A 115,343-nucleotide genomic window follows, 5' to 3' on the forward strand; every position below is an offset into this window, starting at 1 on the left:
AAGTGCAACAATCGGCATAAAGATGATCATGCCAATAAATGACCAAAGAATAGCCGTACGCATAACACCATAGATGCCTTCGCGTTTGTTTTTTGCTAGTAACTCTGCTACAATTTTTGCCACAGCGATAGGTAGTCCAAGTTGAATGAGTGAGATGAAGAAAATGAACGCCGGATAGACGGTCATATAAATGCCGACCGCCTCTCCACCAGCGATACGCATAAATTGCATTCTATAAAAGAAGCCAAAGAGTTTTGATAAAAAAATCACGAACATTAAAAATAGTGTACCCCGTACAAAAGAACTCATGCCATCCGTCCCTTCTCAAGCCACAAAAATTCATTTACACTATTTGTATGCAAACATGTCTTACGATACAACTTTGATTGGAGATGATTCAAAATGAGTATGCAGTATGAGCAACTATTTGAAAAAATTCGTCCTGCAATTGATAGTAAGATAGAAGAGTTTAAACATTATCAATACGATGCGATTACAGCAGAAGAACTATGGCGCTATTGTGTAGAGAAAAAATGGCGCAGAAAAAATATTGATCAATTACGTTTACATGAAATTATCGCAACTATTTTTGCAGTATCACCATCCGATATCGTATCATTTAATCAAGTAGAATTTTTACAAAATAATGATTGGTTTACAGAATTGAATACGGAAGAGTTAAAAATGCTACTTGGTCCGGTTAAAACTTAAGAAGAAAATGTGTGAAATTTGTCAAATAATAAAAGAATACTAAAAGTGTTGAATTGACACCAAGCGCAACGTGTTTCATAATGAGTGTGTTGCGCTTTTTTTTATTTGTATAAGTATATTTATTCAAAAACCTCCTAATCATTCTTTTCTAAATTTGGAGGCATACACCTATTCAAATACAGGGATAAATTTGCGCGTTATGAACGATTGAAATAAGTAGAGCAACCTTTTTGAAGCACAGGCAACATTATTCTAAAGGAAAAGGAGGAATAAACGTTTCAAAAGGACTTGCTATTATACTTGTTTGTAGTGTAAGGACTTGCCTTACACCAATTCGAGGAGGATTTATAAATGAAACTAAAAAGTCGTATAGTTGCATTCGTACTACTAATGGTTATTTTCACAGCAACCATCGGTACGACTGTAGGCGGCGTCTTAAAGGACATTAAGCTAGGCCTTGACTTACAGGGCGGGTTTGAGGTTCTTTATGAGGTGGAAGAATTACACAAGGGAGAAGAAATTACACCGGGTGTTTTGTCGGCAACAGCAACAGCTCTTAGTGAACGTGTAAATGCTATCGGGGTAAGTGAACCGAGCATTCAGGTTGAAGACAAAAACCGTATTCGTGTGCAATTAGCGGGTGTCGAAGACCAAGAATCAGCACGTAAATTATTGTCTACTACTGCAAATTTAACATTCCGTGATGTCGATGACAATATATTGCTGGATGGTAATGACTTAAAGCCAGGTGGTGCTAAGGATTCCTTTGACCAGCAAAATCGTCCGATTGTTTCGCTAACATTAAAGGATGGGAAAAAATTTGCTGATATTACAAGTAAAATTGCCGCTAAACCAGCTGGTCAAAATTTACTCGTTGTTTGGTTAGACTTTGAAGAAGGTGTTGATTCATATAAAGCTGAATCACAAAAAGCGAAGCCTCGCTATGCATCTGCAGCGACAGTTAACCAAACATTAAATACAACAGATGTAATGATTAGCGGGAACTTTACAGTTGAAGAAACAAAGAATTTAGCAGGTATTTTAGATGCTGGAGCACTTCCTGTGAAGCTTAATGAAATTTATTCTACTTCAGTTGGTGCACAATTTGGTGACCAAGCACTGAAAAGTACAGTTTTCGCTGGCGTTGTGGGCGTAGTAATAATTTTCTTATTTATGCTATTCTACTATCGTTTACCTGGCTTTATTTCCATCATTACACTTGTTATTTTCACTTTCCTAGTACTAGTTGTATTCGACTGGATCAATGCAGTGTTAACACTGCCGGGTATTGCAGCTATCGTGCTCGGTATAGGGATGGCCGTTGATGCGAATATTTTAGCAGCGGAGCGTATTCGTGAAGAGCTACGAGTAGGTTATTCGGTTAAACAAGCATTCCAGATTGGCTCGAAGGAGTCTTTATCAGCAATTATCGATGCACAGCTAACTACATTATTAGCTGCTGCTGTATTATTCCAATGGGGGACAAGCTCTGTTAAAGGATTTGCAACAACATTAATTATTAGTATTTTACTAAGCTTCGTAACAGCTGTTTGGGGTTCTCGTGTACTATTAGGTTTACTTGTCAATAGTGGCTATTTCAACAATCCAGCATGGTTTGGTATTGCAAAATCTAAACAGCATAGCTTAGATGAAAATATCGGTACATTAGATTTATCAACGAAATTTGATCGTTTTGACTTTGTACACAACCGTAAAAAATTCTATACATTCTCATTAGCTATTCTAGTAGCTGGTTTAGTGGTTCTTGGTATATTCCGTCTAAACCTTGGTATTGATTTCTTAAGTGGTACTCGTGTGCAAATTGAGGCGGAGCAAACGTTGAATAAAGAAGAAGTATCTAAATATCTAGATAGTATTGGCTTCTCATCTGAAGATATCGTTTTGACAGGTGAAAAGAGTAACTCTGCGGTTATCCGTTACAAACATGACCTATCGCAAGCAGAAATTTTAAAATTCAAAAAAGAAGCTGGCAAAAAATATGGTCATGAACCTGGAATAAGTACAGTGTCACCAACTGTCGGTAAAGAGCTTGTAAAAAATGCAGTAAAAGCATTATCACTTGCGGCTATCGGTATCATTATCTATGTAGCGGTTCGTTTCGAATGGCGCATGGGTGTTGGGGCAATTGTCTCGTTACTACATGACGTATTCTTAATTCTTGCTGTGTTTAGTTTTATGCGCTTAGAAGTTGATATTACGTTTATTGCAGCTGTACTGACGATTGTCGGTTATTCTATTAATGATACGATTGTTACGTTTGACCGGATGCGTGAAAACTTAGATCGATATGATACGATTAAAGACCGTGAAGTGTTAGCGGATATCGTTAACAAATCACTACGTCAAACGATGGGTCGATCTGTTAACACAGTGTTAACGGTTATTATCGTTACAGTGTCACTTCTTCTTTTAGGTGCACCGTCGATTCAAAACTTCTCAATCGCGTTATTAATTGGTTTATTCACAGGTATGTATTCTTCAATTTGTATTGCTGCACAAATCTGGTATTCACTTAAGATTCGTGAAATGAAAAAATCAGATGGTCAAATACACAAAAAAGAGAAAAAACAATGGGGTACTGACGAGCCTACTGTTTAACATAAGTCTTTAAAACAGGGAAAGGAAACATTTCTTTCCCTGTTTTTTTATGAAAAAAAGAATCTGCTTGCTTTCTTGGGAAAGCAGCAGATTCTTTTTGTTGGTTTAATCAATTATGCCTCGGCATAATTGCGTCCGGAATCGGCTTTGTGCTTGCACAAAGAACTCCTTTCCGATTCCGTGACATCCGCCGGAGGCTTTAACTTCTTTCAGCTGTATGGACACCCGCTGAAAAGTAACTTAAGTCCGCATTTATCTCACTAACTATAGCGGTGGGAGACATTGCTGAAAGAAGTTAAAGTTTAAATTGCAGTAGTAATGATTGGAGTTGCTGCGCGTTGTCGCTTAATTCCTCAGCTACCTCATTCACCTGCTGCATTGTTGCAGCTTGCTCTTCTACTGCTTCAGCAATGATTTGTGAGTTGCTCGCTGAAATGCTCGCACCATTTGCAATTTCTGTTACAGAGGCAGCGACTTCTTCAGCACTTGCTGAAATTTGTTCCGAAGTGGCTGAGATATCTTCAATTTGGTCAGTAAATGCTTGCACAGACTCTGTAATGGAATCAAATGCATCACCGGCCTCATGAATTTTTGCTACACCATCCTGGACAGATGCTAATCCTTCATGCACAGCAGCTGCTACATTTCTTGTATCCGTTTGAATTTCATTTGTGATGGCAACAATTTGGCCAGCAGATTGATTAGATTCTTCAGCAAGCTTTCGTACTTCATCTGCTACAACCGCGAAGCCTTTGCCATGCTCACCAGCTCGTGCTGCTTCGATGGCAGCATTGAGTGCCAGTAAATTTGTTTGTTCAGTAATAGCCGTAATTACTTTTGTAATTTGCCCGATTTCTTCAGATTGCTTACTTAGCTTGCGTGTTAAATTGGCAATTCGTGTAGTTGATTCAGAAATTGTATCCATCTGCTCTTTGGCAGTTGAAATAGTTCTCCCCCCGGTATTGGCAAGCTGTGTCATACTTATAGCATTGTGATGCAAATTTTGAGTAGCCTCAGCAATTCGTTGTACACCAGCAGCTGTTTCGTCCATAGCTAGAGCACTTTGTTGAGAAGCACTAGCAGATGAAGATAAATGGTTTGACGTGTCTTGTACTCGATGTGAAATGTCGCTTGATGTTGTTTTCACTTCTACAGTGCTTGCGGAAAGTTCTTCAGAAGCAGCAGATAATTGTGTAGCATTGTCCTGAACATTTTTAAGCAGTACAGATAACTTCTGTTTTAATGCATTCACTGCTGTGGCAAGTGTACCAATTTCATCTTTTGAGTGATGTTCAAGCTGAGCAATCGTTAAGTCACCGTGTGCTAATGTATCGGCTGCGTCAATGACTTTACGAAGAGGTTGAGTGATGTAGCGTTTTACAAAATACATAAAATAGAAACCAACAATTGCACTTAAAACAAGTAAGACAATTGAAATAATAAGAGCTCGTGCAACTGTTTGGACAACAGTGTCTTTAACTTTTTGCAACTGTTTGTCATGATAATTTAATAAATCATTTGTCAGAGTATAAATTTCTTTGTTGCTTTTTGTAACTTCTCCATTTATGTATGATAAAGCTAAATCTGTATTTCCACTATTAAATGCTTGCACTGCTCTATCAGAACTTGTTAGTAAATCTTGCTGTAATTCGGTTACTTGCTTCATAATATTTTTTGTATAATCGGAACGAACAATGCCTGAAAGCTCTTGAATCGTCTCTGGTAGAATTTTTTTATAACGTTCTAAATTTGATTTTGTCGTCTCATCCTTACTATTTAGAATATAGGAACGCAAAAAGAGCCCTTGTGAAGCAAGCTCTTGCTGTATTTTCTCTGTTAATTGAATTTGCACGATTCTGTGATCAAGTACCTCTACTAAATCTCCTTCAACCGACTTAAACTGAAAAAATGAAATAATACTTGATATTAAGAGTAAACAAGTGAGTGAAATAAAACCTATATTTAGTTTTTTTCGAACGGACATATTCGTTCCTACCTTCTTTTATGTATTAGAGAATAAATGTTCAGGATTTACTATAACTTGATATTTTTACGAGGTCAATACATGATAAATACTCAAAAGTAGGTAGTTTGTTTTCCTTTTCCCGGTATATTTAGGGTCATTTTTCCCTTTGATATAATTTCAAAATTTCTTTCAACATTTTTCTTTTTCTCTGAATTGATTGACAATTCTTGTGGTTTGGAATAGAATAAGGCTAACTTTTTTGTTCGATACAAGGTAGTTGGTCTCGGGAGCGAGGTCAGCCTTAGAACAGATGAGCTGAGTTTAGATGAGAATAGCTGAGAAATTGTTGAATAAGAGTAGTAGCATAAGTGTGCAATTTAGAGAGTCAGTGGATGGTGCAAACTGATTTGTAGCTTATGTGAATGGACTTATGAGAGTCGCTAATTATTAATAGCGAACGGATTCCCCACGTTATAGGGGGGTGCTTCAACTTAGATAAAAGATACGTCAATTTAACTGGCGAACTAAGGCCAAGCACATAAGGGAGAGCAAATATGCTCTAATATGAGGTGGCAACGCGGTCATGATCGTCCTCTGCAATTAGGAAAAATCCTATTTGCAGAGGACTTTTTTTGTTGTTTTTATGTGCAGGGGGATGAATGCTTCGCTTTCGCACAGAAACCATTTGTTGCCCCGACGCCCCCAGGAAAGCACCCAGTTGGAACGGAAATCAACACCAGGCTTTGGTAAAATTCCAATGATTTCTAATAAATTTTTGTCCATCTTCGGAAATTAGGGGCGACATTATGTTAAAACGTACACCATGCATATAAGTTGATTGTAGTGGAGGCTGGGCGACTCCTCGGGGATTAGCGATAGAGAAACGAAGGCTAAGAGCATCACGTCCTGTGATAACGCCTTCGTGACCAACATCGGTGCTGCTGCCGCTTCGCTTTCGCGCAAAAAACATCTGTTGGCCCGAGACCCTGCAGCGAAGCGGATGTCTTCTGTGCGAAAGCGTAGTGCTAACGTAGCGGCAGCAACTGGGTTTTGTCTGTGCGAAAGCGAAGCGTCAGCAATAGGGTTTTATCTGTGCGAAAGCGCAGCGACAGCAACAACAACAAAAGCGGCTCATCGAACGCCCCCAGGAAAGCGCCCAGCCGGAACGGAAATCAACCCTACGCTTTGATGATGATCCTTTTTTCAACAAGAACCGATTCAGCAGCTAAACATTTGTAAGTTAGACGGTAGTGAATTTTTAGGAAAAGGAGCTTGGTAATTATGCAATCGACGAGTTCAAGAACAAAAATGAAAACTATTAATGCTGATTCTTTAACACCGATTTTAATTTTTAGACGCCTGCAAGGGAACCGTAAATTTTTGCTTGAAAGTTCAGCACAGCATGAGGGAGCAGGACGTTTTTCTTTTATCGGTGCAAATCCGAGAAAAACGTATAAAGGCTTTGGAGATGAAATTCAGGAATACTCATATAAGACTGGAAACACATATACACATAAGGGCGATCTGTTTGTTTTACTGAAAAGACTAATGCCACGTATCTCCAATACGACACAATTCCCGTTTTCGGGCGGAGCTGTTGGCTATGTTGGTCATGATGCAACAACGATACTATCGACTGCTCAGGATAAAGTACAGCTACCAGATGTGCATTTCCACGTGTATGAGACTGTCATTGTGTTTGATCATGTAACAGATGAAGTTACTTTGATTCATACAAATATTGATGCAGAAAAAAAAGAACCAAATTTAGAAGAGTTAGCAGAGCAGCTTTTAAAAGGTAGAGAGGATGAGGATACAACTTGTAGCTATGAACCTTTTGAATCGATTACGAATGAACAATTTGCAACATCCCTTACTTCTAGCAAAGCTACTTTAGATGAAGATATGACAAGAGTCGTCCTATCAAAGCGTTTTTTAGCAAATTTACAAGGAGATGCTTTCGCTTTATATCGTCAATTACGTAAAAAACATCCTGCTCCGTATATGTATTATGTAGAGTTTGAGGATCATGTTGTTTTAGGAACATCTCCTGAAAGCCTAATTCGAGTACAAGGTGAGCGTGTGATTGCGACACCAACAGAGGGGACATATCCTAGAGGTTCCACAAAAGGTCAAGACTTAGAACATGAACGAAAGCTCTATGAAAACACAAATATTAGAAAGTCACATGCTGTACTTGTTTCTGCCGTGCGACAAGAGTTACAGTCTGTGTGCTTCCGAGATTCCATTCAAGTCATTGAGGCGATGAGAATTGAGCGTTCAAAGCATGCATTACACATGACATCGAGAGTTGAAGGGCAAATATTACCGATGCTTCATGCACTTGATGTATTAGCTGCAACGTTACCACCCTTTGCATCAATAGGTATTCCAAAGGATCAGGCAAAAGACTATTTAGAAAAATCTAGTCAAACTTCAGGGATTTTTGGAGGAGCTCTTGGATTTATTGGTTTTAACGGTCATCTTGATTTTGCTTTAACAGGAAAATCCATTGTTATAGAAAATGAAACGATGCATATGCAATCAACTGTAACGGTGACCAAATACACAAACGTCAAAGAAGTATTAAAACAGGTAGAAAAAGACGAACAGGAATTTTTACAGCTACTTGAAAAAGAAGGAGGTCAACACTAATGGAAGGTATTCGTCAAAAAGTTCAACAACGAGAGCATTTAATGTATGAGGAAATGCTACTGGCAGCAAAATGGATGTTCCAAGATGACACACCGAAGGAAGAAATCGCAAGCTTTTTAACGGCACTATCTGTCAAAGGTGAAACAGCACATGAAGTAGCGGCATTAGCCACAATTATGCGTTCCTTTGCATTAGACGTACCAGCCAAAGCAGGTGTCTATATGGATAATTGCGGTACTGGAGGGGATGGTCTTAATACATTTAATATAAGTACAACTTGCGCTTTTGTATTAGCAGGGGCAGGGGTCAAAATGGCGAAGCACGGCAATCGTAAAATTTCTTCGGCATCAGGAAGCTCGGATGTTTTAGAAGCACTCGGTATTCATACGAATATTTCCATTGAACAAACTGTTGATCTGTTAGAGAAAGAAGGAATAGCCTTTTTATATGCTCCAAATGTCCATCCGAAATTAAAGCGGATTGGCGAGGTACGTCGGGCACTAGGCAAGCCAACTATTTTTAATCTTGTCGGTCCACTTACGAATCCAGTGCCTTTATCGATGCAATTTACAGGTATTAACCGTCCTAATTTTGTCATGGAGTATGCTTCCGTATTACAAATGCTCGGGCGTGAACGAGCAATGGTCGTTTCTGGGCCACTAGGTTTGGATGAGGCGTCATTAGCTGGTCAAAATACTTTTGTCCTAGTAGATAAGGGGGACTTAATTCCATTTTCATTAACTGCAGAGGATGCGGGTCTTCGCTATGCCCCATTAGAGGCCATTCGTGGAGGTAATGCAGATGAAAACGCTGCGATTATGCGTAAATTATTAGCTGGTGAACAAAATGCTTACTTTGACACAGTTTTATTGAATGCTGGTATTGGGTTGTTCAGCTATGGAATTGCTGAAACCGTTAAAGAAGGTGTAGAAATGGCGAAGGATAGTATTTTTAGCGGGCGTGCCCTTCAAAAATTAGAGGCAGTCGTTGCTTATAGTGAGCATATTAAAGAAGTGGAGGTCCGACAATGAATATCTTAAATAAAATTCTCGAACAAAAAAAGCTAGAAGTTAGTGCTTTACTTGAACAGCCCGACCCGTTAGCTAATTTTACAGAAAAGCTGCGTCCATCATTATTTGAGCAATTGAGAAAAGCTGAAACATTACAGGTTATTTCTGAAATGAAGCGTGCTTCCCCCTCGAAGGGGCTAATCGCAGAAGGGGCAGATCCAGTTGCGCAGGCAAAAACTTATGCAGAAGCTGGAGCAGCGGCCATTTCTGTTTTAACAGATAAAGAGTTTTTTAAAGGCTCTTTTGATGATTTAGCCGCAGTTGCAAATGCTGTACAAACGCCACTTCTTTGTAAAGATTTTATGATCGATCGTGTGCAAATCCGATTTGCAAAGGCATCAGGTGCATCTATCATTTTGCTAATTGTAGCCGCGTTAACAGATGAGGCATTACGTGACTTGTATAGCTATGCAACAAGCTTAAATTTAGAAGTATTAGTTGAGGTGCATGATCTTGAGGAGCTTGAACGTGCTATTGCAGTTGGTGCCAAACTAATTGGCGTCAATAACCGCGATTTACGTACCTTTGAAGTGAGCTTAGAACGTACACGTGAAATTGCTGAAGCTTTTCCGTTCGAAGAAGAGAAAGTATTAATAAGTGAAAGTGGGATTTGGACGCAAGAAGACGCTAAAGCGGTGGCGGTCATGGGAGCTAGTGGCGTTCTTGTAGGTGAGTCATTAATGCGCAGTGGTGATGCAGGTACTGCTCTAAAAAGTTTACAGGTCAATAAGGTGGGGGCATCTGTATGACGAAGGTGAAAATTTGTGGACTAAAGGAACAACAGCATGTGCAGGCAGCAGTAGAGGCAGGAGCGGATGCCATTGGTTTTGTCTTTGCACCAAGTAAACGACGAGTGACGGTTGAACAGGCACAGCAACTAGCCAAACATGTGCCAGAGGGCGTTTTGAAAATCGGTGTTTTTGTCAATCCAGGCGCGGAGGAATTACGCACAGCGATAGAAAGCGTGCCATTAGATTATGTGCAGTACCATGGAGACGAAACTCCAGAATTTATTCGTCAGCAAGGCTATCCAGCAATTAAAGCTTTGTCCGTAAGAGGTGCTGAAGATGTTCAGGCTGCTGCTAACTATGATGTAGACTATTACTTATTTGATGCACCAGGGACAGATTTTAAAGGAGGAAGTGGTCACACGTTTGATTGGACCCTTCTAGAGATGGTAGGAATTCCGCGAGAAAAGTTAATTTTAGCAGGTGGTTTACAAGCTGAAAATATTGAAGAAGCGGTGTCGCTTGTATCGCCATTTATGGTAGATGTATCGAGTGGTGTGGAGACAGACGGTGTAAAAGACATAGCAAAAATAACCGCATTTATACAGGCAGTAAAGAAGGGGAGAGCATAATGGCGAATTCAATTGCAAATAGTGTACCTACGAAGGAAGGGCGTTACGGAAAATTTGGTGGACAATTTGTTCCGGAAACATTAATGACAGCTTTGTTGGAATTAGAAACGGCCTATGATGAGGCAATGAATGATCAAACATTTACTGAGGAACTGGCCTATTATTTACAACAATATGTCGGTCGTGAGACGCCGTTGTATTACGCAGAAAATTTAACAAAGGTGCTAGGAGGCGCGAAGGTTTATTTAAAGCGTGAAGATTTAAATCACACTGGAGCCCATAAGATTAATAATGCGATTGGTCAAGCACTTCTTGCAAAACGAATGGGTAAAAAGAATATTGTGGCAGAAACAGGTGCAGGGCAACATGGAGTGGCCACGGCAACTGCATGCGCATTATTGAACCTTGAATGTGTAGTCTTTATGGGGGCAGAGGATATAAAACGTCAACAGTTAAATGTGTTTCGCATGGAGTTACTCGGTACAAAAGTGGAGTCTGTAGAAACAGGTTCAAAAACATTAAAGGATGCTGTTAATGCAGCACTGCGCTACTGGGTGACAAATGTTGAGGATACTCATTATATTTTAGGCTCAGCTTTAGGACCACATCCATTCCCGAAAATCGTAAGGGATTTTCAGCGTGTAATTGGTGTTGAAACTAGAGAGCAGATTTTAGCTAAGGAAGGCCGTTTACCAGATGCAGTAGTTGCCTGTATAGGTGGTGGTAGTAATGCAATCGGTATGTTCCATCCTTTTGTCGATGATGAAACTGTAGCGCTATACGGAGTAGAGGCAGCGGGTAGTGGCATTGAGACAGGAAAGCATGCAGCAGCAATTGCCGGTGGACAGCTAGGAGTTTTACACGGTGCATACATGTATTTATTACAAGATGAAAATGGCTTCGTGCAAGAAGCACATTCTATTTCAGCTGGTCTAGATTATCCAGGGAAGGGGCCAGAGCATTGTTATTTACATGATATAGGGCGTGTTAAATTTGATTCGATTACAGATAATGAAGCACTTGAGGGCTTACAGTTACTAAGTAGAACAGAAGGTATACTACCAGCACTAGAAAGCTCTCATGCCATTGCCTATACAGCAAAACTCGCGAAGACAATGTCTACAGATGACATCATTGTTGTGTGTTTATCCGGCCGAGGAGATAAAGATGTTCATACTGTTCGTAAAGTATTAGGAGGAGATATGTAATGACAACACTTCAGCAGGCAATTGAACAAACGAAAATCGCTGGTAATAAAGCATTTATACCATATATTATGGCGGGCGATGGGGGTCTAGAAACTTTGAAGCCAACGATCCTAAAGCTACAGCAAATGGGGGTAACAGCAATTGAAGTGGGTATACCGTTCACGGATCCTGTAGCGGATGGGCCGACGATCGAGCAAGCAGGTGAACGGGCTTTAGCAGAAGGTGTGACATTACGTAAAGTGCTAGAAGCATTAGCATCATTTAAAGAAGACATTCAAGTTCCGTTAGTTGTTATGACTTATTTTAATCCTGTTTTAGCTTATGGGTTAGAGGCTTTTGCTAACGATTGTGTGGCAGGGGGCGTTAAAGGGTTAATCGTTCCTGATGTACCACTTGAAGAAAGTGCCGTTTTACGTGACACATTAAATCCTCATGGTATCGACATCGTCCAGCTTGTCTCGTTAACTAGTCCACCAGAGCGAATTGCACGTATCGCGGCGGCCAGTCAAGGTTTTGTCTATGCTGTGACAGTCAATGGAATCACAGGGGCTCGCGCAAGCTTTGCTAATGATTTAAATGATCATTTTGCTCACTTACGTGAAGCAAGCCAAATACCAGTACTAGCTGGCTTTGGAATTTCAACTCCCGAGCAAGTGGTAAGCATGGGGGCACTTAGTGATGGTGTAATCGTTGGTAGTGCAATCGTGACAGCATTGCATGAAGGTAATTTGGAGAAGATTGAGGCATTAGTTTCTGCTTCAAAAGGTGTGCTTCAGAAGTCTACTCTTTAACGGAGTAGGCTTTTTTCTTTTGACACTGGTATCCAAGGCTTTGACGGTTCTATCCACGACTTCGGCTCTTCTATCCATGACTCTGACGGTTCTATCCACGACTTCGGCTGTTCTATCCATGACTCTGACGGTTCTATCCACGACTTCGGCTGTTCTATCCATGACTCTGACGGTTCTATCCACGACTTCGGCTGTTCTATTCACGACTCTGAAGGTTCTATCCACGGCTTCGGCTCTTCTATCCGTCGCTCTGACTTCTATTCTTCGGGTAGTTTAGTAAAACCGACGGATTGAATTGACGATCTGATGGATAAAACTATCATTCTGACAAATAGTGCGGATAGGCTAGATTTTCGGTATAATAGCTTTCGTGAGGAAGTGAAAAGATGATTCTATCGAAAAAGAGATGGCAGGTAGAGCGCCCAGACGCTACGCTTGTCCAAACATTACAAAATGACCTACAACTTTCTGCGATTGCAGCAAAAATTTTAGCAGCACGAGGTTGCGGAACAACTGCTGATGCAGAGAGCTTATTAAATATGACAGAAGCAAGTATTCATGACCCGTTTTTAATGCATGGTATGGCAGAAGCTGTAGCGCGTATTGAACAAGCGCTTGAAAACGGAGAGAAAGTCCTAGTATATGGCGATTATGACGCGGGTGCGACACGTTTCTAAGTGAAAAGCTTAGACACTAGGGAGTCGCATAATTTCCCTAGGAGAACTGATTTCTTGATAGGTGGAATGAGAGGGTAACGCCTTGAAACGCCTACTCTGATACTCCGACATGCTTTTGCTAAGGTTAAGTAGCAAAGTATGAAGCTCGGTGAAGTCGGCAGAGAGATACCGTAAGTTTACGATGTGAAAAACTAAAAATATTCACAGTAAGCCACGAAAGCTGTCTAGAGGTAGATGGTGTATCCTATATGCCGGGAGTCCATAAAGTATCTATGGTTAGAATGTGCTATATTAGCACTGACGAATCTCTGAATGTACAGGTCTAGACGTAGACATTGTAGAAATGCAATGGGTGGCAGTGCCATCGTATGTGTGGGTGAGTAAAAATCTGGCGTTATGAAAACCCATAGCTTGTTACAGGCAAGCTCAAGCATACAGGACTATAGGAGAAACCTAAGGATATATGGAAGGATAGAGAAATTGGAACGTGGAAAGCGGAAGATGTGGAGGTATTAGCCTACCTATGAAACAGTTCGATATAAAGGGTATAACCTATTAAAATCGATTAACTTTCCGTGAGAGTGGAGTCATAGTACCTTTGAAACCATGATAATAAATGGTGGAGGGATAGGCTCTAGTCGGAACTTTCAAAGACTTATAAATGCATAACAAATCACAGATTCGAGTATGACTAATAGAATCACCACTTGAGAAAGGGGTTGATGTCTGTGGCAAATTCACGAATCGCAAAACATGTTAAAAAGTCCAAATTAAGAAATGCGGAATATTACAGTATGCAAGCAACATTTGATATGCTGTATGACCAAAGTTCAAAAGGTTGTAGTTTTAAAAACTTAATGGGCATTATTAGTTCGCCTGAAAACATTAAATTAGCGTATCGTAATATTAAGAAAAATACTGGCAGTAAAACAGCGGGTGTAGATGGACGAACAATCGAACATGTATCGAAGCTTCCGGAGGAGCAATTTATCTTCTATGTCAGAAATAAATTAAGAGATTATAAACCTAAAGCAGTAAGACGAGTTGATATACCAAAACCTAATGGAAAAACAAGACCACTAGGAATTCCAGCAATATGGGACAGGATAGTCCAGCAATGTATTTTACAAGTTCTTGAACCAATAGTAGAGGCGAAATTCTCAGGTAGGAGTCACGGATTTAGACCAAACCGTTCCGTAGAAAATGCAATTGCTCAAAGTTATCGACTCATACAAAAATCAAAAATGTCTTATGTAATTGACATTGACATTAAAGGCTTTTTCGATAACGTTTCACATGCAAAGTTATTAAAACAAATGTGGACAATGGGAATCAAGGACAAAAATTTACTCACGATTATTTCAAAAATGCTAAAAGCCAAAATCAAAATGCCAAATGGACAAATCATTGAAAATGAAAAAGGTACACCACAAGGAGGAATTCTCTCTCCCTTACTTTCTAACATTGTTCTCAATGAATTGGATAGATGGATTGAAAGCCAATGGGAAACTATTCCGATTTGTGAGGATAAAATAACTATCCGAAAAGATAGAGGGAATTCAATAGATAAAGGAAATCAGTATTACCATCTAAAGAAAACCCGATTAAAGGAATGTTACATTGTCCGATATGCAGATGATTTTAAAATATTCTGTAGTAATCCAAATCATGCGAAAAGGTTATTTATTGCAGTCCAAAAATGGCTGAAAGATAGACTTGGCTTAGAAATTAGCGAAGAAAAATCAAAAATTGTGAATCTTAAAAAGGACTATTCGGAATTTCTGGGAATCAAAATGAAGTTAGTTCCAAAAGGTAACAGATGGATCGTTAAAAGTCATATGTGCGACAAAGCTGTAAATCGCACTAAAGATAACCTTAAAGAAATTATTAATGGTATCCGTTATGATAGCGGTTCAAACGACCAAGCAAGAAAAATTGCGTTTTACAACTCAACTGTAATAGGACTTCATCAATATTTCCGTATTGCCACCATGATAGCCGAGGATATGGGTAACATTGCATATGAAGTAAATGCATGTTTAAAAGACCATCGAATGAAACGGCGAATCAAGAAAACAGGTGTTATTACATCGGATTTCATTAAAAAGGAATATGGAAAAAGCAAACAGATTCGATTTATCTCTAAAGCACCGTTTCTACCAATTGGGTACATTAAACACAAAAGCCCGATGATGAAACGGAATGTGGTAAATGCCTATACGAAACAAGGTAGAGAAGAAATTCATAAAAATCTCTCTACGATTGATATAGGCTCTCTTCGTTTCTTAATGGAACATCCGATTCCGCAAAGAAGTGTAGAATACAATGATAATCGTATTGCATTATATTGTGCACAAAGAGGGAAATGCCATGTTACTGGTAATGAATTAAATCCGATGATGGTACACTGTCATCATAAAGTACCACGATTGCAAGGTGGTACTGACGAATATAAGAACCTCTGCTTAGTTGATAAAGATATCCACATTCTGATACATGCAAATGATGAAGAAGTAATTTCGAAGCACAAAATTTTAATAACGAATACAAAGATGTTAAATAAGTTAAATACGCTAAGAAAGAAACTAGAGCTAGAAACAATAACAATCTAATTTGGACAATTAGAGCATAATCAAGAAATACGTGAATTATGTTGAGTTATGTAGATTACAAAAGTTTTGAATGTTTTCGATGGAACGCCGTGTGAGGTGAAAGTCTCACGCACGGTGTGAAGTGGGGGAAAAGCTGGAGATAATTTCAAAGGTTTACCTATCACTATATGGTGTCACTAGCACGACGGTCATGCTCAATGTGTTACTTGATCTCGGTGCCGATGTGTCGTTTAAAATACCGAATCGTTTTATTCACGGCTATGGACCGCATGAAGCACTATTTCGTGAAGCACATGACGAGGGTGTTCAGCTAATTATTACAGTTGATAATGGTATTTCAGGCATTGAACCGATTCGTATCGCGAAGGAACTGGGGATGGATGTTATCGTCACAGATCATCATGAACCAGGTGATGAATTACCACCGGCAGATATTATTTTACATCCTCGTATACCAGAAGGGCATTATCCATTTGGTGAGCTAGCAGGTGTGGGTGTAGCGTTTAAGTTAGCTCATGCTCTATACGGGGAACTGCCAACGCATTTAATTGAATATGTTGCTGTCGGAACAGTAGCAGATTTAGTTCCGTTAGTTGATGAAAACCGCTACCTAGTAAAACGAGGAATAGAAGAAATGCGTATTTCACTCAGCCCTTGGGTACAAGCGATGTGTGAAGTAGCAAGTGCAGAGCAAGCCAAAATCAGTGAAGAAACAATCGGTTTTTACTTTGGACCGCGCTTAAATGCAGTTGGTCGACTTGGAGAAGCGGCACCAGGTGTAGAGCTATTAATGGCTGAGGATAATGCTAAGGCAACAGCATTGGCGAAACAGCTTAATACATGTAATAGTGAGCGCAAAGATATTGTAAAGAGTATTACAGATGAGGCCATTGCTCTCATTGAATCAGATAAAAAAATCGGGGATTCACTCGTTTTAGTTATTGCTGGAGAAGGCTGGAATGCTGGAGTCGTAGGGATTGTCGCATCTCGTCTTGTCGAGCTTTATTATCGTCCAACAATTGTACTTTCATTAGACTATGAAAAAGGAACAGCTAAAGGCTCAGCTCGTAGTATTGAAGGCTTCCATTTGTATAATGAACTAGCGAAGAATCGAGATATATTACCTCATTTTGGTGGGCATCCTATGGCAGCGGGGATGACATTATCCATTGAGCATGTGGATGAATTAAGATCACGCTTAGATACTCAAGCAAAAGCTTGTTTATCAGAAGAACAATTAACACCAGTACTCAATATTGATATCCCATTAAAAATGGATGAAATTTCAGCAGATGCGATTGAAGAAATTTCAACGCTTGGTCCATATGGTACGGATTTTCCAAAGCCTGTTTATGTGCTCGAAGATGTAGAAATATCCTCCATGCGGAAAATTGGGGCAGCAGAAAATCATATAAAAATGGAATTGACGGATGGCTATGAAAAATTGGATAGTGTCGGTTTCAATAAAGGACATTTACACGACGAGCTAACATATGGAATAAAAGTATCGTTTACTGGGGATTTACAAATTAACGAGTGGCAGGGACGTAAAAAAGCACAATTTATGATAGAAGATGTCCAAACTACTGAATGGCAATTATTTGATATTCGTGGTATACGGCAAACATCACGCTGGTTAAATACGGTCCCAAAAGAGGAGGCAACATTCATCGCCTTCCGTTCAGAGACGGTGACCTATTACCAATCACTAATTGGTGTACCGATCCTAGCAGTGGATCCTACGCTTTCAAATGTAAAACAAAGCAATTATATCGTGCTATTAGATTTGCCACAAAATGTTCAAATGTTAGAAAATGTATTACAAAAAACAGCATCTTCCCGTATTTATGCACACTTTTACATGCCTGATTCACAGTATTTCAATGGATTGCCTACGCGTGAGCAATTTTCCTGGTATTATAAGTTTTTAAAAAATCGCCCTGCTTTTCCACTGAATATGCATTTGGCTGAATTAGCAAAGCATACAGGTTGGCCATTAGATGCATTAAAATTTATGACACAGGTGTTTTTTGAGCTTGGTTTTGTTAAAATGGAGAGTGGACTGACGACTGTCAACGTGATTGCACCAAAACAGGCACTTACAGAGGCACCGTCTTACAAACAGCGTTCAGAACAGATTGAAATGGAGCAAAAGCTTGTATATGCCCCTTATATAGAATTAAAACAATGGTTTGATGAACGATTACATTAATATACGAAAAAGTTTCGTAGGAGGAACAATAACATGGATTTAAAGCAATACGTAACAACGGTTGAAAACTGGCCGAAAGAGGGCATCAGCTTCAAAGATATTACAACAATTATGGATAACGGTCCTGCATACAAATATGCAACGGATCAAATCGTAAGTTACGCAAAAGAATTAGGTGCTGAAATTATAGTAGGTCCTGAGGCTCGAGGCTTCATTATCGGATGTCCAGTTGCATATGCGCTTGAAATTGGTTTTGCGCCTGTTCGTAAACCAGGAAAATTACCACGTGAAGTGATAAGTGCTGATTACGGGCTTGAGTACGGTAAAGATACGCTTACAATGCACAAAGATGCAATTAAACCAGGTCAAAAAGTATTAATCTGTGATGATTTACTTGCGACAGGTGGTACAGTTGAAGCGACTGTACGTTTAATTGAACAATTAGGTGGTCAAGTTGTTGGCTGTGCATTCCTTATCGAGTTAACAGAGCTAAACGGTCGTGCAAAACTTGGCGACATAAACATAAAAACACTTATTCAATATTAATAAATGATTGGTACTTGCTAAATGAATTGGTTGATTGTAGTGGAGACTGGATGCCCAGGAAATCTCTCGTCCAGAACGGAAATCAACCACTCATTTTGCAGAAGAGTCGATGGAAAGCGTCACATTTTTGTGGCGTTTTTTCATTTATAAAGAGACTAATCGATATAGTAAGTATTACAAACATTTTAAATTTAGAAGTTAGGGAGAGTGGGCTTTGTCCTATTATGTAATTGATGCTTTTACTGAAACAAAATTTGGCGGTAATCCAGCAGGTGTAGTGATTCATGAAAATTTAGATGAAGAGTTTATGCAGAAATTTGCTACAGAAGTTCGTTTTTCAGAAACAGCATTTATTAAAAAAATAGACAATAAAAATTTTGACATAAAATTTTTTACTCCGACTGCACAGGTTGAACTTTGTGGACATGCTACTATTGCATCGTTCCAGGCATTATTAGACAGTTGTGCTATTGAAGATAATAATACATATTTTATGAAAAACACTCGCCGGCACACTTGCTGTTGAAGTGAATCAATCATTTATCATGATGGAGCAAGCTGAACCTCAGTTAGGAAAAATATTCGACGATTATGATAGTTTGTCTGACCTTTTTAAAATTGATAAATGCCCAAATAGGAGATATAAATTACAATTTAGTGCCTCGAGCTGCAAGTACGGGTCTTTGGGATATAATGCTTCCGATAAAAACAAAGGATGATTTGTATGCTTTAAACCCTGATTTTAAGGCACTTGCTGAATATACAAAAGTCAATAAAGTGGGGGGCGTTCATGCATTTACGCTCGACACAAAGGAAGGGATAGCAGAGAGTAGAAACTTTTGTCCACTCTATGGTATTGATGAGGAAGCTGCAACAGGTACTTCAAATGGGGCGCTAACCTATTATCTTTTTCATAACATCATTCTAAATGAATATAATCAAGAGTACTCGTTCCTGCAAGGGCATAGTATGGGCAGACCTTCTAACATCATTACAAAATTAATAAATAAAAATAATCCAAGAGTTATGGTAGGTGGGAAAGCAATCATCTTGTCAAAAGGGGAATTATGCTAGGAATTACTACTCATCATATAATCGAACAGAATAGATTTATAACATCGCAGAAGATGTATGCTATGTGAATAAGTTGATTGGAGTGGAGGCTAGGCGACTCCTCGGGGATCAGCGTTACAGATGAGACCCTGGAGCGAGCAGGCAGAGGAACGAAGGCTAAAAACATCACATCCTGTGATAACGCCTTCGTGACCAACATCGTGTTGGCCCAAGCGGCTCATCGGACGCCCCTAGGAAAGCGCCTAGCCGGAACGGAAATCAACCCCTCATTTTGCCGAAGAGCTATACTTAATTGACACCTTAATTTAATTGACATAGTCAACATGCAGAATCCATTTTGATCAATCATTTTCAAAATGGATTCTTTTGTTTAGGTTCGTTTATTTATTCTTCATCATAAGATTGAATTATTTTTTGAATAGTTTTCAATGTTTCATAAAAATCCTCGTATTTCTCTAAGCCAATATCATTGATAATTCTTTCTTGGATATCTTGCCAAATTGGAGCAGCCTCGTTTAATTTTTCGACCCCTTTATTTGTTAGTGTAATGACCTTTGCTCGAGCATCTTGCGGATCTCTCGTTAAATCTACATAGCCATTCTGCTTTAACAAGTTAATATTACGAGTAATTGTTGTTTGATCGAGCAGCAAAATTTCACCTAGTCGACTTATGGAAACTGATTGTTGATAATCGATATTTGCTAGCATGGAGTATTGTGTAACTTTTAAGCCAGTGGGCTGTAGTAATTTATCATACAGTTGTGTCACGACTCGTGTTTTTTTTCGAAGGTTTGCACATACACATATTTGTGTGTAATCTATATTCTTCATTGCTCCTTACTCCTTTTCGAGTTGGTTCAATATTATATTAGCCTTATTGAATCATTTTGTTAATCTGGAAAATGTTCCTTGACAGTAATAAAAGCGATTACTAAGATTATATATGTATATACATGTTTTTAAAAGGTATTTACCCCAGTAATATATGCATATACATATATTGAACTGTAATCATTTTCATTAAGGAGTATTTCAAAAAATCATTTCAAGAAATGAAGGTGTCAAGATGAAGCGTATTCATTATAGCTGGTTTATTTTAGTCGTAACCTTTTTCTCAATTATTGTTGCAGGGATTACAATGTCATCATCAGGAGTTTTTATAGATTCCTTTGAAAAAGAATTTAATTGGGATCGATCTTTAATTGCATTAGCGTTTGCAGTGAGTCTATTTTTATATGGTTTTTCTGGCCCGTTTATGGCGGCATTACTAGAAATAGTTGGATTAAAGAAAATGATGCTAGGTGCGATGGCTACATTATTCATAGGCATGATGTTTACGCTTTTCATGACACAGTCATGGCAATTAATTATTATATGGGGCTGTATTATTGGCTTAGGAGCGAGTCTCTTTTTAACTGTGTTAAGTCCTTATGTAGCCAATCATTGGTTTGTGAAAAGCAGAGGGCTGGCAGTAGGGATTTTAACGGCGAGTACAGCAACAGGGCAGTTAATTCTCTTACCTTTATTGGCAATTATTATTGAACATTATTCTTGGCGATGGGCGATTGGATTAATTCTCATTCTAAGTATTGTTATGTTCATCACTATTTCTATATTTATTAAAAATAAACCACAGGATATTGGAATTCTTCCATATGGGATGGAAGAAGATCTAGAAATGCAACAAGAGAATCATAAGAAAAATCCGATTAGTATTGCTTTTAACGGTTTATTTGAAGCTATAAAGAAGAAAGAATTTTGGTTACTAGCGGGAAGTTTTTTTATTTGTGGACTTTCAACGAGTGGGTTAGTTGGTACTCATTTCGTTTCTTACTGTATTAGCTTTGGTGTGCCTTTAGTAACCGCTGCATCCTTTCTATCTTTTATGGGAGTGTTTAATCTCGTTGGCACCACTTTATCAGGATGGTTGTCTGATCGATTTGATAATCGATGGTTATTGTTTTGGTATTACCTTTTAAGAGGAGCGTCTTTGCTTTTACTCCCGTATGGATTAATGCAAGGGTCGCTCACTTTACTGACAATCTTTACAATATTTTATGGATTAGATTGGATTGCTACAGTACCTCCAACGATTAGTATTTCTAGACAAATTTTTGGTGCAAATAAAAGTAACATTATTTATGGGTGGATTTTCGCATCTCATCAGGCAGGAGCTGCAGTTGCTGCTTATGGTGGAGGCCTTATCTATAAGTTTTTCAATTCATATACTTGGGCCTTTTTCGTTGCAGGGATGTTCTGTGCATTGGCAAGTTTATTTGTCATCATCGTAAAAAAACAAACACCTCATCAAGCCAATACTTGATAACTAGGTTACTTGCTTTCCTGTGGGTGCGATTCTTGATGCTATCGTCGGTTCTCGAAATTTTATCAACGATCGGCATTTTGGAGCATCGAGCCGTTCCTCCGATTTTGTTGTCGCTGTCGCTTCGCTTTCGCAGAGAAAAATATTGTTGCTGCCGCTTCGTTAACGCTGCGCTTTCGTACAGAAAACAATTGTCCAACTTATATTGGTATTCGCCGCTAAAAGTGTGAGTTTCGCCGCTAACCAAAGGACGAACGCCGCCAAAACATAAAATTACGCCGCTAACCAAGCAAGGAACGCCGCAAAAACCTGAAATTGCGCCGCTTCGCTTTCGCGCAAAAAACATTTGCATTTAATACGACACCTTAATTTCATTGAAGCAATAGTTATCACAACATGAAGTTGAAGCCAATATCATATCGGCTTCAACTTTTTTGTATAAAATCTTTTTGACATCGACTAAACAAAAGTTTATAATATAAACAAATATAACAAAAGGTGATGCTATGAATGAAAGAGAACAGGCGGTCCTTGCATTAATTCGCCAGAATCCGTTTATGTCTCAGCAAGAGATGGCAGATAAGATGAATCTGTCTCGACCAGTCCTTGCTAATTTAGTGTCGAGCTTAACGAAGCAGGGGAAAATTGTAGGTCGTGCTTATATTTTGCCAGAGGAAAATGAAATTATTTGTATCGGTGGAGCCAATCTTGACCGAAAATTTCATGTAAAGGGGAATGTCCAATTCGGTACATCCAATCCTGCTAGCTCTTCATTTAGTGTAGGTGGTGTTGGACGAAACATTGCTGAAAACTTAGGCAGATTAAATCATCAAGTAACATTGCTGACTACTGCCGGCAAAGATGCTGATTGGCAAGTGATCAAAGAAGCTTCAGAGCCATTTATGAATTTACGTTATGTGGAGCAGCTACCTGCCGCTTCGACTGGTTCCTATACTGCGGTTATGGATGAGCAGGGCGAGCTAGCATTAGCAGTAGCAAATATGGAAGTATATGATCTTTTATTGCCAAGTTTGCTAAAAAAACATGAGGCAATGCTGATGAATGCGGGCTGCTTTATTATGGACTTAAACTGTCCAAAGGAAACAGTGGCTTACATACAGCAGGTTGCAATTGCCCGTGACATTCCGTTTGTCATCGTACCGGTATCTTCTCCAAAAATGAATCGATTACCGGATACGTTGCAAGGTGTAACATGGTTTATTTGTAACACAGATGAAGCAGAGACGATTGTTGGTCATAAAATCGAAAACTCTGCGCAATATGAAAAAGCTTTACAGCAACTTCTTACATTAGGTGCTGAACATGTAATTATTACAGGGGGTAGCAAGGGTGTGTATGCAGCTTCCACTACAACGAAGCCATGTCATTTCGCAGCTAAAGCTATAGAAAAAATTGAAGATGTAACAGGTGCAGGAGACGCCTTTGTCAGTGCTGTAATCCACAGCTGGCTTACTGGGCAATCCGTTGCAACATGTATTGATGCAGGCTTAACGAATGCCAAAAATACGCTTGCATCCCCATATACAGTAAGACCTGAGTTATCAGTTGATTTGTTAAATAGTGAAATGGAGGAATAACAACATGAAAGAATTCATCGTATTATCAGAAGAAGTAAAAGCAGGACAAGCAAAAGGCTTACCAATCGTAGCATTAGAATCAACAATTATTTCTCACGGAATGCCATATCCACAAAATGTACAAACAGCACGTGAAGTGGAACAAATTGTTCGAGATAATGGTGGAGTACCAGCAACTATTGCATTAATCGATGGTAAAATCAAAATTGGTTTATCAGATGAAGAACTTGAAATGTTCGGTAATGCACAAGATGTAGCAAAAGCATCTCGTCGTGACTTAGGCTACCTTTTAGCATCAAAAAAATTAGGAGCGACAACTGTAGCTGCAACAATGATTTGTGCGGAGCTAGCTGGTATTGAAATTTTTGTAACTGGCGGTATCGGTGGCGTACACCGTGGTGCTGAAACAACAATGGATATTTCAGCAGATTTAGAAGAATTAGCGCAAACAAATGTTGCTGTAATTTGTGCGGGTGCTAAGTCTATTTTAGATATTGGTTTAACTTTAGAATATCTTGAAACAAAAGGTGTACCAGTCGTTGGGTACGGTACAGATGAACTACCAGCATTCTATACACGTCAAAGCGGTTTTGATGTAAACTTCAAGATTGATACACCAGAGGAAGTGGCAGAAATGCTACGTGCAAAATGGCAATTAGGCTTAAAAGGCGGAGCTGTCATTGCTAACCCAATTCCAGAGTCTGAAGCACTTGAGCATTCATTCATTACAGGAATTATTGAAAAAGCTCTTGTAGAAGCAGAAGAAAATGGTATTCAAGGTAAAAACGTGACACCATTCTTACTTGGAAAAGTTAAAGAATTAACAGAAGGTAAAAGCCTGGATGCCAATATTGCATTAGTGAAAAATAATGCAGTAGTTGGTACAAAAATTGCTGTAGCGTATAATAAATAAGTAACAACTATGATACGATAAGAGAGACTCTTTGCGAAATATTGCATTCGCAAAGGGTCTTTTTATTCATTATGGAGAATATTTTTTCCATTTTTCACATTGTTCACGAGAATAACTAAACAAAATGACACAGTTACTTTACAATAGCCCATAAAATTTTATACAATTAAGTTTATATCTAATCTGAAAAATTTGACGAGCAAGGTGGACATGTTATGGCGAAAGAGCAAATTTTGACTCCCGAGGACGTTTTTGAGTTAGTCAAATCCTACATGAATGATGAAAATGTCGCATTCGTGAAAAAAGCATATGAATTAGCAAGGGATGCCCATATTGAGCAATTCCGAAGCTCAGGTGAACCGTATATTATTCACCCTGTGCAAGTAGCTGGTATTTTAGCTGAATTACAAATGGATCCTGAAACAGTTGCGGCTGGTTTTTTACATGATGTTGTCGAGGATACGGATTTTACGCGCGACGATTTGGTTCGTGAATTCGGCGAAGAGGTTGCGATGCTTGTAGACGGTGTAACAAAGCTAGGGAAAATTAAATATTTATCTAAAGAAGCGCAACAAGCAGAAAATCATCGAAAAATGTTTGTAGCTATGGCCCAGGATATACGTGTCATTTTAATTAAACTGGCAGACCGTCTACATAATATGCGCACGTTAAAGCATTTACCAGCAGAAAAACAACGCCGTATTTCTAAAGAAACGCTTGAAATTTTTGCACCACTTGCGCATCGTCTTGGGATTTCGACTGTTAAATGGGAGCTTGAGGATACAGCACTTCGTTATTTAAATCCACAGCAATATTATCGCATTGTCAGTCTTATGAAGAAAAAACGTGATGAGCGTGAAGCATATTTAGAGAATGTAATGGCTGAGATGAAGTCACAGCTTACAGAGGTTGAAATTGAAGCGGATATTTATGGTCGCCCAAAACATATTTACAGTATTTATCGTAAGATGGTGTTACAAAAGAAACAATTCAACGAGATTTATGATTTATTAGCCATTCGTGTACTTGTCGATAGTATTAAAGATTGCTATGCCGTACTTGGGATTGTGCATACATTATGGAAGCCGATGCCTGGACGTTTTAAAGATTATATTGCGATGCCAAAACAAAACCTATATCAATCACTGCATACAACAGTAATTGGTCCTTATGGTGACCCATTAGAAGTCCAAATTCGTACGAAGGAAATGCATAAAATTGCCGAGTACGGGATTGCAGCGCATTGGGCGTATAAGGAAGGTAAAAAAGTTGATAATGAAAAACAAAATGTCGACCAAAAATTAACGTGGTTCCGAGAAATTTTAGAATTCCAAAACGAATCTTCTAATGCTGAAGAATTTATGGAATCGTTAAAGTTTGATTTATTCTCTGATATGGTCTATGTCTTCACACCTGAAGGGGACGTCATTGAATTACCAGCAGGCTCTGTACCAATCGACTTCGCATACCGTGTGCATTCAGAAGTTGGAAATCGTACAATTGGCGCGAAAATCAATGGTAAAATGGTACCGCTTGATACACCGTTAAAAACGGGAGATATTATTGAAATTTTAACTTCTAAGCAATCGTTTGGTCCGAGCCGTGATTGGCTGAAAATAGCTCAATCCTCACAGGCGAAAAATAAAATAAAGCAGTTTTTCAAACGTCATCTTCGTGAGGAAAATATCATCAAAGGTAAAGAGATGATAGAGAAGGAAATCCGTGCACAAGATTTTGTTGTAAAAGAAACAATGTCAGCGGAAAACTTGAAGCGTGTATGTGAAAAATTTAACTATACAAATGAAGAAGATATATATGCAGCTGTTGGCGTGAATGGAATTACAGCTCAGCAAGTTGTTAATCGTCTAGCGGAAAAACGTCGAAAAGAGCGTGAACAGGAAGAAGCGCTTGAGAAAATTGAACAAAAAATGAAAAACCCTATTCCACAAAAACGTACGGAATCGGGCGTTATCGTAAAAGATATCGACAATATGCTTATTCGACTTTCACGTTGCTGTACGCCAGTTCCTGGAGATGAAATTGTAGGCTTCATTACGAAAGGTAGAGGTGTTTCAGTGCACCGTGCAGACTGTCCAAATATTCAAGTTGATGATGAGCAGGAGCGCTTAATAGAAGTTGAATGGGAAAACGGACTTACTCCGGAGAAAAAAGAATACCCTGTCGATATTGAAGTTTCAGCATTCGACAGACCAGGTATTTTAAATGAAATCATGCAAATTGTTAGCGAAACGAAAACGAATATTTTAGCAGTGAGTGGTCGTGCAGATCGCGATAAAATGGCAACGATTCATTTAACGATTTCGATTTCAAATATTTCGCATTTGCATAAAGTAGTGGAACGGATTAAGCAAACACCTGATATATATTCAGTACAACGTGTTATTAACTAATTGGGATGGTTGGACAGTAGCAACTTTATTATGTACTGAAAGTGGATCTTCTGGTGCATTCAAAGCGAGAATTGAGGTTTTAAAGAATGAAAGTAGTTTTACAGCGTAGTAAAGCAGCCTCTGTTAAGGTTGACGGAAAAGTAACGGGAGCTATTGATAGCGGTTATGTTCTTCTAGTTGGGATTACACACGAGGACACGCAAGAGGATGTTGTATATTTAGCAAAAAAAGTAGCTAATCTCCGCCTTTGGGAAGATGCTGATGGAAAAATGAATCATTCCATACTAGAGCAAGGAGGGGCTATTCTATCCGTCTCGCAATTTACATTGTATGGGGATGCAAAAAAGGGGAATCGTCCAAGTTTTACAAGTGCAGCAAGACCAGAAGTTGCGGAGCCATTATGGGAGGCTTTTAATAATGCCTTACGTGAACACGGTTTACATGTGGAGACAGGAATATTTGGCGCAATGATGGATGTTGCACTTACAAATGATGGCCCGATTACAATACTTCTTGAGTCCAAATAAATGGTACATTTCCTATGATTCCTTCATACATTAAATAGTATGGTTAGTTTTGTAGGAGGGAAGTGCATTAAAGATGACGCAAGCAGGAAGCATATCAAATCCATATTTATACGAAACTCTTAACATGATGATTGGTCAGGCAATTGTAGTGCAAACTAGGGAAAATATCCAGCAAGGAAAATTAATCTCTGTATTACCTGATGATATCGTAGTAGAGGTTAACCGTACACCTTTTTTCATTCGTATGAAGGAAATTGTATGGGTGACGTTAGCAACGAGGAAAAAATAAGCGCGCATAAAGGACTTCTATACTTATGTAATGTGAGTTGAAGGCCTTTTTTCGTTTTAGCATGTGTATAGTATTTGACAGCGAGTACTGAAGGTAAACACCATAACTTAGGATTGATTCAGTTCCATTATCTAATAACTTCTATAACGAAAGAGTTATATAAAACAATCTTGTAGTGGACTAGTAAAAATAAATAAGCTGCAAGGGAAGTACAAGTCTACTTTCCTTTGCAGCTTATTTATTTATCCCACAATCAACTATGCTGAGGCATAATTGATCTTTATTGATTTTTGTTAAAGTAATTTAAAATACCTTGGTAGATGCCGAGAGTAGCTTGTTCCCGGAATTTAGCGGTTGTAATAATACGTTCCTCACTACCATTACTTAAGTATCCTAGCTCAATGAGTACTGCTTTTTGACGATTTTCTCGTAGAACTAAATAATTTCCTTGTTGAGTCCCGCGATTCTTTAAATCGATTTTATTTGAGAGTCCATTATTTATTGCCTCTGCAAGACCTTGTTGATTACTGTTCATATAATATGAGGTGAAGCCATTAATGGAGCTATCGTCTGTTGCATCATAATGAATACTGATAAAAGCATCTGCCTCATTCTGGTGCGCAATTGATACACGTTTACGGAGTGCAACATATTCATCTGATTCTCTTGTCATAACAACATTTGCTCCAGCAGCACTCAACTTTGAAGCAAGAAGAGATGCCGTTTTCAATGTAATTTCCTTCTCATTTGTTCCACGTTGTCCTGTAGTGCCGTGATCATTTCCACCATGTCCAGCATCTACGACAATAGTTAGTCCATTTAAAGTGCCTTTCTTGCGTGGTTCAGATTTTTCTTTTTTTATAGTAGTAGCAGCTTTGCTGGACGAAGTAGTAGTAACGACCCAGTTCGCCACAAATGCAGTTTTGTCATCTATTTGTATTTCATAAAAGTCATTTTTAGCGCCTACAATAGGGTAGGTTTCACCAGCATCTACACGTGCAACAACATCAGCAGTTGTTGTTGCATCTGTCCGTAGGTTAGTCCCATTATAAATGATTGTGACAGATTCAAGCTCTGAGGAAGAAGAAGATTTTGATGTCGTATTTTCTAAATTTGAAAAAGTGCCATAAAAGCTATAAACCCAACCTGCTTTTTTATCGTTATATTGAATTTGTACCCAGTTATGCTCTTGAGACAGCACTTTAAAGGCTTGTCCTTTTGAAACAGTTCCTATTTTTTTAGTATTTAAGTCTGGATTATGGCGCACATTAAGTGCATCTACTAAAACTGTAAATGTTGTATCTTTGTTGACTTTTTTTGCGGAAACTTCAACTTTAGGTTCATCTGTCTCAGTCTCAGCTTTAGCCTTCTTTTCAGGTAGGTCATTGATTGTAACATAGTCAGTAGATACCCAACCTACTAGTCCGTTCCAATCTATTTTCGCCCATTCGCCATTTTTTTCAATAAGTTTTGCTTGGCTGCCAATTGATAATTGTCCAAGAACTGCTGAAGATACGTCAGGCTCAGTACGGACATTTAGACGATCAACCTGTGAAATCAAGGTTTGATCAATCGTTTGTTTATCGTTTATTGAAGCTGTTAGCCAGGATGCTACCCAACCTTCGTAATCGCCTGCTTTTACTTGAATCCAATCGCCTTCACGGCTAATAGAAGTTAACGGATCACCCTCATCTAATGTCGTAATGATTGGATAAGACAGTCCAGGTCCCTCACGTAAATGAAGAATCGTTCCAGTTACTTTTAAATCACTGGTGTCGGCTAGTGCTCTTTGAATATTATTCATGCTTGGAATCGCAATCATTAGCACTAGTACGAAGATGATACTAATATTTAAAAGTTTTGTCCTCATCAGATTCCTCCTATCTTGTGCTATTTTACCATGCTTTTGTAATAGAATTCGTGGGAAAAAGGTAATGGAATTTGTTATTTTAACGAATGTGTTGAAAAAAAAACAAAAACAGTTGACATTGCCTTTTGTTGTGACTAACATAAAGGGTAATCAAAAAATGATTAATCGCTTATGACCAAGCAAGTAGCGTATACCTCTATTGGAGAAGAGAGGGAAAGACCTAGGCTGAAATCTTTCCTACAAAAATGTATAACGTGAATAACACTTGAGAGGCTTTTTTCTGAAAAGTAGTGCTTAGTAGGAAAAAACGGAATCGGCCGTTATCCGATCAGGAGGAGGACGCATGTATTTGATGCGTCAACTAGGGTGGAACCGCGGAAGCTTATACAGCTCTCGTCCCTTGCATTATGCAGGGGGCGAGGGCTTTTTTTATGGACAAAAAAATAAGAGAAGTCCAGAAGAGCTTGCTCATAAGCAATTTATAAAGGAGGTATTTATATGAGTTTTAAAGTGCCACGAGGGACGCAAGATATTTTGCCTGGTCAATCAGAGAAATGGCAAAAGATAGAAGCGGTTATCCGTGATATCTGTCGTGTCTATCGTTACAACGAAATTCGCACACCGATTTTTGAGCAAACAGATTTATTTGCACGTGGTGTCGGTGAAACAACAGATGTTGTTCAAAAGGAAATGTATACATTTGAAGATCGCGGTGGCCGTTCGTTAACATTACGTCCGGAGAATACAGCCGGTGTAGTTCGTGCTTTTGTTGAGCATAAAATGTTTGGTGCACCTGATCAACCAGTAAAGCTTTCATATTTAGGACCAATGTTCCGTTATGAACGTCAACAAGCAGGGCGCTACCGTCAATTTGTACAATTTGGAGTAGAAGCCATTGGTTCAGCGGACCCAGCTATTGATGCGGAAGTAATCGCGCTAGCAATGGATGTCTATGAATCAGCTGGTTTAAAGGATTTAAAATTAGTCATTAATTCTCTTGGTGACAAAGAAACACGTGATACACACCGTACAGCACTGCTACAACACTTCGAACCACATATTCATGAGTTTTGTTCAGATTGCCAAAATCGTTTGCAAAAAAATCCACTGCGTATTTTGGACTGTAAGGCGGACCGTGAGCACCCGTTAATGACATCTGCACCTGCATTAACTGATTTCTTAACAGAGGAGTCAGCAGCATATTTCGCTCAAGTTAAAACGTATTTAGATACACTAGGAATTTCGTATGAGATCGATCCAAATCTTGTAAGGGGCCTTGATTACTACAATCATACGACTTTTGAAATTATGTCAACGGCTTCTGGCTTTGGAGCAATTACTACACTTTGTGGTGGGGGTCGCTATAATGGCCTTGTGCAAGAAATCGGAGGACCAGAAGTACCAGGTATCGGTTTCGCATTAAGTATTGAGCGTTTGTTGCTTGCGCTTGAAGCTGAGGGTGTTGAATTAGACACAGCATCAGGACTCGATGTCTATATGATTGCTATGGGCGAAGAAGCGAAGCTAAAAACGGTAGAATTAACAAGTACCTTCCGTGCAAAGGGCATTTCTACGGAGATGGATTATTTAGATCGCAAAATGAAAGCTCAAATGAAATCCGCAGACCGTTTAGGTGCAAAATATACGATTGTTTTAGGTGAAACAGAACTTGAAGAGCAAGTCGCTACTGTTAAACATATGGAATCAGGAGAACAACAAAAAGTAGCGTTCTCAGAATTAGTGAACTACCTATTAAAACAATAAACGAACACAAGCTGTTAAAACATAGATCGTTTATATTTCAATACAAGATTGTCTGTCCAAATGATTAAAATAGTTTAAGCTTCATTTTGGACAGATAAATCATCTAAACAATAAACTGATATCTAATTTTCCATGGCATCAATTCGCTACTTAGTAGGAAGTGTATGCTACATAAATAAAATAAACGGTCCATCATCAAAAGTTATGGATGACATTTTGTAAAAACGTATGTCATGTTGATAAGTTGATTGGAGTGGAGGCTGGGCGACTCCTTGGGGATTAGCGATAGAGGAACGAAGGCTAAAACCATCACGTCCTGTGATAACGTCTTCGTGACCAACATCGTGTTGGCCCAAGCGGCTCATCGGACGCCCCCAGGAAGCTCTGCTCTGCGCGAAAGCGAAGCGTCAGCGGCAAAGCGCCCAGCCGGAACGGAAATCAACCTTAAGTTATGGTGATGAGCCAAATAAATTTTGGAGGAATTAATTAAATGGCAACAAGAACGCATGCTAGTAACGAACTTTCAGAAGCATTAAAAGACGAAAAAGTCGTATTAAAAGGTTGGGTACAACGTCGTCGCGACCTAGGTGGTTTAATTTTCATTGATTTACGTGACCGTACTGGAATTACACAAGTTGTCTTTAGCCCTGATGTTGCAGAAGCACACGCACTAGCTGATAAAGTGCGAAGTGAGTACGTAATTGAAGTGGAAGGGACAGTCATTCTTCGTTCAGAAGATCAAATCAATCCAAATGTACCAAACGGTAAAATTGAGGTAGAAGCGACAAAATTAATCGTCATTAATACGGCAAAAACAACACCATTCCAAATCGAAGATCGCACTGACGTATCTGAAGATTTACGTTTAAAATATCGTTATCTTGACCTACGTCGTCCTGTTATGTTTGATACATTCAAAATGCGTTCAGACGTTACTCGTACAATTCGAAACTTCTTACAAAATGAAGGCTTTTTAGAAGTAGAGACGCCAATTTTAACAAAATCATCTCCAGAAGGAGCTCGTGACTATTTAGTGCCATCACGTGTTCATGAAGGTGAATTTTATGCATTACCACAATCACCACAGCTATTTAAGCAATTATTAATGGTGTCTGGTTTCGAAAAATACTTCCAAATCGCACGTTGCTTCCGAGATGAAGACTTACGTGCTGACCGTCAACCAGAGTTTACACAAGTTGACATTGAAACAAGCTTTTTAACACAAGAAGAAATTATTGAAATGAACGAACGCTTAATCCAAGCAGTTATGAAAGAAGTAAAAGGCATTGATATCCCTGCTCCATTCCAACGTATGAAATATCAAGAAGCTATGGATCGTTACGGCTCAGATAAACCTGACGTACGTTTCGGCTTAGAGCTAGTCGCTTTAAATGATATTTTTGATGGCTGTAATTTCAAAGTGTTTGCTGATACAGTAGCACAAGGTAAGCAAGTAAAGAGTATCAATATTAAAGGTGCAGCAGATAAATACTCTCGTAAAGACATGGACGAGCTAACAAAATTCGTTGGTATTTATGGAGCAAAAGGTCTTGCTTGGTTAAAAGTAACAGAAGAAGGCTTAAATGGACCAATTGCAAAATTCTTTGACGAAGCATTAGCAGCTTCATTAATCGAACGCATGAAAGCTGAAGTTGGCGATATTTTAGTATTTGTAGCTGATCAAGCTTCTGTTGTAGCAGCATCTCTAGGTGCACTACGTACGAAATTAGGTCAAGACTTAGGTTTAATAGATGAATCACAATTTGCATTCCTATGGATTACAGATTGGCCATTATTAGAGTACTCTGAAGAAGATGGTCGCTACAAAGCAGCACACCATCCATTCACACGTCCATTTGACGAAGATATTCAGTTAATGGAAACTGATCCATCAGCTGTTCGTGCACAAGCATACGATATCGTATTAAATGGTTATGAGCTTGGTGGAGGTTCATTACGTATTTATGAACGTGAATTACAAGAAAAAATGTTTAATTTACTTGGTTTCACAGAAGAAGAAGCAAGAGCTCAATTTGGCTATTTATTAGAAGCATTTGAATACGGTGTACCGCCACATGGAGGTCTTGCATTTGGTCTTGACCGCTTCGTAATGCTACTTGCTGGCCGCACTAACTTACGTGATACAATCGCATTCCCGAAAACGGCAAGTGCTAGTTGCTTAATGACAAACGCACCGAGTGAAGTGTCTCCTGATCAATTGAGCGAGTTAAGTTTAGCCATCAAACCATTCAGAAAATAATTAGTACTTCTAAATACCTGGATTTCCTAGCAAAAACTGTTGGGAATCTAGGTATTTTTTGCGTTTTCGCAAGAATTTAGATTTTTTAAAATAAAATAGTTTGAATTATCAGAAATGTCATGTTATTATAACTGTAATACGAATCCTGATGTGTTTGTCTAATTGCTAGCTCTACTTAACAGTTTTGACCGAACACTTTAGAATCGGGAGCCTTCATTTTGTAGTCGCAAACAAGCCCCATGCGGAGCGGGACGTTTAAAGCTGCAAAGCGGGCACCCCCCTGCGAAATGCGGGTTCAAAACGAATGTTTCTTGGCATAACGGCACAATCGGGATTCGTCATACATAGTTAATAAGCACAAAAGGAGCATTTAAATAGCTCCTTTTTTTAGTGCAAGTAATTGGTTTATTTAAAAATACAACTACAAAAAGCAGGATTTAACCTAATCCAAACTTTTGGTTACGAAGGTGTTCTTAGGAATCTTCTACTTCTAAGAGAAGTGAAAGTTAGAATAGTTTAATAGTTTGTAAATTACGTGTTGAATAAAAATTTAGAAAATATGAAAAAATCACTTTTTATTTTTGGAAAAGCATCATATAATTGGTATAGACAACTATACCTAATAGAATGGTTGCTTGTTAGCTTCAGTCAAGCTCCTCAAAAACGTTTAGGGGGTGATCTATTGAAAAATACGCTTTTAATTTCCAATGTTACGATAGTCAATTATGATGAAGCACCATTTAAAGGCGATTTACTCATTGACAATGGTAGGATTATCAAAATAAATAATAACTTATCTGATATGGCCGAGCATTATATAGATGGCAAAGATAAAAATTGGTTACTGCTACCTGGCTATATTGATATGCATATACATGGCTCTGCTGGGCATGATGTGATGGATGCTACGCAATTAGCATTACATCAAATGGCACGCTCGTTAGTACAGGAAGGCGTGACAGGCTTCCTTGCTACTACAATGACGCAATCTATAGAAGCAATTGAAAGCGCTTTAGCTAATGTTGCTCAATTTGAAAGCAATGATGATGAGGCAAGTTTATTAGGTATACATGTAGAAGGGCCATATGTATCGAAAAAACGGGCAGGTGCTCAGCCAATAGAGTACATTATTTTACCGTCTACTGAGCAATTTGCATCCTGGCAGAACTTAAGTAAGCAACGCATTAAACAAGTAACAATTGCACCTGAGATAAAGGGAGGCTTTACGTTTATTGAATCGTTAAAGGATTTAAATGTTATTGCGTCCATTGGCCATTCTGACGCATCAATTGAGGAAGTGGATAAGGCAGTAGCAATGGGAGTAAGGCAGGCTACACATTTATATAACCAAATGCGCCCTTTCCATCATCGCAATCCAGGTGTCGTTGGAGCAGTGCTTTTAGATGATCTAGTAAAGACTGAAATTATCGCAGATTTCGTGCATAGCCATCCTCAGGCTGTTAAGTTAGCGTATCGTATAAAAGGAGCGAAGGGCATTATCTTAATTACCGATGCGATGCGGGCAAAAGGCTTACACTACGGTGATTATGATTTAGGTGGTCAAACTGTTCATGTTTCTAAGGATGGCGCTCATTTATCTAATGGGGCTTTAGCTGGTAGTGTGCTAACGATGGATCAAGCAGTAAAAAATATGAAATCAATTACCAATTGCTCTTTGCGGGAAATTGTCGCAATGTCCTCTACGAATGCGGCTAATCAATTACAGCTAGCAACTAAAGGTCGTATTGAAGAAGGCTATGATGCAGATTTTGTATTACTGGATGAAAATTTAAATGTACAAAAAACTATTTGTCGGGGTAAAGTTGTATTTGAGAAATGAAAGTAAAGAGGCGATAAGGATGGTGCAACACTTGTTAGATAAAAATTCTCATATACCTATCTATATACAAATAGAAGAAATCATTAAACAACGGATTTATTTAGAAGAATACAAAATCGGAGAAAATATACCTTCTGAGCGAGAACTTTCTACGCAGTTTGATGTTAGTAGAATGACTGTTCGTCAATCAATCACAAATTTAGTCAATAGCGGTTTGCTGTATCGTGAAAAAGGGAGAGGTACATATGTCGCTAATCCAAAATTAGAACAACCGCTAAAAGGATTAACAAGTTTCACAGAGGATATGCGGGCTAGAGGGATGGAACCAAGCAGTAAAGTTTTACGCTTTGAAAAAATCGTACCAACAATTGATATTGCTGGAGATCTGATGTTAGAGCCAGGCGAAGAGGTATTCTTCGTTGTACGAATTCGTAGTGCAGATTCCAAGCCAATGGCAATCGAAAGAACATATATTCCAGTAAAAGTATATCCAGAATTAGATGAAAAGAAAATAATGGGGTCATTGTATGCGTTAATCGAAGCAAAATTCCATCAAAAAATTGGAAATGCTATTCAGCAAATGGAGGCAGCAATTGTTCCGAAAGAAGATGGAAAATTTTTGCAAATTAATCATACTGCACCTGTATTAATTATTAAACGTACGAGTTATTTATCTGATGGAGTTCCGTTTGAGCTTGTGCGAAGTACTTATCGAGCTGATCGATACAAATTCATTAGTGAAATTAAAAGGTGATCCTATGGATGCATATTTTCTAGAAATTCAAAAGCTAATGCAGGTCGTGAAGGAGCAAGAATATGCCCAAATAAAAGAAGCCGCACAATTAATTGTACAAAGGCTTCATCGCGGGGGAATTGTCCAATTATTTGGTTGTGGTCATTCCCATCTTTTAGCACAGGACGGTTTTTATCGTGCGGGAGGGCTTGTACCTGTACGTCCTATAATTATAGAACCTTTAACATTACACGCAGGAGCGATGACGTCATCTGAAAATGAGAAGGACCCGACTATCATTGAACAATATAAAGATCATTTTGATTTTCATGAAAATGATGTTTGCATTGTTATTTCAACATCCGGGAGAAATCAAGCACCTATAGATGTAGCATGTTTAGCGAAAGAAGCAGGAGTGCTGGTCATGTCTCTGCAATCTCTTGCATATTGCGAACAGCCGAGCCGCCATCAAAGTGGACAGCGCTTAGAGGATGTAGTAGATATAGTTATCGATACGCATATACCAATAGGAGATGGTTTGCTGCATCACAATGAAATACAGTATGCACCATCCTCTACAGTTATTGGTTCAATTATTTTAAATGTATTATTTAGTGAAGTCATTGAGATCATGGCCATATCTGACGAAGTATTACCAGTTTTTAAAAGCAATAATGTTGACTCGAATTCGTCTCATAATGAGGCTATGATTGCCTATTATCAACATCGAATTAACTTTAAATAACAAGCGGAGGGATATCTATGAAGAAAATATATAAAATAACAGCACCGGAGGGACTACATGCTAGACCCGTAGCTTTACTTGTAACTGCAGTCACACCATTTGAGTGTGATGTTCAGTTAACGTATAAAGAGAAATCGGTCAATTTAAAATCAATTATGGGTGTTATGGCACAAGGAGTAGCACCTGGAAGCATTGTAGAAATTTCAGCAGATGGGCCCGATGCTGAGAAGCTTTTTCAAACAGTAACAGAAGTATTTGTTTCTAAAGGACTTGGAGAGGAATGCTAAAAAATAAAAGGCATTGTTGTATATCAGGGGCGAACTAAAAAGATTCAAGGTAGTTATTAAGTTCATCTAATAGTGCGGGAATATTCAGTGTTGGAAGGAGGTGATTTTGCAGATGGAAATAAAAATAATTCCACCAGAAGATTATAAGCAGGTACATCAATTAAGAGATTATTGTTTTCCTAATAAGTATACTGATGCGCGGCGAGATGATTTTCATTATTGGGTTGAGCATAGCACAACATTGGGTGCTTACGATGAACATAAAGTAGTTGGACAGCTATTAATATTGCCACTTAATATGACAATCCATGGTAAAAATTATGATATGGGTGGAATTGGCTTTGTTGCAACCTATCCTGAGTATCGGCAGCGGGGCATTATCAAAAAGCTTATGACAGAGGCACTGAAGAAAATGCGAGAGAGTGGGCAAAGTATTTCTGTGTTAGCCCCATTTTCTGTATCCTTTTATCGTTATTTTGGATGGGAATTGTTTTTTGAGAAGCTATATTATACGATTCCTCAGTCGATGTTTCCTTCTTTCGGAAAGCAGCTGGACGTAGTAAAACGTATGAGCTTTGAATGGCCAGATCGTGATCTTTTTCAGGCGATTAAGGATTTTCATAATGCACAGGCACTTTTCCATAATGGAAGTATGCTACGAGATGTTGCTTGGTGGAAAAGAATAGAGAGAAGGATGCCTGATAGTCATTTGGCGGCCTATTTTAAGGCTGATCAAATTGCAGGTTATATTCGTTATATCATTCAGGATGGAACGTTTGAGATTCATGATTTTATAGCTGAGGATTTACAAGCAGAACAAGCAATTTGGCGTTTTATAACGTCGCATGCGGCGAGTGTAAATAGCATCAAGGGAGTTACTTCTAACAACCATCAATTTGGCTTCTATTTTAAAGAACCACAGTTTAAAAAGGAAGTCGTTCAAGATGTAATGGTAAGGATAGTTGACGCTATGAGGTTTATGCAACATTATCCGTGGGGCGATATTCAGGAACCGTTATATATTCAAATTGAAGATGCGTTTTGTAGTTGGAATGAGCACGTATATAAAATAAATAAAAGTGGAGATGTCTCGATAATTGAGACAAATTCTATCCCAGAAATGCATATGTTAACATTACCAATTAATCTTTTTTCAGCGATGATGGTTGGCTATCTTTCTGTAAAGGATGCGGTTTTGTATGCAAATAAACAATTGGCTGAAGAGATAATTGATCGATGGCAGTTAGCGTTACCCTCAAATAAACCAGCCTTCTATGAATATTTTTAAAAACAAATTAACAATGTATGACGAGACATTTATTCAAAAGTGGATATGAATGAATAACTTTTGAACATTTAATTCGGAAAATTAAAATTTTTTAAGTTTTTTTCTGGACTATACCAGTTTGAAGAATCCTTTCAGTAGTCTGTAAAAACGATATAGCCCAGTTTTTAAAGCTATTTCCTAAGTAAGTAAATTGTGTAAAAAGTATATTGTGGTATATACCAATAGGTGCTATTCTCAATTTAAGAAAGCGATTTCATAGTCGGAAATTACAAAAATTAAAGTTTGCTAGAAAGACGAACTTTATCATGAAAAGGAGTGTTTTGATGAAAAACATTATGCTAGTGTGCGTAGCGGGAATGAGTACTAGTTTGCTAGTGTCAAAGATGCAAAAAGCCGCACAAGAACAAAACATTGAGGCAGATATTTATGCAATTGCTGAAAGTGAGGTTGACAAAGTATTAGCTACTAAAATGGCGGATGTACTGCTATTGGGTCCACAAGTTCGGTACTTAAAAGGGACTTTTGAAAAAAAATACAAGGAAATGGATTTTCCAATTGATGTCATTAACATGATGGATTACGGCATGATGAATGGCGAAAATGTTTTAAAGCAAGCGTTAACGTTGATTGGTTAAGGGGGAGACGGCAATGGAAGAAACAGTTTTGATGGAATCCATTATGGGACTGATTGTGCACAGTGGTAATACGAAAAGTGAGTGTATGGAGGCTATCCAGCTAGCAAAAAATGGGCAGATTCAGGAAGCAAAGGAAAAAATACAGTTAGCTAACGATTCATTGATTGAAGCGCATCATTCTCAGACAGCTCTACTGTCACAAGAGGCAAGGGGAGAAAAAGTAGAAGTGTCAATGCTGTTAATTCACGCACAGGATCATTTAATGAATGCCATTACGTTTCGTGATTTAGCATCTGAAATGATTGAGTTGTATGAACGAATCAAAGGGGAATAGCATCAAACCTTGATGTCACAATAAAAAGTAAAGGGAGTGTGTGAAATGTTCCGTTTTTTAGAAGAAAAATTTGTGCCGGTTGCAGCTAGAGTAGGGAATCAGCGTCATTTAGTTGCCATTCGAGATGGATTTATTACGATCATGCCATTGACAATTCTTGGAACACTTGCGTTACTTGTGAATAATTTGCCTATTAAATTTTATCAAAATGGGCTCGATGCTATCTGGAAGCATGAAACTTGGACACAGTGGGGCGGCAATATCTGGGGAGCAACATTCGGAATCCTCTCACTGTTATTGGCCTTTACAATTGCTTACAATCTTGCCAAAAGCTATGACAAGGATGGACTTTCAGCCGGTGTCATCAGCCTTTCCAGTTATATGACGTTTGGAACCTTTGGTGAAGGTGGATTAACAGGGTTAACAACAGGTACTGGTGGTTTATTTATAGCCATGATTATTGCTTTGCTGTCAACTGAAGTATTTTGTAGATTGGCTGGTAATCCTAAACTACTAATTAAAATGCCGAATGGTGTACCACCGGCTGTTTCAAAATCATTTGCAGCGTTACTACCTGCTATAATTACAATTGGTTTGTTTGCTCTAGTTCGTACAATCATTTCGGCAGGCTTCGATATTCCTGATATTGTCGGTTCTTTCTACTCTGCAATTCAAGAGCCGTTTATGGGCTTAACGAATACATGGGTTGCGGCTTTAGTTTTAGCATTTATTCCTACGTTTTTATGGACATTAGGTGTTCACGGTGCTAATATCATCGAACCATTTATGCAATCAATAAATTTACCAGCGATTGATGCGAATATGCAAGCAATTTCAGCTGGAGAAGTAGCGCCATACATCGTAAATAAACCATTCTTTGATGCCTTCATCAATATGGGTGGTTCCGGTACGACAATAGCACTTATTATTGCTATATTCATTATCTCTAGAAAGAATAAGCAATATAATACCGTTGGAAAATTGTCGGCAGCACCAGGGATTTTCAATATTAATGAACCATTACTTTTTGGTCTTCCAATCGTATTAAATCCAGTTTTATTTGTACCGTTTATTTTGACACCAATGATTAACGTAACAATAGCTTTCTTTGCAACGAAGTGGGGCTTTGTGCCGGCAGCTACGGTTGCACCACCATGGACAACGCCACCGATTATAAATGGATTTTTAGCAACAGCATCTTGGCGAGGGGCAGTGCTTAGTTTTGTCTTACTTATTATAGCTGTATGTATTTACCTACCATTTTTATCAATGGCAAACCGCATGGCGAAACAGAATGAACTGAAAGCTGCTGAATCAGCGTCTCAAAACGAACAGCATGTTTCAGAATTAGAAAATCAAAAAGTAGAAGTGTAATTGTGAACTAATGGAGGTATTTGCAATTGAGAAGATTAGGGATTTCACTATATCCTCAGCATAGTACACTAGAAGATATGAAGCGGTATGTTCAACTCGCTCATGACAATGGTTTTGATCGAATATTTACTTGTCTAATGTCGTTAAATAACGATCAGGAACGACAAAAATTACAGCAAATCAATAAATTTGCGCAGCAGCTTGGCTTTGAAATTTCAGCTGATATTGCACCGGCTGTTTTTGAAGATTTAGGCTTAACGTATAAGGATATTGGTTACTTTAAGGAGCATTATCATTTAGCGGCATTGCGCTTAGATATGGGTTTTTCTGGCCAGGAAGAAGCGTTTATGTCTCTCGATGCAAGTAATTTAAAAGTAGAGTTAAATATTAGTAACGGTACGAAATATGTAGAAAATATATTATCCTATCAACCGAATAAAGATCATATTATTGGCTGTCATAATTTTTATCCGAGACGTTTCACAGGTCTATCACGTCAACATTTTTTACAAACATCTCAACAATTTAAAGCAAATCATATTCGAACAGCAGCAATGATTTCATCACAGCATGCTATGTTTGGGCCTTGGGAAAAAACCGAGCATGGCTTGCCAACATTAGAAGAGCATCGTCATCTGCCAATTACTGTGCAAGCAAAGGATTTATGGCACACTGGTTTAATAGATGATTGTATTATTGGCAATATGTATGCTTCTGAGGAAGAAATAAGTGCATTAGGCCAATTAAATCGCCATAAGCTAGAGCTGAAGGTTGAGCAGTCTGTTGAAACGTCTGTTTTAGAAGAAGCAATCCTTTTTATGGAGCCACATTTTAATCGTGGCGATGTTTCGGATTATGTAATCCGTAGTACACAATCTCGTGTTAAATATAAAAATGGTGACTTCCCTGCACATGATAGCCACCCATTAAAATTTGGGGATGTGACTATCGATAATAATTTAGATGTACGTTATAAGGGTGAGCTTCAAATTGTTTTAAAGGAAATGCCGAATGCCGGATCAACAAATGTTGTGGCAAGAGTTGTAGAAGAAGAGCAATTCTTATTAGTAAATATTCAGCCATGGGCATCATTTGGCTTTACAAAATGATTACAGAAGAAGGGATTAAGCCATTAGTTGATAGTGCTTAATCCCTTTTTTATCTTTATTAAGCAATGTTTTCTGAGCGACAGCTACGCTAAGCGAAATTGACTTAGAAGAAAGGAGTAAAGATATGTATGTATTAGCGATTGACGGTGGTGGAACGAAAACGTCAGCAGTGATTTGTGATGAACTGGGCAATGTTTATGCTAAAGTAGTAACGACTCGGAGTAACCCAACAGCTATGGGTATTCAATATTTTAAGTTAACGATTCATGATATACTACAAAATTTACAACAACAAAATCCGCAAGTATTTGCAGCCATAGATAGTTGTTTTGCTGGCATGGCTGGAGTTAAGGAGCTACAGGCAGAAGAAGTTGTAAAATCGATAGTACGTCAATACATTCCTAAAACAGCACATGTTATTGTTGATAATGATGCTCTAATTGCACTTTATGCAGGTACACTTGGGCAGGCAGGTATTGTGCAAATTGCAGGGACAGGAGCCATCACAATGGGCTACGATCGTGAGCAACATTTTCATAGAGTAGGGGGCTGGGGTTATCTTTTTGATGATGAGGGCAGTGGCTATGATTTAGGGGTTCAAGTGCTGAAGGCTATTTTTCAAAGCTATGATGGACGAGGAGACCCAACAGCTTTGACAGATGTTGTATTGCGTTATTTTTCTGTGGAAAATGTACCACAATTAATTGAGTGTATATATGGAGAGGAGCATCCTCGGACAGTGATTGCACCGTTAAGTAAATATGTTTTTGATGAGGCAGAAAAAGGAGATCGTGTTGCTATTCAGATCATTGAGGATGCTTGTAAGAAATATTATGTGGCGATTAAAGCGTGTTACTCTCATATGACTTGGGAGGAAGGGGACGTACCTGTCGTATTGGTAGGTGGCGTTTTTAATAATGAAACATATTTTGTACCGAAATTACAGCAATTCGCACAAGCTGACGAGATACCATTGCAATTTATGGCACCAGTCTTACAACCAATTGGCGGGGCAGCAATTGCAGCCTTCAAGCAAATAAACGTTCAGCTCTGCTCAGATTTTGCGAAATCTTTCTCCAAAAATTATGAACAGGCATGAAAGTGATAAGACTAAAGGCAATTGGATTACGTGTGTTATTCAATTGCCTAAATTTTCTACTTCAAGCTGTGAACATATAGATTTTTATGGGCACAATTCAAACTTTACATACTAAAAAAAGTATTTTAACTTCTTTCAGCGGGTGTCCAAACATCTGTACCTGTCGCTACGCTTTCGGTACAAAAGACATCCGCTGAAATAGAGGAACTCAGTCTAAGAACGCCACGTCTTGTGGCATTACCGAAATGACCGACATCGTGTCGGCCCTCACGCAGGCCTAAGCACAAAGCCGATTCCGGACGCAATTATGCCGAGGCATAATTGATTTAGTAGGAATACTTATTTTTTTAGTTATAATTTTCACTTGATGAATATCGTGATAAAATGTAAGATAGGTTTGATTTTATCTTAGTATATAACTAGGTTTACTAATAAAGTAATCAGTGGGGGGCTTTATCTACCGCTGATCACAAAATCGGGCTTTTACGGGCAGTGTATCGCCCACCTAACTTCTTTGCATTCACTAGATGTTGAGGTGGGAGTGTTGTACTTGACGCTTCGCTTGCGGTAAAGATAAATTACTGCCCGTTAAAGCGGGATCAAAATTCAATAGACGGAGAGTGTAAGGATGTTACATCAATTTTCACGTAATGAGCTCGCAATAGGAACAGAGGGACTCGAAAAATTAAAAAATACAACGGTAGCCATTCTTGGCGTAGGCGGTGTAGGTTCATTTGCTGCTGAGGCATGTGCACGAAGTGGTATTGGCCGCATTATTTTGGTGGATAAGGATAATGTAGATATTACGAATGTTAATCGTCAATTAGTTGCCTATCTTTCAACGGTTGGAAAATCTAAGTCAGGTGTCATGAAAGAGCGTATTGCTGATATTAATCCAGAATGTGAAGTAATTGATATGCATATGTTTTACACGGAGGAAACATATGAGGAATTTTTCGCACAAGGCATAGATTATGTCATTGATGCGAGTGATACAGTGATGTATAAAATTCATATTATGAAGGAATGTCTAAAGCGCAATATTCCAATGATATCTAGTATGGGTGCAGCAAATAAAATGGATCCTACTCGTTTCAAAATTGCGGATATTTCTAAAACGCATACGGACCCATTGGCTAAAGTAATTCGTACAAAATTACGTAAGGATGGTATTCATAAAGGAGTAACGGTTGTGTTCTCAGATGAGAGTCCTATTGTAGTTCGTCCAGATGTTGTGGAGCATGTCGGTAAACCAGATGCAGCTATCCGTAAAGCAAAAATGCCTCCATCTTCCAATGCATTTGTTCCTTCAGTAGCTGGATTAATTGCAGCAAGTTGGGTAGTAAATACAATCTTAAAAGATGTAAAAATTACACGTGTACAAGGTTAAAAAACTTTGAAAAATCTGTTATGTCGATAAATTTAAAAAGTTGGGCGATAAATTCAAAAAGTTAGGCGATAAATTAAGAATTTTCACCGATAAATTAATAATATTTATCGATAAACTCAAATAATTTCTCGATAAAAATAAAAAACTGATGATGAACCATTTTATGGAAGCGGCTGTCTCGATGTCAGACAGCTGCTTTTTCTATGCTACAATAGGAGCGTTGTAAAAAAGAGGTCTACGATATTTGCTAGGGTATCTATACAATTTAAGATGTTTGGGCAGCTTCGCATTATGACTCCTCCAACATTTGCTGTAGAAACTATAATAGGAGGCGTTTTATGATGGAGAAAATCTATCAAATGGAATATAGGGGCTTAAATCTATTCGATGAAATTAGCACTGTAGAATTAGCTATCGATGAAGAAGGACAAACAATACACATATTTGATGTTGGCCAGGTTGTTAGCCCTATTTTTAATTTTGATGTTTCGGCTTTCGAACTATCAGACGGTTTTTACAAAATGGCGGATATACTTCGACATAAACATATATTGACAAATCAACAGCCAGATAGTGAACTAACGCTTAGTGAGTGGTTAATTACAAACACTGCCTATTTTTATATGCCACAAAAAAGAATAAAAAAATATGGACAAGGAAGTATTATCGAAATTGTTGATCGAACGAAAGAGCAATCTTTATTTGATGATTATGTACAAAGAATATAATTTTACCAAAATTGTTCGCCTTACGTGCTCAAAAATGCTATTAATTCACTAAATTGCCTTATTTTTTTCATGTGACCACTTCTTTATTTGGTTTATTGCTATAATTTTAATAATTCCAATAGATAATAAATCAGTTTGTTTAGAATGTGCAGGACTGCTTAGGGGAGTAGGAATGACGTTTAGAAAACAAATGCCAACATCGGAGAGTGGTAAAATGGAAATTCAAGTAATTCGTGATCATTTAGACATTGTAAAGCTTCAAGAGAAAATGAATGATATTGTATTTGATTATTTGGATACATCTAATAATTATCCAAAGGCTATGAAAGGACTAAATCCTTTATATACACAAGCTACAACATTTTATAAAGAATATCTAAACAATAGAACGGGTGAATTACCAAGTGCCAACACATATTGGCATTTGTTTATAGATTGTTGTGCAAAGCTTTGCTACTTTTTAGCGGCATCAACTTATTATTCATCCAATGAGTTACAAAAAACACCTGAAAAAGTTGAGCAATTATTAACGATTGCCGCCTATTCTTTACCTAGCATTGACCAAGAAGAGAATGAACAATTATTGTCAGCAATTTTTGCACTTTATAGTGAAGTCGTGGGGGATGAAGAGAAAACAGTATCGCTACGAAATGCAGTACTTGAACAAAAAGGTGCAGTCAAACAATGCTTACAACAATTTAAAGTATTTGTTGATAATGAAATTACGAAATAATTTAGGCGTGATTTATCATCACTTTCATAAAATAGAATAACAGTCTAGAATCTGCTTACTTTTTGCGGTTGATCTACCAATCCTTACAGCACACTGCTTTGTGAGGGAGGATTGGATTTCCAACTCATAAAGTTTTGCAGATTTTTTTGTGAATGTTAATAGATTTTGTGAGAAGATCGTTATAGTAGTGTTAAAATTTTGTTGTACGGAAATAAAATAATGACTTTTTTCTTAAAAGGGATTTATAAATTTTTGTCGAAATATAGTTAAAAAATTGAAAATCTATGTGTAAGGTTTATGCCTCATCATCAAAACGTACACCATATTTAAGTTGATTGGAGTACCAATCACAATGAAACTCAACCCACGTTATGGTGATGATCATGGTTTATTCCATACAGTAAGCATTTTAAGAAGGGGGCTGTGCAATGTTAATAAACGGTATTGAAATCGATTTGGCGAAATTAGAAAAACCACTCTTATTAGTAAGTGAGGATGAGGAACTTCTATTTCGACAGCTTATACAGCCAACACTTGAACATGAGCTTATCCAATGTCAATTAGCTCTCTCGACAAGAAAATCTATCTCATTAGTTAGGGATTTTTGGTTGGCTATGTATAAAGATCGAGAAAAATTATATATCAACAGTGGACATGCGCTCCTGTATCCAATTCGTTTCATCATATTCGAACTGGTGACACAAGCCGACTACTTTAAACGTTTGTCGAAAAAATCTTTTGGAGATGAGTCTCTGTCACTCATTTATGCCGTTGTCCTATTACAGTTTGTCTTACGGTGGATAAAGGAACGTTTTAGTGATAACAAGGAAGTTTATGAGGCATTAAAATTATTATATAGAACTACAGATGATCATGTAGATGATCAAACCTCTCCATCAAGAGAGCAATCAATTGGTCAAGCAATTGCTGTAAAAGCAATTCGCTCTGAAGTACGGGAGAACGCCCAGGAGTTTGCTAGTCTACTCTATCAAACCCACAATTTTCTTCATTATTTACATGATATCGAAAAAGAAAAAGAGGAAAAAGAAACGACTAAATTACCATCAATGAGAAATGTAGAAGATACATTAAACCAATTTTACAATAAGCGCTATACAACAAATAAGGCAACCTTTACAGGGTGATTGCTTAGCAGTCAGTCCTGTTTTTAGTAACAAGATAAAAGAAAATAAGGCGCTTCTTGTTAAAATTGAAGTGCCCTATTTTTAATAGTAATGTAACGATATTACTTTTCATCCTTATGAAAAGATTTAAGCTTTTCGTAGATTCCTGCCATTCGTTTTTCTTCACCTGCAATAACAGGTTTATAAAATTCGGTTCCCACAAGCTCATCGGGTAAATATTGCTGGTCGATCCAGCCACCGAATGTTCCAACAGGGCTGTTATGGGGATATTGATAACCTACATGACCTAAATCTTTTGCCCCTTCATAATGAGCATCGCGGAGATGATGTGGAATATCGCCTGTTTTTCCTTCATGAATGCTAGCAATGGCTGCATCGATAGCTATAATTGCAGAATTGGATTTGGATGCAAGGCACATTTCAATAACAGCACTTGCAAGCGGAATACGCGCCTCGGGTAGCCCTAAGCGCTCAGCCGCTTGTACAGCCGCAAGCATATGGGGTCCTACATCAGGATTGGCAAGGCCTATATCTTCATAGGCCATAACAAGTAAGCGTCGACTAACAGCTACTAAATCACCTGTTTCCAATAAATGAGCTAAATAATACAATGCTGCATTTGTATCACTTCCACGAACTGATTTTTGTACTGCAGATAGTAAATTATAAAAATGGGATCCTTTTTTATCACCATAAACGCCAATTCTGCCGATAAGATGCTCAATGATATGATCAGCAGCAATTGTTTGACCGTCTACTTCATCACTTGCATAATAAATTGATTCAAGCAAAGTTAATGCCTTCCGTGCGTCACCATTAGCTGCTTCAGCAATTTGCTCAATTTGATGATCTGTTAATACAAAATGATGTTTAGCTAGCCCGCGTTTTTCATCAGAAAGTGCTTTTTTTACAAGTTCGATTATATTTTCTTTCGTTAAACGTTTTAGTTGATATATTTCTCCGCAACGTGAGCGAATAGCGGGATTAACATCATGATACGGATTTTCCGTCGTAGCTCCAATTAACACGATAGAACCGTTTTCAACATGTGGTAACAAAGCATCTTGCTGTAATTTATTAAAACGATGAATTTCATCTAAAAAAAGAAGGACTTTCCCAGATATTCGAGCTTCCTGTACAATATCCTCAACGTCCTTTTTACCAGCGCGAGTAGCATTTAGTGCGAAAAATGGAAGCTTCGAGCTTCCTGCTATGGCATTCGCTATTGACGTTTTCCCGATACCTGGCTCACCGTATAGTAGCATGGATGGAACATGCTCATTTTGAATCATTTTATAAAGAGCGGTGTTTAGACCGATAAAATCTTGGTGTCCTACAATCTCTTCAAGGGTTAAAGGACGCATGCGATAAGCGAGTGGTTCGTTATGCATTAAAAATTCCCCCTTTCAATTATTATGTTTTTTCGTGCTTATAATGAAGCGTTAATAGTATTTTGCCTAACTATACTAAGGCGCAATTAATAGTATATCATAACCTCCCGAGAGTATTTCCGAGTTCTTCGAGAGGAGATTATGATATACTGTTGGTAGTATTTTGACTAGACTATTTGAGGGTGATAAAATGAAAATTTCTACAAAGGGCCGTTATGGGCTAACGATTATGATTGAATTAGCAAAGCATTATGGAGAAGGACCTATTCCACTACGCAAAATCGCTGCTGAAAAGGAGCTTTCTGAGGCATACTTAGAGCAGTTGGTTTCACCATTACGTAATTCTGGCTTAGTGAAAAGTGTACGTGGTGCATATGGTGGGTATATGCTAGCAAATCCACCAAGTGAAATTTCGGCAGCTAATGTTATTAGTGTGTTAGAGGGTCCAATTCAACCAGTAGAAGGTATTGAAAATGAAGAAGCACCTCAGCGAGAGTTGTGGCTCCGCATTCGTGATGCTGTGAAAAATGTATTGGATACAACGTCAATTGAGGATCTAGCTCAATATACTGAGGAAAATGTAGCGGAAGGCTATATGTTCTATATTTAAAATTAGGCTAAAGTACATCTCCCTACCCTGAGGAAGGGAGATGAGTCTTTAGCGCTTTTCGTACAAAGGAGTTTTCAACATGAATTCATATATTTATCTCGATCATGCAGCGTCATCACCAATGAATGACAAAGTAATAGACGCTATGACTACAGCAATGCAACAGGTTTATGGGAATGCATCAAGTATTCATGGGATAGGTCGAGAGGCACGTAAATATTTAGATAATGCACGTGAAATACTTGCCCAATCAATTGGTGCTCAACCTGGGGAAATTATTATAACAAGTGGCGGAACAGAGGCGGATAATACGGCTATTTTTGGCACTGTTTATGCACGGGCTGCTGAAGGGAAGCATATCATTACCACACAAATTGAACATCACGCTGTGTTACATACTTGTGAAAAACTTGAGCGAGATGGCTTTGATGTGACATATTTGCCGGTTGATGAAAAAGGACGTGTTTCTGTAGAAGACGTGCGAAATGCATTACGTGAGGATACAATTTTAGTAACGATTATGTACGGCAATAATGAAGTTGGTACGATTCAACCGATTGCTGAAATTGGTGACTTGTTACGTGAACATAAGGCTATTTTCCATACAGATGCTGTTCAGGCATATGGTTTAGAGTCAATTAATGTTGCTGAGTTACATGTTGATTTACTAAGTGTTTCCGCACATAAAATTAATGGTCCTAAAGGTATTGGTTTCCTTTACCAAAAAAAAGGAACACCATTTACTAGTTATGCATTAGGGGGAGCGCATGAGAAAAAACGTCGTGCAGGTACTGAAAATGTGCCCGCAGTGATTGGCTTTGCTACTGCAGTGCAAATTGCAAATGAGTTGCGAGAAGAGAAGCGCGCACTATACAATCGCTTTAAGCAAATGATGCTGGATGTTTTTACGAAGGAAAATCTAGCATTTCATGTGAATGGAGATTTAGAAAATACGCTCCCACACGTTTTAAATGTAAGTTTTTCTAGTATGGAAGTAGAGTCATTCCTAGTAAATCTAGATATGGCAGGTATTTGCGTATCGAGTGGTTCAGCGTGCACTGCTGGCGCCATTGATCCATCACACGTTTTAGTTGCGATGTTTGGACAAGGGGTAGAGGAATTACGTAACTCGATCCGCTTTAGCTTCGGTCAAGGTTTAACAGAAGCTGATGTACAACATGCGGCTGAAAAAACAGCAGCGATTGTGAAAAGACTAGCGAAAAAATAATTCGCTAAAAAATTTGATTGGAATTTGAATAAAAGAAAAGGTGACCAATATGAAAGAAACACGTGACCCCTCACAAATTCGTGTTGTTGTCGGCATGTCCGGTGGGGTAGATTCTTCGGTTGCTGCATATTTGCTAAAACAACAAGGATATGAAGTAATCGGGATTTTTATGAAAAACTGGGATGATACAGACGAAAATGGCGTTTGTACAGCTACAGAAGACTATGATGATGTTATTAAAGTATGTAATCAAATCGGGATTCCTTACTATGCAGTGAATTTTGAAAAGCAATATTGGGATAAGGTTTTCACATACTTTTTAGAAGAATATAAAGCAGGACGCACGCCAAATCCTGATGTTATGTGTAATAAAGAAATTAAATTTAAAGCGTTTTTAGAGCATGCGATGGATCTAGGAGCTGATTATTTAGCGACAGGTCACTATGCTCGAGTTGATCGTAGTGGCGATGGCGAAGTTAAAATGCTTCGTGGTATTGATAATAATAAAGATCAAACGTATTTCTTAAATCAATTATCACAGGAACAATTGTCGCATGTAATGTTCCCAATTGGACATATTGAGAAAAAGGAAGTCCGTAAAATTGCGGAGGAAGCTGAGTTAGCTACAGCGAAGAAAAAGGATTCAACAGGAATTTGCTTTATAGGAGAGCGTAATTTCAAAGAATTTTTAAGTCAATTTTTACCAGCTCAACCTGGTAAAATGGAGACGATGGATGGTGCCGTAATGGGCCAGCATGACGGATTAATGTACTATACACTTGGTCAACGTCATGGTCTTGGAATTGGTGGTGATGGTGAACCTTGGTTCGTGTTAGGGAAAGATTTGGAGCGCAATGTGTTACTAGTGGGACAAGGTTTCAATAATGATTCACTATTTTCTACTTCACTGACTGCTGTGAAAATGAACTATACTTCGACAAAAAAATTGCCCGGGAAATTTTCATGCACAGCAAAATTCCGTTATCGTCAAACAGATACACCAGTAGAAGTGGAAATTTTAGAAGATGGACGTACACATATTACGTTTGCTGAGCCAGTACGTGCGATTACGCCTGGACAAGCTGTTGTACTATATGACGGTGAAGAATGTTTAGGTGGCGGTACAATCGACGAAGTTTTCAAAAATAATGAAAAACTAACATATGTAGGTTAATTTGCGAAAAGACTGCTTATACTCTTTCCTAAAGCGTATAGAATTTAGGCAGTCTTTCGCTACATAGAGGTGAAGAAAAACAATGGATTTTAACGAGCAAGGCATTCAAGCGTTTCAAGAAAAGCGCTACGAGGATGCTGCACAACTTTTTACACAAGCGATTGAAGAAGAGCCTAAAAACCCAATAGGTTATGTGAATTTCGGAAATCTCTTAGCAGTCTTAGAGGATACTGAACGAGCAGAACGCTTTTTTCAAAAAGCAATCACTGTCGATGAAACAGCAGCAACTGCTTATTATGGTTTAGCAAATTTATATTATAATGCGGAACGATATGCGGAAGCAGTAAAGCTTTATGAGCAAGCACTAAAACATAAAATTGAAGGCGCAGATGTGTATTATATGATGGGCAAATGCTTTGAACGAATGGAAAATTCGAAGCTTGCACTGCCATACTTACAACGAGCTTCAGAGCTTGCACCAGAAGATACACAAATTCGTCTAGCATATGCGATCGTGCTATGTGCATTAGAAATGTTTGAAGAAGGTAAAAGGGAATTAGATTATTTGATTGAACAGGATTGGAATAACGCAGATGCACATTATAATTTAGGTGTATTATATGCGGTATCTACTGAGCAAACAGAAGATGCTATGTACCACCTAAAACAAGCATTTACATTACAGCCAGAATACGACCAAGCACGTTATCTTTACGATATGATTGCACAGCGATTTAACTAATATAATTTAAAAGCTCTCAAAAATACTGAAAGGATGCCAAAATTACATTGGCATCCTTTCAAATTGTCTACAAGAGAACAAAAATATATTAAAGTGTATCAATAAGCAAAGGTTGATTTTCACTCCGAGTTGGCGCTTTCCGCGGGCTTGGCTTCAATCTCCTCGTCACTACGTTCCTGCGGGGCTTTCAGCGCAAGCTCATCCCGCAGGAGTCGCCACTCTCCTTGAAAAATCAACAACTCCTCAGCAAAAGTATTATTATTATAAATAACATCCTATGCTAAATAATACATGCTAGGTGAATTGTTGATTGGAGTGGAGGCTGGGCGACTCCTTGGGGATCAGCAATAGAGGAACGAAGGCTAAAAGCATCACTTCCTGTGATAACGCCTTCGTGACCAACATCGTGTTGGCCCGAGACCCTGGAGCGAAGCGGCTCATCGGACGCCCCCAGGAAGCTCTGCTCTGCGCGAAAGCGAAGCGTCAGCGGCAAAGCGCCCAGCCGGAACGGAAATCAACCCCTCGTTGTGCCGAAGAGTAATACTATTCATTTACGTAATAGGATTTCAACAAACTAAAAGGATGCCGAAACTAGTTCAGCATCCTTATTTATTTTAATCTTCATCATCCTCGGAATGATCATCAAATGGTAGTTGATAGATATATTGTGCTAAATGTGCAATTGGAGTAGTTTCTAAAAATGATGACTCTGCTTCGTTCGCTTTTAAAATATTGATTTCTTCATTCAGTCGTTCCATTTTTCGATCGAGTTCAGCTACTTGAATGGCTGCCTCCTTCAACTCAAAACGGATATGTTCAGGTACTTCCTTGTTGTATTTGTAATAGATTTTATGTTCAAGGCTGGCCCAGAAGTCCATTGCAATTGTACGAATTTGAATTTCGACATAGACCTTTTCCATACGATCAGACATAAAAATTGGGATTTTTATAATAAGATGCAAGCTTTGATAGCCATTTCCCTTTGGGGATGCAATATAATCCTTTACCTCCACAACTTCAATATCATTTTGTGCCTGTAACATTGCACTCACTTTATATATATCTTCTACAAAGGAGCATGTAATTCGGACGCCTGCGATATCACGAATGTTTTCACGAATTGCTTCAATAGATGGCTTAAGGTTCCTTTTCTTGACCTTCAATAATATACTTTTCGGTGATTTTACTCGAGTTGATAAATGCTCTATCGGGTTATATTCATGAATTAGTTTAAACTCTTCTTGTAAAATATTTATTTTCGTTTCAATTTCTTGCAAGGCAAATTTATAGGCTAAGAAGAAGCGTGTTAATTCTGTTTGTAAAGTTTTTATAGTGGTTGCTTCAAGTTCATTTTTCATACTACATAAAATCCTTTCTTTTAGTTGTTAGCTCACAACGAAGTAACTAAATATTTAATATTCAATATTAGCTTAACAAAAATAACGACTAAATAGAAATAAGTGCTCTGAATCTATGTATTGCATTCTTGTTTCATAAATTTACATTGTAAAATTAAAAAAGGGGGTGTTTAGTCCCCTTCGTAATCAACGATAATTTCAGCATGTAAGTTGTATCGTTTATTAAATTCATCAACGAATATTTGTAAATCGATATAAATGCCAATATAAGGCTCTGTTTCTTGATCACGTAAGAAGCCGCATGTTGCCTTTAAAGATTTTGAAAACTCAAGTAGCATTTGTTCATCATCTAGCTGTATATGTAACGAAAGAGAATTATCCTTCGTATTTATCTTGAAATATTTTCCATATATAATGCGTTCTAAATTTGTTTCTTGAAAAGGGAAAACATAATCCTTATATATTAACTTCACAATACCCCGCCTTTTTTGCAATAATGCACCACATTTGAATAAGGTAAATCTCCACCAAAAATTGAAAGAGCGCTACCGATCGTCACATGAAGTTTACCATTTGAGATGTTTTTAAATTTCTTTAAGTCTTGTAAAGATCGAATTCCACCAGCATATGTTGTTGGAATAGTTGTCCAAGTGGCTAAATCTTGCACTAAGCTTTCCTGCATACCGCCTTTTTTCCCTTCCACATCAACAGCGTGAATAAGTAGTTCATCACAGAAATTTTCGATAAATGCAATAGACTCAGCATTTACTTCAAAATCACTAAACTTTGTCCATTTATCAGTAACAACAAACCATTTTCCATCGCGCATACGGCAGCTTAAATCGATGACAAGATGCTGTTTACCGATAATCTGTACTAATTGCTTTAATCGATCTAAATGGAGTTTGCCATCATTGAATATAAATGATGTGACAATAACATGGGTAGCTCCCGCATCAATATACTTTTTTGCATTTTCCGTGGTGATGCCGCCACCAACCTGCAACCCTTGAGGATATGCTGCTAGTGCTGCTAATGCGGCTTCTTCGTTCCCATCACCTAGCATAATGACGTGACCACCTGTTAATTGATCCGTGGCAAACATTTTTGCATAATAACTAGAGTCATGATTTGAAATAAAGTTCTCAATAACTTCTTGATCTTTATGACCTAATGTGCTGCCAACAATTTGTTTTACTTTGCCATCGTGTAAATCAATGCAAGGTCTAAATTCCAATAGTTTCACAATCCTTCCGTGCAACAAATTCACCTATATCATAGCATGTAAAGGTTGATAATAACCGTGAAATGTTATTTATCAATACGATTTTAAAAGAATTTAGTGAATTCTCTTTTTAAACGATTTTTCACATTATGGTGTGGTAAAATATAATGATTGAAATGAACACGAAAGGACGAACCGAAAATGGCAGAGAATCTTGATTTATTTGAACAAAATAAATTTTTTATACTCGGACGTCCAATCGTCTCTATCTTCCATAATGCACAAAATATGTATTCGATAGTTCGTGTGAAAATTCAAGAGACCAACTTACAGTATGAGGATAAGGAAATAATAGTTGTTGGATATTTTCCGACGTTACAGATGGATGAACAATATCGTTTTACAGGATTATTAAGACAACATCCAAAATATGGAGTACAATTTCAAGTAGAGATATTTACAAAGGAAGTGCCAGCAACAGAGCAAGGAATTATTCATTACTTATCGAGTGACTTGTTTGTTGGAATCGGAAGAAAAACTGCTGAAACAATCGTAGAGAAACTAGGGGCAAATGCGTTACGTCTTATTTTAGAGGACCCAAATGCGCTCGATGCTGTACCTCGACTATCGGCTGAAAAAAAAGAGGTTATCCATCGTACGATTGAACAAAATTTAGGCTTAGAACGAGTGATGATTCAACTGAATGAATGGGGTTTCGGACCACAGCTCGGCATGAAAATTTACCAAACATACCGAACAGAGGCCGTTGAATTATTAACTGAAAATCCATACCGCCTTATTGAAGATGTAGAGGGTGTTGGTTTCTTTCGTGCCGACGAGCTAGGTTCAAAATTAGGGATTACTGGCAATCATCCAGACCGTATTAAGGCGGCGATTTTACATACTCTAAATACAGCAGCATTATCGGATGGGCATGTATATTTAGATGCAGAACATGTGTTACCGCTAGTAAAAGATATGCTTGAGCAAAGCCAACGAGAGGAAATTCCTTTTGAGATCATTTCTAAAGCTTGCATCGAATTGCGTGAGGAAAGTAAAATTTGTGGGGAAGAAACGAGATTATATTTACCATCTCTATATTTCTCAGAAGTAGGAATTGCATCAAAAATATTAACTTTAATCGAACGTAACAATAAGGCTGAACATTTTAGTAAGGCTGAAATACGCAAAGCGATTGGTGAAACAGAAGAGATGCTCAATGTCACATATGCTGAAACACAAGCGAATGCTATTGAACAAGCTTTAAACTCAGCTGTTATGATTTTAACTGGTGGACCCGGTACAGGTAAAACAACTGTTGTTCGGGGTGTAGTAGAAGTGTATGCAAAGTTACACGGACTATCATTAAACCCGAAGGAATACGTACAAAAAGAAGAGCCCTTTCCGATTATTTTATGTGCTCCAACAGGACGTGCTGCCAAGCGTTTATCGGAATCAACAGAACTTCCAGCAATGACAATCCATCGATTGCTAGGCTTTACTGGTCAGGAGAAAGAGGAAGAAACTGAGCGTGAGGTTACAGGGAAACTCATTATTGTAGACGAAATGTCGATGGTCGATACTTGGCTCGCGCATCAATTATTAAAATCCTTGCATGAGGATGTGCAAGTTGTATTTGTTGGCGATCAAGATCAGCTTCCACCAGTGGGACCAGGACAGGTGTTAAAGGATTTGTTGGCTTCCGGGCAATTACCTACTGTCGAATTAACAGAGGTTTATCGACAAGCAGAGGGCTCAACGATTATTGAACTTGCTCATCAAATTAAACGTGGTAATATCACAAACGATCTAACGTTAAAGACATCTGACCGTTCATTTATTAAAGCCTCCTCAGATCAGGTAGCAAGCGTTGTTACACAAGTTGTGAAAAGTGCGGTTGCGAAAGGTCAAGAAATTCGTAATATCCAAGTGTTAGCACCAATGTACAGAGGTCCAGCAGGAATAGACAATTTAAATAAAATGATTCAGGATCTTATTAATCCAAACGACACTGGTACTAGAAAAGAGCTCGTCTTTGGTGATGTCACATATCGTATAAAGGATAAAGTCTTACAGCTTGTCAATCAACCAGAGAGCAATGTTTTTAATGGTGATATGGGTGAGGTAATCAGTATTATAAAGGCAAAGGAAACAATTGAGAAACAAGATTTACTTGTTGTGTCATTCGACGGTATTGAAGTAACTTATCAACGGAGTGACCTCAATCAATTGACACTTGCCTACTGTTGTTCAATTCATAAATCGCAAGGCTCTGAGTTCCAGACAGTTATAATGCCGGTTGTACGAGGCTATTCTAAAATGCTGCGTCGTAATTTGTTATATACAGGTATTACGCGTGCAAAAAATTTCTTGATTTTATGTGGTGAACCTGATGTGCTAGCAGATGGTTTACAGCGTACGGATGATTTACAGCGCTTTACGTCTCTACGTGCAAGGCTCAATCCAATGAATAATGTTGCAGAGGAAGTTGTAGAAGCAGAAATTGTTCCATTAAACGAAGATTTACAAAATGAAAAACAATCCATTGATTTCAAGCTAACGGTAGAAACAGAACCATATATCCATCCATTGATTGGAATGGATGGTGTCTCGCCGTATGATTATTTAGATAAGTGAGTTAATTTCATAAATTTAATCCCTTTAGTTTCAAGGGTTCTGAAACAATAAAAACGGGCACCTCCCCAATAAGCTCTTGGAAAATATGATTTATGAAATTAATTCAACCAATAAACTTTTATTAGTTGGAAATCGTCTAATGATTGAAGTAAAAGATAATAAAAATTTTTATGAGGTGAATATAGTGAAACGCATGCTAGTATTGCTTCTGTTCATGATGCTATTACCTTTTGCAGAAAAAGCATATGCAAATAATACCGTCATCCAAGTGAATGAGGAAGCAACTGTCTTTGATAATCGTTCAGGCTCACTAGTTCAGGTGGGAACATTATCAGCAGGGCAAACTTTTGAAGTAACAAAAGATTATGGAGCCAATTGGTGGCAAATTCGTTGGGGTGGTTATTATGGTTATGTTGAAAAACGTTATACAAAGGTTGTTTCAGCAAAAAACTATAAAAATACAGTCCCAGCTGTTGCTAAAATAAAGGACTATATTGTCCCAACAAGCGTTGCACCGATTTACGATAATACTGGCAATAAACTTGTTCAATTTGCCACATTGTCAGAGGGAGTTCGCTTCCCTATATATAGTAAAATGGGTAGTTGGTATGGAATTGCTGTGAACGGACGCTTAGGGTATGTACATAGTAATTTTGTTGTGGAAGAAAAAGGTCAGGGTACAACAAATACGAATACCACAAAGCCTGTTGAAAAACCAACTACAACTCCTCCTATTAAACAAAATGGCTATATAGAGGCGTTAGAAAACGTAATTCTTTATGATTTCCGCCGTGAAAAAGAAATGGCTATTGCTACGTTAATGAAAGGACAACAGCTAGAGGTTGTAGAATCAATGGATCCAACATATGTTCAAGTTCGTTGGGGAAAATCATATATTTATGCAGAAAAATCAAAGGTGAAATTTTTAAATACTCCTTCGTATAAAAATGTTGGTAAGGACAATACCATGAAAAATGAGTATTTCATCCCTATTTCTGCAAATAGTGAAATTTATGACAAAAAAACAAAAGCGTTACAGCCATTTGCTAAACTAGATACAAATCGCCGTTATCCGATATTGCGGAAAGAAGGGGATTGGTACGTAACAGTACTTGGTGGCCGTGAAGGATATATCCATAGCTCTAAAGTAGCGATTGATCGTGGCGTTCCTGTAATGATGTATCATCATTTTCTAAAAGAGCATGAGCTTGGACGTTTCAAAAATGTAACTACTACGATGACAGATGTTCAATTTGCAAAAGAAATGCAGTATTTAAAAAGTAAAAACTACGAAACCATTTCTGTAGACGAATTCTTGCGTTTCATGCGCAATGAAATAACACTGCCTGCCTACTCAATTGTTTTAACTTTTGATGATGGCCTATTGTCGACACGTGAATATGCGTATCCAGTACTTAAAAACAATGGCTTTAAAGCTACACAATTTTTAATTACTTACCGTAATGAAAATTCGAATGATGAGCAAATTTTTAATTATAATGATTTACAGGCACTTTCACGTCAGGACATGACAAATATGCAAGATGTTTTTGCGTATGGATCACACACTTACAATTTACATGACTTAGTAGGGAATAAAGGCAAAATGCTTCTAATCCCATATCATGAAGTTGTTCAGGATTTACAACGTAGCACAACAATTATTCCAAAGGCTAAAGCTTTTGCTTATCCGTTTGGGCAATATAATGCCAACATCATTAATGCGGTAAAGGAAGCTGGATTCACGATGGCATTTTCAACGAAGCTTGGCTATAACAATCCGTACGATGATGTATATCAAATTAAACGCTTGTCCAGTAATCAACAAACAACATTTATACAATTCCAAAAAATGGTCCTGCCATATGCGCAGTAAAATACAAAACCCGATCAATTCGAATTGATCGGGTTTTGTTGTGTGATTTTTTAACTTCTTTCAGCGGGTGTCCAAACATCCGCTGAAAAGAGGAATAGAGGAACTCAGGCTAAGAACTTCACATCCTGTGAAAACGTCTGAGTGACCAACGTCGTGTTGGCCTAAAGCCTCCGGCGAATGCTACGGAATCGGAAAGGAGTTCTTAGAGGATGTTAGTCTAAAATCATCGCATCCATGCGATAACGGCTAACTGACCTGCATCGGTAAAAACGCCACGTCCTGTGGCATTACCGAAATGACCGACATCGTGTCGGCCCTCACGCAGGCCTAAGCACAAAGCCGATTCCGGACGCAATTATGCCGAGGCATAATTGATTTAGTGGATGCCAACTAGGTGATGTTTAACTACTTCATATGCTTGGCAAACATTTTTAAATTGATCTTTTTCTTTGGCAATCATATCTGAAGCAATAGAAAATAAAAGATTCTCTTCATTATGATCCTCCATTTTATTCATTAAAGCAGCTTCCATTTCCGCCACGTACGTTATGATTTGTTTGTTCATATATATTCTCCTTTAATAAAAAGATGTATTTGATTTAGTTACGAAGCTATCTTACACCTGGATATATAAAAAATCTAGCAATTCTGTACTAGTCGAAGAGGACTTTTTTGTGAATGTGTCACAAAATTGAACTCGTTAAAAAAGTGCTAATTGAAACCGTTTTTATCTAAAGTAACTGAAAAATTGTGCAATAAAGGGGGATTTTCAACTGTATTTATAAAATAGTACAGTTTAGATGATTTGAGATTTTGCTATAATACAGCTGGATAAAGTGGAACCTAATATTAGGAAATTTCATATACTGAAAAAGTATAAAACATTTGTAACGTTTAGGGGTGACTGCATGCCAGTAATTACAGGACAGCAATATATTGACCGTATTGACGCTTTAAAAACATATATTTCGATTGATGGGAAAGTTGTCACAGGGAAGGTGTCGGAGCATCCAGCATTTAAGGGAGTAATGCAAAGTCAGGCAAGGCTTTTTGATTTACAAAATGAAAAGGCGTTGCTTGAGAAGATGACATATGTTTCACCAACGAGTAATAAGCGTGTAGGTATGTCTTTTCTTCAAGCGGTGACAGTCGAAGATCTCGTGAAAAGACGTAATGCAATACGAGAGTGGGCATTATCTAATCATGGCCTTATGGGGAGAAGTCCAGATTACATGAATACGACATTAATGGCTCTGGCATCTGTAGCAGAATATTTGAAAGATAAGCCAAATTGTTTCCCTCAGCATTTATTAAAATTTTATGAGTATGCTCGTGAGAACGATTTGACGATGACACATACATTTATCGAGCCACAAGTAAATCGTCAAAAGTTTTATTTTGAAGATGAAGAGGTTACAATTGCTGCTAAAATTGTAGATAAAACGAGCGAGGGGTTAGTAATTAAAGGTGCGAGATTACTAGCGACACAGGGAGGAATTACAGATGAACTCCTTGTTATATCAACAAATGGTTTTGATGAAGGAAAAGGCTTTGCTTTTTCAATCCCAAGTAATACAAAAGGTTTAAAGTTTTTATGTAGGCAATCATTTGTCGGAGGGGAATCGGTTTTTGATTATCCTTTAAGTAGTCGTTACGAGGAAATGGATGCAATCGTTGTGTTTGATAATGTTGTAGTACCGTGGGAACGCGTCTTTTATTATGAGAATGTGGAAGTTGCCAATAACTTTTTGAACGTAAGTGGTTTTCAAACATATGGTTTACATCAAGTTCTTACACGTCAAATTGTCAAAACAGAATTTGTCTTAGGTGTTGTACAGTCAATTGTAAATACGATAAATATCGGCGAATATCAACATGTGCAGCAAAAGGTTGTAGATATCATCGTGACATTAGAAACGATGAAGGCCTTACTGTTAAAGTCAGAAATTGAAGCAAAAAAAGATGAATTTGGTTTTATAAGACCTGATCTTCCAACAGTACAAGTAGCTATTCAGATGTTCCCTAAAGTATATCCGACCTTTACAGAAATTATCCAGTTACTTGGCGCAAGCGGATTAATGTCCATTCCAAGTGAAAAAGCATTTACAGCGGATGACGGTGATCTTGAGCATTATTTACAGTCTTTTCAGGACGGTGGAGAGGAGCGCGTCAAAAAATTCCGCTTAGCTTGGGATTTAACGATGAGTAGCTTTGGTACAAGACAAACACTGTATGAACGCTTTTTCTTTGGGGATCCAGTCCGTTTAGCCAGCGCACTTTATAATTCTTATAACAGGGAAGAATTAGTTAATCGGGTAGAAAACTTTTTGAAAAATAATAATTAGTTTTGAGGAAGTAACGGTTTAAAATTAATTTAACTTCTTTCAGCGGGTGTCCAAACATCTGTACCTGTCGCTACGCTTTCGGTACAAAAGACATCCGCTGAAATAGAGGAATTCAGTCTAAGAACGCCACGTCCTGTGGCAATTTATCTGTGCGAAAGCGAAGCGACAGCAACACGGTTTTATCTGTGCGAAAGCGAAGCGACAGCAACACGGTTTTATCTGTGCGAAAGCGAAGCGACAGCAACAACAACACACGACTGAGGGACCAACATCGTGTTGCCCTAAAGCCTCCGGACGCAATTATGCCGAGGCATAATTGATACAATTACTTCTCATTGAGTATAATTGCTGTAAAAATATCACTATCTTTATAGATAAGTCAGCACATCATCAAAAGTAACGATTCCAAGGAGTTCATAGTTCTCTGTTACAACAGGAACTGCTAAAAGACCATATTTGCGTATGATTTGTGTTACCTCGGATTGATTTGTATTGGCAGACACTGAAATGATTCCAGAGTTCATAATTTCACCCATTCGACACTCTGGCGGGGAAATTATTAGCTCTCGTAATGATACGACTCCAAGCAATTGTTTATTGGTATCTGTAACATATAAGTAATAAAAAGTTTCTGCATCTGCTTCATTATGCTTTAGGCGTTCAAACACATCAATTACTAAATCATCTTTTGCAACTATTACTACGTCTGTTGTCATCAAGGCTCCCACTGACCCTTTTTCGTATTGAAGTAATTGCTTAATATCATCGGCTTCATCTTTTTCCATACGTTCTAAATAAAAATCCGCTTCTTTATATGATAGTAGCCCCAAGAAATCTGTGGCGTCATCTGGAGGTAATTCATTTAACATCTCCACTGCAAATGGACGGTCAAGCTCTATAATACATTTTTTCTGCATGGATGGATCTAGCTCGCTAAAAATTTCTCCAAATTCACAAGGAGTTAAAAAAGAATAAATTGTGAAGCGTCTTTCCTCACTAAGTTCTATAAAAAATGTTGCTTGATCCATAGGGTGTAAATCTAGAAAATCCTTTCGAAAAAAATCTTTTTTTCCAGACTTTAAAGATTGCAACATGTAGTATGTGTACTCTTCTTTATATTTATATTGATGTAGTCTAATCATTATTGACGCTCCTTTCTATTATAAATTCTCAATTTCGACACTCAGGACGTGATCAATCTTTTTGACATAATAATAAATCTCCGTCGTATATTGATCTTCTGGTACCGAAAGAATTAAGTCAATTAATTGGTGATCGTTATCAATATCTTTGAGCTTGAAATGCCGAATTTTATACTCATATTTTTTTGAAGATCCATTTTGCCCTCTATGCTTAATCATTTTAATTAATTCTGTCATACGATAATTCGATTCCACGATAATCTTTAATGAAATATCCTGTCGGTTAAGTGTTGATAGACCTAATGTTTTAATGAAAAAGGGCACAATGTTGACTGCCACTATCAAAAGGATGACAGCACATGTTGCCTCTATATAAAACCCCGCCCCGATAGAAATTCCAAGGGCAGAAGCTGACCAGATTAGCGCAGCGGAAGTAAGACCAGAAATCACCTCGTTACTTCTTCGTAAAATAACACCAGCACCAATGAAACCAACTCCACTTACAATCTGCGCAGCAAGTCTCATCGGATCCATATTCGGATGATTGGCACCTCCAAATTTTCCGAATGCTTCTATGGAGACAATGGTTAATAAACAGCTGGCAATACAGATGACCATACTAGGTCTCATGCCAAGTTGTTTTTGTTTAATCTGTCTATCAATCCCAATCAATAATCCGAATAGTAAAGCTAGGCTTAACTTGATTATCATTTCTACTGTCATTATCATCGTCAATCACCTCTTCAGTTCTTTTTATAGAATGCCACTAAAATAAAAATAATATAAAAAAGCTCCCGTAAAAAAGGGAGCTTCTTGCTTAGAATGTATCTTGTTCGACGTACACATCAAATAAACCTATCTTGGTAAACGCCAATTTTGCGGGAAATTCATAATTGGGTTTTTGAAGAAAGGGACATATGCGGACTGAACGCAAAAACGCTGCCTTTTGCCATATTCGGATTATTTAAAAATATGAAATGCCATATCGAATAACTATCCATCACATGTTCCCCCTTTTTTAGTCAAATAAAATAAAAAAACCCTCTAACGATTTAGAGGGGGTGAAAAGCGCACAAAAAAACAAAAAAAGTACGTTCGATTCCCCTTAATCGAGTTTTAGCACTATACACCGTAAAGAAATGTAATCATTTCTTAGCCACCTTAAGAAAAGCCTTAATTCGGCAATTCCTGTTCTACCCATGGGTATCTTTCGATATTTCTGGGCAGTGGCCTATGTTTGCATAGGAGCCTCACCTAACGAGGACATATAGTTTTCAAGTGAATTGTACTCCGAATAATTTTGGTTGTCAACAACTGTTCAAAATAAAAAATCTTAAAATGGCCTCATATGTGGGGGGCCGTTCATTGGGGCAAAACGATATTGGCCACGAAGGCATATCTCAGGACGTTATATCTTTAACCTTCGTTCCCCTACTGGCTAGCTCCCTTTCCAATCAACTTTTTATTACATAATACCCCAAACTTTTGTTGATGCGCCTTATTTTTATGCTTACAATTTTTACTTAATCAAATTTGGGATTAGAAGTTTTTCGAATTTAAAAATTAATAAATTGGTACTTTACGATAGTCAATAGCTTCTGTAAAAGTTGTTTAGGCCTTTTTCATAATACGTAAGTTTTTTGTATTTAAACTGCTGAATAAAAAATTTAAAGAGGATCAATACAAAAATCTATGAAAGTACATAGAGTGGAGAGAGGCAAGTGCTTCTGTTTCTCTGCTTAAGTTACGGAGCAAAGATTACTGGAATCTTTTTAGTAATATGAGAGTGCTAACGTTTCTTATTGCTTGAAATAAACAGCTTAAAAGAACCGAGAAAGAGTTTAATAGAGTAAAAATTACGAATGGTCTTTATCTGTTGTGTTTGAAAAAATCTTTTCGTAACAACTGCAAATTTTAAGGGGAAGACTACTCTATTTATTTCTCATTTCGTACAGATATTCGTAATAAAAAAACACCTTAAAAATATTTTTAGACTCTTGACAAATTGGAAAATACGGATTACGATTGCGAGGAAATTAAATAAAACCTCGTTAGGTGAGGCTCCTATACAAACATAGGCCACTGCCCAGAAATATCGAAAGATGCCCATGGGTAGAACAGGAACTGCCGGATTAAGGCTTTTTTTAAGGTGGCTAAGAGATAAATTCATCTCTTTACGGTGTATAGTGCTAAAACTCGACTAGGGGGAATCGAAAGTGCTTTTTTGTGCTGCTTTATTTTTGTGCACTTTTTTATACCCTCTAGGACTCCTAGAGGGTTTTTTAATTTCCGAAAAGAACCTTATAATGCCATATCGATTAAATCCTTTTAGCAGGGAAATAAGAGTTCATTTTTAGAAAGGGGGGGGTCAAAATGGAGAGTCCGAGTCCGACCGATGGAGATAGTAGGAGTAAAAAACTTAAATCTGTTTTAATTCAGCAGATTAGGAGGACGATTCAATGCTTAAAATCTATAAAAGAAGCCAAGAAGGGCTACTGGAAGAACAGCCTAAGGTCGTTCAGGGTAGCTGTGTATGTCTCACTGAACCATCCGAAGAGGATATACAGTATGTTGCTAATCGACTTGAAGTACCAAGTGACTTTATCTGTGACTCCCTTGATATTGATGAACGATCACGAATAGAAAAAAGCGGAAATGATTTATTACTGATTGTCAATGTACCCTTAAAAATGCCAAATGGTGAAACTATACCATATAGGACAATTCCAATCGGCATTATTCAAACAAGTGAAGTAATTGTAATAATTTGTCGCGTTAATCATCCGATTTTACAGGAATTTAGCAAAATTCTCGATAAGAATTTTAATAACAATATAAACGTATCTTTTATTTTACAATTGTTCCTTGTTTCGGCCCGTTATTGTTTACGATGCCTTGATGATATTAATCAAAAAGTTATTGTATCTGAAAAATTAATACAAAAATCAATCAAGAACAGTGAAGTGTATACTTTACTCAATATAAATAAGAGCCTTGTTTATTTCATAAAGGCGTTAACAGTAAATCTTGTAATGATGAGGAAATTGTCAAGAGTACTTGAAATGAATGAAGAAGATGAAAAACGGATGCAAGACACTCTTAATGAGATGCAACAAGCTCTTGATACATCAAAAATTTACAACGAAAATTTAGGTAATATGATGGATGCATATTCTGCGGCGATTGAAATTAACCTTAGTGTTGTAGTGAAAGTTTTAACTGCATTTACGATTATCTTGACGTTTCCGACGATGGTCGCAACAATTTATGGGATGAATTTCCCATTACCGAAGCAAGATGGTGCATATGCATTAGCAGTACTAATGTCAATCTCTGCAGTCATTAGCTTGTTGACGGGTTGGGTATTTTATAAAAAACGGCTATTTTAGAAGAGAAAGTGAGGGAAAAAGATGCTTACGATATATCAAAGTAATTCAATAGGTCAATTACAACAGGTATCTGATATTGTTCATAACACGTTGCTCTATCTTGTGGATCCGACAGATGCTGAAATTTCTCAAATTTCAAATAAACTTAATGTTCCGAAAGATTTTATTCGTGATTCTTTAGACATCAATGAGCGACCTCGGATTGAAAAAGAGGATTCGTCAATGGTCATTATTCTTAATTCTCCTGTTGTGATAAATGAGGAACGTTTGTATGAGGAAATCCCTTATCGTACGTTACCAATTGGGATTATTCATGTAAAGGACCATTTAATAATTGTCACAAAAGAAGACAATCCATTATGTAGAGACATATTTTCAGGAAAGTATGGAACATTTCAAACGCATATGAAGACTCGAATAACATTACTTCTATTTGAAGCGATTGCTCAATCGTATCTCGATTTTCTCAAGCGTATAAAAGCGCAGGTTGGACGATTACAGCGAGAATTAAAAGAATCACATAACAATCGAGAGCTTTTTGGTCTGATTCATATTAATAAAAGTTTAGTATATTTTTCAACATCTTTACGAGCTATGCGCAATGTTTTTTTACACCTTTCCAAAGGGCAAGATATAAAGCTATATGAAGAAGATCAACAAATGTTGCATAATGCGCTAGTAGATATTGAACAAGCAGCGGAAGTAACAGAAATGCGAAGCCTTAGTTTAAGTGGTCTTATGGATGCGTACGCAGCAATCACTCATAATAATCTGAATAGTGTTTTGAAAATACTGACTACTCTTACGCTTGTACTAATGATTCCGACTATAATTGGAAGTATTTTCTCGATGAACGTCCCATTGCCTTATGAAGATCAGCCATTCATGTTCTTAGTAGTTATTGGACTAATGGTAGGAATCAGTGGAAGTCTCTTCTACGTATTTTACAAATCAAAATTTTTGCGTTTCTAATATATTCAGATAGTACGTAAGAAAGGTTGTGCTATAAAATGCTTTTAATAAACAAAAGTACTTCAGAAGGTAAGTTTGAACAGGTATCAAAAATTGGTTATAACAGCTGGCTTCATCTTGAAGCACCAACAACAAGTGAAATTGAACATGTAGAGGCAGCTCTTGGTGTTCCAAACAATTTTTTAACGGATTCACTTGATATAGAAGAACGCCCGCGAATTGAAGAGCGCAACGGAGCGATCTTGATTGTTATTCATGTCCCATACGATCAATTAGATGTCGAAAGTTCTGATCAAGACGTGAAGTATCGGACAATTCCAATGGGTATCATACACACAAAAAATCATATGCTTACGATTTGTAGAGAAGAGCTACCTTTTATGAAGGATTTCTTTAACGGCGAAATGACTCTCTGTGAGACACATATGAAAACGCGCAACACTTTAAATATATTAAGTATAACGGCTCGAGCATATATTCGTTTTTTAGCTACAATTGAACGGGAAATCACTTTAGCAGAAAAAGAACTTGCTAAGTCATATCGTAATAGTGAGATGTATACACTCCTTAACTTAAACGAAAGTCTTATATATATGGTAACTTCTCTTAAACAAATGAAATTTACGATGCAAAAAATATTACATGGTAGCTCTATCAAATTAGACGAAGACGATGCAAGTGTTTTAGACGACGTGCTTATTGAATTAGATCAGGCATATGAAGTGACGGAAATTAATCAAACTAATTTAAATAATATTATGGATGCATATGGTAACGTAATTCAAAACAACGTAAGCCAAGTTCTTAAATTACTCGCTTCATTTACAATCATATTATCGGTGCCGATGTTAATTGCCAGTATTTATGGAATGAATGTGCCTATACCATATCAAGATACATCAAATATATTTTGGATAGTGATTGTCGTTATGATCTTGTTAACAGGATTGTCTACCTTCGTTTTTTACAAAAAAAATTATTTCTCTCGATAACATATATCATTAATAAAATTGAGCTTAGTTATGTTTAGCAATTATAGTGCCAATTGACAGAAGAAAATATTTTTTTTATAATTCTCGTTAGAAAATAGTAAAAAACGATGATGGAATAAGTACGTATTTGTGCGTGTAAAAGAAAGGGATTTCTTGGCTGAAAAAATCCTCACAATAGCAAATACCGAAAGCTACTCCAGAGTGCAGTTAATCCCTGCCGTTCACTTACGTTACAAGTGCTAAAGAGGTAAGTATATTTTTACTTACAACTAGGGTGGTACCGCGAGACAAACACAAGTCCTCGTCCCTTTTTTGGGATGGGGGCTTTTTTATGTCTATCTGCGCGAAAGCTTACGCTGAAGCAAAATTGATTTGCGGACTCATTTCGTATTTTACAAAACATATTGGGAGGAACTTTTCATATGAAAGCAGTAGAAATTCGCCGCATGTATTTAGAATTCTTTAAAGAAAAAGGTCATCATCATGAGCCATCAGCACCACTTGTGCCAATCAATGACCCATCATTACTTTGGATTAACTCAGGTGTTGCAACACTTAAACCATATTTCGATGGTCGTATCATTCCTGACAATCCACGTATTACAAATGCCCAAAAATCAATTCGTACAAATGATATTGAAAACGTAGGTAAAACGGCTCGACACCATACGTTTTTTGAAATGCTAGGTAACTTCTCGATTGGGGATTACTTCAAAAAAGAAGCTATTCATTTTGCTTGGGAATTCTTAACGGATAAAAAATGGATGGGCTTTGATCCAGAGCTTTTATCTATTACTATCCATCCTGAGGACCAAGAAGCGTATGACGTTTGGCATAACGAAATTGGTATTCCTGAAGAGCGTTTAATCCGACTTGAGGGGAACTTCTGGGATATCGGTGAAGGTCCATCTGGTCCTAACTCAGAAATTTTTTATGATCGTGGGGAAGAATACGGTTCAGATGAAAATGATCCAGAAATGTATCCAGGTGGTGAAAATGAACGCTATCTTGAAATTTGGAACTTAGTGTTCTCTCAATTCAACCATAATCCTGATGGCACATATACACCACTTCCAAAACAAAATATTGATACTGGTATGGGTCTTGAGCGTATCGTATCAGTTGTTCAAAATGTTCCAACGAACTTTGATACTGATTTATTCATGCCTATTATTGTAAAAATCGAGCAATTAGCAAATCGCAAATACAAACGTCCAGGTGAAGTAGCACTAAGTGAAATCTTCGGTTCAGAAGAAGATATCAATACACCATTTAAAGTTATCGCGGACCATATCCGTACAGTGGCGTTTGCCATTGGTGATGGTGCTCTTCCTTCAAATGAAGGTCGTGGTTATGTATTACGACGTTTACTACGTCGTGCTGTGCGCTATGCAAAACAAATCGGCATTGAAAAGCCATTTATGTTTGAATTAGTACCAACTGTTGGTGAAATTATGAATGATTTCTACCCAGAAGTAACGGAAAAATGCGAGTTTATCCAACGTGTTATTAAAAATGAAGAAATTCGCTTCCATGAAACATTAGACGGTGGTCTTGCTATTTTTAATGATGTAGTAGAGGCTCAAAAAGCAGCTGGTCATGACTATATTCCAGGTGCAGATGCATTCCGTTTATATGATACTTATGGTTTCCCAATCGAATTAACAGAAGAGTATGCGGAAGAAGTAGGCATGAAGGTAGACCATGAAGGCTTTGAAGCAGCAATGGAAGAACAACGTGAACGCGCACGTGCAGCTCGTCAAGATGTGGATTCTATGCAAGTACAAAATGAAGTACTAGCAAACTTGACGGTTGCGAGTGAATTTGTAGGTTATAATACATTAACGACTGACACAGAAATTGCAGCGATAATTGTCAACGGCCAAGTATCAAAGGTAGCATCTGAAGGGCAAGAAGCACTAGTTATTTTAGCTAAAACACCATTCTATGCTGAAATGGGTGGTCAAATTGCGGATAGCGGTGTTATTTCTAATGATAACTTTACTGCCATTGTAAAAGATGTACAAAAAGCTCCAAATGGTCAGCCGCTTCATACTGTACTTGTAGAATCTGGCGAAATGCATGTTGAAGATGCTGTAAAAGCAGTAGTTAACCGTGAAGAACGTAATTTAATTATTAAAAACCATACAGCAACACATATTATGCAACGTGCGCTAAAAGATGTACTGGGCGACCATGTTAGCCAAGCCGGATCATATGTAGGTCCTGATCGTTTACGTTTTGACTTCTCTCACTTCGGACAAGTGACAAAAGAGGAATTACAACAAATTGAACGTATTGTAAATGAAAAAGTGTGGGATGATATAGAGGTCGTTATTGAAGAAAAAGGCATCGAAGAAGCGAAAGCTATGGGAGCAATGGCGCTATTCGGTGAGAAATATGGCGATATCGTTCGTGTTGTTTCAATTGGTGACTACTCTATTGAGCTTTGCGGTGGTATTCACGTAAAACGTTCTTCTGAAATTGGCTTCTTCAAAATTGTTTCAGAAGGTGGTATCGGTGCAGGTACACGTCGTATCGAGGCTGTGACAGGTAAAGTTGCTTATGAAGCAGTAAAAGAGGAAGAAGCTTTATTAAACGAAGCAGCAGCATTATTAAAAGCAAATCCAAAAGATATTGTGACAAAAGTACATGCATTACAAGCTGACTATAAAGATTTACAACGCGAGAATGAGGCGTTATCACAAAAAATCGCGAATGCACAAGCAGGCGCTATTGTGGACGCAGCGCAAACTTTTGGGGATGTAACTGTTTTATCTACTAAAGTTGAGGCGAAAGACAATAATCAACTGCGTCAAATGATGGATGACTTGAAAGTTAAAATGCCTAAAGCTATTATCGTTCTTGGTGCTATCGATGGCGAAAAGGTTATGCTATGTGCTGGTGTAACAAAAGATTTAGTTGGTGGCAATTACCACGCAGGAAATATCGTAAAAATGGTAGCAGAAGCATGTGGTGGTAAAGGTGGCGGTCGTCCGGATATGGCGATGGCAGGTGCAAAAGATGCATCAAAACTTGATGAAGCACTACTTTCTGTGTATGATTATATTAAATCTATTTAATTAATCCGCCAAAACATGTTATAATAAAGAGAAATTGGAGATGAGCTTTTGCACATCTCCTTATTTCTGAAAGCGAGGTGCTGGTCATGAGTTCATTTGATCAAACTATGAAATTTAATTTTCCAGAAGAATCAATGGAACAGGAAGTCAAGCAGGTAATGTTGAAAGTACATTCTTCATTAGAGGAAAAGGGATATAACCCTATCAATCAGATTGTCGGTTATTTACTTTCTGGTGATCCGGCGTATATTCCTCGCCATCAGGATGCTCGTAATTTAATTCGCAAGCTTGAGCGTGACGAAATTCTAGAAGAGCTTGTTAAGTTTTATATTAAAAAGAACAACGAGGACTAGAAATGAGAATTATGGGATTAGACGTTGGGTCAAAAACCGTTGGCGTTGCTATTAGTGATGCTTTAGGGTGGACGGCCCAAGGTATTGAAACCGTAAAAATTGATGAAGCTAACGGCGAGTTCGGCATTGACCGTATAGCCGAGCTAGTGAAGGAGTATGCTATAACAGAATTTGTTGTAGGATACCCGAAAAACATGAATAATACGGTGGGACCGCGTGGTGAGGCTTCTGAAAACTATAAAAAGCTTTTAGAAGATACATTTTCACTACCGGTCAAGCTTTGGGATGAGCGTTTAACTACGATGGCTGCTGAGCGTTTGCTAATCGAAGCAGACGTGAGTCGCAAAAAGCGTAAGCAAGTCATTGATAAAATGGCTGCTGTGATGATTTTACAAGGCTACTTGGATAGCAAAAATTAATTGATGAGGTGACAAGCATGGCACACGAACATAACCATGAAGAAGAACTACATGTACAACACATTACAGTGATTGACGAGAACGGAAATGAACAGCTTTGTGAAGTAATTCACGTTCATGAATCAGCTGAATTTGGCAAATCATACGTATTTTACTCTATGGTAGGCGCAGAAGAAGATGAGGATGGTTCTGTAGAAATCTTCGTATCTTCATTCGTTCCATCTGAAAATGGTGAAGATGGTGAATTAACACCTATCGAAACTGAAGCAGAGTGGGATATGGTAGAAGACGTATTAAACGCTTTAGAGGATGAAAACGAGGACTAATCATCGTTCTTTATAAGTGTGGAACAAGGATGGCAAACAAGCACTCCTTGTTCCTTTTTTACTTTAGGAAGAATGAAGCTATGAGGTTGTAAGACGAGTCTATGTTGAGATAGTTTCAGTGTCACCGGAAGATATTGAATATTTAAGGACTCGCTTCAAAATTTGAACCATAGTTAAAAGGAGGACATTGAATGAACGAGGAAACGCAAGAATTTCTTATAGTTGGAGAAAATGGCAAGGAGCAAAAGTGTCGTGTTGTCTTCACCTTCGATGCGGAGGAAAAATCATATGTATTGTTTTCGTTAATCGACGAAGAGGGCAATGAAATTCCTGGAGACATTTCTGCTATGACATTTGATTATGATGATAACAATGGAGAAATGACAAATCTACAGCCTGTTGAAACAGATGCAGAATGGGAAATGATTAATGAGGTAGTCCTGACACTTCTAGACGAATTTGAAGAAGAGTCGCAACTGTTTACAATAACAGATGAGAATGGGGCAGATCAGGTATGTGAGGTTATTCATACATTTTCATCTGAACAATTTGGCAAATCCTATGTACTATATGTTCTGGCAACGGACGAGCCAATAGAGGAACGAGATATTTTTGCTGCACAATACGTATCGGGAAATGACGGAACGATTGATGATTTATTACCGATTGAAACAGATGAAGAATGGGCATTTGTTGAAGATGTGCTAAATGAATTGTAATTAGAACTCTGAGTGGTAAAATGCTACTCAGAGTTCTTTCTATTTCAGTTGTTATGTCAAGTCGAATTATATTGAATGTAAGCGTTGGTACTTAAAGTTGAAAATAGTATATTAAAAATTGTATTTCTAGTAACTTCAGATGAGGCTGTCAAAGCCATAAAACTGTCTGTTTTTGTGTCAGTTTGTTGACAAAACCTGTGAAAATCAACTTTGATTTATTTTATTCATTCTTTTGTCACAAGCTATTTTTTAACTTCTTTCCGATTCCGGACGCAATTACAGGCATAATTGATATGATCTATTTCTACTGAATTATCTATTTCTGTTTGTCGTGATAGTTGATTTCTAGTATGATAATGGAGTGATAGGGGGGAAACCCGTGAATAACGGTTCAAAAAAACAAGAAATGTTTTCAAAAATGCAAGAAAGAAAATCTGAGGTAAAAATTGTGAGAAAAATCGTTGCAATTGTTGCAATTGCTTTAGTTCTAATAGTAGGGATTGTCGGTTTACTTGGCTATAATTATGTGAATAGTGCTTTAAAACCAGTGGATCCAGATGCGACTAAAACAATAGCAGTTGAAGTGCCAATTGGCTCAACTTTAAGCTCTATTTCAACTCTACTAGAGGAAAAAGGGATTATTAAAGATGCTCGTGTTTTTAAATACTATGCTAAATTTAAAAATGAATCCCAGTTCCAAGCAGGAAACTATGGTTTAACACAAGCAATGACATTGGATGAGCTAATCGAAAGTTTAAAAACCGGGAAGGTCTACCGTAAGCCAGTCTTTACAATGACTATTCCTGAAGGTTTAACACTTGAACAAATTGGTAATGTTGTGGAAAAGAAAACGCCGTACACTCAAAAGGAATTTATGGACTTAGTAACAAGCGATGCGTTTGTACAACAAATGAAGGCTAAATACCCTGAGCTTGTAACGGATGCGGTTTTAGCAGATAATATCCGATATGATTTAGAGGGCTATTTATTCCCTGCAACTTATTCTTATTTTGAAGAAAAACCATCATTGGAATCGATTGTAGACGAAATGGTAGGAGCAATGGACAAGGTTGTGAAAAATTACAACGATGTTTTAACTGAAAAGAAAATGTCAGCACATCAATTATTAACATTTGCTTCATTACTGGAAAGAGAAGCTACTGCCCAAACAGATCGAGAAACGATTGCGAGCGTATTCTATAATCGTATCGATCAAGGGATGCCACTACAAACAGATCCAACTGTTTTATATGCACTTGGTTCCCATAAAGATCGTGTACTATATAAAGATTTAGAAGTAGATAATGCCTATAATACTTACAAAAATAAAGGCTTACCACCAGGTCCTATTGCGGGTGCTGGAAAAACTTCAATTGAAGCAGTGCTTAATCCAAGTAAAACGGACTATCTCTACTTCTTAGCGGATCAAAAAGGTGTCAACCACTTCTCAAAAACGTACGATGAACATTTACAGAAAGTAGATAAATATATAAAAAAAGCAGAGTAAGTACTTTAAATAGCAAAAATAAATAGCAATAATGTGGATAGAAGGAAAGAAAAATAGCTTTCCTTCTATTTTCATGCTATTATAAATTGTGATTTTTAATCGATCCGCATGGAGAAAATTCAATCTGTCCGTTAATGCGGAATAATATACGTGGTGGCAATTGTTTTGAGCTTATAAAAACAATTGCTCATTTTTGTATGACGAAGTACCAAGACATCACGTTTGGTCTTTTTCTTTTTGTTGCTAAATGATGAAGTACAGACAACGAGTATTGCTCGTTGCCTTTTAACTTCTTTCAGCGGGTGTCCAAACATCAGCTGAAAGAAGTTAAAGCCTCCGGCGGATGTCACGGAATCGGAAAGGAGTTCTTTGAGGATGTTAGCCTAAAATCATCGCATCCATGCGATAACGGCTAACTGACCTGCATCATGTTGTTGCTGCCGCTACGTTAGCACTGCGCTTTCGCACAAAAAACATCTGCTGCTGACGCTTCGCTTTCGCGCAAAAAACATCTGCAGGCCTAAGCACAAAGCTGATTCCGGACACAATTATGCCGAGGCATAATTGATATGAGGGTGAACTAAAAAATGGAATTATCAGATGCATATATACAATCATTTATCCAACCACGTAATGAATTGCTTTTAGAAATGGAAGCATTTGCGGAGGAGAATCATGTACCGATTATGCAACTTTCAGGCATTGATGCACTAAATCAACTGCTACGTATTCAAAATCCGTCGAAAATTTTAGAGATTGGTACAGCAATTGGTTATTCTGCAATAAGGATGGCAGAGGCTTTACCAAATGTGCATATCGTTACAATCGAGCGTGATATAGAGCGTGTTACGAGAGCAAAGGCTTATATTGAACGTTCCACAGTATCAGATCGTATTACGGTCATTGAAGGTGACGCCTTAGAGGTGAATGATGAAGCAATTCAAACGGCCTTCGATGCTGTTTTTATCGATGCTGCAAAGGGACAATATCAACGCTTTTTTGAAAAGTATGCACCTCTTGTAAAATCTGGCGGAGTTCTGTATATCGATAATATGTATATGCATGGCTTATCAGATTTGGATTTAAAAGATGTACCGCGTCGCAAGCGTACAATGATTCGCAATTTGAAAAACTTTACCGAATGGATTATGCAGCACCCTGATTACACAAGTGCATTTTTACCAGTTGGTGATGGTTTATTATTATGTTTGAAGAGGTGACTATTATGAAAAAACCTGAATTGCTTGTTACACCGCAATCAGTGGACCATGTTAAAGCACTTTTACAGGCTGGAGCAGATGCTTTTGTCATTGGTGAACAACAATTTGGTCTGCGCCTAGCAGGAGAATTTTCTGTTAGTGAAGTGGAAGAAGCTACACAGCTAATTCATGCAGCGGGTAAAAAGGTTTATGTTGCGGTAAATGCGCTATTCCATAATGAAAAATTGGATGCGCTTGCCGAATATTTAAAAGAAATGCAACGTATTGGTGTTGACCGTTTAATTTATGGTGATCCAGCAGTATTAATCATCCGTCGTGAGCAAGGTGTAACAATACCGCTACACTGGAATCCAGAAACAACTGCAACGAACTGGTTTACTGCAAATTATTGGGGGAAACGCGGTGCAACTCGCGCAGTGCTTTCACGTGAACTTTCTTTAGATGAAGTGCTAGAAATTAAAGAAAATACAGAATTAGAGATTGAGGTTCAAGTACATGGAATGACATGTATGTTCCAATCAAAACGTCCATTACTAGGCCATTATTTCTTATATCAAGATAAAGTAATGGAAATTGAAAATCGTAAGGAAAATCGCAATATGTTCCTTCATGATGATGAACGTAATAATAAATATCCAATTTATGAGGACGCTAACGGTACTCATATTTTCAGTCCAAACGATATGTGTATTATTGATGAGCTTGGCGAATTATTCGAAGGTGGCATTGATGCATTGAAAATTGAGGGTGTTCTTCAAACGCCAGAATATGTGGTCACAGTAACAGAAGCTTATCGTCAAGCAATTGACACATATTTTGACGAATCAGAAGATGCTTATGAAGATATTAAAGATGATTTATTAGTTAAAATTGAAGAAATTCAGCCTACCATCAGACCTCTTGATACTGGCTTTATCTTCAAGGAAACAGTTTACTAGGAGGTGGCAAGAACATGGCATTAGTATTAGAGCAAAATGACAAAATCCGTGAGATTGTAGACGGTAAACGTGTCATTACAAAAAAACCAGAGCTACTTGCCCCTGCAGGTAGTTTAGAAAAATTAAAAGTAGCAGTACATTATGGAGCGGATGCTGTATTTATCGGTGGACGAGAGTTCGGTCTACGTTCAAACGCAGATAACTTCTCAATTGAAGAAATGCGCGAAGGTGTTGAATTCGCCAATAAATACGGTGCAAAAATATATGTTACGACAAATATTTTCGCCCACAATGAAAATATGGACGGCTTAGAGCAGTATTTAAAGGATATTGAATCTGCAGGTGTTACAGGCATTATTGTAGCGGACCCATTAATCATTGAAACATGCCGTACAGCTGCACCTAAGCTTGAAATTCACCTTTCTACACAGCAATCTTTATCGAACTGGAAGGCCGTACAGTATTGGAAAGAAGAAGGCTTACATCGTGTAGTATTAGCACGTGAAGTTGGCGGCGAAGAAATGAAGCTGATGAAAGAAAAAGTCGATATTGAAATTGAGGCTTTCGTTCATGGAGCAATGTGTATCGCCTATTCTGGTCGCTGTGTACTTTCAAATCATATGACTGCTCGTGACTCTAACCGTGGTGGTTGCTGTCAATCTTGTCGCTGGGACTATGATTTATATGAGTTAGAGGATGGCGAAGAAAAGGCGCTTTTCGATGATAATCACGCACCTTTTGCGATGAGTCCGAAAGACTTAAAGCTGATTGAAGCAATACCACATATGATTGAGCTTGGTATTGATTCATTAAAAGTAGAAGGTCGCATGAAATCAATTCACTATGTTGCTACAGTTGTTACAGTGTACCGCAAAGTGATTGACGCTTATTGTGCTGACCCTGAAAATTTCAAAATTAAACGTGAATGGCTCGAGGAACTAGACAAATGTGCTAACCGTGATACTGCTGAAGCATTCTTCCATGATGCCCCTGGCCACGAGGAGCAAATGTTTGGTGTACATGGCCGTAAAACGACTTATGAGTTTGCTGGTTTAATTTTAGAGCATGACCCAGAAACGAAAATGGTTACAATGCAACAACGTAACTATTTTAAACCTGGCGATGAGGTAGAGTTCTTTGGACCAGAAATCGAAAATTTCCGTTTTACAATGGGTGAAATTTGGGATGAGGATGGCAATAGCTTAGATGCCGCACGTCATCCACTACAAATTGTTAAATTTAAATGCGATACACCATTAAATCCGCATAACATGATGCGAAAGGAGAATAATTAATGGCAGCGAAGCGTCCAGTCGTCATCGGAATCGCTGGTGGCTCATGCTCGGGAAAAACGAGTGTGACCCGTGCTATTTATGATGTTTTCCGTGACCATTCAGTAGTTGTAATTGAACAAGATTTTTATTATAAAGATCAAAGTCATTTAACATTTGAGGAGCGTTTAGGTACAAACTATGACCATCCGTTAGCGTTTGATAATGATTTGTTAATTGAGCACATAAAAAGATTATTAGTCCGTCAACCAATCGAAAAGCCTGTGTATGATTATGTGCAGCATACAAGAGCAAAAGAGATAATTCATGTTGAGCCTGTAGATGTTATTATACTAGAAGGTATTTTAGTGTTAGAAGATGCAGATTTACGTGATTTAATGGATATTAAATTATTTGTAGATACGGACTCAGACTTACGTATTATTCGTCGTATAATGCGTGATATAAAAGAGCGTGGACGTACAACAGATTCGGTAATCGAACAATACTTATCGGCAGTACGTCCAATGCACAATCTATTTATTGAGCCGACGAAACGTTATGCTGATATTATTATTCCTGAAGGTGGGGATAATGAGGTTGCGATTGATTTATTGGTAACGAAGATTAAAACTATCCTTGAAACCGACAACGTATTGTAATAAGATAGAGTGGTATTGACAATATTTACATGCATATCTGTACATATTTCAGAAAGGCATGCATACTATTAGGTCAAAGAGTAATTTGAAACCGTTTAAAAATAATAAAATTCGATTAAGTGAATCCTACTAGGCCCTTAATCGAGTTTTATGTTTTTCTATTGACGAAAACAAGGAGTGAAGAACTTTGGCAAACGAAAAACAGTACCCAATGACAGCTGAAGGTAAAAGAAAATTAGAAGAAGAATTAGTGAAATTAGAAACGGAAACACGTAAGGAAATCGTAGAACGTATTAAAATCGCTCGTGATTTCGGGGATCTTTCTGAAAATGCTGAGTATGACTCTGCAAAAGAAGAACAAGCCTTTTTAGAAGGTCGAATTTCTACATTAAAATCAATGATTCGTAACGCAGTTATTATTTCTGAGGATGAAACAGACAACAGTGTAGTATCACTAGGGAAAACGGTTACATTTGTAGAAGTTATTAATGGGAAACCATCAACAGATGAGGAATCGTATACAATTGTTGGATCGGCTGAGGCAGATCCAATGGAGTTCCGTATTTCAAATGAATCACCAATTGCTAAAGGCTTGCTAGGTCGTGCTGAAGGCGAAGAGGTAGTCGTACAAACACCTGGTGGTGAAATGAAAGTTAAAATTATTTCAATAAAATAATTTTTGTACAAGCAGTTAGCTTATCTTTTGAAAGGAGAGCTAGCTGCTTTTATCTTCATTTAGCAGAATGTTTTTTGTAACGTAAGTGCAGCGTCAGTTACAAATGTTATTTTAGAGCAATGTTTACTGCGCGAAAACGAAGCGATAGTAACAACAACAATTACGCTAAGGAGAAATAAATCTTGATTCTATTATCTAGGTGAGTGTAAAAACTCATTGGAAAATACGTCGAGATATTTCTCTATGAAAAAATATATGAGCACAATTATTTTGCAAGTACTGTTGAACTTGATAGAATATTGGCTAGAGAGGGGGAGACTTCATGAGTGAAAAACAAACTCGAAGCAGTCGTCATTTGCAGCCATCTCGTAATAAAAAGCTAGATAAACTATTGAATGTTTTAATTGGTATTGTCGTGATATTAATTATTATAACAGCAACATATGTGTTTAAATGGCAGGATGATGCAGGAAAAGCTGAGAAAGGCGAGCCAATACAGGAGCAGAAGAACGATAAAGAAAATGTGAAGGAAGAGCCTTCTAAAGAGCAAAATAACGATGATGTTACAGCTCAAGAGGAAAAACCTACAAAGGAAGAGCCTACAGAAGGAACCCAAACATCTGAACAGGACGCTACTACTGAAAGTACTTCAGATAACCCAATTGTTGACAAGGTCATAACAAATAAAAATTGGGAGCCTACACCTACAACACAAACAGGTCAGCATGTGTCTTCTTACGATGATAAATCAGTAGACTGGGCTGAAAAGGTAGCAGCAGTTACAGCCGTTACAGGTATCGAAAAGGATAAAATGATTATTTGGCGTATGGGAAATAACGGTGGCGCTAATTCGGCTATTGCTACAGTTTCAACGAATGATAAGACAAAAATGTATCGCGTTAGCATGGAATGGGTCGACAACGAAGGCTGGCTACCAGTAAAACTTGAGCAACTAAATACATTAAATGGCGCCTATTGACGAAAATAACTCGTTTGTTTATTTTTTAATAGAGTTGAATAAAGAAGGGAAGTAACATAGATATGAAAATTGCAGTAATCGGCGCAATGGAAGAGGAAGTAGAGCTTTTACGAGCTTCATTAGATCAGGCAAAAAGCACAACAATTGCAGGCAGTGAATATACAACAGGAACTTATAAAGGGAAAAAGGTAGTTTTATTAAAAAGTGGTATTGGTAAAGTGAATGCTGCAATGTCAACTACTATTCTATTACATGAATTCAAGCCTGATGTAGTCATTAATACGGGCTCTGCTGGAGGCTATGATGAAACTCTTGAAGTAGGCGCAGTCGTTATTTCAGATGAAGTCCGTCACCATGATGTAGATGTAACGATTTTCGGTTATGAAATGGGTCAGATGGCTGGTATGCCAGCAGCTTATAAATCAGATGAAAAACTTATGAAAGTGGCTGAAGAGGCAGTAGAGGCTGTTGGGGAGCACCAATATGGTATTGGTTTAATTTGCTCGGGTGATGCATTTATGAATGATCCTGTTCGTGTAGAAGCTGTCCGTCGTCATTTCCCACAAATGAAGGCAGTGGAGATGGAAGCAGCAGCTGTTGCACAAGTATGCTATCAATTTGGTACTCCGTTTGTTGTTATTCGTGCTTTATCAGATATTGCTGGAAAAGAATCGAATATTAGCTTCGATGAGTTTTTACCAGTAGCTGCAAAGCATTCAACACAAATAGTACTAAAAGCTATCGAATCGTTATAAATAATCAGTGGGGTTTTTTTCATCCCCACTGATTATTCGTTTTCACCAATCTGCGGGATAAACTACACAAAATAGTCAAAATGAGCACCTTTTAGTGTGAGAAAAATCACAGTTTAAAAGTCTCGCAAATGCTAAACTGTTGTTAATAAATCTCTTCATATTTAGATGGGAGGCATTCATAATGCTATTTTTAACAGCAGGTGTAGTCATTATTACGATGTTACTCGGTACACTTATTTCAGTAGAACTTTCAGAATCTGTTGAAATTCATTAAGAGAAAAAGCTCTCTTGCGACATTTAATGACGCAAGGGAGCTTTTTTAGCTTAATTATTTATGCTAACTTCTAAGGATGGGCTAATTACCGAAAAGTTCGGTATGATATTTGTTAAAACGTTCCCTATAAGTTGATTGGAGTGAAGGTTGGACGCTCAAAGGAAAACGCTCAGCCGGAACGGAAATCAACCCTACGTTATGATGATAAGCCTAAGGTACTTTTGTAACAAAAAATACAAGATTAATCACAGAATAATGCAATGGATTTATTGTAATTTTATAATTATCAATTTACAATATATTTTACTCAATAATCTTTTGATCTCGTTTATATAACTGATAGAGTTTAATAAGTGCTCGCTTTTCAATGCGAGATACATAACTACGAGAAATACTTAAACGTGCAGCGATTTCCTTTTGTGTGAGTGCATCCTGCTGGTTAAGACCATAGCGAAGTGTAACGATTTCGAGCTCACGTTCGTCGAGCATATGCAAATAATGATATAGTTGTGCAACATGCTCTTTATGTTCAAGTTTTTCTGTTGCACTCTCTTCATCGCATTGTAAGAGATCTCGGATTTGTAGGGCATTACCATCTTTATCTGTACCGATTGGCTCAAATAAGCTAACATCTTTTTGCACTTTTTTCTGTGTACGCAGATGCATTAAAATTTCATTTTCGATACAGCGGGCGGCATAAGTGGCAAGACGGGTCTTTTTGTCAGGAGTATAACTTTCTACAGCTTTCATAAGACCAATAGTACCGATGGAAATATAATCATCAAGTTGTTCATGCTTTGGGTGGAATTTCTTCACAACATGTGCGACAAGTCTCATATTACGTTCAATTAGGTCAAGACGCGCTTGCTCATCACCGCCTAAAAATCGTTCAATACAAGCAGCTTCCTCTTCTTTTGAAAAGGGTTTATGGAATGTTTGCCCCTTTAAATAGCCAAGTAACGCTGGGATCTCAAGCCATAACTGCAACATAGATGTAAAAATTCCGCTCATTGAATGATTTCATCCTTTCCCCATTTTTCGACAGTATATGTTCTGAAACTGTGTTAAATGAAAAAAAGTGCAACAGCAAATGCGCTGTTACACTTTTTTTAACGTGATTGTACTAATCATTAGTAATGCTAGTATTGGGAATAGGAAAAGATAAAATGCCGGGTGGAACGTATTAGATGCAAAATACGTTAAAGTTAAGATCGTACCTGCCGCTGTAATTGGTAACCCTGTAAAGTAGCCGTTTGCTTCACTAATATTGAAGCGAGCTAATCTCATCGCACCGCAGACGATATACAGTACTGTCATCGTCATGCCGACAAAACCAAAGTCGACTAAGACAACTTTATACATTAATAATGCAGGCGCCACACCAAATGATATAATATCACTCATAGAATCTAATTGTTTACCTAAATCAGACACTTGTCCGAGAGCTCTAGCAACCTTTCCGTCATAGCGATCGAGAAGGGCTGCGATAAAGATAAACAAGACACTGTAGCTATAGTATTCGTGTAGTGTAGCCATTATGGCCGCGCCGCCGAAGGACATATTACTGATTGTGATAAAGTTTGCTGCTTGCGATTTCATTTTCTTAACCGTGGTATCCACCAACTTGTGATAAAAAAACAAGGGGGATCACTCCTTTGCACTTAAGATATTTTACCATTATACTTCGAATGCGAAAAAATTGACAGTCTAAATTAATCGATAGGGGTTTTGTTTTATGAAAGAAAAACTATATCAACGCTTGATTGAATTAACAAACGGCAAGCAATCCTCCCATATTTTGCAATCTATTGCAAAAGCAAAGTGGAGTAAACGTATTATTCCAAGTTACATGAAGGTTTACGACATTAATCTTGAAGATGTCTCAAAAAAACAACAACATTTTTCAAGTTTACATGATTTTTTTACAAGGGAGCTTTTAGAACATGCACGTCCAATTGAACAAAATTCCTCTACCTATGTAAGTCCAGTGGATGCGAAAGTGGAATCATTTGGACGTATCGAATGGGATATGACGTTTCTTGTAAAGGGTAAGCCTTATGCTTTACAAGATTTACTTAGCAATGCAGAACGTGCTTCACAATATGCAGATGGACATTATATCGTGTTTTACTTGAGTCCTGCAGATTATCACCGTATTCATAGCCCGATTGATGGGGAAGTGCTAAGACAATATACACTTGGTCAAAAATCCTATCCTGTTAATCAGCTCGGTCTTACATACGGTAAAAAACCAATTTCACACAATTATCGTTCAGTAACGGAGCTGAAAGTGGCGAATAATCAGCAGGTAGCATTTATTAAAGTTGGTGCTACCTTTGTAAACTCTATCGTGCTTACTAATACAACAACGCAGTGGCGTAAAGGTGAAGAAGTCGGATATTTTTCATTCGGCTCAACAGTAGTTATGCTGTTTGAAAAGGGTGCAATAGAATTTACGGAAAATGTTGTACAAGGAAGCCCAATTCGAATGGGTGAAGCCTTTGCAAATATGCTATAATGGTCGAATAATACGTTTAGATTAGGGGTCGCTATTTTGTATAATTTTTTATTACCAGATGAATTTGTCACGAGTATTTATGAAATTACACCGGAAAAGCTTCAAGACTTAGGCATTAAAGGTATTATTACGGATTTAGATAATACGCTTGTGGAATGGGACCGTGCAGATGCAACGGAAGAGCTTATTATTTGGCTTCGCATTATGAAAGAATCAGGCATTCGGGTTATTATTGCGTCGAATAACAAAGAAGCACGTGTAAAGCAATTTGCTGAGCCATTAGATATTCCTTATATTCATAAGGCGAGAAAGCCACTTCGTAATGCCTTTTATAGTGCGATTATTCAATTAGGGTTACGACCACAGGAAGTAGTAATGGTAGGAGACCAACTACTAACAGATGTAATGGGCGCAAATCGCTTAGGCTTGCATACGGTACTAGTAAAACCAGTTGCACAATCAGATGGGCTCGTAACAAAATTCAATCGATTTATTGAACGTCGTGTGTTCAATAATTTGAAACGAAAAGGAATCACTACTTGGGAGGAAAAAGAATGAACGAAATGCCAAATTGTATTGGCTGTGGTACAACAATTCAAACAGAAGATAAAACAGCAGTTGGGTATGCACCCCCATCATCATTAGAAAAAGACGTGGTCATTTGCCAACGTTGCTTCCGTTTGAAAAATTATAATGAAATTCAACCAGTTTCATTAACAGATGACGACTTTTTACGCATATTAAACGGTCTTGGAACACAGCAAGGCTTAATCGTAAAAATTGTTGATATATTTGACTTCAATGGGAGCTGGTTACCAGGACTTCACCGTTTCGTTGGTAATAATCCTGTGTTATTAATCGCGAATAAAGCCGATCTATTACCGAAATCTGTGAAACCGAAAAAAGTGATTAATTGGCTAAAACGTGAAGCAAAGGCTCTTGGTCTACAACCTGTCGATGTACTTTTAGTGAGTGCCCATAAAGGAAAAGGAATGGCTGAAGCTATGGAAGCCATTGATGAATACCGTAATGGACAAAATGTTTACGTTGTAGGTTGTACAAATGTTGGGAAATCCACGTTCATTAATCGCATTATCAAGCAGGCTACTGGTGAAGGTGAGGTTATTACAACTTCTCATTTCCCAGGTACTACTTTAGATATGATTGAAATTCCATTAGATGATGGTAGTGCATTATATGATACACCAGGGATTATTAATCATCATCAGATGGCACACCATATTGACGCTAGCGAATTAAAATATATTATGCCTAAAAAAGAAATAAAGCCAAAAGTATTTCAACAAAATGCAGGACAAACGCTATTTATCGGTGCTCTTGCTCGTTTTGACTTTATTCAAGGAGATCGTTCGGCATTTACGGTACACGTGGCAAATGACTTACCAATACACCGTACAAAGCTTGAAAAGGCAGATGCATTGTATGCAGAGCATAAGGGTGAATTGCTTGCACCTCCAACGGCCGAATTTATAGAACAGGTACCGCCATTAGTGCGTCATGAGTTCTCTATCAAAGAAGCGAAAACAGACGTTGTATTCTCTGGTCTTGGATGGATTACAGTGCAACATGCCAATGTTGTTGTAGCCGCTTATGCACCAAAGGGGGTACAAGTTTCAATTCGCCCATCACTAATTTAGGATGTACAGTAGAGAAGAGGGACTAGGAAATGAAGAAATGGTTTGCGGTTATTGGTGATCCAATCGAGCATTCGAAATCTCCAACAATGCATAATGCTTGGTTCGAGGAGCTGTCGATAGATGCGACGTATATTCCAGTGCGTGTAACTTCTGAAAATTTGGAGTCAGCGGTTGCTGGTCTGAAAACATTAAGTGCAAGTGGCTGGAACATTACAATCCCACATAAAACAGCGATCATTCCTTATTTAGATGAGCTAGATGAGTTGGCAGAAAAAATGGGAGCTGTCAATACGGTTGTCCGAACAAAAGAAGGAAAATTAAAGGGATACAATACAGACGGTGTTGGTTTTGTGCGTTCGCTAGAAGAAGCGGTTGGCAAGTCACATAAAGACAAGCCAGTTCTTCTTATTGGTGCGGGCGGTGCTGCTCGCGGTATTGCTTTTGCTATGCAGCAGCATGGTTATACGAATTTAACCATTGCCAATCGCACAGTGGCAAATGCTCAAGCAATTGTCGATGAAATAGGTATAGGGAATGCTATTTCTTTAGCAGAGGCTGAGGAATCATTAGCTGATTTCGGCATTTTAGTGCAAATGACATCGGCTGGACTTGCTACGGGCAATTTTTCAATGCCATTTTCACTAGAACGACTTGCAAAAGGCGCAATTGTGGCCGATATTGTGTATAATCCATTAATGACGCCTTTTTTAAAAGCGGCTGAGGAAAAAGGAGCAACCGTCGTTACGGGTCTTGGAATGTTCGTTCACCAAGGGGCTATTGCTTTTGAGCATTGGCTTGGTGAATACCCAAATACAAATTCAATGATTGCGCAATTAAAGGCGCAATTAGGAGGAAATTAATTTTTATGTTAACAGGTAAACAAAAACGTTTTTTACGTGCAGAAGCACATCATTTAACACCGATTTTCCAAGTAGGAAAAGGCGGCGTCAATGACGAAATGACAAAGCAAATTCGTGAAGCATTAGAAGTACGAGAGTTGATTAAGGTACGTATTTTAGATAACTGTGAGGAGGACAAGCATGAAGTTGCAGAAGCACTTGCTAAAGGTGCTCATGCAGAGCTTGTGCAATTAATTGGACTGACAGTTGTTTTATATAAAGAGTCCCGCAATCATAAAAAGATTGCATTACCAAAAGTAACGAAATAAGGTGAGACGATGAAAAAGATCGGTTTACTGGGAGGTACATTTAATCCACCGCATAATGGACATTTAATGATGGCTAATGAAGTACTGCATGCATTAGATCTAGATGAAGTTCGCTTTATGCCAAATGCGTTGCCACCACATAAGTTCGCACGTCATGATGCTAGCGTTGTGGAACGCCTTGAAATGGTAAGGCGTGCAATAAGTCCATATCCGTATTTTTCTGTGGAGTCGTATGAGGTGGATAAGGGTGGCGTATCCTATTCATATAAGACACTTTCTGCGATGTGTATAAGAGAGCCTAATGTGAAGTTTTACTTTATCATTGGAGGTGACATGATTGATTCGCTTCATACATGGTACTGTATTGATGAATTAGTGAAGCTTGTGCAATTTGTAGGAGTAAAGCGTCCAGGAACAGAGGCCACAACAGAGTATCCTATAGTAATGGTGGAAGCTCCCCAAATCGATTTATCGTCCACACTGATTCGTGAACGCCTTGCCACTGGAGGAACGATTACTTTTTTACTGCCTGAAGCGGTAGAGACGTTCATACGAGAGGAAGGTCTATATGGAACGCGAACAGTACTTGGCGGCGATTAAGCCACGTATGCCTGAGAAGCGCTATATTCATACCATTGGTGTAATGGAAACAGCCATTGAGCTAGCAACATTATATGGTGAGGATGAAAAAAAAGCTGAGACAGCAGCCATCCTTCACGATATTGCGAAATATGCAGATATCGAATGGATGGAGAAAATCGTCCGTGATGAAAAATTAGATGCTCGCCTTATTGGCTGGGGTAGTGAATTACTGCATGGTCCAGTAGGTGCATATATTGCAGAAAGCGAATTTGGCATTACAGATGAGGATATGTTAAATGCTATTCGTTTTCATACAACAGGACGCGTGGGCATGAGCCGTTTAGAAAAAATTATTTTTGTTGCAGATATGATTGAACCTAATCGTAAATTTGATGGTGTTGATCGTCTACGAAAAAAAGTAAAGAAAAATTTGGATAAAGCGATGAGTGCTTGTGTGCGCCATACATTGGCATTTTTAATTGACACAAAACAACCAATTTATCCATTATCAATAGAATGTTACAACGATATGATGAAAAGAGAGGACAGTGAAGGATGACTTCAACTTTATTACAATCAGCTTACAAAGCAATTGACGACAAACATGGTGAGGATATTGTCGTTTTAAATATGCAAGGTATTTCACTTTTAGCGGATTACTTTATTATTTCTCATGGTAATTCTGACCGCCAAGTGCAAGCAATCGCACGTGAATTACAAGAGGTAGCAGTAAAAGAGGGCTTTGAAATTCGACGCGTAGAAGGCTTCGATGCAGCACGCTGGATTCTTGTAGACCTAGGAGATGTTGTAGCGCATGTTTTCCATAAAGATGAACGTGCTTATTATAACTTAGAGCGTTTATGGGGCGATGCACCTCAACTAGACATGCCAGAGGCTTAAGTGTGAGTAGTTACGAACGATTTGCGCACGTGTATGATGAGCTGCAAACCGATATCCCTTACAATCTTTATGTGGAGTGGGTTTTGCAGCATGCACCAAGCAGTCAATTTCCAAATCTCTTAGATATCGGCTGTGGTACAGGTGTACTTGGCCTGTTGTTTGCGCAGGCAGGTTACAAGGTGAGTGGAATCGATTTATCTGAAAATATGCTCTCAATTGCCGCAGAGCGCTTTGCTGATGCAGGATTACATGTGCCTCTCTATTGTATGTCGATGGATGAATTAGAGGGCTTTGAGGCGCTTGACGTTGTAACGATTGCTATTGATTCGCTGAATTATGTAGTGGAGGAAAAAGCAGTTTATTCAACATTAGAACGTATTTATGGTGCTTTACGAGATGGAGGCCAACTGTTTTTTGACGTGCATTCGTTATTCAAAATGAATGATATATTTTTAGACGGGCCGTTTACGTATGACGATGGTGATATTAGCTATGTATGGCATACGGAGCCTGGCGATTTTGAACATTCCGTTGTCCACCAAATGACGTTTTATGTGCGTGATGCTGAGAGTGATCTGTATGAACGTTTCGACGAGGAGCATAACCAACGCACATTCTCAATTGAGCAATATATGGCATGGCTTCAGAAAATTGGCTTTAATCATGTAGAAGTAACAGCAGATTTTACAGATGAAGGCCCTGAATATGAAAGTGAACGCATTTTTATCCGTGCGCTAAAATAGTAAAACAGCTTGCTGGTAAACTAACCAGTAAGCTGTTTTTATTTTTCGTTGTTTATTATTTTGTTTTGCTTCCGAAATAATGTTTCTGTTATCTTACAACCCAATTAAAAGGAGCTGAAATTATGTGGCATTTAACATTGCGAGAGAAAACAGCGTATGAAAGTGCGATGAAACTACTTATTTACGATTCTGATGAAGAGTGGACACAGAGCCTTGCCTATGCAAAGGAAAATGATATTGATATATATAAAGAAAAAAAGCAGGAGTTAGCTGAATTACGGGATAGTTTAATAAACTATTTACCATTGCGGTTTCATACATATGTTTTAGATGGTACGTTGAATACACCAGATGTTCCTAAACATGTATGGGAAGATTTTTCACGATGGAGAAATGAACAGGAGCAGCTATTTGAAAATATTCTGGATGCAGCATATGAGGAAAAGCAGAGAACGTTAGCTTATATGAAACCAAAGGAAAGAGAGGTCTTTGAGCAAAGCCTTCATGATGCAAACATAGTTAGTATCCGCCGTACTGCTACTCAAGTTGAATTAACACTGGATATGGCGGGAGGTTTTACTGCAAAATCAATCATTTCTTTAACGTTTAACAATATTATAAGTGAGTTAGGTCATGTAGTCCCAAAGCAGTTTTATATTTACGATGAGCTCAGAAAAACAGCTAATGGTTTTTCACTTCGCGTTATTTTTGATTGCCCAGAGGTTGAGTGGACGATTGAAGCAGAGGAGTTAGACGCTGAATTTTATTATCGTCCAAAAACATATAGTGATTTTGCTGAAAGCGGTAATTTTTCTGGATACGTTCAAACATTGCAGCTAGAGAATGGCTTCATCTTTATTACACCGCAATTGAAAAAACGAGTGATTGGGCTTCAGCAACACGCACCGTTTTTAATGTTGGAAAATAGTCATTTATATGAAAATGAACACGGAGTTTTTGTGGATACAATACGTGTAGCAGACAAGTTAGAAGATTGTATTCATTTTTTACATACAGATACATATGAAGACCCGTTTGCGCACTTTAGTGAGCCTGTAGCGATACAAGACTTGGAGGAAGCAGCTCTTGGTACAGATTTAGAGTTAAAGGTTCGCGCTTGGAATACGATGTACGCCAATCCAGTACAGCTCGCCGAGAAGATTAATCATATATTAATGAAGATGAATCCAACTCAAGAGGATGATATGATGCAGTCTGTACTTATTCGCCATTTTCACAAAGAGGGAATCTTAATGACTGAACTTCAAGCGAAATTTAAAGATCTATTAGAAGACTAATGCTTTTAAAAAGTATTGCTAAAAGAGAGCAACGTTGCGCCAATATGCATCGTGGTTCTTTTTACATTGATTGGTAGAAATAAAAGTGACGGATTGATTCATCGAAGTGATTTAGTTGATTGGAGTGGAGACTGGGCGACTCCTTGGGGATCAGCGTCACAGATGAGACCCTGCAGCGAAGCGAAGCGGCTCATCGGACGCCCCCAGGAAAGCGCCCAGTCGGAACGGAAATCAACTGCACGTTATGGTGATGAGCTTTTATTTGAGTTCGTCATTGCTATAATTAGCAATGGGTAAGGACCATTTTTATAGTCGTCACACTTTCTATAAATAATTTATCTTTTCAACACATGAAGGATATTGTAAGATGAAATAGACTCCATATGATTACCTTTTGCAAAGGAAAGGATGTTATAGATGATCCAATCTTTTTGGCAAAAGTACAAAAAAAGTATGTTGATCCCCGGCATACTTGCAATCAGTGGACTTAGTTACTTCTTTTTTTCGAGTTCTGACTCTTCACCTCCCCAAGAAGAGCTCATCGAAACAATCCAACCTATTGAACAACATGAAATGAAAGAATCTGTTGATGAAGCGGTCATACAGCAGGTATTTGTTGATATAAAGGGTGCTGTTATGTATCCAGGTGTCTATGAGCTACAAACTGACCAACGAATTATAGATGCGGTAAAGCTTGCAGGTGGCTATACGCAGGATGCTGATACGCAACTCATTAATCATGCGCAAAAAGTTGAGGATGAGATGGTTATTTACATTCCTATAAAGGGTGAAAAGCCAGACGAAATTACCTCTAATATCTTGACGATGCCTACTAGCGGAACATCACAAAGTAACAATGGTATGAAAGATCAAAAGGTCAATTTAAATAAAGCAGATGAAGCAGCACTTACGACATTATCAGGTATTGGTCCATCAAAGGCTCAAAGCATTATTTCGTATCGTGAGGAGAATGGTGGCTTTAAAACAATTGAGGACTTAAAAAAAGTGAGTGGTATTGGCGAAAAAACGTTTGAGAAGCTGAAGGATTTCATTACAGTTAAATAATGGCAGTAAGTTTTGAGATATTGACGATTCTTTTCAAAAAAGGCTACACTAAAGTAGAAAAAGACTGTTGCAATAAAGGCACAGCATATTAATCAATTTAATTAAATTTATGGAGGTAGTCGTATGGAGCGAATTACTTGGGATCAATTTTTCATGGCGCAAAGCCATTTACTCGCATTACGTAGTACATGTACAAGGCTTGCAGTAGGAGCTACTGTCGTTAGAGATAAGCGAATTATAGCAGGTGGCTATAACGGTTCAATTACAGGTGATGAACATTGTATTGAAAAAGGCTGCTATGTTGTTGATAACCATTGTGTGCGTACAGTGCATGCTGAGATGAATGCTCTGCTACAATGTGCTAAATATGGTACGCCTACAAAAGGTGCAGACTTATATGTTACACATTTCCCGTGTCTGCCATGTACGAAATCTATTATTCAGGCAGGTATTGAACGTGTGTATTACGCTACGGATTATAAAAATAACCCTTATGCACAAGAATTATTTGAAAAAGCAGGTGTAGAGATTGTACACGTTCCGTTTGATGAACGTAAAATTGACTTTTTAAGCGACGAAAAATTAGCCTTGTACATAGACATGCTAAACGAACTTCGTGAAAGTGGTATGCCTGCAGAAAAATTGCTCCCATATGAACAGAAGGTGAGTGCATTATTTGGCAAAAAGCTTTAAAGCATAAATGGATTTACGTAGCACTAGCTGTACTTGTTGCTGCAATAGCGGCACACAAGTCAGCTTGGCTACTCGCTATTCTTCTGCTTTTCGCGTTATGGCTTAAATTGAAAGGTGAAAGGGGTTTAATTTCAGCACTTGTTATAGCCATTGGATTTCTTTCTTATTTCTTCATCGTTACATTTCAACTGACGGAATCTTCCCCCCTACCGTCAACATCCCAAATAACTTGGTCGAGTGAATATAAAATAAATGGCCAAAAGCTTAGAGGCTTTGTCAAAACTGAAACAGGTGAGAAGCTGTATGTCGTCTATACATTTTCATCAGAAGAAGAGAAAAGCTTTTATGAAACTACTTCATTGACAGGTAGGACCTATCTAGTCCAAGGAGAACTTGTAGCACCTCTTCCACCTGCACATGCATACGCGTTTTCTATGGAAAAATATTTGATCAGTAAAGGTGCTAGAGGAATATTTGAAGTTTCAAGCTGGACCTTTATAGAAGAGAAAAAATCCATTCGTTCGTTTCTTGCTAAACAGAGACATTCTATGAAAAAACATATTGAAACAACATTCCCTGAGTCACTAGTTGCAGAGGCACAAGCACTTCTAATAGGATCACAGGATCAAGTCGATCATGAGCTTCAAAGAGCCTATCAAAAGCTTGGCATCACTCATATATTTGCTATCTCTGGTTTGCATGTGGCACTTGTCTCATGGTTGTTTTTTGAAGGTCTCCTACGTATAGGTGTACGGAAGGAAATGGCGACCTTAATTTTACTCATCATCTTACCTATCTATGGGGTGCTAGCTGGTGGTGCTCCGTCCGTATGGCGCGCAGTATCTGTTGTAGAATTAATCATGCTGATGCGTTACGCTAGGTGGCAAATATCGATTGATGATGCTCTAGCAATTAGCTTTATTTGCTTTGTCCTACTTGAACCAGGTGTCATTTATCAGATTGGCTTTCAATTGTCATATTTAGCAACGGTTAGTCTCGTCTATTCAGGGGTCATTTTAAAACGATCCACGAACTGGTTGATTCGTTCATTTTTTATTACATTTGTGTGCCAGTTACTTGTTTATCCATTATTACTCCATCATTTTTATGAAATTTCTATTTCTTCATTTTTAGCGAATATTATTTTCGTACCACTGTTTTCCTTTGTTATTTTGCCTTTAAATATTGCCTTATTTGTAATAACGATTATGTCGATGCCAGTAGCAAAAGCTTTTTTTGTTGTGTACGAGCCGCTCCGTATTTGGCTTACAAAGTTTATTTTATATCTTCAGGAATTGCCGTTTCAGCTGTGGTCGCCTGGTAAGCCCGCTATATGGCTTATTTGCGTGGCGTTGATCAGTGTACTAGCAGGCTTCTATTTTATGGAGATAAAACATTATGGTAAATTTACAGTTGCGATCTTTATTCCTGCATTGTGCATTCATTTATCACCAATGTTGTTTAACGAAACTAAGCTGACATTTTTAAACGTCGGTCAGGGTGATTGTACGGTTATTGAATTACCGTTTAGAAGGGCTGTGTATGTTATTGATTCAGGGGGCTTACTTCGTTTTGAGCAGGAAATTTGGAAGGCTTCAGATAGCCCATATGAGGTTGGGAGACAAGTTGTTGTACCATTTTTGAAAGGAAAAGGGATACGAGACATTGATATTTTTATCGCCACTCATGCGGACGCCGATCACGTAGAGGGAGCTGAAGAGATTTTGCAAGAGATTAACATGCATGAAATTCATCTCACTCCTGGTTCAATGGATAAGCCTGTGATGCGGGATTTACTGATGGAAGCCAAAAAGCAAAAAGTTCCTGTGAAAGAAAAAATGCAGGGAACTGCGTGGCGCATAGGAAAAACTAGTTTTCATTATTTATGGCCCCGTGACACCCTTTATGAGGGGAATGATGATTCAATTGTTTTATATATGCAACAGGGGTCATTTCGAGCATTATTAACTGGTGATTTAGAGGCGTATGGTGAACAAGAACTTATTAATCTTTATAACAAGCAATTAGCGGATACGACATTGTTGAAGGCTGGACACCATGGCAGTAAAACATCAAGTATTGAGCCATTTGTGGAGCTGTTACGGCCTGAATTAACCATTTTCAGCTCTGGACTCAATAATCGCTATCGTCACCCACATGATGAGGTTGTGGAGCGTTTTACAAGTCGGAATTTATCTACTTTAACAACTGGAATAGATGGGACGATTGAAGTAAGAATTGATGGAACTAGTTGGTCTGTACAAAAGGAAAAAGACCTTGTCCAATGAGCAAGGTCTTTTCCTCGTACATTACATTTAATTATCTAGATGCTACTTCTACTACTATTGCGATGATAAACATAACTGCAAACATTCCGAATGATACACCGAAGCCAACTCCAGAATCGATTGCATCATTGCGGCGGCATTGTATGTTTTTTCCTTCAAATGGATTCATTGTTATCCCTCCAATTCTGTTATTTATTATAAGACATCATTTTCATAAAAGCTATATCGAAAAGGAGAATTTGCCAAGTGGCAAGGAATCGACACAATTCGGTCAAAGTCACAAAGGAATGTAAATCATGTATACTAGTAGTATTGCTAGATGGAGGGAAAATTATGATTTCAACGGTTTGGAATAATATCAAAAAAGGAGAGCTCTCACCAGTTTATTTACTCGTGGGTGAGGAAGGCTATTTTATAGATGAAACAGTTAAACGGTTAAAAGAAGCGATAGGACCCGAAGAAGAGATAGAGATGTCAACATTTGATTTGGAAGAAGTTCCAGTGGATGCCGTTATGGATGAAGCAGATACAATTCCTTTTTTTTCTGAGCGAAAGCTTATCATTGCTAAAAACGCATCCTTTTTAAAAGCAACCGAAAAAGGAAAAGAAAAAATTGACCATGATATTAAACGCTTAGAAACATGGCTTGCTAACCCTTCTGATTTTTCAGTAACAGTTTTTATCGCTCCTTATGAGAAATTGGATGAACGTAAAAAAGTGACAAAGATGATGAAGGAGCATGCGTTGTTAGTCCAAGCTGAAACACCAAAGGAGCAGGACTTAGCTGTGTGGATACAAAGTATAGTCAAAGCAGAGGGTAACAGCATAAAACAAAATGCTATTGAGCAGCTTGTCGCAATGGTGGGACCGAATATGCTACAGTTGCAAATGGAAGTTGAGAAGCTAACGCTTTATGTAGGAGATGGTGGTGAAATAACTGCTACGCTAGTCGAGGATTTAGTGGCAAAAACGTTAGAGCAGGATGCCTTTAAAATGTTAAATGCTTACTTTGCGAACGATTCTGTAGGGGCATTGTCTATTTATCACGATTTACTACGTCAAAAGCAAGAGCCTATCATGCTTGTTGGATTGCTTGCATCAAATGTACGTACGATGTCCAATGTATTTTATTTATTAAAAAAGGGTTATCATCCACAGCAAATCGCAAAAAATTTAAAAATACATCCTTATCGTGTCAAGTTGATGGTTGAGCAGCGTAATCGTCCATCAGAGGAAAGCTTATTGAAGGCTTTATATCAGTTAGCAGAGGTCGATTTACAACTGAAATCAACAGGAGGCAATCGTGAGCGTTATTTAGAACTCTTTTTATTGCGTCAACTTTAAGGGTATAGCGATAAGAAAACATCTATTGATGAGCTGTCCGAAGCAACATGGGCAGCTCTTTATAGTAAGTACAATAGTGGGAAAATGAAGTTACGACAAGGGATAATTGATTTTCTTATAAATTAAAAAGATCAGCAACTCCTAATAGAGTATACTGATCCTTTATAACAATTACGCTTTTTTAGAAAGGCGAGACTTTTTACGAGCCGCCGCGTTTTTGTGGATAAGTCCTTTTGAAGCTGCTTTATCTAAAGATTTGTAAGCTGCTTGTAAAAGTTCTTGTGCGTTTTCAGCTTTAGCAACAACAGCGTTTTCAGCTTTTTTCACTGTAGTACGCATTGCAGATTTAGCTTGAGTGTTAGCAGCGTTAGCTTTTTCGTTAACTTTTACGCGTTTAATCGCAGATTTAATGTTTGGCATATATTTCACCTCCTAAATTAGGTACGAGATGATATCTTCTCATTGATTTCTTGTGTCAATACAACAAAAATCATTTTAACAAACGCTAGGCCAAATTGCAATAGATAAATGCAAAGAATATTTACTTGACAGTTTGAACAAACTACAGTTGAGGTGAACTGTATGCAAAACTTTAACTGGCAACGTACGGATTTAATTGATGAATCTGAAGAGGTTGTTTTACATCAAACGAAAGAACAAAAAGATACGCTTAAAGAGTCGAGTGGTATTCAAATTGAAGATCGGGATGCTGGTCGGGTAAAAATCACTGATGTGCTCGTTGATGCAGAAGGTGAGAAGCAAATTGGAAAGAAGAAAGGTCAGTACATTACTCTTTCTGTGCCTACTTTGACGCTAGAAGATCAGGATGGGTTTGAGCAGCTTGAGAAAGAATTGCTTGTGAATTTTAAAAAAATGCATGAATCCATGGCATGGAAAGAAGAAGACAAAATTCTCATTATTGGTTTAGGGAATCGTACAATTACACCAGATGCTATAGGACCGTATCTTATTGATCATTTGCATAGTTTAGATGTAATTGATGAAAAATTCGTTATGTATGCGCCTGGAGTAACGGGGCAAACAGGATATGAAACTGGTGAATTTGTAGCGGCGTTGGCAGAGCGTCTTAAGCCTAAATTAATTATTGTTGTAGACGCACTTGCAACAAGAGCTAGTAATCGCTTATGTAAAACAATTCAATTAACGGATACAGGGATACACCCTGGTTCAGGCGTTGGAAATCACCGTAAGGAAATTTCATATGAGATGCTTGGCATTCCTGTTACTGCAATTGGTATCCCAACAGTGGTTGATGCACCTGTATTAATTGCGGATGCTGTAGAGGTAATGCTACGTTCTATAGCTGCACGAGTGTCAGAGCGGAGTAAACCATCATCAAAATTGTCATTATCGTCTTGGCAACCAGATATAAATAAAGAACTAGATATGTCTTTAGTAAAGCCGATTTTTGGTGAGTGGGCTACGTGGTCTAAAGAAGAGCGCCAGCAATTATTTGCAGAGACTTTCGCAGGCTCGCATACACAGCTGATGGTCACGCCAAAGGAAGCTGATTATTGGGTAGATAAGTATGCAAAATTCGTGTCATCTATGCTTATGAAATGGGCAAGTAATCTATAATTTTTTTCGTTCTAAAAGGCACCCCCCCTCCATACGATAAGGGGAGGAGGGTGTGACTTTGCTAAAAAAACTACAGTGGTCATTTGGTTTATTATTGTTCTTTTTCGTATTACCTGTCATTGCTGGGCAACTTCCGTTCAACAAGCAAGCATCGACTCCGATTAAAGAACCAGAGGATAAACAAGTCGTGTTTGCCGCTACTAATTTACCTGAACAAAGTGCACTGGAGCAGACAAAAGAGCAAACGCAAGAGCAAACGCAAGAGCAAACGCAAGGGCAAACGCAAGAGCAAACGCAAGTTCAAACAAAAGATCCATTTAAAGTCTTGTTATTATTTACGCATTCACAGGAATCATATCAACCAATGGTGAAAGCTGTTAGCGGAAAAGCGGCCTATTATGACGAAAAAACAAATATTTATAATTTAAAAGATACTATTTCTAAGCATTTTAGTAAGAATGGTATACAAACGGATATTTTAGGTGTTGATGTTATGAAGGAACTAAAACTTAAGGGGAAAAGTTTTCCAGATTCTTATAACTTTGTTCGTCCTTATTTAACAAAACGTTTACAAGAGCAATCCTATGATTTAGTTATTGATTTGCATCGAGATTCTGCCAAGAGAGATGCGACAACCTTAACACATAACAACGAGTCATATGCACGGATTGCAATTGTTATTGGTGCAGAGCATAAGAATTATAGATGGAATACTGCTTATGCAGAAAGTCTATCTGCTGCTATGAATGAAATGGTTCCAAAGATTTCTAGAGGTGTTATATCTAAAAGTGGTGACAATGTAGATGGACGTTATAATCAAGATTTAACAAAAGAAATGATCTTAATCGAACTAGGTGGAATAGACAATACAGAAGAAGAATTGAATCGTACAATTGCTGTAATAGGAAAAGCTATAGCAAAATCCTTCATTACAGGAAAACAAGTATGATATACGTCTTATTTAATATTGGAATTGGCGAAAAGATGGACTTTTTATATAGCCTCTTTTTGCCAATTATTTGTGAAGGGCGTTGCACTTAATTTTTTTGGACAAAGTATGAAAAATTAAATGATTGTTAGCAAAAATACCAGGAATTTTTTTAGGGGAAATAATTGTAAAGCCTTTTAATTACTCATTTCTTGTCTTATAATTTTTTGAGTCAACACATAAAGATTTGACTATGAGTTGTAGTTTTGTAGCGGCATATGCATAGGCGAAATACGCTTTTAAAGCATCTACCATTTTGGAGATGCTTTTTTAATGGATAAAATATGAAAAAGATTAACCTTTATTATAAAAGGATATACATATGAGAAGTTAATTTCGTGTTGTTTATATGATCAAAAAAATATTTAAAGATATCATTTTATATAAACTTTTATTAATACTCATCCGTCATTTATATAAGTGAATGCACTGAATCATTAGTTAAAAGGGGACGATATTGGCTTACACTATAAAAATATCGACAAGGTTTGTAGACTATCGGAAGAAGAGGAAGGAATATTATGTCAGGCAAGGCAGTCAATCATCGTTATATCCCCGGGTTAGATGGGATTCGAGCTTTAGCAGTACTAGCTGTGATAGCTTATCATTTTAACTTCAAATGGGCCAGAGGTGGATTCCTAGGAGTTGATATCTTTTTTGTTTTATCGGGTTATTTAATAACCTCTACTATTTTACCTTTAAAAGGAAATCAGTTAACAGTAGGGCTAGGAGAATTTTGGGTTGGGCGATTTCGACGCCTATTACCTGCTGCGTACGTAATGATTATTACTTCATTCACTTGGGCTACCTTATTTCATAAGGAACTTCTAAATACATTGCGCGGAGATGCAATTTCCTCTATTTTTTATTCAAGTAATTGGTGGTTCATTTTTCATAAGCTCTCTTATTTTGATAGTTTTGGATCTCCTTCACCTATAAAAAATTTATGGTCTTTAGCGATTGAGGAACAATTTTACCTTATTTGGCCAATTCTGTTAATGCTAGGGCTTTATCTTGTTAAAAAACAGAGTAAATTAGCCATTTTTATCTTTATCGGTGCATTATGCTCAGCTGTGTTAATGGGCATAATGTATGAGCCAGGAGCTGATCCTAGTCGTATCTATTACGGGACAGATACACGATCCTTTGAATTACTTATAGGGTGCTGGCTAGCTCTCGTTTGGCCGATGAAAAGACTATCTTCTCAAAAACTATCTACTGACCATGTCAATAAACTAAATGCTATAAGTTTGGTTGCTTTTAGTATTTTTATTTTAAGTATTATTTTTGTAGATGAATATCAAACTTTTTTATATAGAGGAGGCATGTTCCTTTTCTGTTTGAATGCAGCAATATTAATAGCGTGTGTATGCCATCCGATTAGCATTTTAGGAAAATTACTTTCTTTGAAGCCTCTACGTTGGATTGGTTCAAGATCGTATGGAATTTATCTATGGCATTATCCGATAATGGTATTGGGCACTCCAGTCCATGAAATAGGTAATCCTGCGTACTGGCGAGTTGCTTTACAGCTAGTTCTTATTTTGATTATTGCTGAATTATCGTATCGTTTTATCGAAATGCCAATACGGAAGGAAGGATTCCGCTCCTATTATCGACAGTATCTTGTATTTAATAAAAATAAATGGGGCAGCTTTTCGTTTACTAGAAAAATTTCTACTGTGCTTGTTCCACTATTCCTTCTAGTATTTTTTACTGGAATGACAGGCGTTGTAGGAGAAGAACAAACGGAATCAAAAGAATCTAAGCCAACAGAAATTAAAATAAATGGTGGAGAACAACCTTCTAAGCATAATGATTCCGTTGCGGAAAAAGAAACATCAGAAAGCAATTCATCGAATGTTCAGAATGAACAAATTGAAACTAGCCCTCAATCGGACAAAGAGGAACCTAAGCAGGGAGATCATGATACTACTGCTGACCCTATAAATGAATCCTATAATGGAATATTAGCTATTGGAGATTCTTTAACGATAGATATTGCTACAAGCTTACATAATATCTATCCGAACATTACGATTGATGCAAAGATTGGTCGCCAAGTTTCACAAGCTGTCAAACTAGCACCAAATTACGCTAGTTTTAATCAGCCAAATAAAGCAGTTATTATTCAACTAGGCACAAATGGTTACTTTACGAGTGATCAGATCGATACACTACTTGAATCTTTCTCCAATGCCGATATTTATTTAGTGAATACTCGAGTACCGCGTCCATGGGAAAGTAAAGTAAATTATTCATTACAACAAAAAGCTCAAGAGCATGATAATATTACATTGATTGATTGGCATTCGGTTGCTATCAACCATCCAGAATTTTTTACTCCAGACGGCGTACATTTAGAACAAAAAGGTGTTAATACATTAACAAACCTTATTCAACAATCAATAAATATTTAATTTAGTAATAAAATAGCCGGCGTGCACCATTTCTGGGTGTAGCTGGCTATTTTTTATGAAGGGTATAGGAAATATCTCTTAGCAACTCATTTTCGTTTTTGCATTGTTTTGCAGAGGAAATGGCACACTATTTAGAATAACCATTGATTTAACAGCATTTATGCCGTTCTATTGTTGTGGTTTATATAAGGTTCATAGTATAATTCATTATAGTTTAATTAGGAGTGGAAAAGATGAACCGAGAAGCACGTTTAAAAAGACAAGAGAATATACGAAATTTCTCTATTATTGCACATATTGACCACGGGAAATCAACGCTTGCTGACCGTATTTTAGAGCAAACAAAATCATTAACCTCTCGTGAAATGAAAGCACAGCTACTCGACTCAATGGATTTAGAGCGTGAGCGAGGCATTACGATTAAATTAAATGCAGTCCAATTAAAGTATGAAGCTAAAGATGGTGAAGTGTATATATTCCATTTAATCGACACACCAGGACATGTCGATTTCACATATGAAGTATCACGCAGTTTAGCTGCTTGTGAGGGTGCAATTTTAGTTGTCGATGCAGCACAAGGTATTGAAGCACAAACACTAGCAAATGTATACTTAGCGCTTGATAGCGACCTAGAAATTTTACCTGTTATCAATAAAATTGATTTACCAGCAGCAGATCCAGAACGTGTACGTCAAGAAGTTGAAGACGTAATCGGGTTAGATGCTTCTGAAGCGGTTTTAGCTTCTGCTAAAGCAGGTATCGGGATTGAAGATATTTTAGAACAAATTGTAGAGAAAGTGCCTGCACCAACTGGTGACCCGGAGGCACCGTTACAAGCCCTTATTTTTGACTCTGTTTACGATGCTTACAAAGGTGTTATTATTTCCATTCGAATCATGAATGGTACAGTAAAACCTGGCGATAAAATTCGTATGATGGCTACTGGAGCAGAATTTGAAGTTATTGAGGTAGGGGTACACACACCAAAAGTTGTACCACAAGCTGAATTAACAGTCGGTGATGTAGGCTATTTAACAGCATCTATTAAAAATGTAGGTGATACTCGTGTGGGGGATACAGTTACATTTGCGAATCGTCCAGCAGCTGAGCCATTAGCAGGTTATCGTCGTTTAAATCCAATGGTATACTGTGGCTTATATCCAATCGATACAGCTAAATATAATGACTTACGTGAAGCGTTAGAAAAATTAGAACTTAATGACTCTGCACTTCAATATGAGCCAGAGACATCACAAGCACTAGGATTTGGTTTCCGCTGTGGCTTCTTAGGGCTTTTACACATGGAAATCATTCAAGAGCGTATTGAGCGTGAGTTTAACATTGATCTAATCACAACAGCGCCTTCTGTAATTTACAATGTTCAAATGACGGATGGATCTACAGTTAAGGTTGACAACCCTTCATTTATGCCGGATCCTCAAAAAATTGATCAAGTGGAAGAACCTTATGTAAAAGCTACAATTATGGTACCAAACGATTATGTAGGAGCTGTTATGGAGCTTTGTCAATTGAAGCGCGGTAATTTTATGACAATGGATTATATTGATACAACACGTGTCAGCATTATTTATGAAATGCCGTTATCAGAAATCGTTTATGATTTCTTTGATTATTTAAAGTCAAATACGAAGGGCTATGCTTCATTTGACTACGAACTCATTGGTTATCAGCCTTCAAAACTAGTGAAGATGGATATCTTATTAAATGGTGAGCAAGTCGATGCACTAAGCTTTATCGTACACCGTGACTTTGCGTACGAGCGCGGTAAAGTAATCGTTGAAAAATTGAAAGAATTAATCCCACGTCAACAATTTGAAGTGCCAATTCAAGCAGCAGTTGGTCAAAAAATTGTGGCTCGTTCAACAATTAAAGCTATGCGTAAAAACGTATTAGCGAAATGTTACGGTGGGGATATTTCTCGTAAACGAAAACTTCTTGATAAACAAAAAGAAGGTAAAAAACGTATGAAACAAGTAGGTTCAGTTGAAGTGCCACAGGAAGCATTCATGGCTGTTCTGAAGATGGATGATTCGAAGTAATTCGGTAATGATATGATAAGGGTTTGTGACATATTTATTTAATTTATATAAGGGTTAAATGGTGGGGCTCCCCACCAATTCCCCACCATAAAAAAATACGTTAACAATTCTTATATATCTTGAGCAAGTGAATCAAAGATGTTTGCAGCATCTCTGGCCATTTTCTCAGTGAGGTGGACATAGCGCGATCTTTTGTGACGGTTCTGCTATGTCCCAATCTTATTTGTACAGTTTTAACAGGTGTACCATTCTCTATTAATGTCGTTGTATGTGTGTGACGCAATGAGTGATAGTTAAAACTAATGTTTAATTTTTCTAGTATTATATTTGATGACACTTGACGTACAATGTTCGCCATTTTCTTTTTTTACATACATAATCATGTTCTGGATTCTTTTTATAAAACTCACCGCACTTTAAACGATTTTCATGTTTTTTTTTTAGTGCGTCTTAAGATTTTGGTTAGAGCATTACCAAAGGGAATTGTTCGATAACCAGCCTTTGATTTTGGAGGTCTAGGTTGCCAGTGTATTTTTCTGTTTTCATCTTCGATACCTATTAGTTGCTGCTCACTTTCCAACGTCATTTCCTCGAAATTTATATGTTTCCATTCAAGCCCACAAACTTCATCTACACGCACACCACAATGTAAGCCAATGTGAAATGGTAAATAAAAAGGGTGATCCTCATTTAAAACACTATTAATACTTCTTAAGTTTTCTTTTGATTGAATTTTTAAATCTCCACGGGTAGGTTTTCTACTTTTATCCTTCATGAGCTCTACATAATGCATAGGGTTTTCTTTAATGTATTTGTATGGATACACTGCGTGATTTAAGGATTTGCTTAAGATACCTACGATTATGCTTAATGTTTGATGAGCAAAACCTTCACGTGTTGTTAAATTAATAAACTGTTGTAAGACATGAGTGGCTAAAGATTTTACTTTATATTTACCTAGAGGAGGCAAGATGTGATTCTTTATTACACCTTCATAATTGTAGTACGTATTCGGTTCTAGTTTAAGGTCAACATATTCTTCTATCCAATAATTTAAGTCCTGTAATGTAATTTCTTGTGGTATAAATACGGTTCCAGCATTTTCGTACTCTAATATCTTTCTCCGTAATATTGCTTCTGCTTTTGACTATTATTTTCTTGAAATTCTCCAATCAAAAAAGGTAACTAAACAATTAAAACTAGGTGCTAAAAATGGTGAGTATCTAGCATTTTGATGTTCATTCTAAAAAATCCCTTTTTAAAAATCAGAAAAAACTAGTATACACGTCTATAAATAGAATTAATCGCTACATATTCTAGCAATATAGAGAGCGCTCTCTAATACTAAAAAAATGAAAAGAGGGAATTTTTTGAGTGATCAATTAGATAATCAAGTTAGTCAAGTCGACCCTTGTCCAGTAACATCAACTGAACAAATCCCATTAACTAGTGAAATTACTCCAATAGTCGCTACACCGGTTACGACTCCAACTATTAAAGTTCCGGTTGTACTTGCAGAACCAACACTTCAAATCGCTGTGGAGGCAGATATTACGCTTAGTCCTGCAGCAACTGAAATCAAAAGAGTGAAAAAAAATGTATTCCTAAATCAAGTTAAACTAGTACCGGTTGCTTTTGCACGTATTGCTGGCACTGACTTTTTTAGGGTAACAAGAGCTAAATTATTTGTAGCGGGACATATTCGCAAAAATATAGAATATGCTTCAGCAGCATGTAACGGGGCACTCCAAGATAGAATTGCTGATGTTCAGTTTTCTGGTTTTACAGACCTTACTTTCCCACAAACAGTAGGAGGTCCTACTCCGATCTTAGGAATTTCCGAGTTTGCCGAAGCGAACTTCCTTAATGAAACTACGCAAATGGATGCTCGATTGGATAAAGCTTTCTTCCAAAATTTAGTTAAATACAATGAACAACCATTTGGCGAGTTAGTAGCTGCAAACTTCTTTGAACTTGATTTTTCACCGGTTATGGCAGCACCAGAAGGCACTTTCGACACATTACGTGAAAAAATCGTGCTAGAGCTTACTGTAAAAGTACTGCAAGTTCAACAAGTTCGCCTTGGAGCTGGTAGTACTGTAATAACTCCTGTTCTTACAGGGCTTACTCCTCCAGTTAGTCCTTGATAATCTCTAGTTTTTAGAGGAGCAGAACAAATAAAAAACGCAGTTCACTGCAACAAAATGTAATCGAAAAAACAATCCTGTAATATTTAATGAGTACTAATAAAAATCAAATATTTAATTTGGCAGTTGAAAGTTCGGCTGAAGCTGATTTTCAACTGCCTTTTTGCAATTTAATAACCAAGATGTATTAGACGGTGTGTAATTAAGGGAAGGCTGGAGGATTGCAAAAGGGCATTTTTCAACAGTTCCCGAAAAATATATTGAACAAATTAAATCTACAGAACGCACGATAAAAAGATTTATTCATCAATTATTAGAACAATCGATTTAAAAGCCTTACATAGATGTTAATAAGACTGTTTACATTGACAGAGATATTATAAAGACCACTCTAGTGTATCCCCACTATATGTAGAATAAAGAGGGAAGGGGGCTAGCGTCTTAGAAATCGGTATTCTCCACTATAAAAAAATCCTTCGTGACGCTGTTTTTCGTAAATAAAATGAAGACCCTTTTTCTACTTTTTAATAATTTTTTGCGCCGAATTTAACTTGTACATTTGCATCCTCGTACTCTTCTTTTACCAGATAGATAATTTCATTTGCTTGATATTTAGATAATTCCTTTGCCACCACAGTAACGGAAACCTCTTCACCTTCTATTCTTACTAAAGCATCGGGAAAGCCTAATAATTTAATTTGCTTCTCAAGTATTGTTTCTGTAGATTCTTCTTTATTGAGAGTATCTATTTCAATAGAAGCGTTATTTTTTTCTTCAACAAAATATTCATCTGACGTTATTCTTTGCGTTAACTTTTGGCGAAGTTGATTTCTTTCGTTACTAACTTGAAGGCGAGTTTCTTCAAATAAAGAGCTAGGAGAAGATACTTCTTTCGTCACATTCTGTATTGCTGCTCTTTGACCTGCATCTACAGACAAGGTAATATCCTCTTTTGATTGTTTTGTAGAATCCATCAAATAAAATACTGAAATAACCGCTATTAGAGTTAATAATGCAAGAAACCAAGACGATTTTTTTTGTAGGTGCATTCACTGTCCCCCATCCATAAATTTGGTTAAACACCACTAGGCATTTTTTCAATGATTAATAAATGAATAAAAAAGAAAATATATGAACACATGTAGCGGTATCGTTTATTATCAAATTATATGTAATAAAAATATTTTAATGGCAAGAAGTATGTAATTAAATAAGTGACTTATAAGCGGGTGTACAAACATCCGCTGAAATAGAGGAACTCAGTCTAAGAAGGCCACGTCCTGTGGAATTACTGAAATGACCGACATCGTGTCATTATCGAAATTAAGCTTTGCCTTCGCATTTAAAACAGGCGACGTGTACGAACGTATTGTTACATGTCCTGTTTGTGGCTACAGGGGAAAAATGCCTATTGTTAACGATTAAAAAAAGGGTACTAGAATATTTACAATTCAGTACCCTTTTTTGATTAATTTTTTCATTTAACTAAAAGAATAATAAGCCCAATAAAGAAAGGAGTAGAGATATTCCTAGAACTACCCCAACAACTTTCATATGTCTTTTCCGTCCCATTACAACAATTGCAACATACTCACGAACCATTGCATTGGGCCAATAATAAAATGCTGTTTTTGAGCCGATACCTTGGCTATTTAGACCAGCTTGTCTAGCGTATAGACCAGCACGGAAAAGATGGAAATTATTCGTTGTAAAGATGCTGTTGTGCGTACCATCTGGTTTTAAAGAATCCATAATTCGTTTCGAAAATAACAGATTTTGATATGTATTTACAGAACGATTTTCTTGCACAGTATACTCAATAGGAATTCCTTTTTCAACAGCGTATTTTTGCATCGCTTCCGCTTCGGGCAAATTTTCATCGGGACCTTGTCCTCCAGAGAAAATAATTGTTGGTGGTGTGGTAACCGCTGCTTGTTTCTGATAAAAATCAATAGCTTTATTAATTCTACTTGCAAGAAGTGGTGGTACTTTATCGTTAATTAAACCACTGCCTAGTACGATGATAAAATCTTGGTTATACTTTGGTTTATTAAACTGATAGAGGAAATATGCAGATAGAAAGTTTGATAAATGAATCAAGAAATAAAACATTATAAGCGATATTCCGCCAAACATAGGTTGAAATATATTAGATAACAAACTGGATGGACTAATAATAGGCATGACAATAAATAATAAAATAATAATAGCTACAATTAAAGTTAAGGAATTTGCTAAGCGTCTTCCTTCTCTTTTCATTAAAATTCTTGCATTAAGAAATAGGGCGAACATTAAAGCTACAATTCCAAAAGGTATAATAAAGAAAAGTGCAATTAAAGGAATAATAACTAAAAGCTTTATAATATTGTTTTCAGATGCTAAAGAAACAATCGTACAAAATAAAAGAAATGAACAGAAAAAAATATTAAATAAAAAGCCATTTACTATCTTTCTGGGATCTTTCAAGTAAGAATACAGAAAAATAAAAAATAGAATAAGCGGAATAATCCCAAAATACATAAAAACCCTACACCTCGCCTATATAGTATTGATCGTTTTATCTTTAAACTCCTATATATTAGCATAGATTTTTGAAATTACATCCTTTTTACGTAATCCTTACATAAACCTTAAAAAATATTGTTAATACACGTTATGGTGATGAGCTAAATTTTTGTGGGTTTGATAAAAAAATATTATAAAATTGAAATAAGGAAAAACAATTCACATATTCAAGGAGGGAACTATATTGATAATTATGGAAACAGAAAGGTTAGAATTACGAGAATTAAACGATGATGATATTTCTGTCCTTTATTCAATTTTTTCAGATGCTGAAACAATGAAATATTATCCGTCCCCATTTAATTTAGAACAAACTAAAAATTGGATCGAAAAAAATAAACAGAGATATCGAGAAGATGGTTACGGTTTATGGGCTGTATGTTTAAAAGAATCGAATGAATTAATTGGTGATTGTGGTCTCGTTAAACAAATAGTTGATGGAAAAACTGAAGTGGAAGTGGGCTACCATATTCATAAAAAATATTGGTCTAAAGGATATGCAACTGAAGCGGCAAAAGGTTGTGTGGAATATGGATTTTTACATTTAGGACAAGAAAAATTAATAAGTATTATTGACCCTAAAAATGGACCGTCAATTTGTGTGGCTGAAAAAAATAGTTTTATGAAAGAGAAGGAGTCGTTTATTTTTAATAAAATTCATCATATTTATGCAGTACAATTATTAGAAATCTAATTGGTAATCGAAATTTAGTATATAAGAATAAGTTGTAATTGTAAAAATAATGAGGATTAAGTGATTACAATTACAACTTTTTTAGATGGAAGTTCCTATCTGTTTTTCTTTCAACATAGTTAGTAGGAAACTCGGTAATCCTACAAAAGATCCTTTTTTAAATAGTAGTGTTTATAATCTCTTCCGACATTGTCCAATGTACCGTAGATTTGGTATCCGTGATTTTCATAAAAATCTAATGCTTGAAAACTTAGTGTATCTACCTTTATGAAATCACATTTGTTATTTAAAGCAATTTGTTCGATTTCTAATAATAATTTAGATCCATGGCCTAATCCACGAATATCCTCATCGATCATAAGTGTATGTATCTCTAACCAATTCCAACAAATTTCCCCCAATATACCTCCACGGATTTGATCATTTTCATCTGTAAGGAAGAGGTTGATTTCTTGATATCTGCCTCTTAAATCTTTTGGGAAATGTTTCAAATTGTATTCGTAAAGCTTATTATTAATAAAAGACCTTTTACGTTCATTTTGCTCTTGTGAGATTTTATATTGCATATATTTTTTCCTCCTCTTTTATATTGGGAAATTTCGTTTTTAATTATTAAATTTAAGTATATTACAAATGACCAGGTACTTTAAAAAATAAAGACCTGGTCATTTTGCAAATCATTCATTTATTTTCTCATTCTCTGGTTCTAAGTGAATAAGAATATTGGCTTGATGAAAGAGGTTATTAATCTTTTCTTCAATACGATCACATAAATTATGAACGGTTTCAATGCTTTCATTTGATGCTACGACTAAATGGAAATCGATGTATTCTTCAGCGCCAGAACGTCTAGTTCGAAAATCGTGATATTCGATGTATTCATCTTTAAATGATTCAATAATTTGGATAATTTGTTCTTCCTCTTCCTTTGATAATCGAGCATCCAACAATGGAGGAAATGCTTCTTTCATTAGTTTGAAAGCTTCCACCATAATAATACATGCTAATAGAATACCGATGATCGGGTCTAATATATACCAACCAGTTAAATGGACAATCAATAAACTCAAGGCAACACCCAATGATGTATAGACATCTGTAAGTAGGTGGAGTGCATTTGATTTCATGGCAACAGAGTTGGTATTCTTTGCAGTTCTATAAACTATCCTTGATACAACAAAATTTATCAAAGCGCCAAATAACATGACCAGTATTCCTAGAACTGGAAGTTTGATTGGTGTGGGAGTAATAATTTTATGAATACATTCATAAATAATCCAAATCCCAGCAACAAAAATTAAAAGTGTTTCAATTGTTCCTGAAATATTTTCAATCTTCCCGTGTCCGTAGGGATGCTCTTTATCAGCTGGTTTACCTGAGATTCGAACGGAGAAAAAGGCAATTAAAGAAGCGAGTAAGTCTAGAAAAGAATGGATTGCTTCAGATAAAATTGCTACTGATCCAGTGAACAATCCAACGATAATTTTTAAAATGACAACAGTAGAATTACTAATAACTGATAAAAATGCAATCTTCGATGAATTCATCATAAATCACCTCCTGATAAATATAGACTTATGATACCAAGTAAACTTTGAGTGGGTCTATAGCAACGTTTTTTCCTAAATCCTATTAAATACCTAGTGTGAAAAAAAGTTGCTTAAAGGAAAGAGTTTGATCATCATTAATAAAAAAGCGAGAGAAAAATAATGATTATATTATGTGTAGAGGCGATAAGTTTAATTTCTACTAAAATGGTGAATTTTATCCCAAAGAATATCAAGGATTTGATACCTGTATAGTTTTCCAATTGTTCATTTTTTGATATGAAAACTAGGTAATACTTGATGAAAAAGAAAAGGAATTGCTATCCATTTTCTACCTCCGATATAATAAAATAGCGGTACCTAATTTGGTAAGTAAAGAGGTGGATGGTGAAGTGGATTATATTCAAATTACTAGGAACAATATTGAACAGCAGCATATATGTTGTGCACTCGGTGCGAAGCAATACGAGGAAGCGGTAAAAGAAAAGAAAGAATGGCTAATGAAACGTATGGATGAAGGTTTAGTTTTTTATCGTTTAAATGCTCGGGCAAAGGTGTTTATTGAATATTTACCTGCAAAACAAGCTTGGGTTCCTATAGATGCACCGAATTATTTGTATATTAATTGCCTTTGGGTTTCAGGTAAATATAAAAATCAGAATCATGCTAGACAACTGTTTGAAAAGTGTAAGGAGGATGCACTAGCGCAAGGGATGGATGGCATCGTACATATAGTAGGGGAGAAAAAGCTCCCATTTCTAAGTGATAAGCGTTTTTTTGAACATTTGGGATTTAAAATTGTAGATCAAGCAGCACCTTATTTTCAGCTAGCTGTCTATAAATTTAACGATTGTGCCGATGATCCTTCCTTTAAACTGCAGGTGAAAAATCCTTTATCTAATAACAGTGGTATTGTGATATACTTCACTGCCCAATGTCCGTTTGCAGTAGGCGTTATAAATGATTTAAAAAAATTGGCAGAGAAAAGGGGCATTCCTTTTCATGCATATCAACTAATGACGAAAGATGAAGCACAGAATGCACCTATCATATGGACTACCTTTGGACTGTTTTACAATGGTGACTTTATGACACATGAAATCCTAAGTGCAAACAAGTTCGAAAAATTATTAAATACATTATGAAAAGGGGATTTATCTCCTTTTCAAGAACATTAAAATTAGAGCAAATAAACAAATACCAATAATAGAACCTAGAGTAAACGACCAAGAAAAATAATCGAAAAAGATGTATGCAATTAATAATGCCAGTATATAGCCGAGAGCAGTGCCCAGCAATTGTTTTTTGATATTCAACGATCCCACTCCTTACTGCGTGATAGTTAATATACTTATTTATATTTTATAGAAATATTAGGTAAATATCCATAGCAATCAAAATTAAAGGAAGGTGATATCAGTTTTGAAAATTAGCAAACAGTATGCAGAACATTATATATGGGGAGATCAATGTGATGGCTGGCATTTAGTGAAGAACAAAGATCTCAGTATTATTCATGAGTGTATGCCTGCTAAAACAGTTGAGGTTAATCATTATCACCATATGCACAACAATTTTTCTTTGTGCTATCTGGAACAGCAACAATCGATATCGACGGAGAACGAATTGTGTTACAAAAGAATGAAGGAATTGAAGTGCCGTCCCTTAAACCGCACCAGATTCGTAATGATTCAGGGGAAGAGGTAGAGTTTTTGGTCATTTCACAACCGAATAGTAGAGGCGATCGTATCCAACTTTGAACTACTCTCCACTTAGCCAAAGCTTGAAGTGGGGGATTCAGGAAATGATAAATATATCATTAGTTCATAAATTCATAAAAATTCCTTATACTGACGGTTGAATAAAAAAACTAATATTGTATATTTATACGAAAGTGATAAGGGGGATAGCTATGACGTACATAATAAGTGCAGCAAATCCAACGATTGAGGAATATATAGCTTTACATCAAACAACAGGCTGGAATGCTAAAGGGCTATATACGTATGATCAACTATATCAAGCAATTTCTAATAGTTGGTATAGCGCTTCTATTTATGATGGTATGACATTAATTGGCTATGGGAGAATTATTTCAGATGGCATTTATCAGACCTTTATTTGTGATGTGATGGTGCACCCTGATTATCAACGACAAGGGGTTGGCACAATAGTAATGAATGCTTTGTTGGAGCACTGTCAAAAAGAAAATATAAATTGGATTCAGCTTTCATGTGCAAAGGGCAAACAACCTTTCTATCAAAAACTTGGATTTACAGAACGTGATCCCGATGCTCCAGGAATGATGTTGTTTATCCCGCATTAACCGAAAGTAAATCTCCCTCCTCTAAATTGGCGAAAGCAAAGAAGTTAGGTGGGAGAAAAACTGCTCGTTAAAGTGCGATTGGTGAAGAGTAATAATCATTGGGGATGAATAAAAGCCCCTTAAAGTCTCACCTAATGAGCCGTTACAAAAAAGCTATTAATCAATCATAAAGGAGTTACATTTTTTGAAAGCAAAAAGCATTAAATTATATGAATTTGGAAGCCCACGGGAGGTTTTGAAGTTTGAAAATAAAACGATTCAACCTCCCCAAGAACAAGAAATTCTTGTTCGAATGCTAGCACGACCGATTAATCCTTCCGATTTAATACCAATCTGGGGGAAGTACGCTCATCGAATTTCTTTACCAACTATTCCTGGCTATGAAGGTGTAGGTATTGTAGAGGATGTAGGTCCGTGTGTTTCTCAGAATCTTATCGGAAAGCGTGTATTACCTTTACGAGGAGAAGGAACTTGGCAGGAAATTGTAAAAACAAGTGCAGAATTCGCAGTACCCATTCCAGATTCTATAGATGATTTTACCGCAGCGCAAATGTACATCAACCCAATGACAGCTTGGGTAACTTGTACTGACATATTACAATTGCAGCCAAATGATGTTTTATTAGTGAATGCTTGCGGGTCCGCAATTGGTCACATCTTTGCTCAGCTAGCAAAATTGTTAGGTTTTCGGTTAATCGCGGTTACGAGAAATAATAGACATACTGACGATTTAATTCAGCTTGGCGCTTCTTATGTAATAGATACCTCAATAGCACCGCTCTATGAGACAGTAATGGAACTGACTAATGGTAGGGGGGCTGATGCTGCTATTGATTCTATTGGAGGGACAGCAGGCAATAACCTTGCTTTCTGTCTGAAATCTGAAGGGAACTTTTTAGCTATTGGTCTTTTATCAGGTGTGCAAGTGAATTGGCAAAGTATCGTTAAAGAGGCAAATGTAAACGCAAATATGTTCCATTTACGTCATTGGAACAAGCAAGTTTCGATAGAAAGATGGCAAAATACATTTCATCACTTAATCAATCTAGTTAATAGTGGTACTTTAAAAATGATGGCAGTGGATGCTCATTATGATTTGTTAGACATTAAAAAGGCGATAACGGCCGTTGAATCATCTAAAACCACTAAAGGAAAGATCTTTTTAACTTCTTTCAGCAAATGTTTTTTGTAGCGTCAGCTACAGAAGTCTACCACCTCTATAGGTGATTCGCTGCTGTCGCTACGTTAGCACTGCGCTTTCGCACAAAAAACATCTGCCGCTGCCGCTACGCTTTCGCGCAAAAAAGACCTGCAGGCCTAAGCACAAAGCCGATTCCGGACGCAATTATGTCGAGGCATAATTGATCAAGTTATTAATATGAACGAAGGGCAATTTATTTTACCCTTCGTTTTTTAGGGTTCTAATTCTAATGCGCTATTCTTCGGTGCGCTTGTTTCTAAAATAAATCTGTTGATAAATATCGCAGACCAGTATCGGGTAGGATAACGACAATCCGTTTTCCTTTGTTCTCTGGGCGTTTTGCAAGGGCTGTGGCGGCAAATAAAGCAGCGCCTGATGAAGTACCTACTAATAGACCATCTGATTTCGCAACTGCGCGTGCAGCCCCATAAGCCTGTGCAGTTTCTACCTCGAGTACTTCATCAATTATTTCTAAATGAACATTCGACGGTACACGAGCCTCGTCAGCATCGGAGAAGCGGTGAACACCTGTGATTTCAATGATATCAGGATTATCAACTGTTGCAATGGAATTAACAGCAGGCTCCACACCAATGATCTGGATATCTGGATTTTTAGATTTTAAGTATGCACCAGCACCACTTATCGTACCACCTGTACCAATTGCCGCTACAAAAATATCAATATGTCCGTCTGTATCCTCCCAAATTTCAGGGCCAGTGGTTAACTTATGAATATTTGGGTTGGCATCATTATCAAGCTGATTTAAAAATACAACATTTTCTTCTTGTTCAATGACTGTTTCTCGAAATACTTTAATCGTTTCAACAAAGTCACCCTCTGTTTCCTCAAAGGCAGCTACCATTTCTGGGACATCTGAAAAAGGTACAACCTCCGTTCCATATGCCTTAACTGCCTTTGTACGCTCTTCACTTACACCATCCTGCATGTAAATTCGAAGCTTATAGCCTTTTGCAGCTGCAATTGCTGCTAGACCAATACCAGTATTGCCACTGGTTGTTTCGATTATCGTTTTATCCTTTGTCAATACACCACGAGCTTCAGCATCCTCAATCATCGCTTTAGCAACACGGTCCTTCACACTATTAGCAGGATTAAAATACTCTAGTTTTACGATAATTTCTGCTTCCAGTTGATGCTCTTTTACATACTGGTTTAATGCTAAAAGTGGTGTATGACCGATTAATTCTGTAATAGATTGTTTAATCTTATTAGTTACAATTTGACCCATCTCAATCAACCCCTTATCTTTTGCCTACTTAACAAACTTGTTTTATAGGAATTGATGGAATCGTATCACGATAAATCCTTATAAGCAATAAAATTCCAGATAGAAAGATTGAATATAGTAATAGAAAAAAATAATTAATTAAATTTGCTAATACAACGTCCTTCTTTTATGAATAGGTAACATGTAAGTGCACTATATACATGTCATGATCTATCTATTCATAATGCAAGGACTGGATCATTCCATCTGTTCAAATTGTAAATATTTTCGCAGGAGAATGTCTGAATAAGCCTAATGGATAGAAGGTAAATTGATAATTCGGTAAGTTGTAATAACTCCGAGAGTAGTTATTATTCACTTTCGTATGTATAATGGGAGTCTATGTTAGGTAATTATCTTTCAGAAATAGTAAAAATAATTGAACATAAATGAGGCTTAATGATGAGTAAAAAAAGGTTTAAAGATTATGAATTAAGTAATGAAATAATAATGGCACTGGATAGCTTAGGATATGAACAACCAACAGAAGTTCAGAGTAAGGTCATTCCGTTAGCATTAGCAAAAACAGATCTTGTTGTAAAATCACAAACAGGTAGTGGGAAAACTGCATCTTACGGGATTCCAATTTGCGAAGCCATTGATTGGCTAGAAAACAAACCGCAAGCCTTAGTGTTAACTCCGACAAGGGAGCTTGCTGTTCAAGTAAAAGAGGATTTTACGAATATTGGCAGACTGAAGCGCATTAAAGCAACAGCGGTTTATGGAAAACAGCCGATTGCCATTCAAAAAACAGAGCTAAAGCAAAAAACACATATTGTTGTTGGTACGCCGGGACGCATGTTAGATCATATTGAAAGAGGCACGCTTGTCTTAGACAAAATACGTTATCTTGTCATTGATGAGGCGGACGAAATGTTGAATATGGGGTTCATAGAACAAGTCGAAGCCATTATTAAACAAGTGCCTCAAAATCGTGTGACGATGTTATTTTCAGCTACGTTGCCAGAGAAGGTAAAAGACTTAGCTCTTAAATATATGAAAACACCTACTGATGTAGAAATTCAAGCTACGGGATTAACAACAGATAAAATTGATCATTCCCTTTACGTAGTGGATGAAGAACTAAAA

At 37.5% G+C, this 115,343-nt stretch carries 109 protein-coding genes, 1 other RNA gene, 2 pseudogenes, 2 riboswitches and 3 other annotated features (2 of these 117 only partly in view); of the genes and pseudogenes, 86 read left to right on the top strand and 26 right to left on the bottom strand.

From position 1 onward, the window contains the following. Positions 1 to 309 carry the 5' end (the start) of a putative polysaccharide biosynthesis protein gene (locus ABH968_RS01405; protein WP_370041885.1) on the bottom strand. The gene continues 1,209 nt to the left of window position 1, outside the view, so 309 of the gene's 1,518 nt are visible here — the first part of the coding sequence; it begins with the start codon at positions 307 to 309; its stop codon lies off the left edge, out of view. Between the two features lie 93 nt (positions 310 to 402). Between ABH968_RS01405 and ABH968_RS01410 the strand changes: the two genes are divergently transcribed. Both ABH968_RS01410 and secDF read left to right on the top strand, forming a co-directional pair. After that, positions 403 to 711: a post-transcriptional regulator gene (locus ABH968_RS01410; RefSeq protein WP_370041887.1), complete on the top strand. Its 309-nt coding sequence runs from the start codon at positions 403 to 405 to the stop codon at positions 709 to 711. Positions 712 to 1,062: 351 nt separating this feature from the next. Further along, entirely contained in the window at positions 1,063 to 3,330 is a 2,268-nt protein-coding gene (gene secDF, locus ABH968_RS01415; protein ID WP_370041889.1) for a protein translocase subunit SecDF, read from the top strand. A 295-nt stretch (positions 3,331 to 3,625) separates the two neighbouring features. Here the strand turns inward: secDF and ABH968_RS01420 are convergent, their stop codons facing one another. Then, the gene (locus tag ABH968_RS01420; RefSeq protein ID WP_370041891.1) at positions 3,626 to 5,314 is read right to left on the bottom strand and encodes a methyl-accepting chemotaxis protein; all 1,689 of its coding nucleotides are present in this window, start codon (positions 5,312 to 5,314) and stop codon (positions 3,626 to 3,628) included. A 319-nt stretch (positions 5,315 to 5,633) separates the two neighbouring features. After that, positions 5,634 to 5,894: a binding site (T-box leader), on the top strand. A 411-nt stretch (positions 5,895 to 6,305) separates the two neighbouring features. On the opposite strand from ABH968_RS01420, the gene ABH968_RS01425 reads away from it, so the two are divergent. The 13 genes from ABH968_RS01425 to ABH968_RS01485 all read left to right on the top strand — a co-directional run bounded on the left by ABH968_RS01425 (position 6,306) and on the right by ABH968_RS01485 (position 19,501). Beyond that, positions 6,306 to 6,485 carry a hypothetical protein gene (locus ABH968_RS01425; protein ID WP_370041892.1) on the top strand — a complete coding sequence of 60 codons (180 nt, stop codon included), beginning with the start codon at positions 6,306 to 6,308 and terminating at the stop codon, positions 6,483 to 6,485. Between the two features lie 92 nt (positions 6,486 to 6,577). Then, the gene (locus ABH968_RS01430) at positions 6,578 to 7,951 is read left to right on the top strand and encodes a chorismate-binding protein (protein WP_370041894.1); all 1,374 of its coding nucleotides are present in this window, start codon (positions 6,578 to 6,580) and stop codon (positions 7,949 to 7,951) included. After that, the gene (gene trpD / locus ABH968_RS01435; protein WP_370041895.1) at positions 7,951 to 8,982 is read left to right on the top strand and encodes an anthranilate phosphoribosyltransferase; all 1,032 of its coding nucleotides are present in this window, start codon (positions 7,951 to 7,953) and stop codon (positions 8,980 to 8,982) included. The genes ABH968_RS01430 and trpD overlap by 1 nt, the downstream gene beginning before the upstream one ends. Then, positions 8,979 to 9,770 carry an indole-3-glycerol phosphate synthase TrpC gene (gene trpC, locus ABH968_RS01440; protein WP_370041896.1) on the top strand — a complete coding sequence of 264 codons (792 nt, stop codon included), beginning with the start codon at positions 8,979 to 8,981 and terminating at the stop codon, positions 9,768 to 9,770. Before trpD ends, trpC begins: the two co-directional genes overlap by 4 nt. Then, positions 9,767 to 10,381 (top strand): phosphoribosylanthranilate isomerase, encoded by a 615-nt coding sequence (locus ABH968_RS01445; RefSeq protein ID WP_370041898.1) that lies wholly within the window; start codon positions 9,767 to 9,769, stop codon positions 10,379 to 10,381. The genes trpC and ABH968_RS01445 overlap by 4 nt, the downstream gene beginning before the upstream one ends. Then, positions 10,381 to 11,589: a tryptophan synthase subunit beta gene (gene trpB / locus ABH968_RS01450; RefSeq protein ID WP_370041899.1), complete on the top strand. Its 1,209-nt coding sequence runs from the start codon at positions 10,381 to 10,383 to the stop codon at positions 11,587 to 11,589. The genes ABH968_RS01445 and trpB overlap by 1 nt, the downstream gene beginning before the upstream one ends. Next, positions 11,589 to 12,380 carry a tryptophan synthase subunit alpha gene (gene trpA, locus ABH968_RS01455; protein ID WP_370041901.1) on the top strand — a complete coding sequence of 264 codons (792 nt, stop codon included), beginning with the start codon at positions 11,589 to 11,591 and terminating at the stop codon, positions 12,378 to 12,380. The genes trpB and trpA overlap by 1 nt, the downstream gene beginning before the upstream one ends. A 386-nt stretch (positions 12,381 to 12,766) precedes the next feature. Then, a complete protein-coding gene (locus tag ABH968_RS01460; protein ID WP_370041903.1) occupies positions 12,767 to 13,057 on the top strand; it encodes a single-stranded DNA-binding protein in 291 nt (96 codons plus the stop codon). Between the two features lie 722 nt (positions 13,058 to 13,779). Next, entirely contained in the window at positions 13,780 to 15,669 is a 1,890-nt protein-coding gene (ltrA, locus tag ABH968_RS01465) for a group II intron reverse transcriptase/maturase (protein WP_370041905.1), read from the top strand. A 121-nt stretch (positions 15,670 to 15,790) separates the two neighbouring features. After that, positions 15,791 to 17,881, top strand: a complete 2,091-nt coding sequence (recJ, locus tag ABH968_RS01470) for a single-stranded-DNA-specific exonuclease RecJ (protein ID WP_370041907.1) — start codon at positions 15,791 to 15,793, stop codon at positions 17,879 to 17,881. A gap of 33 nt (positions 17,882 to 17,914) precedes the next feature. After that, positions 17,915 to 18,427: an adenine phosphoribosyltransferase gene (locus ABH968_RS01475; RefSeq protein ID WP_053484790.1), complete on the top strand. Its 513-nt coding sequence runs from the start codon at positions 17,915 to 17,917 to the stop codon at positions 18,425 to 18,427. A gap of 214 nt (positions 18,428 to 18,641) precedes the next feature. Then, positions 18,642 to 18,953, top strand: a complete 312-nt coding sequence (locus ABH968_RS01480) for a PhzF family phenazine biosynthesis protein (protein ID WP_370041909.1) — start codon at positions 18,642 to 18,644, stop codon at positions 18,951 to 18,953. Between the two features lie 65 nt (positions 18,954 to 19,018). Next, a complete protein-coding gene (locus ABH968_RS01485) occupies positions 19,019 to 19,501 on the top strand; it encodes a PhzF family phenazine biosynthesis protein (protein ID WP_370041911.1) in 483 nt (160 codons plus the stop codon). 384 nt (positions 19,502 to 19,885) lie between these two features. Here ABH968_RS01485 and ABH968_RS01490 read toward each other — a convergent pair whose 3' ends face one another. Further along, positions 19,886 to 20,332: a MarR family winged helix-turn-helix transcriptional regulator gene (locus ABH968_RS01490; RefSeq protein ID WP_370041913.1), complete on the bottom strand. Its 447-nt coding sequence runs from the start codon at positions 20,330 to 20,332 to the stop codon at positions 19,886 to 19,888. Between the two features lie 235 nt (positions 20,333 to 20,567). On the opposite strand from ABH968_RS01490, the gene ABH968_RS01495 reads away from it, so the two are divergent. Then, positions 20,568 to 21,824, top strand: a complete 1,257-nt coding sequence (locus tag ABH968_RS01495; protein WP_370041915.1) for an MFS transporter — start codon at positions 20,568 to 20,570, stop codon at positions 21,822 to 21,824. Here ABH968_RS01495 and ABH968_RS01500 read toward each other — a convergent pair. Next, on the bottom strand, positions 21,784 to 22,176 hold the full coding sequence (locus tag ABH968_RS01500) for a hypothetical protein (RefSeq protein WP_370041916.1): 393 nt from the start codon (positions 22,174 to 22,176) through the stop codon (positions 21,784 to 21,786). The two genes, ABH968_RS01495 and ABH968_RS01500, sit on opposite strands and share 41 nt — an antisense overlap. Positions 22,177 to 22,330: 154 nt before the next feature. Here ABH968_RS01500 and ABH968_RS01505 point away from each other — a divergent pair, with 154 nt between their 5' ends. From ABH968_RS01505 to ABH968_RS01525, 5 genes are all read left to right on the top strand, one after another. Continuing rightward, positions 22,331 to 23,422: a carbohydrate kinase gene (locus tag ABH968_RS01505; RefSeq protein ID WP_370041918.1), complete on the top strand. Its 1,092-nt coding sequence runs from the start codon at positions 22,331 to 22,333 to the stop codon at positions 23,420 to 23,422. Between the two features lie 4 nt (positions 23,423 to 23,426). Continuing rightward, positions 23,427 to 24,335, top strand: a complete 909-nt coding sequence (locus ABH968_RS01510; RefSeq protein ID WP_370041920.1) for a pseudouridine-5'-phosphate glycosidase — start codon at positions 23,427 to 23,429, stop codon at positions 24,333 to 24,335. Positions 24,336 to 24,550: 215 nt separating this feature from the next. Next, the gene (locus ABH968_RS01515; RefSeq protein WP_370041922.1) at positions 24,551 to 26,746 is read left to right on the top strand and encodes a RelA/SpoT family protein; all 2,196 of its coding nucleotides are present in this window, start codon (positions 24,551 to 24,553) and stop codon (positions 26,744 to 26,746) included. Between the two features lie 86 nt (positions 26,747 to 26,832). After that, a complete protein-coding gene (gene dtd / locus ABH968_RS01520; RefSeq protein WP_370041924.1) occupies positions 26,833 to 27,273 on the top strand; it encodes a D-aminoacyl-tRNA deacylase in 441 nt (146 codons plus the stop codon). 73 nt (positions 27,274 to 27,346) lie between these two features. Next, positions 27,347 to 27,562 carry a DUF2642 domain-containing protein gene (locus tag ABH968_RS01525; RefSeq protein ID WP_370041926.1) on the top strand — a complete coding sequence of 72 codons (216 nt, stop codon included), beginning with the start codon at positions 27,347 to 27,349 and terminating at the stop codon, positions 27,560 to 27,562. A 280-nt stretch (positions 27,563 to 27,842) separates the two neighbouring features. On the opposite strand, the gene ABH968_RS01530 is transcribed toward ABH968_RS01525, so the two are convergent. Continuing rightward, on the bottom strand, positions 27,843 to 29,432 hold the full coding sequence (locus ABH968_RS01530; protein ID WP_370041928.1) for an N-acetylmuramoyl-L-alanine amidase family protein: 1,590 nt from the start codon (positions 29,430 to 29,432) through the stop codon (positions 27,843 to 27,845). A 162-nt stretch (positions 29,433 to 29,594) separates the two neighbouring features. Next, positions 29,595 to 29,836 (top strand) — a binding site (T-box leader). Positions 29,837 to 29,930: 94 nt separating this feature from the next. Here ABH968_RS01530 and hisS point away from each other — a divergent pair. Then, positions 29,931 to 31,196 (top strand): histidine--tRNA ligase, encoded by a 1,266-nt coding sequence (hisS, locus tag ABH968_RS01535; protein ID WP_370041930.1) that lies wholly within the window; start codon positions 29,931 to 29,933, stop codon positions 31,194 to 31,196. 167 nt (positions 31,197 to 31,363) lie between these two features. Here the strand turns inward: hisS and ABH968_RS01540 are convergent, their stop codons facing one another. Next, on the bottom strand, positions 31,364 to 31,561 hold the full coding sequence (locus ABH968_RS01540; protein WP_370041932.1) for a hypothetical protein: 198 nt from the start codon (positions 31,559 to 31,561) through the stop codon (positions 31,364 to 31,366). A gap of 125 nt (positions 31,562 to 31,686) precedes the next feature. Here ABH968_RS01540 and aspS point away from each other — a divergent pair, with 125 nt between their 5' ends. From aspS to ABH968_RS01620, 16 genes are all read left to right on the top strand, one after another. Then, positions 31,687 to 33,456 (top strand): aspartate--tRNA ligase, encoded by a 1,770-nt coding sequence (gene aspS / locus ABH968_RS01545; protein ID WP_370041934.1) that lies wholly within the window; start codon positions 31,687 to 31,689, stop codon positions 33,454 to 33,456. 139 nt (positions 33,457 to 33,595) lie between these two features. Further along, a non-coding RNA gene (ssrS, locus tag ABH968_RS01550) (6S RNA) lies at positions 33,596 to 33,795 on the top strand. A gap of 343 nt (positions 33,796 to 34,138) precedes the next feature. Then, positions 34,139 to 35,296 (top strand): N-acetylglucosamine-6-phosphate deacetylase, encoded by a 1,158-nt coding sequence (gene nagA, locus ABH968_RS01555; RefSeq protein WP_370041935.1) that lies wholly within the window; start codon positions 34,139 to 34,141, stop codon positions 35,294 to 35,296. A gap of 31 nt (positions 35,297 to 35,327) precedes the next feature. Then, complete coding sequence (locus tag ABH968_RS01560) at positions 35,328 to 36,050, top strand: GntR family transcriptional regulator (RefSeq protein ID WP_370042171.1); 723 nt, start codon at positions 35,328 to 35,330, stop codon at positions 36,048 to 36,050. Between the two features lie 4 nt (positions 36,051 to 36,054). Beyond that, entirely contained in the window at positions 36,055 to 36,774 is a 720-nt protein-coding gene (locus ABH968_RS01565; protein WP_370042172.1) for a sugar isomerase domain-containing protein, read from the top strand. A gap of 17 nt (positions 36,775 to 36,791) precedes the next feature. Then, positions 36,792 to 37,061: an HPr family phosphocarrier protein gene (locus tag ABH968_RS01570; protein WP_370041937.1), complete on the top strand. Its 270-nt coding sequence runs from the start codon at positions 36,792 to 36,794 to the stop codon at positions 37,059 to 37,061. A 112-nt stretch (positions 37,062 to 37,173) separates the two neighbouring features. Further along, complete coding sequence (locus tag ABH968_RS01575; RefSeq protein WP_370041939.1) at positions 37,174 to 38,349, top strand: GNAT family N-acetyltransferase; 1,176 nt, start codon at positions 37,174 to 37,176, stop codon at positions 38,347 to 38,349. Positions 38,350 to 38,672: 323 nt separating this feature from the next. Then, positions 38,673 to 38,984: a PTS sugar transporter subunit IIB gene (locus ABH968_RS01580; protein ID WP_370041941.1), complete on the top strand. Its 312-nt coding sequence runs from the start codon at positions 38,673 to 38,675 to the stop codon at positions 38,982 to 38,984. A gap of 13 nt (positions 38,985 to 38,997) precedes the next feature. Then, positions 38,998 to 39,318, top strand: coding sequence for a PTS lactose/cellobiose transporter subunit IIA (locus ABH968_RS01585; RefSeq protein WP_370041943.1), 321 nt, complete (start codon positions 38,998 to 39,000; stop codon positions 39,316 to 39,318). A gap of 45 nt (positions 39,319 to 39,363) precedes the next feature. After that, the gene (locus tag ABH968_RS01590) at positions 39,364 to 40,692 is read left to right on the top strand and encodes a PTS sugar transporter subunit IIC (protein WP_370041945.1); all 1,329 of its coding nucleotides are present in this window, start codon (positions 39,364 to 39,366) and stop codon (positions 40,690 to 40,692) included. Between the two features lie 26 nt (positions 40,693 to 40,718). Beyond that, positions 40,719 to 41,801 carry a DUF871 domain-containing protein gene (locus ABH968_RS01595; RefSeq protein ID WP_370041946.1) on the top strand — a complete coding sequence of 361 codons (1,083 nt, stop codon included), beginning with the start codon at positions 40,719 to 40,721 and terminating at the stop codon, positions 41,799 to 41,801. A 124-nt stretch (positions 41,802 to 41,925) separates the two neighbouring features. Continuing rightward, the gene (locus ABH968_RS01600) at positions 41,926 to 42,900 is read left to right on the top strand and encodes an N-acetylglucosamine kinase (RefSeq protein ID WP_370041948.1); all 975 of its coding nucleotides are present in this window, start codon (positions 41,926 to 41,928) and stop codon (positions 42,898 to 42,900) included. Between the two features lie 628 nt (positions 42,901 to 43,528). Further along, positions 43,529 to 44,290, top strand: a complete 762-nt coding sequence (locus tag ABH968_RS01605; RefSeq protein WP_132356940.1) for a tRNA threonylcarbamoyladenosine dehydratase — start codon at positions 43,529 to 43,531, stop codon at positions 44,288 to 44,290. A 338-nt stretch (positions 44,291 to 44,628) separates the two neighbouring features. After that, a complete protein-coding gene (locus ABH968_RS01610; protein ID WP_370041950.1) occupies positions 44,629 to 45,018 on the top strand; it encodes a hypothetical protein in 390 nt (129 codons plus the stop codon). Positions 45,019 to 45,190: 172 nt separating this feature from the next. After that, complete coding sequence (locus tag ABH968_RS01615; RefSeq protein WP_370041952.1) at positions 45,191 to 45,751, top strand: hypothetical protein; 561 nt, start codon at positions 45,191 to 45,193, stop codon at positions 45,749 to 45,751. A 428-nt stretch (positions 45,752 to 46,179) separates the two neighbouring features. Next, positions 46,180 to 46,896, top strand: a complete 717-nt coding sequence (locus ABH968_RS01620; protein WP_370041954.1) for a hypothetical protein — start codon at positions 46,180 to 46,182, stop codon at positions 46,894 to 46,896. 101 nt (positions 46,897 to 46,997) lie between these two features. Here ABH968_RS01620 and ABH968_RS01625 read toward each other — a convergent pair whose 3' ends face one another. Further along, the gene (locus ABH968_RS01625) at positions 46,998 to 48,287 is read right to left on the bottom strand and encodes a replication-associated recombination protein A (RefSeq protein WP_370041955.1); all 1,290 of its coding nucleotides are present in this window, start codon (positions 48,285 to 48,287) and stop codon (positions 46,998 to 47,000) included. A 190-nt stretch (positions 48,288 to 48,477) separates the two neighbouring features. Here ABH968_RS01625 and cymR point away from each other — a divergent pair, with 190 nt between their 5' ends. The 4 genes from cymR to ABH968_RS01645 all read left to right on the top strand — a co-directional run bounded on the left by cymR (position 48,478) and on the right by ABH968_RS01645 (position 52,041). Further along, positions 48,478 to 48,897 (top strand): cysteine metabolism transcriptional regulator CymR, encoded by a 420-nt coding sequence (gene cymR, locus ABH968_RS01630; RefSeq protein ID WP_053596201.1) that lies wholly within the window; start codon positions 48,478 to 48,480, stop codon positions 48,895 to 48,897. Between the two features lie 79 nt (positions 48,898 to 48,976). Continuing rightward, on the top strand, positions 48,977 to 50,125 hold the full coding sequence (locus ABH968_RS01635; RefSeq protein ID WP_370041957.1) for a cysteine desulfurase family protein: 1,149 nt from the start codon (positions 48,977 to 48,979) through the stop codon (positions 50,123 to 50,125). 49 nt (positions 50,126 to 50,174) lie between these two features. After that, complete coding sequence (mnmA, locus tag ABH968_RS01640; RefSeq protein ID WP_370041959.1) at positions 50,175 to 51,299, top strand: tRNA 2-thiouridine(34) synthase MnmA; 1,125 nt, start codon at positions 50,175 to 50,177, stop codon at positions 51,297 to 51,299. Between the two features lie 82 nt (positions 51,300 to 51,381). Then, positions 51,382 to 52,041, top strand: a complete 660-nt coding sequence (locus tag ABH968_RS01645) for a tetratricopeptide repeat protein (RefSeq protein ID WP_370041961.1) — start codon at positions 51,382 to 51,384, stop codon at positions 52,039 to 52,041. Between the two features lie 614 nt (positions 52,042 to 52,655). Here the strand turns inward: ABH968_RS01645 and ABH968_RS01650 are convergent. The 3 genes from ABH968_RS01650 to hisA form a co-directional block, all read right to left on the bottom strand. Beyond that, a complete protein-coding gene (locus tag ABH968_RS01650; protein ID WP_370041963.1) occupies positions 52,656 to 53,399 on the bottom strand; it encodes a GTP pyrophosphokinase in 744 nt (247 codons plus the stop codon). Between the two features lie 170 nt (positions 53,400 to 53,569). Further along, complete coding sequence (locus tag ABH968_RS01655) at positions 53,570 to 53,872, bottom strand: hypothetical protein (RefSeq protein ID WP_370041964.1); 303 nt, start codon at positions 53,870 to 53,872, stop codon at positions 53,570 to 53,572. Further along, positions 53,869 to 54,636 carry a phosphoribosylformimino-5-aminoimidazole carboxamide ribotide isomerase gene (gene hisA / locus ABH968_RS01660; protein WP_370041966.1) on the bottom strand — a complete coding sequence of 256 codons (768 nt, stop codon included), beginning with the start codon at positions 54,634 to 54,636 and terminating at the stop codon, positions 53,869 to 53,871. The genes ABH968_RS01655 and hisA overlap by 4 nt, the downstream gene beginning before the upstream one ends. A gap of 189 nt (positions 54,637 to 54,825) precedes the next feature. On the opposite strand from hisA, the gene recD2 reads away from it, so the two are divergent. Next, positions 54,826 to 57,261: an SF1B family DNA helicase RecD2 gene (gene recD2, locus ABH968_RS01665; RefSeq protein WP_370041967.1), complete on the top strand. Its 2,436-nt coding sequence runs from the start codon at positions 54,826 to 54,828 to the stop codon at positions 57,259 to 57,261. 139 nt (positions 57,262 to 57,400) lie between these two features. Continuing rightward, complete coding sequence (locus tag ABH968_RS01670) at positions 57,401 to 59,137, top strand: polysaccharide deacetylase family protein (protein ID WP_370041968.1); 1,737 nt, start codon at positions 57,401 to 57,403, stop codon at positions 59,135 to 59,137. 376 nt (positions 59,138 to 59,513) lie between these two features. Here ABH968_RS01670 and ABH968_RS01675 read toward each other — a convergent pair whose 3' ends face one another. Continuing rightward, entirely contained in the window at positions 59,514 to 59,702 is a 189-nt protein-coding gene (locus ABH968_RS01675; protein ID WP_370041969.1) for a hypothetical protein, read from the bottom strand. 343 nt (positions 59,703 to 60,045) lie between these two features. On the opposite strand from ABH968_RS01675, the gene hpaB reads away from it, so the two are divergent. Continuing rightward, positions 60,046 to 61,482 (top strand): 4-hydroxyphenylacetate 3-monooxygenase, oxygenase component, encoded by a 1,437-nt coding sequence (gene hpaB / locus ABH968_RS01680; protein ID WP_370041971.1) that lies wholly within the window; start codon positions 60,046 to 60,048, stop codon positions 61,480 to 61,482. A gap of 368 nt (positions 61,483 to 61,850) precedes the next feature. Here hpaB and ABH968_RS01685 read toward each other — a convergent pair whose 3' ends face one another. Continuing rightward, positions 61,851 to 62,624 carry a magnesium transporter gene (locus ABH968_RS01685; protein WP_370041973.1) on the bottom strand — a complete coding sequence of 258 codons (774 nt, stop codon included), beginning with the start codon at positions 62,622 to 62,624 and terminating at the stop codon, positions 61,851 to 61,853. 18 nt (positions 62,625 to 62,642) lie between these two features. After that, on the bottom strand, positions 62,643 to 63,347 hold the full coding sequence (locus ABH968_RS01690; protein WP_370042174.1) for an MgtC/SapB family protein: 705 nt from the start codon (positions 63,345 to 63,347) through the stop codon (positions 62,643 to 62,645). A gap of 372 nt (positions 63,348 to 63,719) precedes the next feature. Next, positions 63,720 to 63,893, bottom strand: a riboswitch (M-box (ykoK) riboswitch). Positions 63,894 to 64,664: 771 nt separating this feature from the next. Further along, a riboswitch (M-box (ykoK) riboswitch) is annotated at positions 64,665 to 64,839 on the top strand. 244 nt (positions 64,840 to 65,083) lie between these two features. Between ABH968_RS01690 and ABH968_RS01695 the strand changes: the two genes are divergently transcribed. The 16 genes from ABH968_RS01695 (at position 65,084) to mtnN (ending at position 80,885) form a co-directional block, all read left to right on the top strand. Next, positions 65,084 to 66,013 (top strand): magnesium transporter CorA family protein, encoded by a 930-nt coding sequence (locus ABH968_RS01695; protein WP_370041974.1) that lies wholly within the window; start codon positions 65,084 to 65,086, stop codon positions 66,011 to 66,013. A 21-nt stretch (positions 66,014 to 66,034) separates the two neighbouring features. Next, complete coding sequence (locus ABH968_RS01700) at positions 66,035 to 66,985, top strand: magnesium transporter CorA family protein (protein ID WP_370041976.1); 951 nt, start codon at positions 66,035 to 66,037, stop codon at positions 66,983 to 66,985. 38 nt (positions 66,986 to 67,023) lie between these two features. Further along, complete coding sequence (locus ABH968_RS01705; protein ID WP_370041977.1) at positions 67,024 to 67,977, top strand: magnesium transporter CorA family protein; 954 nt, start codon at positions 67,024 to 67,026, stop codon at positions 67,975 to 67,977. Between the two features lie 98 nt (positions 67,978 to 68,075). Further along, positions 68,076 to 68,289 (top strand) — a binding site (T-box leader). A 110-nt stretch (positions 68,290 to 68,399) separates the two neighbouring features. Further along, positions 68,400 to 71,060, top strand: a complete 2,661-nt coding sequence (gene alaS, locus ABH968_RS01710; protein WP_370041979.1) for an alanine--tRNA ligase — start codon at positions 68,400 to 68,402, stop codon at positions 71,058 to 71,060. A gap of 86 nt (positions 71,061 to 71,146) precedes the next feature. Continuing rightward, positions 71,147 to 71,413 carry an IreB family regulatory phosphoprotein gene (locus ABH968_RS01715; protein WP_004226839.1) on the top strand — a complete coding sequence of 89 codons (267 nt, stop codon included), beginning with the start codon at positions 71,147 to 71,149 and terminating at the stop codon, positions 71,411 to 71,413. A gap of 2 nt (positions 71,414 to 71,415) precedes the next feature. Next, complete coding sequence (gene ruvX, locus ABH968_RS01720; protein WP_370041981.1) at positions 71,416 to 71,832, top strand: Holliday junction resolvase RuvX; 417 nt, start codon at positions 71,416 to 71,418, stop codon at positions 71,830 to 71,832. A gap of 17 nt (positions 71,833 to 71,849) precedes the next feature. Continuing rightward, the gene (locus ABH968_RS01725) at positions 71,850 to 72,158 is read left to right on the top strand and encodes a DUF1292 domain-containing protein (protein ID WP_370041983.1); all 309 of its coding nucleotides are present in this window, start codon (positions 71,850 to 71,852) and stop codon (positions 72,156 to 72,158) included. A 191-nt stretch (positions 72,159 to 72,349) separates the two neighbouring features. Further along, positions 72,350 to 72,877, top strand: a complete 528-nt coding sequence (locus tag ABH968_RS01730) for a DUF1292 domain-containing protein (protein ID WP_370041985.1) — start codon at positions 72,350 to 72,352, stop codon at positions 72,875 to 72,877. Between the two features lie 379 nt (positions 72,878 to 73,256). Beyond that, positions 73,257 to 74,384, top strand: a complete 1,128-nt coding sequence (mltG, locus tag ABH968_RS01735) for an endolytic transglycosylase MltG (protein ID WP_370041987.1) — start codon at positions 73,257 to 73,259, stop codon at positions 74,382 to 74,384. A 587-nt stretch (positions 74,385 to 74,971) separates the two neighbouring features. Continuing rightward, a complete protein-coding gene (locus tag ABH968_RS01740; protein WP_370041989.1) occupies positions 74,972 to 75,604 on the top strand; it encodes an O-methyltransferase in 633 nt (210 codons plus the stop codon). A 5-nt stretch (positions 75,605 to 75,609) separates the two neighbouring features. Then, the gene (locus ABH968_RS01745; protein WP_370041991.1) at positions 75,610 to 76,542 is read left to right on the top strand and encodes a peptidase U32 family protein; all 933 of its coding nucleotides are present in this window, start codon (positions 75,610 to 75,612) and stop codon (positions 76,540 to 76,542) included. A 14-nt stretch (positions 76,543 to 76,556) separates the two neighbouring features. Further along, positions 76,557 to 77,837, top strand: a complete 1,281-nt coding sequence (locus tag ABH968_RS01750; RefSeq protein WP_370041993.1) for a peptidase U32 family protein — start codon at positions 76,557 to 76,559, stop codon at positions 77,835 to 77,837. Beyond that, positions 77,837 to 78,475: a uridine kinase gene (udk, locus tag ABH968_RS01755; RefSeq protein WP_370041995.1), complete on the top strand. Its 639-nt coding sequence runs from the start codon at positions 77,837 to 77,839 to the stop codon at positions 78,473 to 78,475. The genes ABH968_RS01750 and udk overlap by 1 nt, the downstream gene beginning before the upstream one ends. 187 nt (positions 78,476 to 78,662) lie before the next feature. After that, positions 78,663 to 79,151 (top strand): transcription elongation factor GreA, encoded by a 489-nt coding sequence (greA, locus tag ABH968_RS01760; protein ID WP_049667741.1) that lies wholly within the window; start codon positions 78,663 to 78,665, stop codon positions 79,149 to 79,151. A gap of 322 nt (positions 79,152 to 79,473) precedes the next feature. Beyond that, entirely contained in the window at positions 79,474 to 80,130 is a 657-nt protein-coding gene (locus ABH968_RS01765) for a YrrS family protein (RefSeq protein WP_370041997.1), read from the top strand. A 62-nt stretch (positions 80,131 to 80,192) separates the two neighbouring features. Next, complete coding sequence (gene mtnN, locus ABH968_RS01770) at positions 80,193 to 80,885, top strand: 5'-methylthioadenosine/S-adenosylhomocysteine nucleosidase (RefSeq protein ID WP_370041999.1); 693 nt, start codon at positions 80,193 to 80,195, stop codon at positions 80,883 to 80,885. A gap of 577 nt (positions 80,886 to 81,462) precedes the next feature. On the opposite strand, the gene sigK is transcribed toward mtnN, so the two are convergent. Both sigK and pssA read right to left on the bottom strand, forming a co-directional pair. Then, positions 81,463 to 82,170 carry an RNA polymerase sporulation sigma factor SigK gene (gene sigK, locus ABH968_RS01775; protein WP_370042001.1) on the bottom strand — a complete coding sequence of 236 codons (708 nt, stop codon included), beginning with the start codon at positions 82,168 to 82,170 and terminating at the stop codon, positions 81,463 to 81,465. Positions 82,171 to 82,257: 87 nt separating this feature from the next. Then, positions 82,258 to 82,758: a CDP-diacylglycerol--serine O-phosphatidyltransferase gene (pssA, locus tag ABH968_RS01780; RefSeq protein WP_370042175.1), complete on the bottom strand. Its 501-nt coding sequence runs from the start codon at positions 82,756 to 82,758 to the stop codon at positions 82,258 to 82,260. A 136-nt stretch (positions 82,759 to 82,894) separates the two neighbouring features. Between pssA and ABH968_RS01785 the strand changes: the two genes are divergently transcribed. From ABH968_RS01785 to ABH968_RS01845, 13 genes are all read left to right on the top strand, one after another. After that, the gene (locus ABH968_RS01785; RefSeq protein WP_370042002.1) at positions 82,895 to 83,677 is read left to right on the top strand and encodes a phosphatidylserine decarboxylase; all 783 of its coding nucleotides are present in this window, start codon (positions 82,895 to 82,897) and stop codon (positions 83,675 to 83,677) included. 36 nt (positions 83,678 to 83,713) lie between these two features. Then, complete coding sequence (locus ABH968_RS01790) at positions 83,714 to 84,235, top strand: YqeG family HAD IIIA-type phosphatase (RefSeq protein ID WP_370042004.1); 522 nt, start codon at positions 83,714 to 83,716, stop codon at positions 84,233 to 84,235. Beyond that, positions 84,232 to 85,335, top strand: coding sequence for a ribosome biogenesis GTPase YqeH (gene yqeH / locus ABH968_RS01795; RefSeq protein ID WP_370042006.1), 1,104 nt, complete (start codon positions 84,232 to 84,234; stop codon positions 85,333 to 85,335). Before ABH968_RS01790 ends, yqeH begins: the two co-directional genes overlap by 4 nt. Before the next feature lie 29 nt (positions 85,336 to 85,364). After that, positions 85,365 to 86,195 carry a shikimate dehydrogenase gene (aroE, locus tag ABH968_RS01800; RefSeq protein ID WP_370042008.1) on the top strand — a complete coding sequence of 277 codons (831 nt, stop codon included), beginning with the start codon at positions 85,365 to 85,367 and terminating at the stop codon, positions 86,193 to 86,195. A 5-nt stretch (positions 86,196 to 86,200) separates the two neighbouring features. After that, positions 86,201 to 86,503 carry a ribosome assembly RNA-binding protein YhbY gene (gene yhbY / locus ABH968_RS01805; RefSeq protein WP_053484736.1) on the top strand — a complete coding sequence of 101 codons (303 nt, stop codon included), beginning with the start codon at positions 86,201 to 86,203 and terminating at the stop codon, positions 86,501 to 86,503. A gap of 9 nt (positions 86,504 to 86,512) precedes the next feature. After that, on the top strand, positions 86,513 to 87,103 hold the full coding sequence (locus ABH968_RS01810) for a nicotinate-nucleotide adenylyltransferase (RefSeq protein ID WP_370042010.1): 591 nt from the start codon (positions 86,513 to 86,515) through the stop codon (positions 87,101 to 87,103). Further along, positions 87,072 to 87,644 (top strand): bis(5'-nucleosyl)-tetraphosphatase (symmetrical) YqeK, encoded by a 573-nt coding sequence (gene yqeK, locus ABH968_RS01815; RefSeq protein ID WP_370042012.1) that lies wholly within the window; start codon positions 87,072 to 87,074, stop codon positions 87,642 to 87,644. Before ABH968_RS01810 ends, yqeK begins: the two co-directional genes overlap by 32 nt. Beyond that, positions 87,641 to 87,985: a ribosome silencing factor gene (rsfS, locus tag ABH968_RS01820; RefSeq protein ID WP_370042014.1), complete on the top strand. Its 345-nt coding sequence runs from the start codon at positions 87,641 to 87,643 to the stop codon at positions 87,983 to 87,985. Before yqeK ends, rsfS begins: the two co-directional genes overlap by 4 nt. Positions 87,986 to 87,987: 2 nt before the next feature. Beyond that, on the top strand, positions 87,988 to 88,728 hold the full coding sequence (locus ABH968_RS01825; RefSeq protein ID WP_370042015.1) for a class I SAM-dependent DNA methyltransferase: 741 nt from the start codon (positions 87,988 to 87,990) through the stop codon (positions 88,726 to 88,728). Between the two features lie 122 nt (positions 88,729 to 88,850). Next, positions 88,851 to 90,026, top strand: coding sequence for a DUF4085 family protein (locus ABH968_RS01830; RefSeq protein ID WP_370042017.1), 1,176 nt, complete (start codon positions 88,851 to 88,853; stop codon positions 90,024 to 90,026). A gap of 417 nt (positions 90,027 to 90,443) precedes the next feature. Continuing rightward, a complete protein-coding gene (locus ABH968_RS01835) occupies positions 90,444 to 91,091 on the top strand; it encodes a helix-hairpin-helix domain-containing protein (protein ID WP_370042019.1) in 648 nt (215 codons plus the stop codon). Between the two features lie 123 nt (positions 91,092 to 91,214). Further along, positions 91,215 to 91,784 carry a ComE operon protein 2 gene (locus ABH968_RS01840; protein WP_370042020.1) on the top strand — a complete coding sequence of 190 codons (570 nt, stop codon included), beginning with the start codon at positions 91,215 to 91,217 and terminating at the stop codon, positions 91,782 to 91,784. Between the two features lie 107 nt (positions 91,785 to 91,891). Further along, positions 91,892 to 94,072 (top strand): DNA internalization-related competence protein ComEC/Rec2, encoded by a 2,181-nt coding sequence (locus ABH968_RS01845; protein ID WP_370042022.1) that lies wholly within the window; start codon positions 91,892 to 91,894, stop codon positions 94,070 to 94,072. Between the two features lie 31 nt (positions 94,073 to 94,103). Here ABH968_RS01845 and ABH968_RS01850 read toward each other — a convergent pair whose 3' ends face one another. Beyond that, complete coding sequence (locus ABH968_RS01850; RefSeq protein WP_082337542.1) at positions 94,104 to 94,241, bottom strand: YqzM family protein; 138 nt, start codon at positions 94,239 to 94,241, stop codon at positions 94,104 to 94,106. Positions 94,242 to 94,405: 164 nt separating this feature from the next. Here ABH968_RS01850 and holA point away from each other — a divergent pair, with 164 nt between their 5' ends. Continuing rightward, complete coding sequence (gene holA / locus ABH968_RS01855) at positions 94,406 to 95,416, top strand: DNA polymerase III subunit delta (RefSeq protein ID WP_370042177.1); 1,011 nt, start codon at positions 94,406 to 94,408, stop codon at positions 95,414 to 95,416. A 171-nt stretch (positions 95,417 to 95,587) separates the two neighbouring features. On the opposite strand, the gene rpsT is transcribed toward holA, so the two are convergent. Beyond that, positions 95,588 to 95,836 carry a 30S ribosomal protein S20 gene (gene rpsT / locus ABH968_RS01860; protein ID WP_370042024.1) on the bottom strand — a complete coding sequence of 83 codons (249 nt, stop codon included), beginning with the start codon at positions 95,834 to 95,836 and terminating at the stop codon, positions 95,588 to 95,590. A gap of 162 nt (positions 95,837 to 95,998) precedes the next feature. On the opposite strand from rpsT, the gene gpr reads away from it, so the two are divergent. The 4 genes from gpr to lepA all read left to right on the top strand — a co-directional run bounded on the left by gpr (position 95,999) and on the right by lepA (position 102,483). Further along, the gene (gene gpr, locus ABH968_RS01865; RefSeq protein WP_370042026.1) at positions 95,999 to 97,015 is read left to right on the top strand and encodes a GPR endopeptidase; all 1,017 of its coding nucleotides are present in this window, start codon (positions 95,999 to 96,001) and stop codon (positions 97,013 to 97,015) included. 52 nt (positions 97,016 to 97,067) lie between these two features. Then, a complete protein-coding gene (gene spoIIP, locus ABH968_RS01870; protein ID WP_370042028.1) occupies positions 97,068 to 97,964 on the top strand; it encodes a stage II sporulation protein P in 897 nt (298 codons plus the stop codon). Positions 97,965 to 98,524: 560 nt separating this feature from the next. Further along, a complete protein-coding gene (locus ABH968_RS01875; protein ID WP_370042029.1) occupies positions 98,525 to 100,423 on the top strand; it encodes an acyltransferase family protein in 1,899 nt (632 codons plus the stop codon). A 233-nt stretch (positions 100,424 to 100,656) separates the two neighbouring features. After that, positions 100,657 to 102,483 carry a translation elongation factor 4 gene (lepA, locus tag ABH968_RS01880; RefSeq protein ID WP_370042031.1) on the top strand — a complete coding sequence of 609 codons (1,827 nt, stop codon included), beginning with the start codon at positions 100,657 to 100,659 and terminating at the stop codon, positions 102,481 to 102,483. Between the two features lie 100 nt (positions 102,484 to 102,583). Here lepA and ABH968_RS01885 read toward each other — a convergent pair whose 3' ends face one another. From ABH968_RS01885 to ABH968_RS01895, 3 genes and pseudogenes are all read right to left on the bottom strand, one after another. Next, the gene (locus ABH968_RS01885; RefSeq protein WP_370042032.1) at positions 102,584 to 102,841 is read right to left on the bottom strand and encodes a tyrosine-type recombinase/integrase; all 258 of its coding nucleotides are present in this window, start codon (positions 102,839 to 102,841) and stop codon (positions 102,584 to 102,586) included. A gap of 69 nt (positions 102,842 to 102,910) precedes the next feature. After that, on the bottom strand, positions 102,911 to 103,276 hold the full coding sequence (locus ABH968_RS01890; RefSeq protein WP_370042034.1) for a site-specific integrase: 366 nt from the start codon (positions 103,274 to 103,276) through the stop codon (positions 102,911 to 102,913). 123 nt (positions 103,277 to 103,399) lie between these two features. Further along, a pseudogene (locus tag ABH968_RS01895) lies at positions 103,400 to 103,615 on the bottom strand (tyrosine-type recombinase/integrase); the annotation flags it as partial. A gap of 220 nt (positions 103,616 to 103,835) precedes the next feature. On the opposite strand from ABH968_RS01895, the gene ABH968_RS01900 reads away from it, so the two are divergent. Continuing rightward, the gene (locus ABH968_RS01900) at positions 103,836 to 104,630 is read left to right on the top strand and encodes a CsxC family protein (RefSeq protein WP_370042035.1); all 795 of its coding nucleotides are present in this window, start codon (positions 103,836 to 103,838) and stop codon (positions 104,628 to 104,630) included. A 524-nt stretch (positions 104,631 to 105,154) separates the two neighbouring features. On the opposite strand, the gene ABH968_RS01905 is transcribed toward ABH968_RS01900, so the two are convergent. Together ABH968_RS01905 and ABH968_RS01910 are read right to left on the bottom strand one after the other, a co-directional pair. Continuing rightward, complete coding sequence (locus tag ABH968_RS01905; protein WP_370042036.1) at positions 105,155 to 105,679, bottom strand: SpoIIIAH-like family protein; 525 nt, start codon at positions 105,677 to 105,679, stop codon at positions 105,155 to 105,157. A 436-nt stretch (positions 105,680 to 106,115) separates the two neighbouring features. Continuing rightward, positions 106,116 to 107,150, bottom strand: a complete 1,035-nt coding sequence (locus ABH968_RS01910; protein ID WP_370042038.1) for a YdcF family protein — start codon at positions 107,148 to 107,150, stop codon at positions 106,116 to 106,118. Between the two features lie 229 nt (positions 107,151 to 107,379). Here ABH968_RS01910 and ABH968_RS01915 point away from each other — a divergent pair, with 229 nt between their 5' ends. Continuing rightward, on the top strand, positions 107,380 to 107,889 hold the full coding sequence (locus ABH968_RS01915) for a GNAT family N-acetyltransferase (protein ID WP_370042039.1): 510 nt from the start codon (positions 107,380 to 107,382) through the stop codon (positions 107,887 to 107,889). A 140-nt stretch (positions 107,890 to 108,029) separates the two neighbouring features. Here ABH968_RS01915 and ABH968_RS01920 read toward each other — a convergent pair whose 3' ends face one another. Both ABH968_RS01920 and ABH968_RS01925 read right to left on the bottom strand, forming a co-directional pair. Then, a complete protein-coding gene (locus ABH968_RS01920; protein WP_370042041.1) occupies positions 108,030 to 108,455 on the bottom strand; it encodes a GNAT family N-acetyltransferase in 426 nt (141 codons plus the stop codon). A gap of 111 nt (positions 108,456 to 108,566) precedes the next feature. After that, positions 108,567 to 109,439 (bottom strand): cation diffusion facilitator family transporter, encoded by an 873-nt coding sequence (locus ABH968_RS01925; protein WP_370042043.1) that lies wholly within the window; start codon positions 109,437 to 109,439, stop codon positions 108,567 to 108,569. A 389-nt stretch (positions 109,440 to 109,828) separates the two neighbouring features. Between ABH968_RS01925 and ABH968_RS01930 the strand changes: the two genes are divergently transcribed. Beyond that, complete coding sequence (locus ABH968_RS01930; RefSeq protein WP_370042044.1) at positions 109,829 to 110,581, top strand: GNAT family N-acetyltransferase; 753 nt, start codon at positions 109,829 to 109,831, stop codon at positions 110,579 to 110,581. Positions 110,582 to 110,590: 9 nt separating this feature from the next. On the opposite strand, the gene ABH968_RS01935 is transcribed toward ABH968_RS01930, so the two are convergent. Further along, positions 110,591 to 110,752, bottom strand: a complete 162-nt coding sequence (locus ABH968_RS01935) for a hypothetical protein (RefSeq protein ID WP_370042046.1) — start codon at positions 110,750 to 110,752, stop codon at positions 110,591 to 110,593. Between the two features lie 106 nt (positions 110,753 to 110,858). Here ABH968_RS01935 and ABH968_RS01940 point away from each other — a divergent pair. The 3 genes and pseudogenes from ABH968_RS01940 (at position 110,859) to ABH968_RS01950 (ending at position 112,954) form a co-directional block, all read left to right on the top strand. Next, positions 110,859 to 111,196, top strand: a pseudogene (locus ABH968_RS01940) (cupin domain-containing protein). 152 nt (positions 111,197 to 111,348) lie between these two features. Continuing rightward, positions 111,349 to 111,762, top strand: coding sequence for a GNAT family N-acetyltransferase (locus ABH968_RS01945; RefSeq protein WP_370042048.1), 414 nt, complete (start codon positions 111,349 to 111,351; stop codon positions 111,760 to 111,762). A gap of 184 nt (positions 111,763 to 111,946) precedes the next feature. Continuing rightward, positions 111,947 to 112,954: a zinc-dependent alcohol dehydrogenase family protein gene (locus ABH968_RS01950; RefSeq protein ID WP_370042049.1), complete on the top strand. Its 1,008-nt coding sequence runs from the start codon at positions 111,947 to 111,949 to the stop codon at positions 112,952 to 112,954. A 265-nt stretch (positions 112,955 to 113,219) separates the two neighbouring features. On the opposite strand, the gene ABH968_RS01955 is transcribed toward ABH968_RS01950, so the two are convergent. Beyond that, positions 113,220 to 114,215 carry a PLP-dependent cysteine synthase family protein gene (locus ABH968_RS01955; RefSeq protein ID WP_370042050.1) on the bottom strand — a complete coding sequence of 332 codons (996 nt, stop codon included), beginning with the start codon at positions 114,213 to 114,215 and terminating at the stop codon, positions 113,220 to 113,222. A gap of 441 nt (positions 114,216 to 114,656) precedes the next feature. Between ABH968_RS01955 and ABH968_RS01960 the strand changes: the two genes are divergently transcribed. Continuing rightward, positions 114,657 to 115,343, top strand: partial view of a DEAD/DEAH box helicase gene (locus ABH968_RS01960; RefSeq protein WP_370042052.1) — the 5' portion only. 759 nt of this gene lie beyond the right edge of the window; the window shows 687 of its 1,446 coding nt (coding positions 1–687); its start codon is at positions 114,657 to 114,659; the stop codon falls past the right edge of the window.

Source organism: Lysinibacillus sp. RC79 (assembly GCF_041262405.1).
Classification (GTDB): Bacteria; Bacillota; Bacilli; order Bacillales_A; family Planococcaceae; genus Lysinibacillus.

Bases quoted from the DNA above. Each gene is read 5' to 3' on its own strand.
- ABH968_RS01410 (WP_370041887.1), top strand. From the start codon at position 403: ATGAGTATGCAGTATGAGCAACTATTTGAAAAAATTCGTCCTGCAATT.
- secDF (WP_370041889.1), top strand. From the start codon at position 1,063: ATGAAACTAAAAAGTCGTATAGTTGCATTCGTACTACTAATGGTTATT.
- ABH968_RS01420 (WP_370041891.1), bottom strand. From the start codon at position 5,314: ATGTCCGTTCGAAAAAAACTAAATATAGGTTTTATTTCACTCACTTGT.
- ABH968_RS01430 (WP_370041894.1), top strand. From the start codon at position 6,578: ATGCAATCGACGAGTTCAAGAACAAAAATGAAAACTATTAATGCTGAT.
- trpD (WP_370041895.1), top strand. From the start codon at position 7,951: ATGGAAGGTATTCGTCAAAAAGTTCAACAACGAGAGCATTTAATGTAT.
- trpC (WP_370041896.1), top strand. From the start codon at position 8,979: ATGAATATCTTAAATAAAATTCTCGAACAAAAAAAGCTAGAAGTTAGT.
- ABH968_RS01445 (WP_370041898.1), top strand. From the start codon at position 9,767: ATGACGAAGGTGAAAATTTGTGGACTAAAGGAACAACAGCATGTGCAG.
- trpB (WP_370041899.1), top strand. From the start codon at position 10,381: ATGGCGAATTCAATTGCAAATAGTGTACCTACGAAGGAAGGGCGTTAC.
- trpA (WP_370041901.1), top strand. From the start codon at position 11,589: ATGACAACACTTCAGCAGGCAATTGAACAAACGAAAATCGCTGGTAAT.
- ABH968_RS01460 (WP_370041903.1), top strand. From the start codon at position 12,767: ATGATTCTATCGAAAAAGAGATGGCAGGTAGAGCGCCCAGACGCTACG.
- ltrA (WP_370041905.1), top strand. From the start codon at position 13,780: ATGTCTGTGGCAAATTCACGAATCGCAAAACATGTTAAAAAGTCCAAA.
- ABH968_RS01475 (WP_053484790.1), top strand. From the start codon at position 17,915: ATGGATTTAAAGCAATACGTAACAACGGTTGAAAACTGGCCGAAAGAG.
- ABH968_RS01485 (WP_370041911.1), top strand. From the start codon at position 19,019: ATGATAGTTTGTCTGACCTTTTTAAAATTGATAAATGCCCAAATAGGA.
- ABH968_RS01490 (WP_370041913.1), bottom strand. From the start codon at position 20,332: ATGAAGAATATAGATTACACACAAATATGTGTATGTGCAAACCTTCGA.
- ABH968_RS01495 (WP_370041915.1), top strand. From the start codon at position 20,568: ATGAAGCGTATTCATTATAGCTGGTTTATTTTAGTCGTAACCTTTTTC.
- ABH968_RS01500 (WP_370041916.1), bottom strand. From the start codon at position 22,176: ATGCAAATGTTTTTTGCGCGAAAGCGAAGCGGCGCAATTTCAGGTTTT.
- ABH968_RS01505 (WP_370041918.1), top strand. From the start codon at position 22,331: ATGAATGAAAGAGAACAGGCGGTCCTTGCATTAATTCGCCAGAATCCG.
- ABH968_RS01510 (WP_370041920.1), top strand. From the start codon at position 23,427: ATGAAAGAATTCATCGTATTATCAGAAGAAGTAAAAGCAGGACAAGCA.
- ABH968_RS01515 (WP_370041922.1), top strand. From the start codon at position 24,551: ATGGCGAAAGAGCAAATTTTGACTCCCGAGGACGTTTTTGAGTTAGTC.
- dtd (WP_370041924.1), top strand. From the start codon at position 26,833: ATGAAAGTAGTTTTACAGCGTAGTAAAGCAGCCTCTGTTAAGGTTGAC.
- ABH968_RS01525 (WP_370041926.1), top strand. From the start codon at position 27,347: ATGACGCAAGCAGGAAGCATATCAAATCCATATTTATACGAAACTCTT.
- ABH968_RS01530 (WP_370041928.1), bottom strand. From the start codon at position 29,432: ATGAGGACAAAACTTTTAAATATTAGTATCATCTTCGTACTAGTGCTA.
- hisS (WP_370041930.1), top strand. From the start codon at position 29,931: ATGAGTTTTAAAGTGCCACGAGGGACGCAAGATATTTTGCCTGGTCAA.
- ABH968_RS01540 (WP_370041932.1), bottom strand. From the start codon at position 31,561: ATGAGCCGCTTGGGCCAACACGATGTTGGTCACGAAGACGTTATCACA.
- aspS (WP_370041934.1), top strand. From the start codon at position 31,687: ATGGCAACAAGAACGCATGCTAGTAACGAACTTTCAGAAGCATTAAAA.
- ABH968_RS01565 (WP_370042172.1), top strand. From the start codon at position 36,055: ATGGATGCATATTTTCTAGAAATTCAAAAGCTAATGCAGGTCGTGAAG.
- ABH968_RS01570 (WP_370041937.1), top strand. From the start codon at position 36,792: ATGAAGAAAATATATAAAATAACAGCACCGGAGGGACTACATGCTAGA.
- ABH968_RS01575 (WP_370041939.1), top strand. From the start codon at position 37,174: ATGGAAATAAAAATAATTCCACCAGAAGATTATAAGCAGGTACATCAA.
- ABH968_RS01580 (WP_370041941.1), top strand. From the start codon at position 38,673: ATGAAAAACATTATGCTAGTGTGCGTAGCGGGAATGAGTACTAGTTTG.
- ABH968_RS01585 (WP_370041943.1), top strand. From the start codon at position 38,998: ATGGAAGAAACAGTTTTGATGGAATCCATTATGGGACTGATTGTGCAC.
- ABH968_RS01590 (WP_370041945.1), top strand. From the start codon at position 39,364: ATGTTCCGTTTTTTAGAAGAAAAATTTGTGCCGGTTGCAGCTAGAGTA.
- ABH968_RS01600 (WP_370041948.1), top strand. From the start codon at position 41,926: ATGTATGTATTAGCGATTGACGGTGGTGGAACGAAAACGTCAGCAGTG.
- ABH968_RS01605 (WP_132356940.1), top strand. From the start codon at position 43,529: ATGTTACATCAATTTTCACGTAATGAGCTCGCAATAGGAACAGAGGGA.
- ABH968_RS01610 (WP_370041950.1), top strand. From the start codon at position 44,629: ATGATGGAGAAAATCTATCAAATGGAATATAGGGGCTTAAATCTATTC.
- ABH968_RS01615 (WP_370041952.1), top strand. From the start codon at position 45,191: ATGACGTTTAGAAAACAAATGCCAACATCGGAGAGTGGTAAAATGGAA.
- ABH968_RS01620 (WP_370041954.1), top strand. From the start codon at position 46,180: ATGTTAATAAACGGTATTGAAATCGATTTGGCGAAATTAGAAAAACCA.
- ABH968_RS01625 (WP_370041955.1), bottom strand. From the start codon at position 48,287: ATGCATAACGAACCACTCGCTTATCGCATGCGTCCTTTAACCCTTGAA.
- cymR (WP_053596201.1), top strand. From the start codon at position 48,478: ATGAAAATTTCTACAAAGGGCCGTTATGGGCTAACGATTATGATTGAA.
- ABH968_RS01635 (WP_370041957.1), top strand. From the start codon at position 48,977: ATGAATTCATATATTTATCTCGATCATGCAGCGTCATCACCAATGAAT.
- mnmA (WP_370041959.1), top strand. From the start codon at position 50,175: ATGAAAGAAACACGTGACCCCTCACAAATTCGTGTTGTTGTCGGCATG.
- ABH968_RS01645 (WP_370041961.1), top strand. From the start codon at position 51,382: ATGGATTTTAACGAGCAAGGCATTCAAGCGTTTCAAGAAAAGCGCTAC.
- ABH968_RS01650 (WP_370041963.1), bottom strand. From the start codon at position 53,399: ATGAAAAATGAACTTGAAGCAACCACTATAAAAACTTTACAAACAGAA.
- recD2 (WP_370041967.1), top strand. From the start codon at position 54,826: ATGGCAGAGAATCTTGATTTATTTGAACAAAATAAATTTTTTATACTC.
- ABH968_RS01670 (WP_370041968.1), top strand. From the start codon at position 57,401: ATGATTGAAGTAAAAGATAATAAAAATTTTTATGAGGTGAATATAGTG.
- ABH968_RS01675 (WP_370041969.1), bottom strand. From the start codon at position 59,702: ATGAACAAACAAATCATAACGTACGTGGCGGAAATGGAAGCTGCTTTA.
- hpaB (WP_370041971.1), top strand. From the start codon at position 60,046: ATGCCAGTAATTACAGGACAGCAATATATTGACCGTATTGACGCTTTA.
- ABH968_RS01685 (WP_370041973.1), bottom strand. From the start codon at position 62,624: ATGATTAGACTACATCAATATAAATATAAAGAAGAGTACACATACTAC.
- ABH968_RS01690 (WP_370042174.1), bottom strand. From the start codon at position 63,347: ATGACAGTAGAAATGATAATCAAGTTAAGCCTAGCTTTACTATTCGGA.
- ABH968_RS01695 (WP_370041974.1), top strand. From the start codon at position 65,084: ATGCTTAAAATCTATAAAAGAAGCCAAGAAGGGCTACTGGAAGAACAG.
- ABH968_RS01700 (WP_370041976.1), top strand. From the start codon at position 66,035: ATGCTTACGATATATCAAAGTAATTCAATAGGTCAATTACAACAGGTA.
- ABH968_RS01705 (WP_370041977.1), top strand. From the start codon at position 67,024: ATGCTTTTAATAAACAAAAGTACTTCAGAAGGTAAGTTTGAACAGGTA.
- alaS (WP_370041979.1), top strand. From the start codon at position 68,400: ATGAAAGCAGTAGAAATTCGCCGCATGTATTTAGAATTCTTTAAAGAA.
- ABH968_RS01715 (WP_004226839.1), top strand. From the start codon at position 71,147: ATGAGTTCATTTGATCAAACTATGAAATTTAATTTTCCAGAAGAATCA.
- ruvX (WP_370041981.1), top strand. From the start codon at position 71,416: ATGAGAATTATGGGATTAGACGTTGGGTCAAAAACCGTTGGCGTTGCT.
- ABH968_RS01725 (WP_370041983.1), top strand. From the start codon at position 71,850: ATGGCACACGAACATAACCATGAAGAAGAACTACATGTACAACACATT.
- ABH968_RS01730 (WP_370041985.1), top strand. From the start codon at position 72,350: ATGAACGAGGAAACGCAAGAATTTCTTATAGTTGGAGAAAATGGCAAG.
- ABH968_RS01740 (WP_370041989.1), top strand. From the start codon at position 74,972: ATGGAATTATCAGATGCATATATACAATCATTTATCCAACCACGTAAT.
- ABH968_RS01745 (WP_370041991.1), top strand. From the start codon at position 75,610: ATGAAAAAACCTGAATTGCTTGTTACACCGCAATCAGTGGACCATGTT.
- ABH968_RS01750 (WP_370041993.1), top strand. From the start codon at position 76,557: ATGGCATTAGTATTAGAGCAAAATGACAAAATCCGTGAGATTGTAGAC.
- udk (WP_370041995.1), top strand. From the start codon at position 77,837: ATGGCAGCGAAGCGTCCAGTCGTCATCGGAATCGCTGGTGGCTCATGC.
- ABH968_RS01765 (WP_370041997.1), top strand. From the start codon at position 79,474: ATGAGTGAAAAACAAACTCGAAGCAGTCGTCATTTGCAGCCATCTCGT.
- mtnN (WP_370041999.1), top strand. From the start codon at position 80,193: ATGAAAATTGCAGTAATCGGCGCAATGGAAGAGGAAGTAGAGCTTTTA.
- sigK (WP_370042001.1), bottom strand. From the start codon at position 82,170: ATGAGCGGAATTTTTACATCTATGTTGCAGTTATGGCTTGAGATCCCA.
- pssA (WP_370042175.1), bottom strand. From the start codon at position 82,758: ATGAAATCGCAAGCAGCAAACTTTATCACAATCAGTAATATGTCCTTC.
- ABH968_RS01785 (WP_370042002.1), top strand. From the start codon at position 82,895: ATGAAAGAAAAACTATATCAACGCTTGATTGAATTAACAAACGGCAAG.
- yqeH (WP_370042006.1), top strand. From the start codon at position 84,232: ATGAACGAAATGCCAAATTGTATTGGCTGTGGTACAACAATTCAAACA.
- aroE (WP_370042008.1), top strand. From the start codon at position 85,365: ATGAAGAAATGGTTTGCGGTTATTGGTGATCCAATCGAGCATTCGAAA.
- yhbY (WP_053484736.1), top strand. From the start codon at position 86,201: ATGTTAACAGGTAAACAAAAACGTTTTTTACGTGCAGAAGCACATCAT.
- ABH968_RS01810 (WP_370042010.1), top strand. From the start codon at position 86,513: ATGAAAAAGATCGGTTTACTGGGAGGTACATTTAATCCACCGCATAAT.
- yqeK (WP_370042012.1), top strand. From the start codon at position 87,072: ATGGAACGCGAACAGTACTTGGCGGCGATTAAGCCACGTATGCCTGAG.
- rsfS (WP_370042014.1), top strand. From the start codon at position 87,641: ATGACTTCAACTTTATTACAATCAGCTTACAAAGCAATTGACGACAAA.
- ABH968_RS01830 (WP_370042017.1), top strand. From the start codon at position 88,851: ATGTGGCATTTAACATTGCGAGAGAAAACAGCGTATGAAAGTGCGATG.
- ABH968_RS01835 (WP_370042019.1), top strand. From the start codon at position 90,444: ATGATCCAATCTTTTTGGCAAAAGTACAAAAAAAGTATGTTGATCCCC.
- ABH968_RS01840 (WP_370042020.1), top strand. From the start codon at position 91,215: ATGGAGCGAATTACTTGGGATCAATTTTTCATGGCGCAAAGCCATTTA.
- ABH968_RS01850 (WP_082337542.1), bottom strand. From the start codon at position 94,241: ATGAATCCATTTGAAGGAAAAAACATACAATGCCGCCGCAATGATGCA.
- holA (WP_370042177.1), top strand. From the start codon at position 94,406: ATGATTTCAACGGTTTGGAATAATATCAAAAAAGGAGAGCTCTCACCA.
- rpsT (WP_370042024.1), bottom strand. From the start codon at position 95,836: ATGCCAAACATTAAATCTGCGATTAAACGCGTAAAAGTTAACGAAAAA.
- gpr (WP_370042026.1), top strand. From the start codon at position 95,999: ATGCAAAACTTTAACTGGCAACGTACGGATTTAATTGATGAATCTGAA.
- ABH968_RS01875 (WP_370042029.1), top strand. From the start codon at position 98,525: ATGTCAGGCAAGGCAGTCAATCATCGTTATATCCCCGGGTTAGATGGG.
- lepA (WP_370042031.1), top strand. From the start codon at position 100,657: ATGAACCGAGAAGCACGTTTAAAAAGACAAGAGAATATACGAAATTTC.
- ABH968_RS01885 (WP_370042032.1), bottom strand. From the start codon at position 102,841: ATGGCGAACATTGTACGTCAAGTGTCATCAAATATAATACTAGAAAAA.
- ABH968_RS01890 (WP_370042034.1), bottom strand. From the start codon at position 103,276: ATGCATTATGTAGAGCTCATGAAGGATAAAAGTAGAAAACCTACCCGT.
- ABH968_RS01900 (WP_370042035.1), top strand. From the start codon at position 103,836: ATGAAAAGAGGGAATTTTTTGAGTGATCAATTAGATAATCAAGTTAGT.
- ABH968_RS01905 (WP_370042036.1), bottom strand. From the start codon at position 105,679: ATGCACCTACAAAAAAAATCGTCTTGGTTTCTTGCATTATTAACTCTA.
- ABH968_RS01910 (WP_370042038.1), bottom strand. From the start codon at position 107,150: ATGTATTTTGGGATTATTCCGCTTATTCTATTTTTTATTTTTCTGTAT.
- ABH968_RS01920 (WP_370042041.1), bottom strand. From the start codon at position 108,455: ATGCAATATAAAATCTCACAAGAGCAAAATGAACGTAAAAGGTCTTTT.
- ABH968_RS01925 (WP_370042043.1), bottom strand. From the start codon at position 109,439: ATGATGAATTCATCGAAGATTGCATTTTTATCAGTTATTAGTAATTCT.
- ABH968_RS01945 (WP_370042048.1), top strand. From the start codon at position 111,349: ATGACGTACATAATAAGTGCAGCAAATCCAACGATTGAGGAATATATA.
- ABH968_RS01955 (WP_370042050.1), bottom strand. From the start codon at position 114,215: ATGGGTCAAATTGTAACTAATAAGATTAAACAATCTATTACAGAATTA.